The organism is Rahnella sp. PD12R (assembly GCF_019200965.1).
In the GTDB taxonomy this organism is placed as follows: domain Bacteria; phylum Pseudomonadota; class Gammaproteobacteria; order Enterobacterales; family Enterobacteriaceae; genus Rahnella; species Rahnella laticis.
Genome location: NZ_JAHTMS010000013.1, coordinates 1 through 115,343, shown reverse-complemented (window position 1 = coordinate 115,343; position 115,343 = coordinate 1). Strand labels below are relative to the sequence as shown.

Genomic DNA, 115,343 nt, shown 5'->3' with positions numbered 1-115,343 from the left:
CCGTCGCAGGCAGAAGATGAACAGCTGCGTCAGGACTGGGAAGAGCTGATGGATTTAATCGTGCTCGGCAAAGTTGAAAGCATAACGGCCCGTCACGGTGAATACCTGCAACTGCGCCCGAAAGCCGCGAACAGTAAGGCGCTGACAGAAGCTATCGGCGAGTTCGGACAGCCGATCCTGACACTTCCCCGCGGCTTTTATCTTAAGAAGCGTTTCACCGGCGCGCTGCTGTCCCGCCACTTTCTGCTTTGAATACCGAAATTTATAAAATTTCACACACCTTTTCTGCCACTTTGGATTCCTTTTGCTACGCTAGACTGTAGATCATTTCCCATAACGAAAAATCTTCGACGTAACCAAAGGAATAACAACGATGATGATGAAGAAAACTTTGATGCTGACCGGTGCTGCACTTCTGGTTTTTGGCCTCTCAGGCTGCGCCAGCGACTACGTGATTTCCACCAAAGACGGCAATATGATCCTGACCGACGGCAAACCCGAGCTGGATAAATCCACTGGCCTGCTCAGCTACACCGATGAGCAGGGCAATAAGCGTCAGATCAACAACGATAACGTCAGCCAGGTCATGAAACGCTAAGCACCGCGCCCCACCCCATCCTGCCTGATGCGGTAACGCGAGTAGCCATACGTGCCACCCGCGTTATTGCAGGATAGTTGCCCCCTTCCCCCTTGTTCCTGCCTTGTATATAGTCAGTAAAGGCGCTTTTTCGTTAGGCTGACATTCTCAGATAGAAAGGAAGACCGGCAATGCAATATCACCGTATACCCCACAGTTCTTTAGAAGTGAGCTTACTGGGACTTGGCACCATGACTTTTGGTGAACAGAACAGCGAAGCCGACGCCCATCAGCAACTGGATTACGCCGTTGCGGCGGGCATAAACCTGATTGATACCGCAGAAATGTATCCCGTTCCGCCGCGTCCTGAAACTCAGGGGCTGACGGAAAGCTATATTGGCAGCTGGCTGAAAGCCCGCGGCAACCGCGAGAAGATCATTCTGGCGAGTAAAGTCGCCGGTCCTTCGCGCGGCAACGACAATTCCATCCGTCCGGGCCAGATGCTGGATCGCAAAAATATCCGCGCGGCGCTGGATGCCAGCCTGAAACGTCTGAATACGGATTATCTGGACTTATATCAGTTGCACTGGCCGCAGCGTCAGACCAATTTCTTTGGCAAACTGAGCTATCAGTACACGCAGGATCAGTCTCCGGTCACGCTGCTGGAAACACTGGAAGCGCTGAACGAGCAGGTGCGTGCCGGTAAAATCCGCTACATCGGTGTTTCCAACGAAACGCCATGGGGCGTAATGCGTTATCTGCAACTGGCCGAGAAACACGATCTGCCGCGCATTGTTTCCATTCAAAACCCGTACAGCCTGCTCAACCGCAGCTTTGAAATCGGTCTGGCAGAAATCAGCCAGTTCGAGGGCGTCGAATTGCTGGCGTACTCGAGCCTGGCGTTCGGTACCCTGAGCGGGAAATACCTGAACGGCGCGAAACCGGCGAATGCCCGTAATACGCTGTTCAGCCGCTTCACCCGTTATTCCTCACCGCAGTCAGAAGCGGCGATCGCGGAATACGTAGCGCTGGCGAAAGAACACAATCTGGATCCTTCGCAGATGGCTCTGGCCTTCGTGCGCCAGCAACCGTTTGTCGCCAGCACGCTGCTGGGCGCGACCACGCTGGAACAACTGAAGATCAACATCGACAGTCAGGATCTGACGCTTGAAGGCGATATTCTGGTTGAGCTGGAAGAAATCCACAAACGCTTCACCATTCCGGCGCCGTAACAAACGCCGTATCACAGCCATTAAAAAAGGGCGCTCAGCGCCCTTTTGTTTTTGCGGAATGGCTAAAAAAGCAGCATTACGCCAGACGGCGTTTCTGCATATTCTTCCAGATCCACAGCGCGGTAATCGCCAGCGCGAACACCACGCCGAAGCCGATACCAATCGCCACGACCGGCGCACCCGCCATCACCACCAGCGAATACAAACCCAGCATCAGCAACATTGCCGTGTTCTCGCCGAGGTTCTGCACCGCAATCGCATTACCGGCACCGACGGAAATTTTACCGCGATGCTGTAGCAGTGCGTTCAGCGGAACCACAAAGAAACCACCGAGGATCCCGACAACCACCAGCACAATATACGAACTCAGCATGCTGGTTTGCAGGGCGAACACGACGACCGCGATCCCGATCGCCACACCCGCAGGCAGACAGCGTTTCACTGTTTCCAGACGGATGAGTTTCGCCGCCGCACCGGCACCAAACACAATCCCGATGGCGACCATCGCATTCAGAAGTGTCGGCGTTTTGTTATCAGTAATACCGAGTGCCACCGGCACCCACAGCACCAGCAGGAAACGCAGCGTCACGCCCGCGCCCCAGAACAGGCTGGTACCGACCAGCGAAAAACGGGTTTCGCCGTCCTGCCACAAGGTTTTGCAGGCAGAGAAAAACGTCCGCGTCATTTTGGCCGGGTTCCAGGATTGCCCCGGACGCGCCGGTGTCAGCCTGGGAATAAACCAGTTCGCCGCGACCGCCGCGCCATACGCCAGCACGCAGATGCCGAGCGCCGCCAGAATGCTCCAGTCAGCCAGCGCGCCACCTGCCACCGACCCGAGAAGGATCGCCGCAATGGTTGAGGCTTCCATCATGCCGTTGGCTTTGACCAGCTGCTCGCCGCTGGCGATTTCACCCAAGATGCCGTATTTGGCCGGTGAATACGCCGCCGCGCCAATCCCTACCAGCGTATAGCCGAGGAACGGGTTCAGCCCGGCACAAATCACCGCCGCCCCGCCGAGTTTGAGCAGGTTGGCGACCATCATCACGCGGCCTTTCGAGAAGCTGTCCGCGAACTGCCCGACGAACGGCGCGAGAATGATATAGGTCGCGACAAACGCCATCTGCAAAACCGGCTGGCTCCAGTCGGGATACAGCTGTTGTTTGATCAGCGCAAGCGCAGCAAACAGCAGCGCGTTATCGCCAAACGCAGACAGAAACTGCGCGACGATCACCGCCGTCATGCTTTTCGACATCAGCGGCGCTGCCGCCATAGAAGGTTGGCTCATGCCTCACTCTCCGGGTTTTCTGCCATCTGGCGCAGGGTGACAAAATCAGGTTTACCGCTGCCCAGCAACGGCAAGGCTTTAACCACGCGAATATCACGCGGCACCGCAAGTTCCGGCAGCCCCAGCTCGCGGGCGGCTTTGCTCAGGGCATCACGGCGTAATTCCGGGTCAGTGGTAAACAGCACCAATGCTTCGCCTTTGCTGCTGTCGCTGCGGGACGTCGCTGCATGTTGTTTATCCGGTGAAGCTTTGATGGCAAGTTGCTCGACGCTTTCCAGCGACACCATTTCACCGGCCAGCTTGGCAAAACGCTTCACGCGGCCACGAATGGCGCAGAAACCTTTGTCATCCAGCGTGACGATATCGCCGGTGTCATACCAGCCTGCCTGCATTTCGCCGTCGGCATTTTCGGCCTGCGGCGCTTCCAATACGCCCGGATTTTCAACGCGCAGATAGCCTTTCATGATGTTCGGGCCACGCAGTTGCAGGCGTCCGCCCTCTTCAATGCCCGGCACTTTGATCAGACGTGATTCCATTCCCGGCAGAATCTGACCGACGGTATTCACTTTCGCGGCCATCGGCACGTTAATCGCCACCACCGGCGCGCATTCGGTCACGCCATAACCTTCGAGAATGCGGATACCGAATTTGTTCTGCCAGATTTCCTTGGTGCTTTCCGCCAGTTTTTCCGCGCCAGCAACGACATAGCGCAATCGGGCAAAATCATAAGGATGTGCAAAGCGGGCATAGTTGCCGAGGAAGGTGGAGGTCCCGAACAACACGTTGCAGTTCTGATCGTAGACCAGCTCCGGCACGATGCGGTAATGCAGCGGGCTCGGATACAGGAACACGCGCGCGCCGGTCATGATCGGCGTTAACAGGCCGACGGTCAGCCCGAACGCATGGAACAGCGGCAGGGAGGACATGAAACGGTCGCGCGGGGTGAAATCCGCCACGGTACGGATTTGCTCGACGTTCGCCAGCAGGCTCGCATGGGAATGCACCACGCCTTTCGGATTGCCTTCGGAGCCGGAGGTAAACAGCACCAGCGCGGCATCGTCAGGCTGCTGCGGCAACATCGCGCGACGCGGGAAAATCAGATGGAGCAGGATCCACAGTTTGTCCTGTAACGTGACGGTATCTTTTAAATCTTCCAGATACACCCAGTTGGCTTCCGGGACATTTTCCGGCAGATGCGTCAGTTTGCCTTTTTCGAGGAACTGGCGGGACGTAATGATCGTTTTGATTTGCGCCGCTTTCATGGCGCTTTGCAACCCTTTCGCACCGGCAGTGTAATTGAGCAATGCCGGAATACGGTTGCGCATCGACGCGCCAAACAGCGCCGCCGCCATGATCGTGGCATTCGGCAGCAGCATCCCGACGTGTTCCCCTTCGCGGGTAAACCGTTGCAGGATACGGCTGACGCCGAGAGATTTTTTCAGCAGGCCCTGATAAGAATCTTCCTTGAAAGAAACATCGGCGATGCAGGGTTTGCGGCGGCCAAAGCGGGTTTGCGCCGATAGAAACGCCTGATACAACGTTTCCGGCTCGCGGGTTTCCATGCGCGCCTGCATCATCACTTTATGCAATTGCTCACCGGCCAGCACGCGGCGGTCGCGGGAGCGCGCAGCTTCCGGCATCGCGATCGTCACCGGCGGCAAAACGTTGATCGTCACTTTCGGGAACCAGCGGATTTTGAAACTGCCGAACAGGCGACCAAACGGCGTAAATTCTGCGCCGTCAATGCGGATCGGGATCACCGTGGCCTGTGACTTCGCCGCCACAAAGGCCGCGCCGTCGTAAATTTTCATTAATGAACCGGTCACCGTAATACGCCCTTCCGGGAAAACCACCACCGGACGCCCCTTCTCCACTTCGCGGATCAGGTGCTTAATCGCCATCGGTTTGGTCGGGTCCAGCGGCATGAAGTCCACGTACGGCTTCAGCCAGCGCATAAACCAGGTATCAGTAATGTTGGAATACACTGCGAACACCGGTTTGACCGGCAGGAAAAGCACCAGCAGCATGCCGTCTATAAAAGAAACATGGTTGGGCGTGAGCAGTAAACGCGGGTAATTAAATGAGGATTTCGCCGGCGTGACCGTCACCCGGAACGCTATGCGGAACAGCCACCTGAACGCGGCGAAAAAAAAGTTATACATGTTTGCCATCTCCTTATGTGTCATCCCTGATCTTGAAAGAAAAAGGTTGGGGAAACAGCATACTATAAGCGGCGGAAGAATCACGACAGTCAGATGAGAGTTTAGGAGGAGCCTGATGAGGTTGTCAGGTTTTAGGCAAAAAAAAAACCTACGCATCCGCGTAGGTTGGTGCAAATTTAATCGGTATCAACATGCAGAGCACGTTGATGATTCACCAATCAATACCTCTGGGACGTTCAATTTAGCGGGTTTGCACGATCCTCAGCCAGCACGCAATCGAAACATAATTCCGCAAAGTGTAACCAGTGGTGAAAATAGCCCCGATTTTAGTCATTTAATGCGAATTGTGAGACTTCCACCAGGCAACTCATCGCATTCGGCCCTTGCGTTAAACGCGACGTGCCGATGTCCAGCGTCAGCACGTTCGGATTTCCCGCCTGCTCGGTTTCCTGCCATTTGCCGCCAAAGCCCGGATCAAACCAGGCACCGGTGGACATCAGCACCACGCCGCGCGTAATGCCGTCATTGAACGAAACCCCGGCCAGACAGCTGCCGCGCGCGTTATGCACTTTTACCCGGTCGCCGTCGTTCAGCTGGCGGCTGGCCGCGTCTTCAGGGTGCATAAACAGCGTTTCTTTCCCGGCCGTTTTGTTCGACTGCGCCAGCGGCGACTGATCGAGCTGGCTGTGCAACCGGTCTTTCGGCTGGATGGAAATCAGATGCAGCGGCCACTCTTTGGCCGTTTCTGCGCCCAGCCACTCCACCGGCGGCTGCCATTCCGGGTGCGGGGCGAAATCTTCGTAACCGTATCCGGCGATGGTTTCGGAGAACAATTCGATTTTTCCACTGTGTGTACCCAGCGGATTCGCACGCGGGCTTTTGCGGAACTCCTCAAAGAACACGTAATCTTTTTCCGGCGTCGGCAATTCAACAAAACCGCGTTCCCAGAACGTTTCAAAGTCCGGCCATTCCACGCCGGTGCCTTTCTGCGCTTCACCGCACTGACGGTAAATATGGCGCAGCCACTGATCTTCGTTACGCCCCTGAGTGAACTGTTCGCGGTAACCGAGACGGTCGGCAATATCGGCGAAAATATCAAAGTCGTTACGCGCCTGGTGCTGCGGCGCGACGGCCTGATGCATCGCCAGCACGAAACGGTCACGCGAAGAACCGCCGATATCATTGCGCTCAAGCGAGGTGGTCGCAGGCAGCACGATGTCGGCCATCTGCGCAGCGGGCGTCCAGACGTTATCCTGCACGATCACGGTGTCCGGTTTCTGCCAGCCTTCGACCAGACGGTTGAGCTGCTGATGGTGATGGAACGGATTACCGCCCGCCCAGTGAACCAGATGAATGTCCGGATAATTCAGGGTCTCGCCCTGGAATTCGTACGGCTGACCGGGGTTGAGCAGCATGTCGCTGATGCGCGCCACAGGAATCGACAAACCGGAAGGATTCGGCCCGGCGCTGACGGCTGGCCCCGGCGTGTCAAAACGCGGATTGCCGACGCTGTTCATCGAACCGTGACCAAACGAGAAACCGCCGCCCGGCAACCCGACCTGCCCGAGCATGGCGGAAATGGCGATCATCATCCAGTACGGCTGTTCGCCGCGATGCGCGCGCTGCACGGAATACGAACAGGTGATAAAGCTGCGGACGCCCGTCAGATCGTCGGCCAGCCGCGCAATACGTTCAGCAGGAACGCCGGTAATATGGCTCGCCCACTCCGGCGTTTTCGCCACGCCGTCGGTATCACCGCGCAGATACGCCGCAAGCTGCGGATAACCCACGCAGTGGCTGGACAGAAACGCATCGTCCTGTGCGTCTTTGCGCTGAATTTCATAGGCGATCGCCATCATCAGCGCCGCGTCAGTGTTCGGGCGGATCGGGATCCACTCGGCATTCACAAACGCCGGGCAGTCATCGCGCATCGGGCTGATGTTAATCACCCGCGTGCCTTTTTTCGCCAGCTGTTCCAGCGCCGGTTTCAGCGTATGTTCTACCGCGCCGCCGGACGCCACTTGTGCGTTTTTCAGCGCCAGACCGCCGAAGGCCAGCAGGATTTCCGCGTGTTCCACCACGCTCGGCCACGACGTGACGCGCCCGGTCAGTGGCGTAAATGTGCCAATCACATACGGCAGGAAAAACTGCGCCGAGCCCCAGCTGTAATTGCCCTGCTGATCCACACCACCGCCGCCGGTGAAATAAAAACGGCGCACCAGCGAACGGGCATGGTGTAAACGCCCCGCAGAAGACCAGCCGTAAGAACCGTTGAAAATCCCGGATGCGCCATAGCGGTCGCGCACGCGTTTATTCTCTTCAGCCACCAGATCCAGCGCCAGATCCCAGTCCACTTCGACAAAATCTTCACGCCCGCGCAGCGAGCGGTCGCTGTTTTCGCGTTTTTGCAGCCAGGAACGGCGCACCGCCGGTTTGCGGATACGTTTTTCCGAATATACCAGCGGCGCAATCGAATCGAGTAAAGGCGAAGGATCAGCATCGGCGGAATAAGGCTCACAGCGGATCAGGCGGCCATCTTCCACCACGGCGGTATACGCGCCCCAGTGAGCCAGTTGCGGGTAACGTTTTATCGACATTTTTTCTTTTTCTCAGCGCGGGTGAATAGCATTAAAAATAACATTCGCGCCGTTCTCAGTTCAAAGAACAAATCATCTTAATCAAACCCATTTCGGCCCTTTCAGGCTGCGATTTCCGTTAAAGACGGCATTCTTTTCCCGTTACATGCGTCTTGCATCGAAAAGTTGCGATCGACATCCTTGCAGCCACCGGCCTTTTCCGCAAAACTGGGCAGTGTAAACGATTACCCTCACGGAATAGCGGAAGTGTTATGGCAACGATTAAGGATGTAGCAAAACTGGCAGGCGTATCGGTTGCGACCGTTTCACGCGTGATAAATCATTCCCCGAAAGCCAGTGAAAGCTCGCGGGAAGCCGTTCAGAACGCCATGCAGCATCTGCAATATCATCCGAATGCCAACGCCCGCGCACTGGCGCAACAGGCTACCGAAACCCTGGGCCTGATTGTGGCCGACGTGTCCGATCCTTTTTTTGGCGCGATGGTAAAAGCCGTCGAACAGGTGGCGTATGCGACCGGCAATTTCCTGCTGATTGGTAACGGTTATCACAATGTGGAAAAAGAGCGTCAGGCCATCGAACAACTGATCCGTCACCGCTGCGCGGCGCTGGTGGTTCACGCCAAAATGCTGCCGGAAGATGAACTGACCAGCCTGATGCAGCAAATTCCCGGCATGGTGCTGATCAACCGCACGCTGCCCGGTTTCGAGGAGCGCTGCATTGCGCTTGATGACCGCTACGGTTCATGGCTCGCAACCCGCCATCTGATTCAGGCCGGGCATCAGCGCATCGCCATTTTGTGTTCCAACCACGGCATTTCCGATGCCAGCGACCGTCTTCAGGGCTACATTGACGCGCTGACCGAACACAATATTCCTGTCGATGACAAACTGATTGCCTACGCCGAACCCGATGAAATCGGCGGCGAAAAAGCGATGGCGGACTTACTGGGATTAGGCAAAAGCTTTACCGCCGTGACCTGCTACAACGACCCGATGGCCGCCGGTGCGCTTTCGGTATTAAGCGATAACAGCATTGATGTGCCGGGGGAAATTTCTCTTATCGGGTTTGATGACGTGCTGATTTCGCGCTATCTGCGCCCGCGTCTGACCACGGTGCGTTATCCGGTTGTGGCGATGGCGAATCAGGCTGCGCAGCTGGCGTTAGCGCTGGCAAACGGCCAGCCGTTGCCCGAAACCACTCACATGTTCAGCCCGACGCTGGTGCGCCGTCACTCGGTGAGTTCTCCGGGGAATTAAAGAAATTGCTGGTAAACGCGGACGGGTTTATCAGGGTAATCCAGCGCATCGCCGATATATTTCCAGCCAAACCGTTCGTAGTAGCCGGCAAATTCAGCGTAGAGATAGAGTTCGGAAAAGCCGCTGCGGCGGCTGTGTTCCAGCACGAAAGCCTGCAATTCCTGCCCTAAACCGCGCGACCTGAAACCTTCATCAACGTACAGCGCCGCCAGCCACGGAGTGAGATCCTGACGGCTGATTAAATCGCAGCGCCATAACCCGACCGTTCCCGCCAGCGTTTCGCCTTCAAGCGCGATAAAGGTTTGTGGCAAATCCGCACCGCGCAGGCTGCTTTGCACGACGCTTTCAAAAAACGCCCGGCTGTTTTCACTGCCAAACGCTTTCCACAGCCAGTCCGTGACGGTTTCCTGAAACTCCGGGCGTTCGCTGAAATTGATGATCTTCATACTCAGACCAGTTTCCCCTGAAAAATCGGCACAGATTCAAACAGATAACCGTCGAACTCCGGCGCATCAACGTCAGAAAGTTCCATCAGCGTGTTCTTCACATTTTCCATGTGCTGCCACATGGCCTGATACGAACCCATCACGTCGCGGCGGCGCAGTGCGGCCAAAATATTCTGATGATCAGCCAGCCATTTCAGCCGGTAACCGCGCGTGGCGATGTGGCTGTGTAATTGCTTCCAGAGCGGGCTGGAGTCGCGATGCATCCAGATATTTTTCACGGAATCGAGCAGCATCTGGTTCTGCGTGGCACCGGCGATCAGCAGGTGAAAAAGCCGGTCGTTATCGCCACTTTCGTCATTGGCGACAATTGCGATTTGTTCCTGCTCCAGCGTGCGGCGCAGGTTTTCGATATCTGCCTTGGTCGCCATTTTGGCGGCAAACGCGGCAATGTTACTTTCGAGCAACTGCCGCGCCTGTAAAATTTCAAACGGGCCAATCTGCCCCTGATACATCAGCTCGTCTTCGCCCTCTTCCTGCGACGGAATGCGGATCACGTAAACGCCGGAGCCCTGGCGAATATCCACCGTGCCTTCGAGTTCCAGCATCAGCAGGGCTTCGCGCACGATAGTCCGGCTGACGCCGTAGGTTTCAGCCATATTTCGTTCAGGTGGCAGGCGGGAACCCACAGCGAAATGCCCCTGCTTGATTTGCTCGCGCAGGTCGTGCCCGATTTCCTGATACTGCTTTCTGTCCTGCGAAACCACACCTTTATCCACACATTCACCCTGATGCAAAGACTGACAAATTGGCTCCAAAGACAGAGCCAATGGACATACGCTGATGGGTCAGTGTATCAAACTTAATGCCTGATCCAGCACTTTGGCACCATTTAGCGTGCCATACGCCACCATGTCGATCACGGCGATAGGAATGTTGTGTTCATCCGTCAGCTTTTTATTTTCCGCCAGTTTGAACCGCACCTGAGGCCCTAACAGCACGACCTGAATATCGCGTCCGTAAGCCTCGAGTTCGTCGCGCAGATTATTTTCCGGGATGGCGTAAATCTTAAATTCCAGCCCGCGGGCGGCGGCTTCTTTTTCCATTTTGGTGACCACAAGGGAAGTGGACATCCCTGCCGAACAAGCTAAAACGAGTCGTTTCATAATATTTCCTCGGGTTATTTATCTTCATCGTCCAGTGTTAAAGACAACACACCACTTTCACTCAGCGATTTAAACCAGTGAGATGATTTCTTCTGACGGCGATCACGGTTGTTATCAAGATCAATCTCGATCAGCCCGTAACGGTTTTTAAAAGCATTCATCGGCGAGACGTTATCGGTAAAAGCCCAGAGCATATATCCCTGGCAATTTGCACCGTCTTCCCGCGCCTTTAATGTCCAGTAAAGATGTTCGGCAATAAATTCAATACGATAATCGTCCTGAATTTCCTCGCTGCGGGCATCACGGAACTGGCCTTCATTTTCAATGCCCATTCCGTTCTCAGCAATAAACCACGGAACATTTCCGTATTCCGTTTTAATGCGCATTGCAAAGTCATAAACAATTTTCGGGTAAATTTCCCAGCCACGGGATTTATTCATCCGTCGGCCCGGCAGTTCAAAATGTTCGTAGTAAAACGCCGGATGGAATGGCGTCTCTTTATTCCATTCGCGGGACGGCGCTTTAACACGGTGCGGGTAATACAAATTAATGCCCACCTCGTCCACCGTGTTATTACGGATAACCGCCAGTTCCTGCTCTGAATAATTAAACTGCACGTCGTGCTTTTGCAGCAAATCGAGCAATTCCTGCGGGTATTCGCCTTTAATCATCGGGTCTAAAAATACGCGGTTATAGAATAAATCGTATAAATGCGCCGCCTTCTGATCGTGCGCCGCCGCTGAACGGGCGTACGTCACTTCCGGGTTTAAAATCACGCCCATCGTGCCGTGCGAACCGTAACCTTTACGGTGAAACAACTCGACGACTCTGGCGGTTGCCAGCACTTTGTGGTGATTCCACTGCATCCATTTACCGGTGTTTTGCTCGAACGGCCAGCGGATTGCGTCCAGATACACGCGGGTTTGCACCACTACCGGCTCGTTGAAAGTGAACCAGCGGCTGACCTTTCCGGCGAAACGCTCAAGCACTTTTTCCGCGTACAGGACAAACAGCTCAACGACTTTTTTCGAACTCCAGCCGTCATATTTTTCAAGCAGATACGCCGGTAATTCGTAATGTTCGAGGCACAGCATCGGCTCAATGCCGTTGCGCTTCATCTCATCGAGCAGATTGCCGATGTACGCCGCATATTCTTCATCGACGGTGCCCAGCTCATAGTCTGTCAGAAATCGCGACCAGTTGACCGAGGTGCGGTAATGGCTCAGCCCGCTGGCTTTCATCAGCGCCACGTCCTCCTTGTAGCGGTTGATGAAATCGGTGGCTTTCGCCGGGCCGTAGCCGTTGTGCCAGACGTGGCGGTTATTTTTGTACCAGAGATCCAGATACGAATCCTGCCCGTCCTTTTTGCCACTCCAGCCTTCGGTTTGCCACGCGGAAGCCGCCGCACCGAGAATAAATCCGTCAGGAAGGGTGATTGAAACCTTGCTCATAATTTTCCTCGTTGTCCCGAATTCAGGCCGTCGCAGCGCGTTTTTGCTGCTGCGCAATAGCATCAATCTGCGCCTGTTCTGCGCGGCGCGAAGCCACTTTGACGAACGGCAGATAAATCAGCACCGCCACCACGATGCAGCCAATTTGGGTAATCACCGCGCCCATCGAACCGGCGGTAGACAGCCAGGCGTTGATGATCGGCGGCGTGGTCCACGGCACCATCACCACGGCGCGTCCGGCAAAACCCAGGCTGGTCGCAAAATACCCGATAGTGCCGGTGATGAGCGGCGTGATGATGAACGGGATCGCCAGAATAGGGTTGAGCATGATCGGCATGCCGAAAATCACCGGTTCATTGATGTTGAAGAAGCCCGGCCCCATCGATAATTTGGCGATTTCGCGCATTTCTTTACGGCGCGTTCCCAGCATGACCGCCAGCAAAAGCCCGATGGTGCAGCCGGAACCGCCAATGCTCATGTACACATCCCAGAACGGCATGGTGATGATGTTCGGCACTTCATGTCCCTGCTCGAACGCCGTCATGTTCACCATGATCGCGCCCAGCAGCAGCGGCTCACGGATGGGTTTGATCATCTGATTGCCGTGAATACCAATGACCCAGAACAGTTGCGCGACAAACATCAGTAGCAGAATGCCCGGCAGGCTTTGCATCACCGATTCCAGCGGGCGCTGGATCACCTGATACACCGCGTCGTACAAATACATGCCGGTCACGCGATGGAAAACGAAGCCGAATGTGGCGACGATAACCACGGTAATAATCGCCGGGATCAGTGCGGAGAACGACGCGGAAACATTCGGCGGCACGCTTTCGGGCATTTTAATGCGCAGGCCGTTAACCTTTTCCAGGCGGGAATATATTTCCACCGAGAGAATGGCAATAAACATGCCGAGGAACAGGCTTTTGGTGTCGGAGAATTGTTTCGCCAGCACGTCTTTCACTTCCTGCATCTGGCCGTTGACCATCATATCGACGGTCGTCGGCGTGACAGCAATAAAACAAATCACCGCCAGCAGGCCGGGAAATAACGAACGCGAGCCGTTAATTTTGCCCAGTTCAATTCCAATTAAAAATACCGCGCCGATGGTCAGGAAACTCAGCGTGGCATAGTTAATACTGCTCATAATCGGTTTGAGCGTCGCCAGCCAGGAGAACATTTCAAAGTGGGCTAATCCGTTTTTCGGATCCATCACCATATTTGAAATTAAAACTGAGAATGCCCCCACGATAATGACCGGCATTAGCGTGATAAAAGAAGCCTTAATAGCCATGATGTATCTGAGGCTATTAAAAGTATTCGCGAATCCCCCGAGAGAATCGATAAAACGGTCTTTCAGTGACATGACACCACCTCTTTTAATATTGTGTTTTGCTTTACAGGTGTTTGTTTCGCATTGACCTTTTGACGTATCAGAGGATAAAGGTTGAGTGCGAATATAAAGTCAGATTCCGGTTCTGAGAGAAATTCCGTCCATCTTTTGGTGATTGTTGTCTTAATGTGGCATGCCAAAAAATAGCGGAATATGAATTAATTTCTGTGACAGCGTTCTCACATGTGAATATTGGAATTCCAATATGATGAATTCACCCCTTTCTGGTATACCAATTTTGGAGATGTCGATGGAATTCGATCTGGAACAAACGGTAATGGAGTTATTGATCAACGCCGGGGAAGCGCGTTCTAACGCGATGATGGCGATTCAGCACGCCCGCAAAAAGGAATGGGGGCAGGCCGATGCCATGCTGAAAGCCTCAGACGATGCGGCGCGCGTCGCGCACAAAGTGCAGACGCAGCTGATCGGGCTGGATGAAGGCGTGGGGAAAATACCGGTAAATCTGATTATGGTGCATTCGCAGGATCATCTGATGACCGCCATGCTGTGCCGCGAACTGGCCGAAGAAATCGTGTTACTGCGCAAAGAGATGTTTGAGAAGGCGTGAGTCCGGCATCTCCCCCTTAGCAGGGGGAGATGCTAAAAATTATAACTCTAAGGCAATCAGTTCATCTACCGTCTGACGGCGGCGAATCAACCGCGGAACGCCATTTTCGAACAGCACTTCCGGCAGCAGCGGACGGGTATTGTAGTTGGAAGACATCGATGCACCGTATGCGCCGGTATCATGGAACACCAGATAATCGCCGATCTGCACCGGTGGCAGCGGGAAGGTTTCAACGCCGCCGCCTGCCTGCTGGGTAAATACGTCGCCGGATTCACACAAAGGCCCGGCAATCACGGATTCCGTCAGCGGCTGACCGCTGAGATCGCGGCCATCTGCCGGTAACAGTGAAATATGGTGATAACTGCCGTACATCGCAGGACGCATCAGATCGTTAAACCCGGCGTCGCACAACACGAAATGGCGGCTGCCCATGTTTTTCGCCGCGCGGATTTGCGCCACCAGCACGCCGGATTCCGCCACCAGGAAACGCCCCGGTTCGATTTCCAGTTTCACTTCATGCCCGAGGTGTGCCGCAATTTGCTCACGCGCACGGTTCCACAGACCAAAATAGTGGCCGGTATCGATAGATTCTTCGTCAAAATGATACGGAATCGACAACCCGCCGCCCGCTGAAATCGCTTCAATATCTTGTCCGGTTTCAATGACCTGGCGAACCATCGCATCACAAACCTGCTCAAGATGGCCGTAATCCACCCCGGAACCAATGTGCATATGAATGCCCACCAGTTTCAGACCGTAACGGGCAATTTCAGCCAGCGCCTGCGGTAAATCGGCATGCCAGATCCCGTGTTTGCTGTTCTCACCGCCGGTATTGGTTTTCTGGCTGTGGCCGTGGCCGAAGCCCGGATTCACGCGCAGCCACACCGGATGCCCGGCTTTGTGCTGACCAATCTGGCTGAGCATATCAATGGAACCGGCGTTGACCGGGATATCCAGCGCCGTTACGCGTTCCAGCGTCGGCTGATCCAGCACATCGGCGGTAAACACGATTTCACTGTTTTCACGCCCCGGAATAAAACCGGCCACCAGCGCACGTTCTATTTCGCCCAGCGATACCGAATCCACCTTCACGCCCAGCTCGCGCATCAGGCGCAGAATATGAATATTCGAACAGGCTTTTTGCGCAAAGCGGATCACATCAAATTCACGTAACTGTGCAATACGTTGCTTAATGATTTCAGCGTCATACGCCCAGACCGGGCAACCAAATTGTTGCACAAGCGCCAGCAAATTCGCGGCGTTAAGTGCAGTGGACGTATCGTTCAGGGCGCGTGGCATAAGATTTTCCGTCAGATGAAGGCTGTCATATTTCGTTCAGTATGACGGCTGATGAAGCGGTGATAAAATATCTATTTCAGGCCAGTCTATTCATTTATGATATGGCTAAATGCCTTGCCGGAATGCGATAAACTCATGCCCGCTCTCTCCCTGCGCCACATCGAAATCTTTCATGCCGTGATGACCACCGGCAACCTGACCGAAGCCGCCGCACTGCTCAATACTTCACAGCCAACGGTTAGCCGCGAGCTGGCGCGCTGTGAAAAGCTGCTGGATCTCCAGTTATTTGAGCGTCTGCGCGGGCGTTTATACCCGACGGTGCAGGGTTTGCGGCTGTTTGAAGAAGTGCAGCGATCGTATTACGGGCTGGACCGGATCATCAGCGCAGCGGAAGGGATCCGCCAGTTTGAGCAGGCGCAGTTGTCGATCGCCTGTCTGCCGGTTTTCAGCCAGTCGCTGCTACCGGCGGTCTGTAAACCGTTTCTCGACAAGTATCCTGACGTCAGTTTTAACATCGTGCCGCAGGAATCGCCGCTGCTGGAAGAGTGGCTGTCGGCGCAGCGTCATGATCTGGGGCTGACGGAAAACACCCAGACGCCCGCCGGTACTGAACGTCAGACGCTGCTGACGCTCAACGAAGTTTGCGTGCTGCCCGCAGGTCATCCGCTGGCGGCGAAAAAGTGCCTGACACCGCAGGATTTCAGCGGCCTGAACTTTATCAGTTTGTCGGCTACCGACAGCTACCGGCAGTTACTGGATACGCTGTTCGCCGAGCAGCAGGTTACCCGGCGGCTGGTGATGGAAACACACAGCGCCGCCTCTGTGTGCAGCATGGTGCGTGAAGGTGCGGGCGTGTCAGTGGTCAATCCGCTGACGGCGCTGGATTATGCCGAACGCGACCACGGCGTGGTGATCTGCGAATTCAGCGTCGCCGTGCCGTTTACCGTCAGCCTGATCAAACCGCTGCACCGCCCCGCTTCCGCGCTGGTCACGACGTTTACCGAACATTGTCATCAGCAGGCACAACGGTTCGCAGAACGCCTCGAGGTGGTCGTCGGCGGCTGATCTTGTAAATGATAATCATTATCCATAACATGCGGGCACTGTCCCGCTATGGAAAATGAGGATCACAATGAAAAAGCTGTTACTTCTGGCCACGCTTGCACTGACTGCCTGCTCGACCGCACCGCACAATACCGCCGTTCCCGCCACAGCGCCTTCAGGCCAGATTCAGGATTTGCGCACCGGAAAAACGCTGACACCGGATCAGCTGCTCCGCCAGCTTGCCGCCGCGCCAAGGGTCATCGTCGGCGAAAAACATGACAATCCCGCGCATCATCAGATTGAAAACTGGCTGGTTCAGCGCCTGCCGGAGATCCGCCCGCAAGGCAGCGTGCTGATGGAAATGCTGACGCCGGATCAGCAGCCGAAAGTCGATCAGGTAAAAGCCTGGCTGCAAACCGGCGCGCAAGCGCGGCCTGCCCGGGTTGCAGAGCTGATTAACTGGCAGAAAAGCTGGGACTGGTCGATGTACGGCGATGTGGTGATGACCGCGATGAAAGCGCCGTATCCGCTGCTTTCCGCCAATCTGGATCGCAGTGAAATCATGGCATTTTACGAAAAACCCGTCTTCCCGGCGGGCGTTCACGCGGCAGATCCGCGGGTTCGCGATGCCATCAGCGACACCATCCGCACTTCTCATCAGCAAAATATCGATGCAAAGCAGTTACACGCGATGCTCGCCATTCAGCAACAACGCGACCGCCGCATGGCTGAGCGTCTGCTGGCCGCGCCTGCGCCCGCATTGCTGATTGCCGGGGGCTATCACGCCGGAAAAAGTATTGGTGTGCCGGTGCATATTCAGGATTTGGATCCTCAGGCGACTGTCGCCGTTCTGATACTGGCCGAAAAAGGCGTGGTGATTGATAAATCACAGGCCGATTTTGTCTGGACGACGGCAGCCGCGACGGCGAAATCCGCGCCCTGATAACCACTAACTCATTGTGCCTACTGAAATTAAATTGTGGAGGAATCGAAAGTTTCTTGTTAAGACCCATTACAAATGATTACTATTACCAAATAATATTGAATCTCATTATCATTTTAATGGACTAAATGGCGACTTACTCTCCTTCCGGATCTCCGGCTGCTGCGGCGTTTATCTTCCGTCCTCAGCGCCGGAGCCTCGGGCTTCTCTTATCAGTGACGATTCACGTCGCACTGGCCGCATTTTTCCTGTGGTCCGCGCCCGTACCGTCACCTGTCGAGCTGCCGCCGCCCGCCGTCATGCTGACGTTCTCCGCTGATATCGAAAATACCCAACTGACTAAACCGCTGCCGGTAGGCATTGTGCAGGCGGTGGATTCGGCTGCGTCCAGCCAGCAGGAAGCCGTGCAACAGCAACAAAAAAACATCACGCCGCCGGTCGATGAAAGCGCGGAAATCAAACTGGTTCAGCAGCATAAGAAACCGAAAGAACAGCAAAAGCGCCCGAAACCGGTACAGAAAACGCAGGAGCGCTCGCAGGATCAAACCCGCGCTTCCGCTGCCAGTGCCGCCGCGCCACCGGCAACCGCAAGCCTTTCCGACAAAATCGCCGCACCGATGAACAGCGATTCCACGCAGTCCGCCAGCGCGAAAGTGACATGGGAAAACCGGGTGAAGGTGCAGCTCAACCGCCTGAAAAAATATCCGCAGGATGCGATTGCGCGCCACCGGACGGGCGTCGCGCAGGTGGCGTTTGTCGTGGATGCGCGGGGAGAAATTGTCAGCAGCCGCCTGCTGAAATCTTCCGGCACGATGTCGATGGATCGCGAAGCGCTGGCTGTTTTGCAACGCGCCAGCCCGCTGCCGCCACCGCCGGGCGATATGCTAAAAGCCGGACAAGTACCGGTCAGTATGCCGCTGGAATTCACGCTCAGCGACGGCGGCAGCCGGAAGTCGTAAAACCAAACGGTTAATACCTTTATTCCTGAGTTTTTCAGGGAATATTTATTGTTTTCAATATGATCGGGCCACTATGACTTTTTCACGTTTTATTACGCTGTTACTGGCGGGGACTCTCTTTTTCTGCGCGACGGCAACCGCTGAATTCCAGCCGCCGGTCGCTGAAAAACATCCGCATATTTTGAGCAGTGCAACCGAGCGCCGGACGGACAATTATTACTGGCTGCGCGACGATTCCCGGCAGGATCCTAAGGTCCTGAATTATCTGCGTGCGGAGAACCAGTACAGCGCGCAGGTGATGTCGCGCTGGTCAGATTTGACCAACACGCTGTATCAGGAAATGCGCGTGCGTCAGGGCGAACACACCGAATCCGTGCCCTACGAATTACGCGGTTATCGCTATCGGCAGCGCTATTTGCCGGGCCAGGATTACGCACAATATCTGCGTCAGCCGGTTGGCGGAAATACCGTCTGGCAGACGCTGGCCGATGCCAGCCAGCGTGCGGCGGGCAAAAAGTTTTATCAGTTTGGCGGGCTGGAAATCAGTCAGGATAATCAGCAAATGGCTATTGCCGAAGATACGCAGGGGCGTCGCCAGTTTGTCGTCAGCCTGCGCAATCTCAACACCGGCCGCTGGCAAAACGACGTACTGCACAATACCTCGGGAAGTATGGCGTGGTCCGCCGACGGAAATTATCTGTTTTACATCCGTAATCACCCGCAAACGCTGATGCCGTATCAGGTTTATCGCCACAAAATCGGCACACCGGTGGCGCAGGACGCGCGGGTTTACGAAGAGAAAGATGGCGGATTTTACCTCGGCCTTTCCCGTTCGGCGTCCGGTGAGTTCCTGATTATTCTCAGCAGCGGCAGTACGTCGTCTGAAGTTCATCTGATCCCGGCCGCCAGTCCGCTGGCGGTTCCGCAGCGCTTCGCGCCACGTCGTGCGGGCGTTGAATATTATCTGGATCATTACCGCGGCCAGTTCTACATCCGCTCCAACCTGCACAGCCCGCATTTCGGTCTGTATCAGACAACTGACATCACAGGTCAGTGGCAAACGCTGATCGCGCCAGACGATAATCGTGATCTGGAAAACTTCGCGCTGTTCCGCCGCCATCTGGTGTTGCAGGTTCGCAGTCAGGGACGCGTGCAGCTGGAACAGATTGGCCGGGAAGATCACAAAACGCGAACCGTGCCGTTCGATGAAGAAAGTTACATGGCGTGGCTGGGTTCCAACCCCAGCCCGGAAACCGACAAACTGCGTTACGGCTATTCCTCGATGACCACGCCAACCACGATTTATGAATGGGACATGGCGACCGGTACCCGCACGCTGTTGCAGCAAAAGCCGGTCGAAGGCGTGGATCCGGCCAATTACGCCAGTCAGCGGCTGATGATTACCGCGCGCGACGGCGTGCAGGTGCCGGTTTCGCTGGTGTATCGCAAATCGCTGTTTAAGAAAGGCCGGAATCCGCTGCTGGCGTACGGCTACGGCGCGTACGGCATGAGCATGGATCCGGCGTTCAGCGCCAGCCGCATCAGTTTGCTGGACCGCGGTTTTGTGTTCGCGCTGATCCACGTTCGCGGCGGCGGCGAGCTGGGCCAGCAGTGGTATCAGCAAGGGAAACTCGACAAAAAACCGAATACCTTCAATGACTTTATTGATGCCACGCAGGCGCTGGCGGAGAAAGGTTTCGGCCAGCCGGGGCATTTATATGCTCAGGGCGGCAGCGCGGGCGGCCTGCTGGTGGGCGCGGTTATCAATCAGGCACCGGCGCTGTTTCACGCGGTCGTGGCGCAGGTGCCTTTCGTGGATGTGCTGACCACCATGTCTGATCCGACGTTACCGCTCACCGAAGGCGAGTACGAAGAGTGGGGAAATCCGGCGCAGCCCGCCGCCTATCGGACCATCAAATCCTACAGCCCTTACGACAATGTGCGACCAGCCGCTTACCCGAATCTGTTTGTGACGGCCGGATTGTACGACTCACAAGTGCCCTACTGGGAACCGGCGAAATGGGTCGCCAGATTACGCGCCATGAATCAGGGGAATTCCCTGATCTTACTGTCCACCGAAATGGCTGCCGGGCACGGCGGGAAATCAGGCCGCCTGAACCGCCTGAAAAATACGGCGCAGGAATACAGTTTCATCCTTGAGATGGACAAAAATAATAATAATCGCAGTCCCCGTTTTTAATTTACGGAACGCAATGCAGGGCAATAACAATTAGAAAATATCGCTCCTCGAGGGAATATGAAAAATACACTTTTCACCGGCATATTAAGTGCCGGTTTAACGCTGGCCGCACCGCTGGCATTCGCTGACACCACAGATTCAGAAAGTAATAAAGAAACCGTCGCCTTCAGCCCGCTGAAAGTTTCTGCGGCAAAAGTAAACAGTGAACATGAAGCGATGGCAAAGCCCGGCGCGTTCAGCTCGCGCGGCGAAAACACCAACCTGCAATCGACCGATTCCGTGTTGCGCGGCATACCCGGCACCTTCACGCAGATTGACCCGAGCCAGGGCACGGTAGACGTCAATATTCGCGGAATGTCCGGCTTTGGCCGCGTCAACACCATGATCGACGGCGTCACCCAAAACTTCTACGGATCCTCAGTACCGGGCGGGATTTCCCACGGCTCGACGAGCAGCGCGGCGGGCGCACTGATCGACCCGAATTTCCTGGTCGGCATTGATGTCTCGCGCGGCTCCAGCGCTGGTTCAGCCGGGGTTAACGCCCTCGCGGGTAGCGCCAACCTGCGCACTATCGGCGTGGATGACGTGATTTTTTCCGGTAATCCGTTCGGGATCCGCACCCGCTTTTCCGCCGGGAATAACGGCATCGGCGAAAGCGGCATGGTGGCGGTGGCGGGCAAAACAGACGCCTTCACCGACACCGGCAGTTTTGGCATTATGGCGGCCATCAGCGGCAGTTCTATCGATGCTGATTTCAAAAATGGCGACGGTCAGAACAGCAGCGATTTCGGCTACGAAAAGAGTTACCGCCAGAATCCGAAATCCCAGTTAGTGAAAGTGGATATTAAACCGGATGAATTTAACTCTATTGAATTATCCGGGCGGCATTACGGGAATAAATTTACCCAGCGTGATATCCGCAGCGATGACTTCTCTATGAAATATCATTTCACGCCCTTCTCTGAGCTGGTGGATTTTAATCTGATGCTGAGCACCAGCCGCGGAAATCAAAAGTATAACGAGGACACGCTTTATACTTTTTATAATACCGATGCCAGCAATCAGTCCGACGCTCTCGATATTAATAACACCTCGCGCTTTACGCTCGCTGACGTGGATTTAGCGTGGAGTTATGGCAGTAAGCTGATGCGAAATAAGTACGATAAAAACATCAACAGCAACGCCTGGGATCCGGATAACCCGGATGCGGCAGAACAGTCCATCGAGAACAACACTTTCCAGCCTTCCGGCAAACAGGATGTTTACAGCCTGTATACCGGGCTGGAGCTGAAAAAAGGCATCTGGCAGGCCAACTTTGACCTGAATTACAGCTATTACGATCTCAGCGGATACAAACCGGCGTGCGATCCGCGCGTTGCCTGTTTCCCGCAGGGTGGCCAGGATATTCATTTAACCGAAGACGGATTTAACCCGTCGGTCATGTTGTCGGCGGAAGTCCGGCCATGGTTCCAGCCGTTTGTCAGCTACAGCAAATCCATGCGCGGGCCGAACGTTCAGGAAGTGTTTTTCTCCAACTCAGGCGGCGCGTCCATGAACCCGTTCCTGAAAGGCGAACGGGCTGAAACCTACCAGATTGGTTTCAACTCCACCGCCGGTAACCTGTTGTTTGAAGAGGATGCTTTCCGCCTGAAAGCCCTGTATTACACCAGCAGAATCAAGAATTACATCTACAGCGAATCCTTTATGGTGTGCCGTAATGGCCGCAAATGCAGCATTGGCGAAAATATTCAAAACGACTGGGAAGATGCCAGCGATGAGTATTCCGACAACATGTATATCTACGTGAATTCCCTGTCGCCGGTGCGCACACACGGCGTCGAGATTGAAGCGGAATATGATGCAGGACGCGCCTTCGCAAAACTTTCGTTCAGCAAGGAACACACCAATCAGCCGACGTCGATCGCTACCGGTTCCTTTGGCGTCGGCAATATTAACGAGCTGCCGCAGATGTATTTCACGGTGGATACCGGCGTGCGTTTCCTCGATGAATCCCTGACCGTAGGCTCGCTGGTGAAATACACGGGGAAAACCCGCCGCACCTCACCGGATCAGAACTTCAACGAACAAACCGGCGCGCTGGAAAACGAAGATATGCCGAAGATCCCGACGATTGTCGATCTCTACAGCACTTACGAAATCAACCGTAACGTGATGCTGAAATTCACCGTGCAGAACCTGATGGATAAAGATTATTCAGAAGCCCTGAATAAACTGAATTCTATGTACGGCCAGAATGACCCGGGCACGTCGGTTAACACAGCGCGCGGCCGGACGTATATCGCGGGCGGCGAAATCCGCTTCTGATCACGTCACCTCAGAAAAAAGCAAAAAAAAGGCCACGCAGAAATCATTCCGCGTGGCTCTTTCAACACATTTCTTACAGGTTACGCGACGGCTTTCTCAGCCTTTTTCGCCGCCCGTCGGAAAGTGATCACGCAAAGCACAAAGCCGACAGCGCCCAAACCGCCCGCCGCCAGCGGGACAACGCTCAGGCCCAGCCCGCGTTCAATCACCACGCCGCCCACCCAGGCACCCAGCGCATTACCCACGTTGAAGGCTGCAATATTGAGCGTCGACACCAGATTGGGCGCGTGTTTGCCATACGTCACCACATTCACCTGCAAGGCCGGAACGGCGGCGAAGTTCACCATCGCCCAGATGAACAGCGTGATTTCCGCGGCCACCAGATGCACGCTGGTGAAGCTGAACAGCACGGAAAACACGGCGATCAGCAGGAAAGTCATGGTCAGGGAAACGCCCAGACGCCAGTCCGCCAGACGCCCGCCAACCACGTTACCGATGGTCAGGCCGAGGCCAATCAGCAGCAGCGTCCAGCTGACGCCGTGCTCAGAAACGCCGGTGATTTCGGTCAGGATTGGCGCGATATAGGTGAACAGTGCGAACATCGCCGCAGAAAAGAAGATAGTAATCGACAGCGACAGCCACAAACCCAGGCTGCCCAGCGCACGGATTTCTTTACGCAGATCCGTCGGTTCTTCTTCTTTCTTATCCGGCAGCTTTTTATACAGCGCAAACAGCGACGCCACGCCGATGACGGCCACAACCCAGAAAGTTGAACGCCAGCCAAAAGCCTGCCCCAGCGCGGTGCCCAGCGGAACACCCAGCACGTTTGCCAGCGTCAGGCCGGTAAACATCAGCGCCACCGCAGAAGCACGGCGGTTCGGTGCCACCAGACTGGCCGCCACGACCGCGCCAATCCCGAAGAATGCGCCGTGGCACAGTGCGGTGATCACGCGCGCCAGCATCAGGAAGCCGTAGCTGTAGGACAACGCACACATCACGTTGCCGATAATAAAGATGCTCATCAGCAGCAGCAGGGTTTTCTTGCGCGGCAGTTTGGCGGTCAGCACGGCCATGATTGGCGCGCCGATAGCCACGCCCAGCGCATAGCCGCTGATTAACCAGCCTGCGGAAGGAATGCTGACATTCAGATCACCCGCCACATTGGGCAACAGCCCCATAATGACGAATTCGGTGGTACCGATGGCAAATGCGCTTAGCGCCAGTGCCAGGAGTGCGACAGGCATAAAAACTCCGGATATTTTAGTTATGTTTAATGGCTCCGGTATTCCACCGGATTGGCTTAAATACCACGTTGATCACACTTTTGACCAGACGCAGTCTGTGCCCTGACTGCCTGCAAAACGTTCAATATCCAGATTAATCTTTACATAACAATACATTGCATAAATTGCGATAAAAGCGGAAAAGGAACCGATTCCAGTCAGCGCCTTGCGCAGCGGCTCAGCGCTTTTCATCCGTCAGGGACAGCCAGCGCGGATGCCCTTTGAACCATTCCACCAGGAAATCGAGCAAAGCACGCAGCGCCGCAGGCATCTGCCGCCGTGACGCGTAAATCGCGTAAATCCCCATTTCCTGCGGCTGCCAGCCTTCCAGCAGGGAAACCAGTTGCCCGCGGGCAATCAGCGGCGCCGCCGAGTAATAAGGCTGCATGACAATCCCCGCGCCTTCCACCGCGCCGGTGAGCAACACCAGCGATTCATTGGCGCTCAGATTACCGCTTACCGGCACCGTCACTTTTTCGCCCTGATGCTCAAACTGCCACAGGCTTTTGCCAAAATAGGTGTACGTCAGGCAGTTGTGGACGCTCAGATCCTGCGGATGCAGCGGCGTTCCCTGCGCGGCAAGATACGCCGGAGAGGCGCACACCACCGACGGACACATCGCCAGTGGCCGGGCAATCAGGTTCGGATCCAGATCATTGGTGATGCGCAGCGCCAGATCGATACGGTCTTCCACCAGATTGATGGCCCGGCTTTCCAGCTGGAGATCAATGCTCACCTGCGGATGACGCCGCAAAAACTCGCTGACGGCAATCACCACCGCGCCCTGCCCGAAAGATTGCGAACAACTCAGGCGCAGTAAACCGCGCAGCGCTTCACTGCCGGTATCGGCCACGCTGCCCATTTCCGCCGCGACCGATAACATTTTCCGGCACCGCGCCAGCGTGTTTTCACCGGCATCGGTCAGGCTGAGCTTGCGGGTGGAACGGTGCAGCAGGCGCGCGCCCGACCACTTTTCCATCTCCGACAAATAACGTGTCACCATCGCCCGCGACATATTCAGCGACTCGGCGGCATTGATCATGCTTCCGCGTTCCACGATGGCAACAAAGACTTGTGCAGCGGTAATTCTGTCCATGATTCGTCCGGTTTATGCAACAAACAGTTGCGCATTATCCGGTTTTTCCCGCGGAATATGCAACGTACAGTAGATGCTTACTGAACGTGATTATTTTTGCTCTCTGAGGAAATGCTATGCGCCTGTCCCTGAAACCCCTGACCCTGATTGCCGCCCTGCTGGGCAGCAGCCTGTCCGCTCATGCCGCCACCGCGCTGAAAATGGACGTTTATAACCCCGGTGAAAAAAGCGTATTTCCGGTGTCTTCCGAAATTATTACCGGTGAAAAAGACGCGGTGCTGATCGACGCACAGTTCCAGCGCAATGACGCGCAGAAACTGGTGGAGATGATCAAAGCAACCGGCAAAAAGCTGACCACCGTGTACATCAGCCAGTCGGATCCGGATTTTTACTTTGGTCTGGACGTGATCCACGCGGCTTTCCCGGAGGCTAAAATTATCGCCACACAGTCAACGGTCGATCAGATCAACGCCACCAAAGACGGCAAAGTCGCTTTCTGGGGCCCGCAGCTGAAAGACAACGCGCCGAAATCGGTCGTCGTTCCGGCTCCACTGAAAGGCTCATCTTTCGAGCTGGAAGGCCACAAGTTTGAAATTCAGGGCGTGGATGCGGAACGCACTTTCGTGTGGATCCCGTCGCTGAAAGCCGTCGTTGGCGGTGTGCTGGTGAATGGCAACAACATGCATGTCTGGACTGCCGATACGCAAACCACGACATCGCGCAAACAGTGGGTCGAAGCGCTGGATGAAATCGCCGGGCTGAAACCGTCCGTTGTGGTGCCGGGACATTTCCTGCCAGGCGCTTCTCAGACGCTGGAAGCCGTGAAATTCACCCGCAACTATCTGCTGACGCTGGAAAAAGAACTGCCAAAAGCTAAAGATTCCGCCGCGCTGGTCGCTGCGATGAAAAAACATTATCCGCAACTGAAAGACGATTCTTCATTACAGCTGAGTGCAAAAGTATTGAAAGGCGAAATGAAGTGGCCGCAGTAAATACTCTTTCTTAAATAATGAATAAAATCTGACGGCGATATTATTTATCGCCGTTTTTTATTTTCAGAAAATACAGAGGAACTCTATTTACTATTTATCATTACGTTAGCCATCCGCCTTTCCTAAACAGCCAAAACGTTCTTTATTAAACAATAACAACGCATTAATCAGTAATTGAAGCCTCACTTTCCCCGTATTAGACTCCGCACGGCATTACACTTCCCCAAAAATGGTACAGGGAAAATCCTATTCATTCTGGGATTACCCACCTCAATTTATATAAAGGAATATTATGAATTGGTATATCAAGGCAATAAAGAATTACTCCACATTTTCTGGCCGGGCGAAAAGAAGGGAGTACTGGTGGTTTACCCTTTTTAATGGCCTTATTTCATTAGGCGTAACGTTGTTTGCCCTGTTATTTGGCGATGATTGGATTATCTCGACGATTTACTCTTTATTCGCATTCTTACCGGGTCTGGCAGTTATGGTTCGCCGTAATCACGATGCCGGTTACAGCGGCTGGTGGATCCTCTGCCCTATTTTTAACCTGATCCTGATGTTCTTCAAAAGCGATCCTGAAGATAACCGCTTTGGCCCTTATCCGGCGGAAACTCAGGCGTAGGACTCGCAGGAAATCTGGCGTCGTACACCTGAAACTATTCATTTTTGACAAAGGGTGTTGCTTCACACGCAACACTCTTTATACTGTTGCGTAAGCCGCAACACGCAGGATGCAACGGATGATTAAGGATTTCAAACACAAAGGGCTCGGTCGTTTTTTTACGTCCGGCTCGACCTCAGGCATCAACGCTGAACATGCAAAAAAACTACGACTCCGGCTGGCAACTCTTCATGCGGCTGAGTTTATCGGCGATATCGATCGCCCCGGCTACGGACTGCATGCCTTACAAGGTTCCCGATATGGACAATGGGCAGTTACGGTTTCGGGCAACTGGCGTATCACCTTTGAATTTATCGATGGAAATGCTTACATCGTCAATTATGAGGATTATCACTGATGAACATGCATAACCCACCTCATCCCGGTGAACTGATTGCAGAAACGCTGGATGAGCTGAACGTCAGCGTGCGTGAATTTGCCCGCGCTCTGCACATTGCGCCTTCAACGGCTCAGCGGATCGTGACAGGGAAAATGGCCGTGACGCCGGAAATGGCGGTTAAGCTGGCAGCGGTATTGGGAAGCTCAGCAGAGTACTGGCTGAAGTTGCAGGCAAACCGGAGCTTGTGGATAGCAGAACAAACGGTGGACACCAGCGGATTACACCGGCTGGTCATGACGTTAAAACCCGCATAACGCGGGTTTTTTATTACCTGAAAATCCTCACCACAACCTACTGCGTCACCCTGACAAACTGCCCTTCAGCGCGGACGTTTTGTCCGAAACCGCAGTCGCCGGTGGTGTGCAGCATGACGCTGGCGGCATCAAATTTCATATCCACGCTGCACTGGCCGCCGCCCGCAGAGGCGTCGTCGGCTTCGTGATATACCGCGTAATTATCTTTCACCGCCGTCACGACGGAGAAATCGCCGGTGTTCGGGCCGTAGTACAACGACATTTGCCCCATGTACATACCGGTAAAATCGATTTTGAACTGCGCTTCTTCCGCTTTGACTTCCACCAGATTCCAGCTGCCGAAACCGGCATATTGCCAGTAAACGCCCGCCGGAGATTCCGGCTGCGGTAAGGCATCCAGTTTTGGCTGGATCTGACCCAGATTGTACTGTGATTTTTTGTCCGCAGGCGCCAGCATCAACCAGGCTTTAGCTTTCAGGTAATCTCCCTGCTTTATGTAGGTCAGCGCGATATTGTTGTAAGCCGTCGCAATCTGGTCCTGCGGTTTGTGGCAAAACTCACTCCAGGCCACCTGATTACGGAAAATTTCCCGCGCTTTGGCGATGTCCCCTTGCTGGTACGCCACTTTTCCGGCGGCCGCATAGATGCCCGCTTTTACGCAATCGTTCGCAATATCCGGTTCATCAATCTGAGCAAACGCCTCAACACTGGCAAAACATCCTGCCACCAGCAGTAAATTCACTGCGACTTTCATCAAACATCCTTCTACTTTTGTGGTCTACAGAGCTTCGTGCTGGAAAAACATCCTTACAAGTGGCTCATTGCTCTATCGCGCTGAGGCACTCATTCTGGGATGATTGGCTTCACAACATATCGATGACTAATGGCAATTATGACTAAAAAACCTGGGAAATCGGCGCAATGGGGCGCCGTCTGGCAGCTAATTAAGCCTTACTGGCGCTCAGAAGAAAAGTGGCGTGCCTGGGGCATGTTAACCACGATTATCATCCTCTCGCTGGCCGGCGTGTACCTCAGCGTACAATTCAACGAATGGAACCGCGTTTTTTATGACGCGCTGCAAAACAGAAACTATCCGGTTTTCAAAGCCCAGCTCTTCAAATTTACCTGGCTGGCGCTGCTGTTTATTGTCATTGCGGTGTATCGCGTTTATCTGACGCAGGGCCTGCAAATGAGCTGGCGACGCTGGATGACCGAAGAGTATATGGAGAAGTGGCTGACCAATCACGCCTATTATTACACGGAGTATCAGCATCAGGTCGATAACCCCGATCAGCGTATTTCCGATGACCTGAATTCCCTGACCAGCGGCACGCTTTCTCTGGTGCTCGGGCTGTTGTCGAGCGTGGTCACACTGTTCTCCTTCGTGTTTATTTTATGGTCTATCAGCGGGCCGTTGTCTTTTGCGATTGCTTCCCATGAATTTACGATCCCCGGTTATATGGTGTGGTTCGCGATCCTTTACGCTGCCGTCGGTTCTGCCATCATCTGGTCGGTCGGTAAGCCGTTAGTTCGTTTAGGTTTTAATCAGGAATGGTTCGAGGCGAACTTCCGTTTCGGGCTGATCCGTATCCGTGAAAACAGCGATGCGATTGCGTTGTATCATGGCGAGAAGAATGAGCACGACCAGCTGACCGGCAAATTTGATTCCATCAAAACCAACTGGTGGTCAATCATGCGCGTCACCCGTCGCCTGAATATTGCCACCAACTTCTACGCGCAGTTTGCCAATATTTTCCCGATTCTGGTGGCCTCTCCGCGCTATTTCTCCGGTGCAATCCAGCTCGGCGCACTGATGCAGATTTCCTCAGCATTTGGTCAGGTTCAGGACGCATTATCCTGGTTTATCAATGCGTTTGATAATCTGGCAAGCTGGAAAGCCACCGTGAACCGTCTGGCCGGTTTCAATGCCGCTATTGATCAGGTTAACGCTCAGCCGCGCGGCATTAAAGTGGGGCAAAACGCAGAACATGCGCTGAAACTTGATAACCTGACGCTGAATCTGCCGGACGGCAGCCCGCTGTTCTGCAACGTTTCGGCGGCCATGAAACCGGGCGAACGTGTGCTGGTTGCCGGGCCTTCAGGTTGTGGTAAATCCACATTGCTGCGCGCGATTGCCGGTATCTGGCCTTACGGCGCAGGCAATGTTTCGCTGGCCGAAGGTAAGCGCTATCTGTTCCTGCCACAGCGCAGTTACATCCCGATCGGGACGTTGCGTGATGCGCTGAGTTATCCGGACACTGACCGCGATTACACCGACGAGCAGTTGCAGCGGGTGCTGGAACAATGCCGTCTGCCGCATCTGGCGAAAACTGAAGTGCTGGATGACTACGCCAACTGGAGCCAGCGTCTGTCGCCGGGTGAACAGCAGCGTCTCTCGTTTGCCCGTGCTTTGCTGATCAAACCGGACACGCTGTTCCTCGATGAAGCGACCAGCGCAATGGATGAAGAAACTGAACACCGGGTTTATTCGCTGCTGCTGAGCGAACTGCCGGAAACCTCGGTAATCAGCGTCGCGCACCGCAGCACGGTGGCGAAATATCATCAGCATTGCTGGAAGTTCAAAAATCAGGAAAACGGCCCGTGCGGATTCACCACTTCGGCGATTTTGCCTGAATAAAACCTGACACCACCGTCCTGTGGTTTCGAAATACAGAAAGGTTGCTGATGTCAGCAACCTTTCTTTTTTGTGTGCTGAAACCCATTTCGCGCAGAAAATCAACAGTCTGGTTGGTTCAAATGTATACCTGACTATACAATTATCCTTAAGTGACTTTCTTTAAATCCGGAGGTTCAGGTCTGATGAAAATAGATAAAAACTCGTTCACACCGCTTTACCTGCAAATCGAACAACAACTGACCGAGAAAATCAGCGCGGGCGAGATCAAACCCGGTGACCCCATCCCGACGGAAGCCGCATTATGTGAGATCTACGGCGTATCCCGCATGACCGCGCGCAAGGCGGTGGATTATCTGGTGCGCCAGGGACGTGTGGCGCGTTTTCGCGGACGCGGCACCTTCGTCGTTGAACCCGGCGAACAACAGAAAATCGTCCTGCCGCTCGACCGCCATCTGACCGCCAGCGAAGTCGCGCAGGAAAATAATCAGCGCATCGAAAATCAGGTTCTGGAATTTCGCCGGACGCCCGCCAGCGACGAAATTGCCCGCGAGCTGAATATCCCGGCGGGAACGGACGTCTATTTCATGATCCGCCTGCGGTTGCTGGGCGATGAGCCGTTCGTGTATGAACAATGCTGGATGCGCGCCGATAACCTGCCGGATATCAGCCGCGCGGCGATGACATCGTCGAAATACGCCTATCTGCGATCCAAAGGTTTTCAGCCTGCGGGCAGCACAAAACTGATTTCCGCCGAACTGCCTTCCAATGAAATCCGCCTTGCACTGAATCTGTCGCGCGATCAGCCGGTGCTGCATTCGCACGCCGTGGTGTCGTTTACCGACGGCACGCTGTTTGAGGTTTCCGACGTCTACTACAACCAGAAAAACTACAGCTTCAGCGTCCATGCCAAAGTTAAAAGCTAGCGGCCATCAGGCTATGCCTGACAACTCCGCCTTCACCAGATTTGCCACCTGTTCAACCTGCGGGCCATAAATCACGTGAACATCCGTTTCGGTGATCCGTTTCACGCCTGCCGCACCGGTTTTCATTAACGTGCCGTCCTGCACCTGAGCCATATCTTTGACCTTCACCCGCAAACGGGTAAAGCAGCAGTCGACGGCGGTAATATTTCCCTCGCCTCCCAGACCGATAATGATATTTTTGGTTTTCTCGCCGGTTCCCTGCGCCGGTTTTGCACGTTCTTCGGCATCATTTTCATCTTCACGCCCCGGCGTTTTCACCTTCATGCGCAAAATAACCCAGCGGAAACTGAAGTAATAAACCGGCGCATAGATGATCCCGAGGATCAGCGGATACCACCAGTGCGTTTTGCTGCCGCCCAGTACGCCGAAAATCAGGAAGTCGATCGCCCCGCCCTGCACGTTACCGATCATCACATGCAACATCTGCATCAGCACGAACGAAAGCCCGGTCAGCACCGCATGCAGGATATACAGCACCGGCGAGACGAAGATAAAGCAGAACTCGAGCGGCTCGGTGATCCCGGTGGTAAATGACGCCAGCCCGCCCGCCAGCATCAGCGCTTTCACACGGCCTTTATGTTCGGGGCGCGCGCAGTGATACATCGCCAGCGCGGCCGCCGGTAAGCCAAACATCATGACCGGAATTTTCCCCTGCGCCAGGAAGCGCGTCGCCTGCTGCGTGACGGCATCCGGAATCATCCCCGGATTCGCCAGCGCGGCATTAAAGATATTCAGCGCGCCGACAATGCTCTGGTTATCCACCGTTGTCACCCCGCCAATCGGCGTGAAACGCACGGTTTCGTTGATGATATGATGCAAACCCGTCGGGATCAGCAGACGTTCCGACGTTGCATAAATGAACGTCCCGATTTCTCCCGTACGGCCAATCAGTTCGCCAACCCACTGAATACCCAGCGCAATCGTCGGCCAGATCAGCGACATAATGACACCGACAACCGGCAGCACGAGGATGGTGATAATCGGCACGAAACGACGCCCGCCGAAGAAGGCAATCGCGGTCGGCAACACAATCGTATAAAACCGGTTATGCAGCCACATGGTGATAAGCCCGACCAGCACACCGCCCAGCACGCTCATGTTGTAGGTGAAAATCCCCAGCGTATTGGTGAATTCGGCAGCGTAAATCATCGCGTTACTTTCGGTCATGCCTTTTGCGGTGAGCTTCGCAACGGTAATGGTGTCCGGTGAAATCCCCTGCGCCAGCAAACTGTAATTCACCCCGACGTGCAGCCCGACAAAGCCGATCACTGCGGAAAAGGCCGCTGTGGCCTTTTCTGCATTGGCCAGACCCATCGCGGTGGCAACGGCAAAAAACAGCGGAAGATTGGCGAACAATGCGCCGGAAACCTGACGGATAAACCCGATCACCAGCTGCAAGATTTTCATCTGGGTAAAGGCTTCGCCGGTCACCGCCGGATTCTGTAACGCGGCCGCCAGCCCTAAGAAGATCCCGGCGGCGGCAATCACCGAGATAGGCGTCATCAGGGCCTTGCCCAGATCGTGAATTTTGCTGCCAAGTTTAATCATCTGAAATCCCTCAATTGGGTGGCTAAAAATAAGCCGTTAATTGAGTTAAGTCACAGAATGTATAGTTGTATAGACATAGAAGTCAGGAGTATGAAAGGGATCACAGTTTTGCGGGAAGAAAACGGGCGGGGTCAGACGTGTAAAAGATGCAAATCAACCGGAAACATACGCTAAAAAGCAGGGGTATATTCCGGTTGAAGGTGAGTTTGCAGGGCGAAGCTTACTTGTAAACCTCCGCCGTGGCATTGACGCGGTTTGCTTCATCCGCGGCGATAACCACATAATAATTACCGCCCTTTTCATCAGCCAGACGCGAAAGTTCCGCTTTCGCATCCATCGGTGAGGACGTCACACCCGACGTATCCACCCGGCCTATTTTCTCGTATTCCTTTGCCTGCTCGCGGGTAATTTCCTGCGCGGCCATCGCGCCAAACGAGAAAGTGCCCAGTAATACGGCTGCTGCTGCTACTTTTAAAGTCTTCATCATCACTCCTTTTGATTGGCCTGAAGGCTTAGTAAAACTGGTTTTATTATTACCATGAATTATAAGAGCAGCAAGTAAACCGAAGTAAAGTTATATGCTTTATCTATTGGTTATGTCGGAGAAGTGAAGGGAAAGTAAAGGCAAAAAAAAGCCCACATCGGACTGTGGGCACGGGGGTTGCAACTGGCCGTCGTTCAGTACGGCTGGCAACAAGCAAATGTGAGAACTGCTCGCTCTCGGGTCTTAAGGTAACGGCAGACCGGCAGAACCTTCAGCCTTTTCTGGTAAACGGCAGGTTAAAATGTATAAATTTGTTTGATCCAGATCACACTTCGCCGCGCTACAACAATTCATTTACGTTCAGACGATTCTGCTGAAAATCCCGCTTAAGCCTTATTGGTTAGTTTGCTAAGTAACGAATGCCCTGCCCTTTGCGACTGCACGAAAAGATTAAAACCTCAATGATACAAGGGGTTATGCCGCAACATTTACCTTCCATTTTGAAACATCGCAACATGCGTCATGACAATAACCTTACACAGCGAATTGTGACGCTCTCGTATAGTGGGGGACTTGTTGAGAACGGTTATTCTCAATTCCCCAAAAAGAGTGAATTCTATGCGCCTGAAGTTTCTTTCTGTCAGTACGGTTGTACTGCTTTCCGCATGTGATGGTTCCGCCGGTTCTGCCTCTCCGGCGGCACAAGTGCCTGCGGTCAATGTCGTCACTCTGCACAGCCAGCCCGTCACGTTAACCACCCGCCTGCCCGGCCGCACAACCGCAGTGCGCAGCGCCGAAGTTCGTCCGCAGGTCAGCGGCGTAATCCAGAAACGTCTGTTTGTGGAAGGTAGCGAAGTCAAAGCCGGTCAGCAGCTTTATCAGATTGATCCGTCAACCTATCAGGCGGCCTATGACCGCGCGATGGCGACATGGAAAAGCGCCGATGCCACCGCGCGCCGTTACAAACCGCTGGTCGAAGCGCAGGCAGTCAGCCGTCAGCAGTATGACGACGCCGTAGCCGCCGAGCGCGAAGCCGCCGCCGATGTCGAAACGGCCCGCGTGAATCTGCAATACACCAAAGTTTACGCGCCGATTTCCGGCCACATTGGCCGTTCGCTGTCGACCGAAGGTGCGCTCGTCACCAGCGGCCAGACGGCGTATCTGACCACGATTGACCAGCTGAATCCTATCTACGTAGACGTCAGTGAATCCTCACAGGATTTGCTCAAACTGCGTCGCGCGCTGGCTTCCGGTAAATTGCAGTCCGCCGGTGAAAACGCCGCACAGGCCAATCTGACGCTGGAAGATGGCAGCAAATACGCCCTGCCGGGAAAACTGGAATTCTCAGAAGTGACGGTTTCGCAAAGCACCGGTTCCGTGACGCTGCGCGCCTCATTCCCGAATCCGCATGACGAATTACTGCCGGGCATGTTTGTTCACGCCGAGCTGCAACAGGGCGTGGATGACAAAGGGATCCTCGTGCCGCAGGAAGCGATCATGCACGACGTGAAAGGCGCACCGTACGTTTACGTGGTGAAAGCCGATAACACCGTCGAGCAGCGTTCGATCACCACCGGCCAGATGATGAATGGCTTCTGGCTGGCAAATCAGGGGCTGAACGACGGCGATAAAGTGATCACCGACGGATTACAAAACGTCAGAGCGGGCGCAAAAGTTAATGCCACCGAGCGCCCGGCCAGCGCCCCTGCCGCACAGGCTAATCTCGCGATGACCGATCCTTCCGCGCAATAACGGGTGAGCTGAATGTCTACTTTCTTTATTAACCGTCCCATATTCGCCTGGGTTGTCGCTATCGTCATCATGATCGCCGGTGCGCTTTCGATCATGCAGCTGCCGATCAACCAGTACCCGAATATTGCCCCACCGGCGATTTCCGTCAGCGTCACCTATCCGGGTGCTTCGGCGGAAACCGCCCAGAACACCGTCGTCCAGGTTATCGAACAGCAACTTAACGGGCTGGATAACCTGCGTTACATCGAATCGCAAAGTAACAGCGACGGCAGTGCCACGATTATCGCCACCTTCGATCAGGGGACTAACCCGGATATCGCGCAGGTTCAGGTGCAGAACAAAGTGTCTCTGGCCGAATCGCAGTTGCCGACTGAAGTGGTCAATCAGGGTATCCGTATTGCCAAATATCAGGCCAACTTCATGCTGCTGGTCAGCCTGATTTCGACCGATGGCAAAATGAGTAACTCGGACCTGAGTAACCTGCTGGTCACCAAACTGGAAGACCCGATTGTCCGTACCAAAGGCGTCGGCGACTTCCTGGTGCTCGGTTCAGAATACGCGATGCGTATCTGGTTAGATCCGGCGAAACTCTATAAATATCAGCTGATCCCAAGTGATGTCAGCGCGGCCATTGAAGCGCAAAACGTGCAGGTTTCTTCCGGTTCTCTCGGCGGATTACCGACGGTGAAAGACAGCAAAGTCAGCGCCACCATCATTGGTAAAACGCGTTTTGACAGCATTAACCAGTTCAAAAATGTGCTGCTCAAAGTGAATGCCGACGGTTCTCAGGTGCGCCTGAGCGATGTCGGGAATGTGGATCTGGGGCCGGAAAGTTACTCCATCTCCTCCACCTTTAACGGCAGACCGTCAACCGCCATCGCCCTGCGTCTGGCGAGCGGCGCGAACGTGCTTGATACCGACAAAGCCGTTAAAGCCACGGTCGCCGGGCTGGAATCGTCCCTGCCTGCGGGCGTGAAAGTAGAATTCCCGTACCAGACCGCGCCGGTGGTCAGCGCTTCCATTGAAGAAGTGGTGAAAACGCTGATCGAAGCCATCGTGCTGGTGTTCTGCGTCATGCTGCTGTTCCTGCAAAACCTGCGCGCCACGCTGGTCACCACGCTGGTGGTACCGGTCGTTCTGCTCGGGACGTTCGGCATTCTGGCCGCCGCGGGGTACTCCATTAACACCCTGACAATGTTCGGGATGGTGCTGGCGATAGGCCTGCTGGTGGATGATGCCATCGTGGTGGTGGAAAACGTCGAACGTGTGATGACGGAAGAAAAGTTATCGCCAAAAGAAGCCACGATTAAGTCGATGAAACAGATTCAGGGCGCCCTGTTCGGGATCGCACTGGTGCTGTCGGCGGTATTAGTGCCGATGGCGTTCTTCGGCGGTTCAACCGGCATCATCTACCGTCAGTTCTCGATTACCATTGTTTCCGCCATGGCGCTTTCGGTTCTGATGGCGCTGATTTTCACCCCGGCGCTGTGTGCCACCATCATCAAACACAACGACGAAGAGAAATCGCAGAAAGGCTTCGCCGGCTGGTTTAACCGTAATTTCGACAAAGGCGCGATGCATTACACCCGCGCCGTCGGCACGGTCATCTCCCGCCGTCGTCTGTTTATGCTGATTTACCTGCTGATTGTGATTGCGACCGGGCTTATGTTCACCCGCGTGCCGACAACATTCCTGCCGGATGAAGATCAGGGCGTCATGCTGATTCAGGCCACGTTGCCGGCCAACGCCTCATCACAACGTACGCAGGAAGTGCTCGATAACGTCCGCGAATACCTGATGGATAAAGAAGGCGGGATTGTCTCGTCGGTGTTCACCGCCAACGGCTTCAGCTTCGCCGGTCGCGGGCAGAATGTCGGTATTGCGTTCGTTCAGCTCAAAAACTGGGCACAACGTCCGGACGCCGCGCAGAAAGTCCAGGCGCTGGCGGGCCGTGCGATGGGGCATTTCGCCACCATCAAAGACGCCCGCGTGTTTGCCTTCGTTCCGCCTGCGGTGATGGAGCTGGGTAACGCCACCGGTTTCGACTTCTTTCTTCAGGACACCAACGGCAAAGGGCACGAAGCCCTGATGGCCGCGCGTAACCAGTTCCTGCAAATGGCATCGCAGGATAAACGCCTGACCGCCGTTCGCCCGAACGGGATGGAAGACGAACCGCAATACCAGCTGGAAATCGACGACGAACGCGCGCAGGCGCTGGGCCTGAGCCTCGACGACATCAACAACACGCTGTCGGCGGCCTGGGGTTCGGCGTACGTGAACCAGTTCATGTACAACAACCGCGTGAAGCGCGTTTACATCCAGGGCAAGGCAGCGTCCCGCGTTACGCCTGAGGATCTGAACAACTGGTATTTCCGTAATACCAGCGGCGATATGGTGCCGTGGAGCGCTTTCGGCAGCGGTAAATGGGTTTACGGCTCACCGCGTTACGAGCGTTTCAACGGGGTTTCCTCGGTGGAACTGATGGGCGCACCGGCACCGGGCTACAGCTCGGGCGATGCCAATGAAGCCGTCATGGAAATCGCCGCCAAACTGCCGCAGGGCTACAAAGTGGCGTGGCACGGCCTGAGTTATGAAGAAAAACTCTCCGGCTCGCAAACGCCGGCGCTCTACACCCTGTCGCTTATCGTAGTGTTCCTGTGTCTGGCCGCGTTGTATGAAAGCTGGTCGATTCCGTTCTCGGTTCTGCTGGTGGTTCCGCTGGGGATCCTCGGGACGATCGGCGCGGTGTTGCTGCGCGGATTATCCAACGACGTCTTCTTCCAGGTCGGGCTGTTAACCACCGTCGGGCTGGCGGCGAAGAACGCCATATTGATTGTCGAATTCGCCAAAGAGCTGCACGAGAAAGAGGGAATGTCGATTATTGATGCCGCCGTGGAGGCCGCCAAGCTGCGTATCCGCCCGATCATCATGACCTCGATGGCCTTTATTCTCGGCGTGTTCCCGCTGACGATTTCCAGCGGGGCGGGTGCAGGCAGCCAGCACTCCATTGGTACAGCGGTGGTGGGCGGCATGATCACCGCCACCTTCCTGGCAATTTTCTTCGTCCCGATGTTCTACGTGACGGTGGTAAACCAGTTCACGCGTAAATCAAAGAAACAAGACAAGGCGCTTCCGGCGACTGAGGCAACACACCATGAATAAACCGCATTTCGCGCTGTCCGTGATTGGCGCGTTTTCACTCACCCTGCTGGCGGGCTGTACGCTGGAACCGAAATATCAGCGTCCTGCCCTGCCGGTCGCCAGCAACTGGAGCGCCGGTAACGGCGATAACACCAGCTCCGCGCAGGATATCGGCTGGAAAGCGTTCTTCAATGAACCGGCCATGAACCAGCTGATCGGCATGTCCCTGAATAACAACCGCGACTTACGGGTCGCGGCGTTAAACGTCGATACGGCGCGCGCCGCCTTCCAGATTGACCGCGCCGCCCTGCTGCCAACGCTCAATGCCAGCGCCGGTGAAACCAACCAGCATCTACCGGGCGGATTGTATTCAACACAAACGTCGGGACCGGTGACGTATCAGCAATACAGCGCTAATCTCGGCGTGACGTCATATGAAGTAGATCTGTTTGGCCGCGTGCGCAGCCTGCGCGATCAGGGGCTGGAAACCTTCCTCGCCACCGAAGCCACGCAGCGCGCCACGCAAATCACGCTGGTTTCCGAAGTGGCTTCCGGCTATCTGAGCCTGGCGGCGGATAACGATCTGCTGAAACTGGCGATCAACACCGCCAACAGCCAGAACAAATCCTACGATCTGACCAAACGCAGCTACGATTCAGGTATCAGCACCTCGCAGGATCTGGTGCAGGCGGAAACCACGGTGCGGGCGGCGCAGGCCGATATCGCGCAGTACACGCGTCAGGTCCGTCAGGACGTCAACGCGCTGACATTGTTAGTCGGCACGACGATCCCGCAAAACCTGCTGGCCGGTGCCACGCTGCAACAGGACTGGAAATTCCCGCAGACGCCCGCCGGGTTACCCTCTGATCTGCTGACGCGTCGCCCGGATATTATTGCGGCGGAACATACCCTGAAAGCCGCCAACGCCAACATCGGCGCCGCCCGCGCGGCGTTTTTCCCAAGCATTACGCTGACCGGCACCGCCGGTTCTGAAAGCGGCAGCCTGAGTAAACTCTTCGACGGCGGCACCGGCGCGTGGTCATTCATGCCATCGATTAATATCCCAATATTTGACGGTGGCGTGAATCAGGCGAACCTCGACATTGCCAAAGACACCAAGAAAATCGACATCGCCAACTATGAAAAAGCGATTCAGACGGCGTTCAAAGAAGTGTCCGACGGCTTAGCCGGTCAGGCGACCTACAAAGACGAACTGCTGGCCCGCACACAGGACGCCGACGCCAACCAGCGCAACTACGATCTCTCGCAGATGCGTTTCAAAGGCGGCATCGACAACTACCTGAGCGTACTGGTCGCGCAACGTTCGCTGTATTCCGCACAGCAAACGCTGATCACCACACAGCTCGCCCAACTGAACCAAGACATCAGTTTGTATAAAGCGCTGGGTGGTGGCTGGAAGGAGTAAATATTTTGAATTGATAAGAAACGCCGACGGAAGTCGGCGTTTTTGTTTGCTGCGGCCTTTGCGGCGAAGCTTCCAGGTTTACCAACTTACCGCCCCGCCTCCTCATTCCTCATTTGCGCCCGCCATCACTCTTCCTAAGTCGCTCTTTATGTTAAATTTGTTAAACAACTGAGACATTTTGTAAGCACAGAACTTTTGCTGCACGGCTTCCGTGCGGGTTGATGGTGTAATTTTGAGGAAACAATATGGGCATCACTCGTCGTGATTTTTTAAACGGTGTGGCGATTACCGTCACTGCCGGTATGACGCCGTTCGAGGCGCTGCGGGCTTCGCCGCAAACCGCTGCACAGTCTTTGTATTACCCGCCTTCGCTCACCGGTTTACGCGGGAATCATCAGGGATCTTACGAAGCCGCGCACATTCTCGGACGCGAAGGTAAAAAGGTCGATCCCTCCGGTTTGCCGGTTGAGGATGAGTTCGATCTGGTGGTGGTCGGTGCCGGGATCAGCGGGCTGGCGGCGGCGTGTTTCTGGCAGGAACAGCATGGCAAAGATCAACGCATTTTACTGCTGGATAACCATGATGATTTCGGCGGGCACGCAAAACGTAATGAATTTCACGTTGAGGATAAAATGTTGCTCGGCTACGGCGGCAGTGAATCTTTCCAGTCGCCGCGCACCAATTTCAGCCCGGTGGCGATGGGATTACTGAAAACGCTGAACGTCGATATCGAGACGATGGCAAAAGATTTCGACCAGACGTTTTATCCGGATCTGCATCTGAGCCGTGGCGTGTATTTTGACCGTAAAAACTTTGGTGTAGATAAAATTGTCAGCGGCGATCCGGGCCGTGCGGTGGCCGATGACATTCCCCCAGAACGCCTGAATGGCCGCGATATCACTGCGTTCATCAGTGATTTCCCGCTGCCGGAATCCGACCGCAAGGCATTGATCGCCCTGCACACCGAATCAAAAGATTATCTGCACGGCATGAGCCAGGAAGAGAAAGTCGCCTGGGTTGACGGGCACAGCTATACCCAATTTTTGCGCGAAAAAGTCGGGCTCAGCGAGATGGCGATCCGCTATTTTCAGCAACGTACCAATGATTTTCAGGCCGTCGGCATTGATGCAACATCGTGCAGCGACGCACGCATTTGCGCCCTGCCGGGGCTGGAAAATATGGGATTGCCGCCTCTGGATGCCGAATCGCTGGAAGACCTCGACCAGCCGTATATTTTCCACTTCCCCGACGGTAACGCCGGTTTAGCGCGTCTGATGGTGCGGCATCTGATCCCGCAAGTGGCGCCCGGCAATACGATGGAAGATATCGTGCTGGCGAAATTTGATTACAGCCAGCTGGATAAGGCCGGGCAGCCGGTGCGCCTGCGCCTCAACAGCACAGGAATGCACGTCGCCAACGTGGAGCATGAAGGAAAACCGGCGGTTGACGTGACATACATGACCGGCAGCACGCTGCACCGGGTTCGCGCCGGGCAGGCGGTGATGGCCGGTTACAATATGATGATCCCGTATCTGGTGCCTGAAATTGCCGAAGCGCAAAAAGCAGCGCTGAAAGAGAATGTCAAAGCGCCGCTGGTGTATTCGAAAGTCGTGATCCGCAACTGGCAGCCGTTTATCAAACTGGGCGTTCACGAGATTTACTCCCCCGCCGCGCCATACAGCCGCGTGAAGCTGGATTATCCGGTCAATATGGGCGGTTATCAGCACCCGCGCGACCCGAATCAGCCGATTGGCCTGCATATGGTTTACGTCCCGACGTTGCCGGGCAGCGGCCTCAGCCCGCGCGAACAGTCGCGTAAAGGCCGCGCCCTGTTACTCGGCACCCCGTTCGACGTTCACGAAAAAATGATCCGCGAGCAGCTTCAGGGCATGTTCGGCGAGGCCGGTTTCGACCATCAGCGCGACATTATGGCGATCACCGTCAACCGCTGGTCGCATGGCTATTCCTACTTCCTCAGCGGGATGTTCGACGATGAAGAACAGTCGCAGAAAACCATTCACCTTGCCCGTCAGCCGGTCGGGCGGATCACCATCGCTAACTCCGATTCTGACTGGAGTCCGTACGCCAACTCGGCGGTGGATCAGGCATGGCGCGCGGTGAATGAACTGACGGCAATGAAGAAGGAGAACGCATGAGAAATCTGATGATTTTCGCCACGCTGATGGCGACAGCGGGCTCCGCGATGGCTATGTCCGAAGGAGAATACGTCGCTAAATCAGCCGACTGTGCGGCCTGCCATACTTCGCCGCAGGGCAAGGATCTGACCGGCGGTGTGCGTTTCGCCACACCGCTCGGGGACATTTACTCCACCAATATCACGCCGGATATTCAGCACGGCATAGGCGGCTACAACTTCGACGCGTTCAATAAAGCGATGCGCGAAGGCATAGCCAAAGATGGTCATGCACTTTATCCGGCGATGCCCTACACCTCGTACGTGAAAATGAGCGATAAGGACATGCGCGCACTGTATGACTACCTGATGAAAGAGGTGGAACCTCAGCCGGTCGCTAACCGCGACAATGACATCAGCTGGCCGATGTCGGTTCGCTGGCCGCTGCACGTTTGGAACAGCATTTTTCTGGAGAACGGCGAATACAAGCCGCAGGCAGATCAGAGTGCCGAATGGAACCGGGGCGCTTATCTGGTACAGGCTGCCGGACACTGTGGCGCCTGCCACACACCGCGCGGCTGGGCGCAGCAGGAAAAAGCGGCTGATCAGCAAAACGTAGCGTTTCTGAGTGGCGGCGAGCTGGATGGCTGGTCCGCGCCTTCGCTGCGCGGCCTGAAAATCAGCCAGCCGGAACTGGTGACATTGCTGAAAACCGGGCGCAATACCCGTGACGCTGTCAGCGGGCCGATGGGGGAAGTGATCACCAACAGTACGCAATTTATGACTGACGCCGATCTCAACAGCATGGCCGTTTATTTGCTGAGCCTGAAAGCAGATGTTCCGCAAAAACCGGCTAAAACCGCCGTCGCAACGCCTGCCGGGCAGCAAACCTTTATGCGCTATTGTTCTACCTGTCACGGGGTGAATGGCGATGGAAAGGCATTGGCCATTCCTGCGCTGGCGGGCAATCTGACGGTGAATTCAGAAAATCCGCAAACCCTGCTGCGGGTCATCCTCTACGGCGGACAGACACCGGTGACCGCAGAACATATGTCCAATACGATGCCGGGTTATGGCTGGACGCTGACCGATCAGCAAGCCGCTGAGTTAACCAATACCCTGCGCGCCAGCTGGGGAAATCAGGCCGCAGAAGTCACACCGGGCGATGTGGCTAAGGCACGTAAAGCCGGGAAATAGGTCACTACGGGGTCGGGGTAAAACCCGGCTCCGGTTCCGGCTGTCATCAGATGCCGATACCGGTTTGGATCGGAACAAAATCTATTTTTTATTAAACAGTTACTTTTCTTAATTTACATCACATCTTTTTCCTTTAATCGGGCTTAATTTGTCAGTTACTCAATTCTGCTTTTAATATTTCCCGGCAATTAAAACCTCAAAGGAAATGCATTTAATGTCACATGGACCGTATAAAGAATATGTCGTTAATGGTGCTGAAATGAGTTGCTCTGCCTGCGGCACGCACAATGACGCCAATCCTGCATCTCTCCCGGCATCAATTAATGGCGGGTTTTATATTCACAGGATCGATACTAAAAGGGTTACTATTCAAAGCAAAAGGGTATGCACTGAGGAGGATAAAAAACTCATTTGCAAAGCTCCTTTATATTGCATGAGAACAGGGATGACATGCACACCAATGTTAGGCGAATGGATAAATCTCCGGGGAAGAGCGGCGAATGTTAAAACCAAGGGTTATCATTTTTTATTAGATGATGCCACTATTCAATGTGAGAAAGGCGGAGGAATACTGACGTTTGTCAACTCAGGGCAGACATTGGATAAACCATTACCAATCATGAATTTTAAATTAATTCCATCGAAAGCAAGAGAAATATTTTTTGCATTGTCAAACCCAATAGCCGCTAACAAAATAGGTCAGTATAAAAAAAACGGGAATAACATTTCGACGATAGCCGTTTTGTTTGCAAGCAATATTCACCTTCCTCAAGCGGAAGTTAAAGAGGGTACAAAGGTAAATGCTTTCAGACATTCATTCTGGCAGGCTATGATAAGCAGTGAATATGGGCAAGATATCTCATCCGACGCGGGTAATGCTCATGAAGAAAACCCCATGTTGTTACAGGAAATTGCCGATCTGTCACAAAGAGGGCTGGTTGTAAGTTCTCTTTTGGACATTGAAGTTGCTGATGAAATAGCAGACTTACATAATAATATAATCGGCCGAAAATTAGGCTCCGAAAACCCAACGCTTAGTAATAGTGATTTAGCAGAAAAGCTTCTGGTAATATTTAAGGAAAATGGTTTGTATATTGCAGAAAAATACAACGACACAAAATACTACAAGGTCAGGAAAGATAACATTGACCAAGAGACTTATGATAAGGCAATCGAAGCTATTCATCGTGGTTTAGATCCTAAAAACAAGGATCGCCAGAATGAAAGGGGCTAAGCGGAATTATATTTTCATCGCATTAGCACTTGCGATAATCACGTATTATCAGGCCAGAAGTTATAATGTCATGAGTCAAATAATTGATTCCTGTCAGGTTGAAGACTCAACGATAGCATTAAAAAAAATAATACCTATTGACTGGGACACATTATACATAGTGAGTGGCCCTGAGAATTCAGAGCATTTTTATCAAAGCTTTCAATTAACAGGAAACAAAAACGTTACGCGTGAAAACGAAATATCTTTGTATTTTATTTTAAAAAATAAATCTGTGTACATTGAAAACTACAATGAAAATTCAAAAATTAGAGTGGGCATAACTTCAATTGATGATCCTTATATTGAATTCCAAGCTACGCGTGCTTCAGAAACAAAAATGAAAGGCAGTCGGGTGGTTGCAATCTACGACAATAAAGAAATACTCAGATTTCCTTTGTTTGATCAATTATTTGATCCCTGCATCCCCACGCCAACAGAGCAAAACTAAGGATTCAGTATCTCTACACCAAGGTCACATAAATGTGTCTTTGGTGTAGAGATAAATGTATCTCAAATCACTTCCCCACATCCCCGTTCCAGCCACCGCCTAATGCGGCGATCAGCTTAACGCTGGTGACCATCTGGGTGCTTTGCAACGAAAGCACGCTTTGCTGCTGGGTCAGGCTGGTATTTTCGGTGGTGGCGACGTCGAGATAGTCGATCATCCCGGCCTGATACTGGTTGTAGGTGACGCGCGCGGATTCTTTCGCGGAGTCGGCGGCGTTCTGGCGGGCAACAAGTTCGGTGTCGATCGTGTGCAGTTCCACCAGATAATCTTCCACTTCCTGCATCGCGGTTAACACGCTCTGGCGATAGCTGGCGACATCGGCGTCATACGCGGCTTCGGCCTGCGCGACTTTTCCGCGCGTGGCACCGAAATCGAGCACGGTCATGCTGAGTTCCGGGCCCAGCGACCAGACGCGGTTCGGCAGGGAGAACAGGTTATGCAGCGCGGATCCGGTGTATCCGCCGGTTGCGCTGAGGGTCAGATCCGGGAAGTATGCCGCGGTGGCAACACCAATCGCGGCATTGGAAGACGCCATCGTGCGTTCGGCGGCAGCGACGTCAGGACGGCGCTGCAATAATTGCGAGGGCAATGCATCCGGCATCGGCGGCAGGTTCAGTTTCACGTTGCTCGCCGCCAGGCTGAACTGCGCCGGTGGCTTGCCAATCAGCACCGCAATCGCATGTTCCAGTTGCGCGCGCTGCCATTGCAGGTCGAGCGCCGAGGCTTTGGTGCTTTCGAGCTGCGTCTGCGCCTGTGCCAGCGTGCCACGCGACGTATTGCCGCCCGCATACTGGTTCTGAATCACGGTCAGGTAACGCTGATACGCATCAATGCTTTGTTTATACAGCGCAATTTGCTGATCCATGACGCGGAGCTGGAAATAATCCTGCGCCAGTTCGGACTGGGCGCTGAGCGTCGCGTCCGCCAGATCGGCCTTGCTGGCCTGTGCGCTGGCATCCTGTTCTTCCGCCGTGCGGCGAAGTTTGCCCCACAAATCCAGCTCCCAGCTGGCGCTGAGCTGCGCGGTTTGTTTGTTGGAAACGGACGATGACGTGGCGCTGCGCGTGCTGCCTGCGGTCGCGTCTACGGACGGGTAAAGATCAGAACGCGCCTGCGTCACCAGCGCCTGTGCCTGGCGGTACTGCGCGGCATACTGCGCGACGTTCTGGTTGGAAATCTGTACCTGACTCAGCAGGGAAGAAAGCTGCGGATCCTGATAAACCGACCACCATTCGCCTTTACTCTGGTTATCTTTCGGAACTGCCGCCGTCCAGCCTTTGGCTTCTTTAAACGCCACCGGCATTGCAACGTCAGGCCGTTTGTAGTCCGGGCCGACGGCACAGGCGCTGACCAGCAGAGCCAGCGCCAGCGGCGCAAGACGAAACACAAGAGAACGCGTTTTTTGCAGAGTCATCAGATTCACTTCCGGGTATGAATTCATTGTTTTATCAGTCATTAGAGATGACCTCCGGCGGTGTCGCATGCGGGCGCAAACGGTGCCATAAGCGGTGCGTCGCGCGGCTGGTGCGATCCATATACAGGTAAACCACCGGCGTGGTGAATAAGGTGAGGATCTGACTCAGCGCCAGCCCTCCGGCGATTGCCAGACCCAGCGGACTGCGCAGATCCGCGTCGCCGCCGCTGCCCAGCGCCAGCGGTAACGCCCCGAAGAAGGCTGCCAGCGTGGTCATCAGGATTGGACGGAAACGCATCAGACAGGCCTGGGTGATCGCCTGTTGCGGCGATAATCCGAGCCGTCGTTCGGCATCCAGCGCGAAGTCGATCATCATGATCGCATTCTTTTTCACGATGCCGATCAGCAGCAGGATCCCGATCAGTGCGATGACCGTCAGCTGAGTATTGGTCAGCAACATCAGCAACAACGCGCCCAGACCGGCCGACGGCAGCGTCGAAAGAATGGTCAGCGGATGAATGTAACTTTCATACAGCACGCCGAGCACGATATACACCGCCGCCAGCGCCGCCAGAATCAGCCACGGCATGGTTTTGGTCAGCGCTTCGAATGCCTGCGCCGTACCGGCGTAACTCCCGTGAATGGTGTCCGGCAAACCAATCTGCGCCATGGCGGTTTTCAGCGCGGCCTGCGCATCCTCCAGCGCATAACCGTCCGCCAGGTTGAAGGCAATGGTCGTGGTCGCCGTCTGGCCCTGATGCGAAACCGACAACGGCGAATTCGCCCCGCTGAACGTCGCAAAAGCGGATAACGGCACCTGCGCGCCCGCGTCGGTCACCACGTAAAGCTGGTGCAGCACATCCGGGTTGCTGGTGTAATCCGACGTCAGGTTCATGACCACGTGATACTGGTTCAGCGTTTTGTAGATAGTGGCGATCTGCCGCTGACTAAAGGAGTTGTTGAGCAGCGCGTCGATCATTTTCACGTTCACGCCGAGACGTGTGGCGCGATCGCGGTCGATGTTGAGCATGATTTCCTGCCCGCCGGTCTGCGAGTCCGAATCCACACCGGTCAGCTGTGGCAGCTTCGCCAGCGCTTTCTGCACTTTCGGTGCCCATTCGCGCAACAGGGAAAGATCGTCAGCCTGCAAACTGTACTGATATTGCGCATTCGCGCTGCGTCCGCCGATATGCAGATCCTGCGCGGCCATCAGGAACAGCTGCGAGCCCGGCACTTTGGCGGTCGCCATCATCAGACGGTTAGCCACCTGATTGGCGGTCGCGGTGCGTTTGTCGAAATCTTTCAGGCGCACGAAGAAGGTGGCGGTGTTACGCGCACCAAACCCGCCGCTGCCCGCCGAACTCATCACCGCCTCAACGGCCGGATCGTCCTGAATGATCTTGCTGTATTTCAGCACCTGCGGCTGGATCGACTGGAATGAGGTGTTCTGATCCGCACGCAACATGCCCATCAGCATGCCGGTGTCCTGATCCGGGAAGAAGCCTTTTTCCACCACGGTATAGAGATAGAAATTGAGGATCACGGTGAGGAACAGGCCGACCAGCGTAATCAGCTGATGGCGCATTACCCAACCGAGCGCGGCGGAATAGGCCGCCAGCAGCCGGTTCAGGCCACGTTCAATCATCCGGTAAATGCGCGGCTGACGTTTTTCCACCGGCGGTTTACGTTTCAGGAAACGGGCGCACAGCATCGGCGTCAGGCTCAGCGACACCAGCATCGAGATGATCAGCGAAACGCTGAGCGTGACCGCAAATTCGCGGAACAGACGCCCCACAATACTGCCCATCAGCAGGATCGGGATGAAAACGGCGATCAGCGAAAGCGTCATCGAAAGCACGGTAAAACTGACTTCTTGCGCGCCTTTCAGCGCCGCACGCACCGGCCCCATGCCTTCCTCGATGTGCCGCGTAATATTTTCCAGCACCACAATGGCGTCATCGACCACGAAACCGGTCGAGATGATCAGCGCCATCAGCGAGAGGTTATCGAGGCTGTAGCCGAGTAAATACATCACCGCGCAGGTGCCGATTAATGACACCGGCAGCGCCAGCGCGGGGATCAGCACTGCATTCCAGTTGCGCAGGAACACGAAAACCACCGCAATGACCAGCAGCGTGGCTTCCAGCAGGGTCATTTCGGTGTCACGCAGGGAAGCGGAAACGTTCGGCGAGCGGTCGAGCGCCAGATTGAGCTGAACGTCGCCCGGCAGGCTTTCTTTCATCAGCGGCAGCGCGGTTTTTATCGCTTCGATGGTTTCCAGCATGTTCGCGCCAGCCTGACGCGTCACGCCAATCATCACCGACGGCGTGCTGTTGTAATAGCCGACGTTGTATTTATCTTCAACGGAATCATAAACATTGGCGATATCGCTGAGGCGGATCGCCGAACCATTGATGTAAGTAATGATCAGCGTTTTGTACTGCGCGGCGGTACTTTGCTGGCCGTTGCCTTCAATCATCCACGACTGATTCGCGCCTTGCAGCAACCCTTTCGGCAGATTGCTGGTGCTGTTGGCAATGGCGGTGCGGATGGTATCGAGGGAAATGCCGTAAGACGTCACCGCCTCCGGGCGCAAATCAATACGCACGCCCGGCAGCGCGGAACCGACCAGAGAAACCTGCCCGACGCCGTTGACCTGAGCAATTTTCTGTTGCAGCTGGCTGGAGGCAATATCGTACAGCTCGCCCTTGCTGCGCGTGGCCGACGTCAGCGCCAGCATGATGATGGGCGCATCCGACGGGTTCGCTTTGCGGTACGTCGGCAGCGACGGCATGCTGCTCGGTAATAGCGAACGCGAGGCGTTGATCGCCGCCTGCACATCGCGGGCGGCACCGTTAATATCGCGGTCTAAATCGAACTGCAAAATGACACTGGTGGAGCTTTGCGAGCTGCGCGAGGTCATTTCCGTCACACCGGCGATTTGCCCGAGCGCCCTTTCCAGCGGCGTGGCGACGGTGGCCGCCATGGTTTCAGGGCTGGCACCCGGCAGGCTGGCGCTCACCAGAATGGTCGGGAAATCCACCTGCGGCAGCGGCGCGACCGGCAGCAGGCGATACCCCAGCAAACCGAGCAGGAGGATCGCCAGCGTCAGCAGCAGTGTCGCGACCGGGCGGAAGATGAAGAAACGCGAGATGTTCATCGGTTATTCCGCCCGCTGTGCTGCACGCCGGTGACGTGGGTTAAGGCGGTGAGATAAACGGTCAAACATCAGGTAGATCACCGGCGTGGAGAACAGCGTCAGGATCTGGCTGAAGATTAACCCCCCGACAATCACCAGCCCCAGCGGCTGACGCAGTTCAGCGCCGGATCCGCTCGCCAGCATCAGCGGCAGTGCGCCCAGCAATGCCGCCATGGTGGTCATCATGATCGGACGAAAACGCAGTAAACACGCCTGATGGATGGCTTCACGCGGCGATAAGCCCTGCCGGTTCTCGGCGTCGAGCGCAAAGTCGATCATCATAATGGCGTTCTTTTTCACAATACCGATCAACAGGATCACCCCGATCAGCGCGATCAGGCTGAATTCCGTTCCGGCGAAGATCAGCGACAGCAACGCGCCGACGGCCGCCGACGGCAGCGTGGACAGGATCGTCACCGGGTGAATAAAGCTTTCGTACAGAATGCCCAGCACCACATACATGGTCAGCAGCGCAGCCAGAATCAGCCACAGCGTGTTGCCGGTCGCGCTTTCAAACGACGCCGCCGCGCCCTGATAACGCAGGGTGATGCTGTCCGGCATGGCGATATCCGCCACGGTCGTTTTGATGGCCTGCTGCGCCTGTTCCAGCGAATAGCCGTCTTTCAGGTTGAACGATACGGTTACCGCCGGGAACTGATTCAGACGCGCCTGCAACAGCGCGCCGGTGCGCATATGAATTTGCGCAATCGACGTCAGCTTGATCATGCCGTTGGTCGCGCCGGAATTGGTGGTGGTCGCGCCGCTGTCGGACGTCGTCGTTGAGGCCGTGGTCGCTGTAGTCGCCACTGTGCCGGACGTGGACGTGCTGTTGTTGGTCGCCAGATACACATCATCAAACGAAGCCGGAGACTGCTGGAACTGCGGTGCCACTTCGAGCACGACGCGGTACTGGTTTGCCTGGGTAAAGATAGTGGAAACCAGACGCTGGCCGAACGCGTTATACAGCGCGGTATCGACGTCTGACGCCGTAATGCCGTAACGCGCAGCGGCGTCGCGGTCGAGTTCGACATACGCAATCTGCCCCTGATTTTGCAGGTTGCTGACCACGTCGCTGAACTCCGGCAGCGCGCTGAGTTTTTCCAGCAACTTCGGCGTCCATTCCACCAGATTTTCGCTGTCGGCGTCGTCGAGCGTGAACTGGTACTGGCTTGGCGTGACCTGGTCGTCAACGGTCAGATCCTGCGAGGCCTGCATATAAAGTTCAATGCCCGGCACGCCTGCGGTTTCCTGTTTCAGGCGTTCGATAATCGCCGGTGCGCGCTCGCTGCGCTCATCAAAAGATTTCAGGCTGATCTGCAAACGTCCGCTGTTCAGGCTGGTGTTATTGCCGTCCACGCCGATGGTGGAGGCCACACTTTCGACGTCCGGATCGTTGAGAATTGCCGCCGTCAGTAACTGCTGGCGACGCCCCATTTCACTGAAAGAAACGTCCTGCGAAGCCTGCGTGATCCCCTGGATCATCCCGGTATCCTGCGACGGGAAGAACCCTTTCGGCACAATCACATACAACAGCGCGGTAAAGACCAACGTCGCGGCCGCCACCAGCAGCGTGAGCTTCTGGTGATTGAGCACGACGATCAGCATGCGGTCGTAAGCGGCAATCATTTTGTCGAAGAACTCGCCGCCTTTGCGGTAAAACTTACTCTGTTTTTCTTCCGGCGTGTGGCGCAGTAAATAGGCGCATAGCATCGGAGTCAGCGTCAGGGAAACAATCATCGACACCAGAATCGACACCGCCAGCGTGATCGCGAATTCACGGAACAGACGCCCGACCACGTCCCCCATAAACAGCAGCGGGATCAGTACGGCGATCAGCGAGAATGTCAGCGAAATAATGGTGAAGCCGATTTGCTGCGAGCCTTTCAGCGCCGCCTGCATCGGCGTTTCGCCCTCTTCCAGCCGCCGCGAAATGTTTTCCACCACCACGATGGCGTCATCGATAACGAAACCGGTGGCGATGGTCAGCGCCATCAGCGAAAGGTTGTTGAGGCTGAAACCACACAGGTACATCACGCCAAAAGTGCCGACCAGCGAGAGCGGCACGGCGACGCTTGGGATGAGGGTTGCCGCGACATTGCGCAGGAACAGGAAAGTGACCATCACAACCAGCGCAATCGACAACAGCAATTCGAACTGGACGTCGCTGATCGACGCACGAATGGTTTGCGTCCGGTCAGACAGAATGCTGACTTTGACCGATTCCGGCAGGGCTTCCTGCAATTTCGGCAACTGCGCTTTAATTGCATCCACAACCTGAATCACGTTCGCGCCCGGCTGACGCTGAACGCTGATAATGATCGCCGGCTGTTTGTTGGCCCAGGCAGATAAATACTGGTTTTCCGGCGCTTCGGACAACGTTGCCACATCGCGTAAACGCAGCGCCGCGCCGTTTTCATAATTCACAATCAGATTGCCGTACTCATCCGCCGTGCGCAGCTGGTCGTTGGCATCGATAGTGATCGAGTGATGCGGGCCGTCGAAACCGCCTTTAGAACCGTTAACGTTGCTGTTACCGATCAGCGTATTAATGGTTTCCAGGCTGATGTTGTGCGCCGCCAGTTTGCGCGGATCGGCCTGCACGCGGATAGCCGGCTGATGCCCGCCCGCGAGTGTCACCATACCGACGCCGGAAATCTGCGACAGTTTCAGCGCCACGCGGGTATTCACCAGATCCTGCACTTTGGTCAGCGGCAGCGATTCGGACGTGGCCGCCAGCGTCAGTACCGCGGCATCCGCCGGGTTAACCTTTTTATAGGTCGGCGGATTGGGCAGATCGCTGGGCAGCAGGCTGTCGGCGGCGTTGATCGCCGCCTGCACTTCCTGTTCGGCGACGTCGAGCGAGAGATCCAGCGAGAATTTCAGCGTGATTATTGAAGAACCGCTGGCGCTGGTGGAATACATCTGGCTCAGCCCTGCCATCTGGCCGAGCTGGCGTTCAAGCGGAGCGGTGATGCCCGACGCCATAACGTCCGGGCTGGCACCCGGATACAGCGTGGTCACCTGAATGGTCGGATAATCGACCTGCGGCAGCGCCGAGGTCGAAAGCATGTTGTAGGCAAAAATCCCCGACAACAGCACGGCGACCATCAGCAAAATGGTCGCAACCGGCCGGAGAATAAAGAGGCGTGAAGGATTCATTTAGACCCGCTGTCTTTACCGGCTTCGTTTTTACCCGCGACGGCGTTGTCTGCGCCTGTGGTCGCTTTATCCACGCCGCCGCTTTGCTGACGTTCTTTTGAAGAACCGCCCGCTGCGGCCGCATCCAGAGAATTCGCCGTCACGATCTGTACTTTCGCGCCGTTGGTCAGGCGGTCAATCCCCGTCGTCACCACCTGTTCACCCGGATTCACACCCGACAAAATCGCGACCTTATCATCACCGAAGTCCGGGCCGGATTTCACTGAACGGCGCTCAATGGTGTTATCGGCTTTCACCACGTAAACGAAATCGCCGTCGCTGCTCAGCTGCAATGCTGCCGCCGGGATCACCGTGGCGTCTTTCAGCACGGAAACCTGCAAACGGGCATTCACAAACTGGTTCGGATACAGCTTTTCATCGGCATTATCAAACAGCGCTTTCAGCTTGATGCTGCCGGTGCTGGTGTCAATTTCGTTACTGATAAACTGGAGTTTGCCCTGATCGAGGACTTCGCTGCCGTCCTGATTAAACGCCGTGGTCGGCAGCTGATTTCCGCCACGCAGCGCTTTGAGTAAGGTTTGCAGATTGCTCTGCGGCACGCTGAAGGTGACGGCAATCGGCTGAGTTTGGGTGATCGTGACGATACCGGTGGTAGAACTGCTGGTGACCATATTGCCCGGATCAACCAGACGCAAACCGACGTGCCCGCTGACCGGCGCGGTGATTTTCGCGAATTCAAGATTCAGCTTGGCTGCCGCGATTTGTGCCAGATCGGCTTTCACAGCGCCCGCATACTGACCGGCGGTCGCAATCTGGCTTTCCAGATCCTGACGCGCTAAGGAATCCTGTGCATACAGTTTGCGGTAACGCGCTAACGTCAGTTCAGCACTTTTCGACAGCGCCTGATTCTGCGCCAGATCGCCCTGATATTGTTCCAGCGTCGCCTGATAGCTGCGCGGATCAATCTGCGCCAGCAGCTGCCCCTGCGCGACTTTCTGCCCTTCGGTGAAATACACCTTCATTAACTGGCCATCAACCCGGCTGGTCACCGTCACGGTTGCATTCGCCACCACCGTGCCCAGCGCGCGCAGATAAACAGGGACATCCGCCTGCGTGGCTTTTCCTGCCTGCACCGGCGTATCCATGCCCATCATCATCTGACCGCGCATCGCCCGCATACCGCCGCGGCCGCCCGCCCCTTTTTTTGCCGTGTGATCAGACGCGCTTTGGTGGAAAGCAAAAAACCAGACCAGGATCGCAGCAACGATAATGGCGACGATAACCCACACAAGGGTGCGTTTTTTGGAACGAGAAGAGGCAGTCGGCAGCATAAATTTCTTGGTTTCGCAGTATTAATGAGGAGAAAACAGCTGAAATAAGACCTTCAACCAGAGATTTTCTTATGTACTTCATTCAAAAGTGAAAGCATTCAAAAGTGACAGCGCATTATCCCTAAAAGTGCGGGTGGCTGTTTTTAGGACAACGTAAAGATTTCGTTAGCAATTAAGAAATTCCATTTCAATCGCCCGCGTGAATTATACGCGCTAATTTTGCCTCCAGGCATCCACAATGTTAAGAGGTAAATGAGAATGAATATTGAAGACGCCGACAGAAAAGTATCAGGAAGTGTCAGGTCATCTCGAAATTTTGTCAGGAAAACGCAGGGTTAGGATAGAAAATGACCTGCCGTACCACCTGAACGGGTGATAAAACCAGAGGTAAATCCTGAAAATTAGACCTATTGATAATTTATATTGTTTGCGCTGACCCCGACTTGATATGGTGATTTTTCTGATTGTTTTTCATCTTCATGGCAGGAATTCAGAAGAATGCAGACAAAATTTCAATCCAGACCGGTCATCGGTGTCACATTGGACAGTGAAGACGCCGGTGGTTACGCCGATTTTCCCTGGTATGCGTTACGTCAGAATTACATGAGCAGCCTGGCCGGGCTGGGCGCGGTGCCGCTGGCATTACCGCATCACGCAGAACTGGCCGACGAATATCTGGCGCTGTGCGACGGAATTGTCGTGACCGGCGGCGCGTTTGATGTCCCGCCGGAGTTGTTTAACGAAACGCAAAGCAGCGATCAGGTTCGTCTGAAACCAGGCCGCACTGAATTCGAAAAAGCCATCGTCAAAGGCGCCATGCAGCGCAATATGCCGCTGCTGGGCATTTGCGGCGGTCAGCAACTGCTGGCCGTTTTAACCGGTGGCACGCTGCATCAGCATATTCCCGATGCACTGCCCGACGCGCTGGAACACAGCACGACGGTGGATACCGAAAATGCCGGTGGCAAGAAACGTGCGCGGCATCCGGTTGAAATTGTTGAAGGCACATTACTGAGCCGTTCGGTCGACCGTGATCATTATGAAGTGAACAGTTCGCATCATCAGGCGGTGAAAACCGTCGGGCCGGGCAGCATCGTCAACGCGTATGCGCCGGACGGCGTGATCGAAGGCATTGAGTGCGAAGGGTATGATTTCTGCCTTGGCGTGCAATGGCACCCTGAATATCTACAACATCAGCAGGATACGCAGTTGCTTAACGCGTTTGTCGTGGCCGCATCGCGCTATCAGCAGGCGATGCGCTCCGCCGGTAAAGCGATGACAGAAGTGATGACCGACGTGATTGCACGTACCGGAAATGAAAAGGCATGAATCAGGCGGAGCTGAAAGCCAGAACCGATCAGAAGTTGCGCGAGCTGAATATCGACCCGGCCGTTATCGCGCACCGCACGCTGCCGTACTTTGAAGAAGTCAGTGAGCACTTACTGGTGGACGCAGAAACAGATGCTGATACCGGCAAAATCTACCGGCTGATCGCGCCCGCCACACAGGCATGGCGCGAGATGAAACGGCAGGCCGCCGCCGACGGCGTGGGCATTTATCTGGTTTCCGCCTGGCGCAGCCTCGACTATCAGGCCGGTTTAATCCGCACCAAACAAACCGCCGGGATTGCGCCGGAAGACTTTTTCACGTCGCTGGCTCCGCCGGGATGCAGTGAACATCACACCGGCTGCGCCGTGGACATCAACACTCCCGGCTGCGACGAAGTCACCGGCATCTTCGGCGAAACCGACGCTTTCCGCTGGCTTGAAGCTAACGCCGCGCGCTTTGGTTTTGTGATGTCCTTTCCGCTGGATAATCCGTGGGGATTCATATATGAGCCGTGGCACTGGTGCTGGCATCCGGCAAAAAAGTGAGTGACGCCCGTCACATCTGCCATAACTAAAATTGTCCCCAAAACATTTATCTGTTAGGCCAATTTTCTGTTTCATTTTTAGAACAAATAAAACACACTATGCCCTCAGAAGGCCTTCCGCGTCGAAGGCCTGATCTTTACACCTTCTTAAAAAGTCATAAATTTCAATGCAATCAGATACCGTTTCGCGCAGGACAGCATGGCTTCGCGTTGTGATGATGGCTATTGCCGCGTTCATCTTCAACACCACTGAATTTGTGCCTGTCGGACTGCTCTCCGACATCGCCGCCAGTTTCAATATGCAGACGGCGCAGGTCGGCCTGATGCTCACTATCTATGCATGGGTCGTCGCGCTGATGTCGCTGCCACTGATGCTGCTGACCCGCAATGTTGAGCGAAAGCGCTTACTGATCGCGATTTTTGTCCTGTTTATCGTCAGCCACATTTTATCTGTCGTGGCCTGGGATTTCTGGAGTCTGGTCGCGTCACGCGTCGGTATCGCCCTCGCCCACGCCATTTTCTGGTCGATTACGGCCTCGCTGGCGATCCGTGTCGCCCCGGCCGGTAAAAAAACGCAGGCGCTGAGTATGTTAGCCACCGGCACCGCGCTGGCGATGGTGCTCGGGCTGCCGCTCGGGCGTCTGATTGGTCAGTATCTCGGCTGGCGCACCACGTTCATGAGCATCGGCGTCGTCGCGCTGCTGACGCTGATTTGCCTGATTAAATTGCTACCGCCGCTGCCAAGTGAACATACCGGTTCGCTGAAAAGCGTGCCGATGCTGTTCCGCCGTCCGGCGCTGGTAGGGATGTATGTCCTGACCGCGCTGATAGTGACCGCTCACTATACGGCGTACAGCTATATCGAGCCGTTCATCCAGACCGTCGCGAATATGGGCGAAAACTTCACCACGTTCCTGTTGCTGATCTTCGGCGGCGCAGGGATTTTCGGCAGTATCCTGTTCAGTGTGCTAGGCAACCGATTCCCGGCTGCCATGCTCAGCGGCCCGATTTTGATGGTGACGCTCAGCATGTTGTTACTTTTTGTCGCGGTGATGAATCCGGTCGCTATTTCAATACTTTGCGTCGTCTGGGGGCTGGCAATGATGATTATTGGCCTGGCGATGCAGGTGCGCGTGCTGGCACTGGCGACCGACGCCACCGACGTTTCGATGTCACTGCTTTCCGGCATCTACAATATCGGCATCGGCGCGGGCGCGCTGATTGGTAATCAGGTGAGTCTGCATCTGGAAATGAGCAACGTCGGTTATGCCGGTGGCCTTCTCGGGTGTATCGCGCTTGTCTGGTGTCTGACGATTTTCAAACGTTATCCGCAACTGAAAATTACGAGCTGATTCGGAAATATTGTTTTAAAAAAAGCCCGAATGCGATCCCTGCATTCGGGCTTTTTTGTTTATGGTTTTAACGTAACAATTTCAGATTTCATCGTTATTAAAGCAAAAATCATGACCACCTGTGGCTGAAAGGTGCTTTCTTTGTTATTTCTTCTGCGTACAGCAGGCGATGTAATTCAGCCTGTGCCGCTGCGCGTGAAAATAGCGGAACATCCCGAGAAAACGCGACCGGTTCTCCCGGTTTTTCAGCCCGTTAAAAAGTATTCTCGCGGCCCCTAAAGGACCTTCATCTCTGACGAGCCCTTGTGGTGACATCAGGGACATTGCGCCATGCTGCGTCTGAACGGAATCAAATCCTGCATTCAGAAACAACGCTTTCCATTCCTGCCGGCTCATCGGACTGACGTTGGATTTCACGACTTTTTGTAAATCGTCATCCGCCGTTTTACTGAGCTTTTCATCGGTCAGCATAATATCGTGCGTCAGTAAGATGCCGCCGGGTTTGAGTACCCGGCAATATTCACGGACAAGCTTTGTTTTGGCCTTATCCGCATACATCGTCAGCATGGCTTCGTTGATCACGACATCAAAGCAGTTATCGGGAAAAGGCAGGCGCGTGGCGTTGGCTTCTATCAGCTGAATTTTGTCACTCAGCCCGGCGGTGCGGATCCTTTGCCGGGCAACGTGCAGCGCTTCTTTATCCATATCAACGGCATAGATGCTACAACCGAAACGCGCCGCCAGTTCAGTGGACGTCGTGGCCCGGTTACAGGCCACTTCGAGTACACGGGAATGCGGGTCTAATCCGGCACGGGAGATGAGCCATTCCGTCGCTTCTTTACCCCCGGGGCGCAACCGCGTTTTGCCCAGACTGGCCAGGAATGTATGCCCGGCCTTTGTGCTGTCAGACATAATTCAGCCCTTATGCGTATTCACCACTTCCCCGAGACCGGCACCTTCGAGCTGAACCTGCGGATCGGCGAAGAAGTCGATATTGAAATAAGTGTCTTCCGTCAGCAACTCGATGCGGTGCCATTTCTGCGGCGGGGAGATACCAAAAGTTCCGGCCTCAATGATCACTTCCATGTCCGGCTCGGTGGCTTCGGCGTCAGGGAAACCAAAGTACTTCACGGCCCCCTGCATAACCGACAGGCGTCCGTAAACGCCGGACTTGGTATTGTGATGTGTAAACAGAGGTTTAGGCGCGGTTTCTTTGTTCCAGAACGGCGTAGAACGTGTATGAATAAAGTTTTGCGGGATACGAAGCATCGTTTCTCCTTAATCAAACAATTCAGGGTCTGCCAGTATTAAACCACTTTCAGAAACGTGTTTCCTTAAAAAACATGCATTTTAAATGCATGTTTTTGTTTTTGCTGTTATATCAATGTATTATTTTAGAAATTGCCCTATGAGATACTTTCCTCAGGCAAAAACATTGACGCACAACAGGCGCTTTTGTATTGTCAGGTGATGAAAAAATTCCTGCGCGTCACCCAGACAACAACGACCACAACCCTGTTAACGGGTTGTCTGGATGCTGTGCATTAGAAAAACTGAATCCAACAACCCGCTCGCAATGGCTGGGTTATCATTTTTTCTCCTGGCCAAAACGGCATTTTAAGGAGAAATATCTTGTCTGCTCCCCTGATAAAAAAACGTGCATTATTAATTATTGATATGCAGGTCGGCCTGTTTAACGGCCCGGATAAACCCCACGAAGGCGTGCGGGTGCTCGCCAATATCAATCGCCTGATTGAAAAAGCCCGCCAGTCACAAATACCCATTTTTGCTGCCCGCCATACCGGGCCCGCAGATTCCCCCTTTGCGCCGGGCACACCACTGACAAAATTAGTGCCGGAGCTCAAAATTGATCACTCACACGATAAAATTTTCGATAAAACTCGTCCAAGCTGCTTTGCGGGAACCGGGTTAGGAGACTGGCTGCATCAAAAATCAATTGATGAGCTGGTTATTGCGGGGATGAAAACCGAATTTTGTATCGATACAACCTGCCGTGTGGCAGCCGATCTGGGATTTAGCCCTGTTTTAATTTCAGATGCGCACACCACAATGGATACGCCCATTTTGCCCGCCCCGGCAATTATTGCTCACCATAACCGGACGCTAAACGGCCCGTTCGTTAAGCTGATTTCAACCGATGAATATGAATTCTGACGCCAGTAAATAGCCTTCACATTCAATCTGTTGAAGACATTTGGCAGAAGTAACGGGTCTGCCATCAGAGTAAAACCCACGTCTAAACGCCGGTTTACTTTGGTGGCTTCCCGCTTTAGATTTTAACCTGCAATCCGCGAGGCAGAGCCGGTAAAGATATCGCATCAGCATTTTAAACGATTTTGAATGAAACAACGCTAACCAGGCGTGATTACTAAATAGTCATGCAATAAAATGCGCATAAATATGCAAAATGTCTTTTACCCGACGCCGGTTTTGCGATATTAATATAGGCATTGAGACCTTTACCAGACTGACCTAATTCATACAGGATTTTATCGATGACAACTATTCTTAAGCACCTTCCTATCAATCAGCGTGTGGGTATTGCATTCTCCGGCGGTCTGGACACCAGTGCCGCGCTGCTTTGGATGCAGAAGAAAGGGGCGATTCCTTATGCCTACACGGCAAACCTGGGCCAGCCTGATGAAGAAGATTACGATGCCATTCCGCGTAAAGCGATGGAGTACGGTGCAGAGAAAGCGCGCCTGATTGATTGCCGTAAACAACTGGTTGCGGAAGGGATCGCGGCCATTCAATGTGGTGCATTCCATAACACCACGGCGGGTGTCACTTATTTCAACACCACCCCGCTGGGCCGTGCCGTTACCGGAACCATGCTGGTTGCCGCGATGAAAGAAGACGGTGTGAACATCTGGGGTGACGGCAGTACTTACAAAGGTAACGATATCGAGCGTTTCTATCGTTACGGCCTGCTGACCAATGCAGAGCTAAAAATTTATAAACCGTGGCTGGATACCGACTTTATCGATGAACTCGGTGGCCGTCATGAAATGTCAGAGTTTATGATTGAATCCGGTTTCGATTACAAAATGTCGACCGAAAAAGCCTATTCAACCGACTCCAACATGCTGGGCGCGACGCACGAAGCCAAAGATTTGGAATTCCTCGATTCCGGCGTCAAAATCGTTAACCCGATTATGGGTGTGAAATTCTGGGACGAGAATGTTGTCGTGAAAGCGGAAGAAGTGTCCGTCCGTTTCGAGCGCGGCTACCCTGTTGCCCTGAATGGCGTGACCTTTGACGACAGCGTTGAGCTGATGATGGAAGCCAACCGCATCGGTGGCCGTCACGGTTTGGGCATGAGCGACCAGATTGAAAACCGTATTATCGAAGCCAAAAGCCGTGGCATTTACGAAGCCCCGGGGATGGCACTTCTGCACATCGCCTACGAACGCCTGCTGACCGGTATTCATAACGAAGATACCATCGAGCAATATCATGCGAATGGCCGTGTTCTGGGACGCCTGCTGTATCAGGGCCGTTGGTTCGATCCTCAGGCGCTGATGCTGCGTGACTCCGCTCAGCGTTGGGTCGCCAGCGAAATCACTGGTGAAGTGACTCTGGAACTGCGTCGTGGCAATGACTACACCATCATGAATACGGTGTCTGAGAATCTGACGTACAAACCAGAACGCCTGACCATGGAGAAAGGTGATTCAGTGTTCTCACCAGACGATCGTATCGGCCAGCTGACCATGCGTAACCTGGATATCACCGATACCCGCGAGAAGCTGCAAAACTATCTTGAGACAGGATTGCTGAAATCTTCTGCCTCTACCGGTTTACCGCAGGTCGATAACAATAATCTGCCAGCGCGCGGATTACAGGATAAGAACAAGTAATTGTTGTTAGCTTAAAATGAAGCAGGTTTGGGTGATTCGCCTGAGCCTGCTTTAAAAGCATTTTCCAAGCCGCATCAAACGCACGTCTTTATCCCTCCTTTTATCATCCACTCGCCGGCCTGGTTCGGAATAAACTGAGTTTTTCAGATTATTTTGGCATTACCGGTTATGTCTCTGTAATCCTTTATTTTTCTCTACCTTGATTTACAAAGAATTAGGATTTTCTGACGCTGCATTTTCTCTTCCCGGAGCTAACATTCATCCAGAGTGAACCACTATTTTATCAAGGGAAGCAATGAACATTAAATCTCTGGTTCTGGGATTATTTCTTATTGCAGGACAAGCGGGTTATGCGGTCGCAGACACTTGCCGGGCAAACATTTTTGACGGACAGGATTGCCGGTATGATGACGGAACAACGTCGACCAGCAGGGCAAATATCTTTGGTGGACAGGATGTCAGTTACAGTGACGGCCGGACATCCAGCAGCAGGTCAAATATCTTTGGCGGGCAGGATGTCCGTAACAGTGATGGCAGTTCCTCATCAAGCCGTCAAAACATCTTTGACGGGCAAGATACTCGCTACAGCGATGGCAGCACTTCGAGCAGCCGTGCCAATATTTTCGAAGGACAGGACACCCGTTACAGCAACGGCCGAACCTCGAGCAGCAGGGCAAATATTTTCGACGGGCAGGACACCCGTAATGACTGATGTGCTGCCTGCTCAATAGATGGCACCGAATTACTTCGTGTGCGGCGTTCTAATAACTGATGTGTTTTCGGGTCGTAGTAATGGCTCGGCTAGAAAACCGCAGGATGAACGTCGCGCCGCTACGGATTTTGCCGCAGCGGCGCGACCATAGCGTGCAACTCAACCAAGTGAATAAGAATGAAATCGAGGTACTGACTCCAGATAAATTTTATGATTTGTAATGAGTTGCAGCAATTCACGTGCCTGCTATTAATTTCCACACAATTCCCGAAACAAATATCTTATTTGAAAATCATCAAAAAATCATATATATGAAATGTGCTAACCCGATCTTTATAATAACATTTATGTATTCCTATTTTTATTAATATCGGGCTAAGATGATTACATCTATACACCTGACATCTTCTCTCGTGTCCCCCCCTTCGAGCACGATGGTAATTTTTGATACGCAAAGGAATTCCTCCTCTATGAATAATAACGAAGATTCACTATTTCAAAGTAGCAGTCTTTCCTTACAGCAAAAACTTGAACGAGCACGCACAGAGCTTCTTGATTTATCAGCGCGCAACAAACTACTTAACATTCCGCGCTCTAAAACGGCTAAGTTATTGGAAGTCATCGATGAAAGGTCTGTAGAGATTTATCGTTTATTAGTGCAAGAGGGCAAAGTGTTTACCTTTTTACCGGGTCGAGCAGGGAGAAAAGGGGAATTGATAGAGGATGAAGCAGAAGAAGTCACCATAATGGAAACTTTACAACAAGATGCTCTGCTAACGTTCAGTGACGATGTTAATGAAAATGAGCTTCGCCCCGAGCATCAGGATACAAAACTCCAAACTCGTCTAACTCCACAGGGTTTACAAAAACGATTACTGGATCTTTACCATGACGCCAAAACCCTTGAAGAAGAACAAGGGGTAAATATATTATATTTAACTCTCGGAACCCTGAAGTGGATAGATCCCAACAATAAGGAAAATGTAAGATATGCACCTTTAATTCTTATCCCAGTATCCCTTGATCGCGGAACAATAGGAGAACGTTTTAAACTCCGAGCAAGACAGGAAGAAATTATTGAAAACCTTTCTCTTGAGGCTTATTTAAATAGAACACACGACATCCACTTGCCTCATATCAATACAGAAGATGAATTAGACCTTACTCAGTACATTCAAGAAATCACCCAAGCGATAAAAATAAAATCTGACTGGAGTGTTCAGGAAAATGATATTACTTTGGGCTTCTTCTCTTTTGCAAAATTTCTTATGTACAGGGATTTAGATCCTGAAAACTGGCCGGAAAAAGAAAATATAACCGATCAACCCCTCATCCGGTCACTCATGGTCGATGGCTTTAATGAAACCGATGAGCGAATTTCTGATGAAGTCTCAATAGATCCCTTCATTTCTCCAAAAGATATGCTGCACATTATGGACAGCGATAGCTCTCAGACTCTTGCTATTCATGATGTGCGAAAAGGGAAAAACCTTGTCATTCAGGGTCCCCCAGGAACCGGTAAGTCTCAGACAATTGCGAATATAATCGCCTCGGCTGTAGCAGATGGTAAAACGGTTCTGTTTGTAGCAGAAAAAATGGCGGCGCTTGAAGTTGTAAAGAGACGACTTGATCAGGCCGGGATTGGTGATGCCTGTCTTGAATTGCACAGTAATAAGGCAAATAAGCGGGCTTTTCTCGACGAATTGAAACGAGTCTGGGAACTGGGTTCTCCACGAGGGGAATATCCAGATGCCTTGGTTGAAAACCTAACAGCCGCAAGAGACAGGCTGAATGAGCATCCTGCAAGACTACACAAAATTCACCACCCTTCTGCGTTTTCTCCCTATCAAGTAATGGGGCATCTTGTTCGGTTGCGCCAAGCGGGACAGGCACCCACCGATTTTTCACTCAAAGATTTCGAGCTCTGGAATGCTAACGATCTCGAGAAGCGTTTGGAGCTCGTCAGAGAAATAGCTGAACGAATCAGAGATATTGGTTTACCTGATAACCACCCTTGGAATGGCGTCACTCTGGAACAAATTTTACCCGTTGAAGTCGAGAAATTGATTCCGCGATTAACTAATTTTAGAGAATCAGTATTACGCCTGAATACCGATGTTTTATATCTTGCCAGCGAGCTGGCAGTTACACCAGAACCAAAAGAATTCTCAAAAATAATTCAACTGGTTAAAATTGCAGAAGTTATTGAAAGTGCCCCCAATCTGTCTCCAGAAGCACTAATATCAAGAGATTGGCACGACAACATCACTGCAATAAAAAACATTATTTCCACAGGCCGACAATACCATGATTTCTGGATAGAACTTGCTCCAGACATAATTTGTGACGAGATCGAAACATCCGTCGATGAATTGGAAGAGGCGTTATCAAGACTCCCAAAAAACTTCCATGCAAACGGCTTTATCTCTGCACATGCCTTGCTTAAACCATTGGCAAAGCTAGGTTTTGAGTCTGCGAGGTTGCACGAAGAACTGGGGACACAACAGAGTCACTCCACCGTTCAAGAAATTGAGAGATTGATTGCATTAGGTGAAAGAATTGCTGCAGCACCCGATGCCTCCCCGGAGGCATTCATCGCTTCCGTCTGGGATCACGGTGTCGAAAAAGCGGCGGAACTTGTTAATTCTATTGCATCATTCCAAAAAATAAATGAAACGCTTAAATCTAAAATTAAAGATATAGCCTGGGAAACGGATGTGTCGGTAGCAAGAAATTTACTTGCTAGTCAGAAAGGTATTTTCCGCTTCCTTAGCAGTGACTGGCGAAAAGCAAAAGCTCTTGTGAGCTCTCTACTTTGTGATTCGTCATTGAAGGTCGATCTACAAATATCGCTGATGGACGAATTAATAAAAGGACAAAATGAGAAAAGGAAAATACAGGAAGGAAATGACTTTGGTAGTGCTGCGTTCAGTAACGACTGGCGTGGTGAAAAAAGCGAGTACCTGACGTTAATGTCTTTAGTCGAATGGATGAGGACACTTCGTGGCGTAGGTACCGAGGTTAGATTATTAGCAAGCAAGCTTATTGATCGTGAGGGAATAAAGCTACGCTCACAGCAACTTAATCAATTATTACAGCAAGTATTGATTAACTTAAACTTACTCTGGAATGCTTATGGATTATCTGCAGAAGAATATTTCGCAAACCAGCTTTCCGTAACACGCGTCCCTCTTGCTCTTATTGAACAAGAAATAGAGCATCTGATTTGGGTTGACGACCAATGTAACCGGATAATGAAAACCCCCTCCCCTCGTTTAGATGAACGTTACCAGCTTATAATGCGAATAGCTGAGTTACAAAAGATCACGACAGAAATACGTGCTCAAAATTCACTTGCTGAGAGAGTTTTTGGTGAACAGTGGAAAGAACTGCAATCCGATTGGGAGACCCTTCGTCAGTCATGTAATTGGATTGAGCTTAACCCTGCCTTGCGCTTTGTCGCTGCAAAACTCCCCGACAGAGCTGAAACAGCACGTTTCGCTCGTGAAACGCAAAATCTCAGCAAAAAAACGATTAATGAACTTCAGCAAATAGCGAACGAATTAAAAGCGACGCTCCAGAACCTCTTCCATTTAACATCGAATGATGAGTTAGAGATTGAACAAGTAGCCGAAAAAATACAAAGCTGGGTATGGAATTCTGAGCAACTGTCAAAATGGGTAGCTTATCAACATCGTCTTTCACAAGCTTATAAGAATGGCCTTTCAGAGGTTGTTGAAAGGCTAGCTTGTGGAAAGCTTTCTCCTGATTCAGTGCTCTCAGCCGTTGAACGTACCTATTTTGAATCACTACTCAAAATCATGGCACTTAAAGAACCTGAGTTGATCCGATTTGATGGCGAATTTCATTCTCGTGAAGTTGCAAGCTTTGCGGATCTTGATCTCAAAAGGATCAAAGCATCCAGCCTCGAAGTTATCAGAGCCCATCACCGTCGAATTCCATCAAAAAGCGGTGGTATAGGCCCCGTTGGAGTTCTGCGTTCAGAAATGGTCAAAAAGAGAGGACATTTGCCAATACGGCAGCTAATGATCAAAGCAGGTGTAGCTATTCAGGCATTAAAACCTGTGATGATGATGAGCCCACTTTCTGTCGCCCAATTTCTCATACCTGGTAAGCAAAAATTCGATCTCCTCGTCATGGACGAAGCAAGTCAAATACAACCCGTGGATGCCATAGGCGCTATTGCTCGCTGCAAACAAGTCGTTGTCGTGGGGGATGAACGTCAACTTCCTCCAACACGATTCTTCGCAAAAATGACAGAGGCGGCTAATGATGATGAAGATGATGTTTCACAGGTTGCTGATATAGAAAGTGTGCTTGGCTTATTTGTCGCTCGTGGTTTATCCCAGCGGATGTTGAGATGGCATTATCGTAGTCGCCATCAGTCTTTGATAGCAGTTTCTAATACTCAATTCTATGAAAATAAGCTTTTTATTGTTCCAAGCCCTTATACACAAGAAGCGGGGATGGGCTTACAGTTTTATCATGTTCCTGATGGTATTTTCGAATCAGGCAGTGGCAAAGGAATTAATACTGTAGAAGCCAAAGCAATTGCAAAAGCAATAATGAATCATGCACGTAAATATCCAGAATATTCGCTCGGCGTGGCGACTTTTTCTGTTTCACAGCGTAAAGCAATCCAGGATGAACTTGAGCTTTTACGTCGTCTAAACCCAGATTTAGAAGAATTCTTCAATGCTCATCCTAGTGAACCATTCTTCGTAAAAAACCTTGAAAACGTTCAAGGTGATGAGCGTGATGTCATCATGATATCAGTAGGTTATGCCAAAAATGCACAAGGCTATATGGCCATGCGCTTCGGACCACTGGGCTCTGAAGGAGGGGAGCGGAGGCTAAATGTATTAATCAGCAGGGCTAAAAGACGTTGTGAAGTTTTTGCATCAATTACAGATGAAGATATTGACCTAGAAAGAGCAAAGGGAAAAGGCGTGATCGCCTTTAAATTATTCTTACAATACGCCCGTACAGGACGTATTTCTCTGGCTCAGCGATCAGAGAAAGAGATGGACAGCGTATTCGAAGAACAAGTCGCTGATGCTCTTCAGAAAGCCGGCTATCAGGTTCATCCCCAAGTTGGCATTGCCGGCTTCTTTATAGATTTAGGTATCGCAGACCCAGAGATGCCAGGACGATATTTACTCGGCATTGAGTGCGATGGGCGTGCTTATCATTCATCGAGATCAGCGCGCGAAAGAGATCGTTTACGACAGGCTGTACTCGAAGATCATGGATGGATTATCCATAGAATTTGGAGTACAGATTGGTTCCACAGACCAGAAGAACAGCTGGAACGCACACTTAAGGCTATTGAACTTGCCAAAAGAGAACTTTCTGAACGTACAGAACTAACTCAGCAGCGTGCTCGGGCAGTACCCGTTGAAATTGTCACTGTTGATAGAGGACAGGTCGTTGAAATTGGCCTTGCTGATGTAGGTACAGCTCCCACAATCAATAACGACTACGTTGAGGCTACTCCTGTCGCCAATGTGTACTACGAATTGCATGAAACACCTTTAAGTATTCTTTCTGAGATGGTTGAACATATTGTTGAGACCGAATCGCCAATACATATAAGCGAAGTCATCACGCGACTTAGAACAGCCTGGGGGTTGCAACGTTCAGGGCCAAGGATTGAGGCTGTCGCTACCAGAGCTATCAATCTTGTCTGTAAGAAGGGGGAGATTGTGTTAGAAGGCCAATTTTTGATACATCTGCAATCAAAAATCTCTTTACGCAACCGCCAAAATGTTCAATCTCTTGGATTACGCAAACCTGAAATGTTACCTCCTGCTGAAATAGCATCAGGAATTGGTCAAATAGTTAAAGATAATTTTGGAGCCACTGAAGATGAAATTGTAACCTCGATTTCTAGGATGCTTGGTTTCAAATCAACCAGTAGTACCCTAAGGAAAACAATTACAGAAACGTTAGAAAATCTTCTCCTAGAAGAAAAGTTGATCCGAGAGGATTTATTAATAACAGAAAAAGTGAATACCAATATCTGATTGAAAATCAAACTTGAGCCATGAATTCAAGGGCTGCAAGTATTCTCGCTTGAACTGTTAAGCAGAATACTTGCAGCCCCGATGGGGGTATTTTTACAGGGTGAACAACCTGATCCCCCCATATATACCCCCAAGACTGGGGTAGATTTCAATAGATAGCAGAGGACAAGGCTAGAGCGATAAAGTGGCTTAAGGCGCGTATTTACTGGGTTTGGAGGACTTTCTGAGATAATACTGGAGGACATTTTGGAGCGGGTGAAGGGAATCGAACCCTCGTATGCAGCTTGGGAAGCTGCCGTTCTACCATTGAACTACACCCGCTAAGGTGTGCGACTGGCATTATAACCGGTTACGACGGCGGAGCAAGGCGTGATTGCGGATAAGCGCTGGAGTTTTAAGCAGTTAGCATCTGGCGTGATCTCAGACACGAAAAAGGGCGCCGGAGCGCCCTTTGTTGTTTCCGGCGAAGCTTATTTTTGCGTTTGTGGACGCATTGCCGGGAACAGGATCACGTCGCGGATGGTGTGGCTGTTCGTGAACAACATCACCATACGGTCGATACCGATGCCCAGACCCGCAGTCGGTGGCAGGCCGTGCTCCAGCGCTGTCACGTAGTCTTCGTCATAGAACATCGCTTCGTCATCACCTGCATCTTTCGCAGAAACCTGGTCAGCAAAGCGCTGCGCCTGGTCTTCTGCGTCATTCAGCTCGGAGAAGCCGTTACCGATTTCACGACCACCGATGAAGAATTCGAAACGGTCAGTGATTTCAGGGTTTTCATCATTACGGCGCGCCAGCGGAGAAACTTCTGCCGGGTATTCAGTAATGAAGGTTGGCTGAATCAGCTGAGCTTCGGCGGTTTCTTCGAAGATCTCAGTCACGATACGGCCCAGACCCCAGCTCTTCTCGATTTTGATACCGATAGATTCTGCAATCGCGGTCGCTTTTGCCAGGTCGTCGAGATCGGCGACGTTGGTTTCAGGACGGTATTTGCAGATAGCTTCACGCATGGTCAGCTTGGCGAAAGGCTTGCCGAAATCGAAAGTCTGGTCGCCGTACTGCACAACACTGCTGCCCAGAACGGATTCAGTCAGGGTGCGGAACAGGGTTTCAGTCAGAACGATCAGGTCTTTGTAATCCGCGTACGCCATATAGAGTTCCATCATGGTGAACTCAGGGTTGTGACGCGGAGAAACGCCTTCGTTGCGGAAGTTACGGTTGATTTCGAATACGCGATCAAAACCACCGACAACCAGACGTTTCAGATACAGTTCCGGCGCAATACGCAGGTACATATCGATATCGAGTGCATTGTGGTGCGTGATGAACGGACGCGCCGCTGCACCGCCAGGGATCACCTGCATCATCGGGGTTTCGACTTCCATGAAGCCGTTTTCCACCATGAAACTGCGGATACCAGACATGATCTGAGAACGAATCTTGAAGGTTTTACGGGAATCGTCGTTGGCGATCAGATCTAAATAACGCTGACGGTAACGCGCTTCCTGATCCTGCAAACCGTGGAATTTATCCGGCAACGGACGCAGCGCTTTGGTCAGCAAACGCAGTTCTGAACAGTGGATCGACAGCTCGCCGGTCTTGGTTTTGAACAGTTTACCGGTCGCGCCCAGAATATCGCCCAGATCCCATTTTTTGAATTGCTCGTTGTAGATGCCTTCCGCGAGGTCATCACGCGCAACGTAAAGCTGGATACGGCCGCCGACATCTTGCAGGGTCACAAAAGACGCCTTGCCCATGATACGGCGGGTCATCATACGGCCACCCACGGTGACTTCGACGTTTAAGGCTTCCAGCTCTTCGTTGGTCTTCTCACCGTATTTCGCATGCAGTTCATCAGAAATGCTGTCACGACGGAAATCGTTAGGGAAAGCGATACCGGATTCGCGCAGTAAAGCCAGCTTCTCACGACGCGCTTTCAGCTCGTTATTAAGATCTGGTACGTTTTCTGCGCCTTGAGCGGCTTGTTGTTGTTCAGACATGTTGGTTCCTTATAACCCGGCTTTCAAACTGGCTTCGATGAATTTATCCAGGTCGCCATCCAACACGGCCTGCGTATTTCGTGTTTCGACGCCCGTACGCAAATCTTTAATTCGGGAATCATCCAGCACGTAAGAACGAATCTGGCTGCCCCAGCCGATGTCAGACTTGTTGTCTTCCAGCTGCTGTTTATCCGCATTTTTCTTTTGCATCTCATACTCATAAAGCTTCGCTTTCATCTGCTTCATGGCCTGATCTTTGTTTTTATGCTGGGAGCGGTCGTTCTGACACTGAGTCACAATGTTGGTCGGAAGGTGGGTAATACGTACCGCAGATTCCGTTTTGTTGACGTGCTGACCACCCGCGCCGGACGCGCGGTATACGTCGATACGCAGGTCTGCCGGGTTAATTTCGATGGCGATGTCATCGTCCACTTCCGGATACACAAACGCGGAACTGAAAGACGTATGACGACGGCCACCGGAGTCAAACGGGCTCTTACGCACCAGGCGGTGAACGCCGGTTTCAGTACGCAGCCAGCCAAACGCATAGTCGCCGATAATTTTGATGGTCGCGGATTTCAGGCCTGCGACTTCGCCGTCAGACTCTTCAATCACTTCCGTTTTGAAGCCCTTGGCTTCAGCCCAGCGTAAATACATACGCAGCAGCATGCTTGCCCAGTCCTGCGCTTCCGTACCGCCGGAACCCGCCTGAATGTCGAGATAGCAACTGGCGCTGTCGTATTCGCCGGAGAACATGCGACGGAATTCAAGCTGTTCCAGCTTGCCGGTCAGCACATCAAGTTCAGCGATGGTTTCGTTGAAAGTGTCTTCATCGTCGGCTTCAACCGCCAGTTCCAGCAGGCCGGTCACATCTTCGGCACCCTGCAACAACTCATCGATGGTTTCAACGATAGCTTCCAGAGAGGAACGTTCTTTACCCAGCGCCTGTGCGCGTTCAGGTTCGTTCCAGACGTCCGGCTGTTCCAGCTCGGCGTTTACTTCTTCGAGGCGTTCTTTCTTGGCATCATAGTCAAAGATACCCCCGAAGAACGACTGTCCGCTCGGACAGGTCCTGAATGCGGTTTTTAACCGGATTAATTTCAAACATGATTTTTCGCGTCTTACGTTAGATTCGGAGTTGGCCCAATGCCATTCGAACCGCCGATTCTAACGGAATTAGCGGTCTTTTTATAGCAACGAGCCGTTTTTTTGCAGGGTTTATTCGGGATGAAAACCGCTTATTTCGGCCACAAATGTTCGATGATCAGCTGAACGCTGCGATTTCCCCGAAATTCATTGATATCCAGACGGTATGCCAGTTGCACTTCGCGAATGCTGCTGTCCGGCCAGAACGTCGGATCAATATTAAACGCGATGCCGTCGAGCAGCGGCCCCCCACCCAGCGGTTCAATCATCAGTTTCAGGTGGCGCTCTTTCAGAAGCTTTTGCTGAAGGATACGGAAAGTGCCGTCAAACGTCGGTTCCGGGAATGCCTGTCCCCACGGACCGCCATTGCGCAGCATTTCTGCGGTATCAATCGTCAGCTCATGCCCGGAAAGTTCGCCGTCCGACCAGACCACGCCTTCGAGATGTGACGGATCCAGCCATTCCCCCACCAGTTCAGCGAAACGATCGCGAAACTCGTCGAATTTGCCTTCTTCGAGTGACAAACCTGCCGCCATCGCATGACCGCCAAACTTCAACATCAGACCGGGGTTGAGCGTATCCAGGCGCTCGAGCGCATCACGCATGTGCAAACCCGCAATTGAGCGGCCAGAACCTTTGAGAATACCGTCGCCCGCTGGTGCGAACGCGATCACCGGCCGGTTAAACCGTTCTTTCAGGCGCGAAGCCAGAATACCCACGACGCCCTGATGCCATTCCGGATGGTACATCGCCAGCCCGAACGGTAATGCGTCGGTGCTGCGCTCAAGTTTGTCGCACAGCGCCAGCGCCTCGACCTGCATCCCCTGCTCTATCTCGCGACGCGTCTGGTTAAGCGCATCCAGATCGCTGGCCAGCGCACGTGCCTGACCGATATCTTCGCTGAGCAATAACGCCACGCCGACGGACATATCATCGAGGCGACCGGCAGCATTCAGCCGTGGCCCGAGCGCGAAACCCAGATCACTGGCACAAAGCGTACGGGCTTCACGACCGGCGACTTCCAGCAGCGCACGAATACCTGCACGGCATTTTCCCGCGCGAATGCGGTTCAGACCCTGATAAACCATGATGCGGTTATTGGCATCGAGCGGCACAACGTCCGCCACCGTGCCCAGCGCCACCAGATCCAGATGCTCCGCCAGATTCGGCACCGTCAGATTGTTTTGCTCAAACCAGCCGCTTTCGCGCAACGCACTGCGCAGCGCCAGCATCAGATAAAACGCGACGCCAACGCCCGCCAGAGATTTCGACGGGAACTCACAACCGTGCAGATTGGGGTTAATGATCGCTTCGGCATCCGGCAACGTTTCGCCCGGCAGGTGATGGTCGGTAACCAGCACCTGAATGCCTTTGGCGTGAGCAAGCTCCACACCAGCGTGCGATGAAATCCCGTTATCGACGGTCAGGATCAGCTCCGCACCGCGCGATGCCGCCTGTTCCACCACTTCCGGGCTGAGGCCGTAGCCGTCTTCAAAACGGTTCGGCACCAGATAATCCAGATTACCGCAGCCCATACTGCGTAAAGAAAGCAGCGTGAGCGCCGTACTGGTTGCGCCATCGGCATCAAAATCGCCGACGATAATAATGCGCATCCGCTCGCTCAGGGCTTTTTGCAGCAATTTCACCGCAGTATCGATGCCATCAAGTTGCTGATACGGCAGCAAACCTGCCGCACTGCGCTCCAGCTCTTTGCTCTGCTTAACGCCACGGGCCAGATATAACCGGCGCAATAACGGGGAAAGTTCAGCGGGAAGATCCACGCCAGTCGCCACCTCACGGCGGCGAAGTTGAGTCTGCAAGGTCACGAAAAATCAACCACCGGTTTTATGTGAGGGATCACGCTGGTCAAGCATCGCGGCCATTTCTTTTGGCGGCTGATAACCCGGGATCAAAGTACCGTCTTCCAGCACGATGGCCGGAGTGCCTGTCACGCCAAACTGCACGCCCAGCTCGAAATGTTTCGCAATATCGCTGCTTTTGCAGGTCGCCTGCGTAATGTCATCGCCACGCATCGCCGCATCAAAACTGGTTTTGCGGTTGCCAGTACACCAGATGGACTGCATATCTTTTTCAGTTTTGGAATTCAGCCCCTGACGCGGGAACGCCAGATAACGCACGGTAATACCGAGGTCGTTATAGTCCTGCATTTGCTGATGCAGCTTATGGCAATAGCCGCAGGTGATGTCCGTAAAGACGGTGATCACGTGCTTCTCGTTTTTGGCCTTGTAAATAATCATCTCGTTTTGCAGCGCATCGAGCTTTTTCACCAGCGCTTTATTGGTCACATTGACCGGCTGGCTGCCGCTGACGTCGTACATCGGGCCCTGCAAAACGTGTTTACCATCATTAGTGATGTAAATGACGCCGCTGTCGGTGGAAACCGCGCTCAGGCCGGCGACCGGCGTCGTCTGAATTTCGGCATTGTTCATTCCCAGCTTGTTCAGCGTGGCTTTGATTGCAGCATCGTCAGCCTGCGCCGCGGAGCTTATACACGCAGCCAGAAGGGTCAGCAGCATTAAACCTTTTTTCATCATTTCGTCCTTTTTCCCTGGCACGTCACGCGCGGGGATGATGTTGTTGATGTAGCAGTTTGAGTCGTTCAGTCGCTACATGGGTATAAATTTGAGTTGTTGATAAGTCACTGTGGCCTAACAACATTTGCACAACGCGGAGATCTGCACCGTGGTTTAACAAGTGGGTGGCAAATGCGTGGCGCAACACGTGGGGGGATAACCGCTCCGCATCAATACCGGCAAGGATCGCATAGTGTTTGATGCGATGCCAGAATGTCTGCCGCGTCATTTTCTGCGCCCGGTTGCTGGGGAATACAATATCCAGAGACTGACCGTTCAGCAGCCACGGCCTTCCGTGCTCGAAATAATTCTCAAGCCAGTACACCGCTTCTTCGCCCATCGGCACCAGCCGTTCTTTATTACCTTTACCGATAACCCGCACCACACCCTGCCGCAGGCTGATATCGCTGAGCGTCAGCCCGACCAGTTCGGAGACACGCAAACCGGTGGCGTAGAGCAATTCGAGCATGGCTTTATCACGCAGCTCAAGCGGGACATCCACCACCGGCGAGGCCAGCAGCGCATCAACCTGCGCTTCACTCAGATCTTTGGGCAAACGCTGCGGAAGTTTCGGCGAGGACAACAGCGCCGTCGGGTCATCCTGCCGCACTGATTCGCGGTTCATGTACTGAAACAGGCGACGCATCGCACTGAGCAAACGCGCGGAGCTGGTCGCCTTATAGCCGCCTTCAATGCGCTCAGACAGGAAAGATTGTAAATCTTCGGCGCTGACGTGCAGCAAATCTGTTTCGTTGTGATGCAGCCAGCCCAGCAGTGATTTCAGGTCCTGACGATAAGAGGAGAGCGTGTTTTCTGCGAGATTGCGCTCAATCCAGAGCATATCGAGAAACTGTTCCGTCAGGCCCTGATCGGCCTGATTGACGGCTTGCGCAACCTGTTCAGGCGTTAGCTCCTGATGGCCTGCATTATCTTGTTTTGGCATCCCGACTCCTGTTGCTTGCGTGCAGACTACACCCGCCATTATGCCTTTCATTCGCCCAAATCTGCTACACTGCCTGCCATTCGTATTCTGATGACGTTATGGCAGCAAGCATGAAAATTGGACTTTTCTACGGTTCCAGCACCTGTTACACCGAAATGGCCGCGGAGAAAATTCGCGATATTTTGGGCGAAGAGCTGGTTGATTTGCACAACATTAAAGATGTTGATCCCGATAAGATGGAAGACTACAGCATCCTGATCCTCGGCATCCCGACATGGGATTTCGGCGAGATTCAGGAAGACTGGGAAGCCGTCTGGAATGAGCTGCCTACGCTAAAATTGCGCGGAAAAATTGTCGCCATGTACGGCATGGGCGACCAGCTCGGTTACAGCGAGTGGTTTCTCGACGCGCTCGGCATGCTTTACCATCAGTTGCTCCCGATGGGCGTTCGCTTCATCGGATTCTGGCCGACGGAAGGTTTCGAATTCACCAGCCCGAAACCGCTCAGCGCCGACGGTAAACATTTTGTCGGCCTCGCGCTCGACGACGTAAATCAGTTTGATCTCACCGACGAGCGCCTGCAACAGTGGTGCGAGCAGATCCTGCTGGAAATGGACGCCTTGCTGTAGCCGTTCGCGAACGAACAAGTAATGATATCAGCCCGGTTCAGCCGGGCTACGGGGATCTCCACTCAGCAAGATCTGGCGCAAGTGCCGCCATTCATCCGGCCCCATACTGTCAGACGCCAGCCATAGCCGCTGTCTTGAGCTGCGCATCGCCTGCGCCAGCCCGCCTTTGCGTTTTTCACGACGCAATGTCAGCAGCACCCCGCTGCTTATCATCCAGACCGGCTGCTTAATTTGCCATTCATGGCCACGCCATAGCAGGCGGTTATCCTCAAGCAGGACAATTTCGCCGGTGCGGGCCGTAATACGGCGCTGGCTGCGGATGCATTCAAACAGCACCAGCAAAAGTAATGTCATCCATACCGGCCAGTAGCCGGCAGGCCAGGGTGCCAGCAAAATCAGTAACATCACACCACCGTAAGACCCCAGTGAAATGAGCTGACTGCGCCAGGACACCCTGAGATCACATCGCCACAGGGCCACGGGCTTTGTTTCGAGTCTGAATGAGGGCCACCATGCGCTGCAATTCTGTGTCTTGCGGCTCGCCGTGATTCATCAGCCAGTTGAACAAATCCGGATCGTCACAAGTCAGCAGACGGGCAAACAGTTCTTTGTCGGCATCGGGCAGCGAATCATATTCATGTTCAAAAAACGGCATGATGGAGATATCCAGCTCGCGCATACCGCGACGACAGGCCCAGTGAATACGGGAACGATTATTGATATCCAGTTGGTTTTTGCTTTCCATAATGAGACTCTTTTTTGGGGATACAGAATGAGAATTCTTTTATTTAGAAAGCGATTCTATCAGCCGTCAGCCGTCATAAGTAACTTTTCAGTGCCCTGTTTTGTCAATCTACGTGATGTGCCGTAAAACCTGCTGCAAACCTGTCACTGGCTTTACATTCTCTGGAAGGCATCCCGTAAAAGGCACCAATAACTGTTTTCAAAGGCGGTGGGCTCTTTTACCATGAGGCATCAGTCACATTTCATTGACCGGGATAAGAAAATGGCTAACGCATTCCCCTTTCCACCGCAAAAACCTTCAGCGTCTTCGCATCTGCCGCTGACCCTGATTTCACTGGAAGACTGGGCTTTGGTGACCATGACCGGCGCCGATACGGTGAAATACCTGCAAGGTCAGGTGACGGCAGACATCGATGCCCTGCCGGTCGATCACCACATTCTTTGCGCCCACTGTGACGCTAAAGGGAAAATGTGGAGCAACCTGCGTCTGTTCACACGTGGCGATGGCATGGCCTATATCGAGCGCCGCAATCTGCGCGACATGCAGCTGAATGAAATAAAGAAATACGCCGTGTTTTCGAAAATTACATTTACCGCCGATGATGACGTGGTGCTGCTCGGTGTGGCCGGTTTTCAGGCCAGCGCTGCGCTGACGGGGTTATTCTCGACGCTGCCAACAGCAGAACAGCCGGTCGTACAGCAGGATGAAACGACTCTGTTGCATTTCTCCCTGCCCGCTGAACGTTTTCTGATTGTCACCAGCCCGGAAAAAGCCCGTCAGGTAGTGGAAGAACTGGGTGAGCAGGCGCAGCGCAACGACAGCCAGCAGTGGCTGGCGCTGGATATTGAAGCCGGTTTCCCGGTTATTGATACCGCCAATACTGCGCAGTTTATCCCGCAAGCCACCAATATTCAGGCGCTGGACGGGATCAGTTTCACCAAAGGTTGCTACGCCGGTCAGGAGATGGTCGCAAGGGCAAAATACCGTGGTGCGAACAAGCGCGCGCTGTACTGGTTATCCGGTAAAGCCTCAAAAGTACCGGCTCCGGCTGACGATCTCGAACTGCAACTTGGTGAAAACTGGCGTCGAACCGGCACCGTGCTGGCGGCAGTTCAGCTCAGTGATGGCACCGTCTGGGTTCAGGCCGTTCTTAACAACGACCTGGAAGCCGGCGCCAGCCTGCGCGTTCGCGATGATACAACCAGCCATTTAAGTATCCAGCCGCTGCCGTATTCGCTGGAAGAAACGAAGTAATCCGAAAGCTCGCTGCCGCCCTCTTCATGACCGAACGGTTAAAAGAAGGCGGCAATTCTCAACGTGATATCCGGTTTACGCGTGGTGATGTTTGCCTTTCTGATTAAGCAAATCGACATACGCCTGATCCACCAGTTCCTGCCGGTCGATCCCCAGCCGTTCAAGCAAATCCTCAGCAATCGCAATGCCCTGCTCCGGTGTTTCGCTATCTTCGAGCACCACTTCAAACTCCAGATAATCGCCCAACCCTTTTACGCGGTCGAGATGCAGACGGGTTTGGCCGAGCATGAAAAGCGTTCGCTGTTTGATAACCCTGCCAGCCGCACCGTAGGCCAGTGTGAGCGTTTCGCGCAGACTGTCAGGGTCGTGAGTTTCAGAAAGCGTGTAGTAGCTGGTTTTCGGCCCTGCCTGATCCGGTCGCTGATAGAAAATCAGTTCGCCACGATCCACCGCCAGCGTGCGCAGTTTCAGACGTCCGTGCGGGCAGATAAAAAAGGTATCATCCTGCTCAATAATGTCCGGCAGTCCGTCGGATATCAGCGCAATCTTTTCGTACAGTGCGGAAAAATCATCAACCTTCGCTTTAATCTCAATATTTCTGGCCATCGCTTACTCCCTTAAAAGTTGACTCTTTTTTACGTGTCTTTGATGAACATCCGTTGACCTTACCGTGACAGAATGCTCCGCGGCAAGGAGGTTTGATCTCGCTTACTAAATACGCAATCAGAGGCTGCAAAATCAGATCAGGATGCTAACCTCAGGAGAGTTTTTGGAAAACTGAGGGAACGATGATGACCAAAATTTTTACGCTGACTCTGGCACCTTCACTCGACAGTGCCACACTGACACCCAAGATTTATCCCGAAGGGAAACTGCGTTGTACCGCGCCGGTCTTTGAGCCGGGCGGAGGCGGCATTAACGTTGCCCGCGCCATTGTCCACCTCGGCGGGCAGGCGACGGCGCTGTTCCCGATTGGCGGCCCGACCGGGGAGCATCTGAAGCAGTTACTTCTTGATGAAGGGATCGCCACCGAAACAATTGAAACCCAGGACTGGACGCGGCAAAACCTGCATGTTCATACCGAAAATACCGGTGAGCAATACCGGTTTGTCATGCCCGGTGCGCGGCTGACGGAATCTGAATTCGCCAGCCTGAGTGCAAAAATTGAAAATATTCCTGCCGGTTCAATTCTGGTGATCAGCGGTAGCTTGCCACCCGGGACGCACATTAACGCGCTCACCGATCTTATCCGCAAAGCGCAGGACGCCGGTTTGCGCTGCATTCTCGACAGTTCCGGTGATGCACTGGCCGCGGGCCTGAAACTGGGCGGTCTGGCGCTGGTGAAACCAAACCAGAATGAGCTTTCTGCACTGGTCGGGCGGCCTCTGGAAAATCCGGGCGACGTGCTGGCCGCGGCGCAGAAAATTATCCGCGAAGGCGGAGCCGAGCGCGTCGTGGTTTCACTCGGGCCGCAGGGTGCACTGGCCGTTGATGCGCAAGGCGCATTCCAGGTGGTTCCGCCGCCGGTGAAAAAAATGAGTACCGTCGGTGCCGGTGACAGCATGGTGGGCGCGATGACGCTCAAACTCGCCGCCGGTGCTGATCTGCACGACATTGTGCGCTTCGGTGTTGCTGCGGGCAGCGCAGCGACACTGAACATCGGCACGCGGTTGTGTTCGGATAAAGATACTCAGCAGATTTATCAGTATTTATGCCAGCAAACACTGGCACATTAATGCCCTGAATACGTTCCGCGAGGTCTCCCGGCGTCGCGGAGCGTAAATTCTTTGTCACACCTTCACGTATTTCCTTTCATTAGCAGATAAACTCGCAGCATCGGGTGTTGCATGCACCTTTCACATCACGCCAGAAAAGGCCGGAGGCCAGAGTCCAGAATGATATGGATTATGCTTGCTGCAATTGTTGTGGTTTTTATTGTGGGTTATTGGTTTATGACGGCAGACACCCGTAAAGCGAACGCTTCTCTCGCCAGTCTGTTGAAAATTAAGCCGGTTTACATTGATTCAATGCTGCTGGAAATGGGCAAAAGACAGAGCCAGATGTTTATCCGCTCCATCAGCGGTGGCTATGCTGAAGAGATCCGCAAAGCGGCCTACGTTGTTTTTATTTATCAGACATTTATCAAAGATGCTTCGCCGGAAAATATTGTCCGCTGGCGGAACATTCTGGTGCGCGCGCACCTGCCGCCGCAGCTCAGCAGTGAGCACGCCGAACTGGCGCTGTTCTACTTTGCTGAACTGGACATCGAGCCTTTTGAACTGGCGCAGTTTCGTCGCGATTACAACGAAACCTACAATCAGATCCATCTGGTCTGATGTTCAGAAGTGTTTCACCCATGGCCCTTGCGGGGCCATTTTTTTTGCCTTAACGATGAAAGAGCAATCTCAGTCAGGAAAGCCCTCGGCGACCCGTGCAAAGTAAGTGCCTTGAAGGAGCGGAAATGAATCACGAGAAAACTCATCTTTATCAGCGGCGTTTTCAGCAGGTGTTTGCTTATATAGAGGCGCATCTGGACAGCCCGATGACGGTTGAACAGTTAAGTGAAGTGGCCTGCTTTTCGCAGTTTCACTTTCACCGCCAGTTCAGCCAGTTTTGCGGTGTCAGCGTCAGCCGTTATATCACGCTGATGCGGCTGAAAAGAGCCTCATTCCGGCTGGTGCAAAATCCGCAGGAGAAGATCATTGAGATTGCGTTTGATGCCGGATTTGAAAATCCGGAGTCGTTTTCCCGCGCCTTCAGGAACACTTTCGGCCTGACGCCCAGCGAGTTTCGCAAAGCTCCCGTCTGGGTTGACTGGCATGTGCATTTTCAATTTCCCGGCAGGGAAAATCAGCAGAGGCTGGAAAATATGGATGTGAAAATTATTGAGGTTGCGCCAGTGAGCATTGCGGTGCTGGAGCATCGCGGTGACCCGATGACGGTGAACAATACAGTCGCGAAATTCATTGAATGGCGAAAAGCGTCGGGGCTGTCAGATTACACCGTGCGCGGGACATACGGTATTCCTTACAACGATCCACTGGTGACGCCGGGTGAAGATTTTCGCTTTGACGTTTGCGGGGAGTTAAACCCTGAATCGGGCGGGCGTGTGCCCGAAAATCCACAAGGCGTGGTGGCGAAAAGCCTGCCGGGCGGGCGTTGCGCAGTGGTCCGGCACGTCGGGGCATATGACCGCATCAGCGACAGCGTGTATTACCTTTACCGGGAATGGTTGCCGCAAAGCGGAGAGGAATTACGGGATTTCCCGGTGTATTTCCGCTATCTGCAACTTGATCAGGAATTACCGGAACATGCGCAGCAAACCGATATTTTGCTGCCGTTGAAATAAGGGAAGGGACATCAGGCAGCGCTGCCCCGGCTGATACTGAACGGCAGCGCTGTTTTCCCGGATTATCTGAACACGTTATCCAGATAACTGGCCAGGATCTGCCGCGAGCTGAAACCGTGGCAGATGCCGTAATACGTTTCGTTGTCGCTCGAGACATCCAGCGGGAAGTTTTTATACGCATCACTGCTGCGAAACGACGCCGTCGGTTCGGCAAAACGTTCGCTGCGCTCTTTCAGCGCCGGGTGTATTACCAGGGCAGTCCGGCCAAACCGCGCTTCCCGGTTTACATACACATAGTGTTCGCCACGGCGATAACCGTAAGCTTTATCATCAATATAATCGCGTTCAAATCCCGATGTTTCTAAAACGCGTGCCACTTCATCTGGCCGTAAATACATGGTTGCTCCTCGCTTCTTTAACCGCAAGGCGACCTTACCGCAATAACTCTGCCAAACAATGCCTAAATCCTGAGTTTTGGCGTATTTAGGATTTATCTAAACCCCAAAACCCTGCTCTGAAAAAGGCTATTCGGCAGGCTTTTGCGTGGCGGTTTGCATCCATAATTTGAGGGTGAGCAGCCACGCCACTACCACCATAAAGGCCGCCGCCAGATAAATAGAAGGCGTGCCGAGATGGGAAATAATCAGGCCGGCAACCGGCCCGGTGATGCCCAATCCGAGATCCAGAAACGCGGAATACAGCCCCAGCGCCGTGCCCTGATTCTGCGGCGGAACTTGCTTCACCGCCTCGACACCCAGCGCCGGGAAAACCAGTGAAAAACCCGAACCGGTGAGGAACGCGCCAAGCTGAACAGACAGCGGATCGTGCCCCTGCCAGATCATCAGTAAGCCCGCGATTTCAAAGACGAAAGACACCAGCGAAACCCGCAGGCCGCCAAAGCGGTTGATCATGTTGCCGAAAACCAGACGCGCACCGACAAACCCGAGGCTGAATAATGTGAGGGTAAACGCCGCGCCGCTCCAGCCTTTGTCCGCGTAATAGAGCGTGATAAAGGTGGCGATAACGCCGAATCCGATGGTGCCAAAACCGAGCCCGAGGCCGTAAAGCCAGATGCGCCCGACCACCGCCTTGAAGGCAATGCGTTTACCGGCGGTGACAGAAATCGCGGCTTTCATGCAGGCCAGAACGGAGGCAATGGCGGCGGCAACCACAATCAGCACGGCCACGCCCATCAGGCCAAACGCATGATTGAGCATGACGCCGAGCGGCGCACCCACGGCCATCGCGCCGTAGGTCGCCACGCCGTTCCATGAAATCACCCGTGCGGTGTGCTTCGCGCCCACCGCGCCAATGCCCCACAGCGTGGTACCGGTGCTGCCAAAACTTTCACCGACGCCGAGAAAAACGCGCGCCAGACACAGTAAAAGCAGGCTCGCCAGCGGCCAGTCCGTCAGGAAGAACGCCGCTGCGTAGAAAACGCCGCTCATTGCGCAACAAATCAGACCGAAAATCACCACCCGTTTCGGCCCCAGAAGATCGGCATAGCGCCCGGCATGCGGACGGCTGATCAGGGTCGAAAAATACTGAACACTGATGACCAGACCGGCCAGCACGGAGTTATACCCCAGCGTGTTATGCACAAAACCGGGCAACACCGCGAGCGGCAAACCGATGGTCAGATAGACGACGAAAGTAAACAGCATGAACGACAGAATGCGTTTATTGAGCATTGCGTTAGAGCGAAACGTACTTAAAGACATGGGCAGAACCGGGATGAAAACGCTGCGAGTGGAATCAATAGCATAAACAGGTTTCGGGGAGGATCAAACGTAAAACGGCGCAAAAAATGTTATTGGCTGTAACGCTCAAAAGCATTTGCAGAGAAATCTGAGCCGCGTCACGCAAAGCCGCGCCCCGCCTGATTTCTCCTGACAGCCACATGGCCTGAAAACACCCCGGATCATAGCCCGATGTTCTCAAAGAACCATCCGGTACAACATTTTGGTCTATGCTTTAGTCATCAGCAAAACGAAAGCTAAAGTTCACTACAAGGAGAGACAGAATGGCTAAGAAATCAGAACAGACAATTGATCAGGACGTAGCCCTGCTGGCTGACACGCTGGATGAAGTGCTTCAGTCTGCCGGAAATAAATCCAAGGACGAACTGGATAAACTCCGCAGCAAAGCTGAAGGCGTGTTACGCGATGCCCGTTCACGTTTCAACGGTGAAACACTGACGAAGCATGCCCGTGACGCCGCCGCCTCCGCAAACGACTACGTAAAAGATAACCCATGGTATGGCGTGGGTGCCGGTGCAGCTATCGGTATTGTTATCGGTGTCCTGCTGGGACGTCGGTAACGCAAGAGGCAATTTGCGGTGTTTCATTCCTGTGTCGGGATTATCTGAAACATCCGCGTGGCTCCCTCATTGCCGCGCGATTGCTAAAAAGATGACGGAGCCCTCGGGCTCCGTTTTCTATTTTGAGGATAATGGTGCCGCGGCGACGGAAGCTGAAACAATGTGCGACAGCCGCACCACCAGCTTTTCAGCTATGTCCTGCGAACTGATATTGGGAAAGCCCATCAGTAAACCGTTAGGCCGCAGCCAATCTTCACGTTCGCGGTGCTGAACCTGCCAGTCAGAAAGCGCCTGCACCGCCAGCCCCTGTTCCCGCGCATTTTTGGCAATCAGTGCGTCGTCCAGTTCGCGGCTGAGCGTTGCACAAAGCTGGATCCCGCCAGCCTGCTGATTAACCTGTAATACGTCCGGTGAAAATGCCGCCGTCAGTGCCTGTTCCAGATACCCGCGCCGTTCGGCGTAAAGCTGGCGCATCCGTTTCAGATGCCGGTAAAAATGCCCCTGATCGATAAACTCGGTGATGCTCGCCTGAATCAGCGGCGGCGTGCCACAGATCCGCAGCGGGCAATAGGCTTCGATTTTTTCCACCAGACTTTCCGGCACCACGACATAGCCGCAACGCAGCGCCGGAAACATGACTTTGCTGAATGTCCCGGCATAAATCACGCGTCCCTGCGTATCGAGACTTTTCAGCGACGGTAACGGCTGACCGTGATAGCGGAACTCGCTGTCGTAATCATCTTCGATAATCCACGCCTGTTGTTTTGCAGCCCAGTCCAGCAGCGCCATGCGCCGCGAGAGGCTCATTGTCACGCCAAGCGGGCTTTGATGGGCAGGCGTGACCACGGCAAAACGTGCGTGCGGATTGTTCGCCACGGCCTGCGGAACGTTCATGCCCTCCTCATCGACATTCACCGCAACCGGCACGGCACCGGCGGCGCGGAAAAATGCCTGCGTGACCGGATAGCCGGGATCTTCCAGCCAGACGCCGTCGCCCGGTTGCAGCAGGCTGCCTATAATCAGATCCAGCACCGGCGCATAACCGCCACAGATAAAAATCTGTTCAGGGCGGCAGGTAAAGCCACGGGAAAGCTGAAGGTATCGCGCCACCGACGCCCGCAGTGCGTCAATGCCGGTCAGCGGCGGATGGCCCAGATCGGTCATCGCGGTATGGCGCCCCTGACGCGCCACAATGCGCGACCAGATTGCACGCGGAAAAGCATCGAGCGCAGGCAACCCAAGCTGGAAAGGTAACGACGAGACGGAAGGCAACATCGGGTTAATCGGTTTGCGCGGAGCGGATTTCGCGGCTGGCGACGGCACAGGCGCGGATAAACTGTCCGGCGCGCTGACCACTGTTCCCGCCTGCCCGCGGCTTTGCAGAAACCCCTCCGCCGTAAGCAGGCCGTAGGCGTTTTCGACGGTCGCACGCGCCACACCCAGCTCACTGGCCAGCGCGCGCACGGAAGGCACGCGGCTGCCGCGCCTGAGTTGCCCTTCCATGATCGCCCGTTTGACACGCTGATAAATCTGGCGGTAAAGCGGTTCTTTGTGTTGCGGATCGAGGGAAAAAACGAGGCTGAAGCGGCTCATCATGACCTGCTTAAAGAGAGTTTTTATGGCCCTGTAGTATAGACCATATACTGCGTAAAGTAGCCGTCATTGAGATGCACGGCGCATCCATTTGCCACCCAATTTCACCACAGGAAATCACCATGAATACGCTTCGTTTGCCTTACTACTCTCTGTCTTCTTCCGTCATGGAACCCATGAAAGCCGCGCTCGGCGCACTGGAAAACGGCCCGCTGGATAACGTGATTATCGAGCTGGCGTTCCTGCGCGTTTCACAAATCAACGGCTGTGCGTATTGCCTGGATATGCATTCCAAAGCGCTGCGCAAAATGGACGTGAATCAGACCAAACTGGATCAGCTGGCGGGATGGCAGGTAAGCCATGCGTATTCTGAGCGCGAACGTGCCGCTCTGGCCTGGTCAGAATCACTGACGCTGATTGCCGCCACCGGCGCACCGGACAGCGCGTTTGAACCGCTGAAAGCACATTTCAGCGATGTGGAAATTTCAGAACTGACTTTTGCTATCGGCCTGATGAATGCGTTTAACCGTCTGGCTGTGGGTATGCGCCAGTAAGTTTCATACTTTGTGCAGTGCATTTTTTAAACACATCTCTGCGCAAAAATCAGAACCAAAAAAGTTTCTCCCCGCCAGCCCGCTTCCTGCGGGCTTTGTCGTTTTTGCAATAAGCATTTTTAGAAAATCTACATATTGTATGGTTGAAAATTATAATCACCACATCTAGTATTCAATGCATCGGGACGCCACGATGGCACCGAATCTCGCGCCTCTTCCCGGCTGAAGCAGTGGCACAGCGGGTGAGGCAAAAATTGTCTCTGATTTCTTACTAAATGGAAATACGAATCATGAGCATTATTATTTACAGTAAACCAGACTGTGTCCAGTGCAACGCGACGTACCGTGCATTAGATAAACAAGGCATCGCTTATGAAGTGGTCGATTTGACTCAGGATGAGCAGGCGCTCGGGCAGGTTCGTGCGATGGGGTATCAGCAGGTTCCGGTAATTGTGGCCGGCGACGACCACTGGTCTGGTTTCCGTCCGGACAAAATCTCCGCCCTGCGTCAGCTGCAAACCGCCTTCTGAGGCCTGACGGATGCATCCGTTAGTGTATTTCTCCAGTTCTTCGGAAAACACTCACCGTTTTGTCGGCAAGCTGGATTTGCCGGCAATTCGCATTCCGATTGGCGGAGCAGGCGCAAAACTGCGTGTCGATGAACCCTATATTTTGCTGGTCCCGAGCTACGGCGGCGGTTCGGCAAAAGGCGCGGTGCCCACGCAGGTGATCCGATTCCTCAATGACGAACATAACCGTTCGTTGATCCGCGGTGTTATCGCCGCTGGCAACACCAACTTCGGCGCAGCGTATTGCATTGCCGGCGACATTATTTCCCAGAAGTGTCAGGTTCCTTACCTGTACCGTTTTGAGTTGCTGGGAACGCCGGAAGACGTTGCAAAGGTTAAACAGGGAGTAACAGAATTTTGGCAGCGACAGAACTAGCAATCACCGACCCCGGCACCCGCAGCCCGGACTATCACGCGCTTAACGCGATGCTGAATCTGTTCGACGCTAACGGCCAGATCCAGTTTGATAAAGACCGCCTGGCCGCGCGCCATTACTTCCTGCAACACGTCAATCAGAACACGGTTTTCTTCCACAATCTGGCGGAGAAACTGCGTTATCTGGTGGAAGAAGGCTATTACGAAGCCGACGTGCTGAACCTTTACGAATTCGAAGATATCAAGCGTCTGTTCAAACGGGCTTACGCCCATAAATTCCGCTTCCAGACCTTTCTGGGCGCGTTCAAGTATTACACCAGCTACACGCTGAAAACTTTCGACGGCAAGCGCTATCTCGAGCGTTACGAAGACCGCGTGTGTATGGTCGCGATGACGCTGGCGCGCGGGGATATTCAGCTCGCCGGGCAGTTTGTCGATGAAATTATTTCCGGCCGCTTCCAGCCTGCCACGCCAACTTTCCTGAACTGCGGCAAGAAACAGCGCGGCGAGCTGGTATCGTGTTTCCTGTTGCGCATCGAAGACAACATGGAATCCATCGGCCGTTCGGTGAACTCGGCACTGCAATTGTCAAAACGCGGCGGCGGCGTGGCGTTTATGTTGACCAATATCCGCGAAGTCGGCGCGCCCATTAAGCGCATCGAAAATCAGTCTTCCGGCGTGATTCCCATCATGAAAATGCTGGAAGATGCGTTCTCATACGCCAATCAGCTCGGCGCGCGCCAGGGCGCAGGCGCGGTGTATCTGAACGCGCATCATCCGGACATTCTGCGGTTCCTCGATACCAAACGTGAAAACGCCGACGAAAAAATCCGTATCAAAACGCTGTCTCTTGGCGTGGTCATTCCGGATATCACGTTCGAGCTGGCGAAAAACAACGAAGATATGTACCTGTTCTCGCCGTATCACGTCGAGAAAGTTTACGGCGTGCCGATGTCCGAAATCAGCATCACCGAGAAATACCGCGAGATGGTGAATGACAAACGCATTCACAAAAGCAAAATCAACGCGCGCGAATTCTTCCAGGTGCTGGCGGAAATTCAGTTTGAATCCGGCTATCCGTACATGATGTTTGAGGACACGGTAAACCGCGCCAATCCGATCAAAGGCCGCATCAATATGAGCAACCTGTGTTCGGAGATTTTGCAGGTGAACTCGCCGACGGTGTACGGCGAAGACCTGTCTTATCAGGAAATTGGCAAAGACATTTCCTGTAACCTCGGCTCACTGAATATCGCCTCGGCGATGGATTCCCCGGACTTCGGGAATACGGTGGAAATGGCGGTTCGCGCACTGACGGCGGTATCGGATATGAGCAATATCCGCTCGGTACCGTCTATCGATCAGGGAAATCAGGATTCCCACGCCATCGGCCTCGGGCAGATGAATCTGCACGGTTATCTGTGCCGCGAGCGGATTTATTACGGCTCGGAAGAAGGGCTGGATTTCACCAATATCTATTTCTGCACCGTCGCTTTCCATGCGATCCGTGCCTCGAACCAGATTGCCATCGAACGTCAGCAATCCTTCAAAGGCTTTGCCGATTCGACCTACGCCAGCGGCGCCTATTTTGATAAATACGTCGATGACGCGCTGGCGACGAAATGGCAGCCGAAAACTGCGCGCGTTCGTGAACTGTTTGCAGACAGCGGCATTCACATTCCGACGCTTGCAGACTGGGCGGAGCTGAAAGCCTCGGTGATGCAACACGGCTTGTATAACCAGAACTTACAGGCGGTGCCGCCGACCGGTTCGATTTCTTACATCAATAATTCGACGTCGAGTATTCACCCTATCGTGTCCCGCGTGGAAATCCGCAAAGAGGGCAAGATTGGCCGTGTGTATTATCCGGCGGCGTTTATGACCAACGACAATCTGGATTACTACCAGGATGCGTACGAAATCGGCCCGGAAAAAATTATTGATACCTACGCCGAAGCCACGCAGCACGTCGATCAGGGGCTGTCGCTGACGCTGTTCTTCCGCGATACCGCCACCACGCGCGACATCAACAAAGCGCAGATCTTCGCCTGGCGTAAAGGCATCAAAACCATTTATTACATCCGTCTGCGTCAGATGGCGCTGGAAGGCACCGAAGTTCAGGGCTGCGTTTCCTGCACGCTGTAACCGATTGAAAGGACTTAAAGATGAGCGCAGTAAAACAATTGTTAGTGCCGCAGCCGGTCAGTAAAGCGATCAACTGGAACAAGATCCAGGACGATAAAGATCTGGAAGTCTGGAACCGTCTGACGTCCAACTTCTGGCTGCCGGAAAAAGTGCCGTTATCCAACGATATTCCGTCCTGGGCGACGCTGAGTGCGAAAGAGAAACAGCTGACGATCCGCGTATTTACCGGCCTGACGCTGCTCGATACCGTGCAAAACGTGATCGGCGCACCGACGCTGATGAAAGACGCCGTGACGCCGCACGAAGAAGCGGTTTACTCGAATATCTGCTTTATGGAAGCGGTGCATGCGCGTTCTTACAGCTCGATTTTCTCGACGCTGTGCGCCACCGTGGACGTGGATGAAGCCTATCGCTGGAGCGAGGAAAACGTCGCATTGCAAAATAAAGCCGCGATCATTTTGTCGTATTACGACGGCGAAGATCCGCTGATGAAGAAAGTCGCCAGCGTGTTCCTCGAATCGTTCCTGTTCTATTCCGGTTTTTATCTGCCAATGTACTGGTCGAGCCGCGCCAAACTGACCAATACCGCGGATCTGATCCGCCTGATCATTCGCGACGAAGCGGTTCACGGGTACTACATCGGCTATAAATTCCAGAAAGCACTGGCGCTGGAAAGTGAAGAACGTCAGCGGCAGATCAAAGAGCAGGCGTTTGATCTGATTCAGGATTTATACGACAACGAGATCCGCTACACCGAAGAATTGTACGACGGCGTAGGCTGGAGCGAAGATGTGAAGAAATTTCTGCACTACAACGCCAACAAAGCCCTGATGAATCTCGGCTACGAGGCGCTGTTCCCGGCCAGCATGGCAGACGTCAATCCGGCGATCCTCTCGGCATTATCGCCAAACGCCGACGAAAACCACGACTTCTTCTCAGGATCCGGTTCTTCCTACGTGATCGGCAAAGCGGTCAACACCGAAGATGAGGACTGGGATTTCTGATGTTGCTGTAATTTCTTCAGGGGTTACAATAGAAACAGTGTTTCAAAAATAACCCTACTTCCTCTAAATAGTTCGAGTGGCAGGAAGGCGGCAAGTTTGCTCATCCCGGGAGCATAGTGAACTATGTGACCGGGTGAGTGAGCGCAGCCAACGCATCTGCAACTTGAAATATGACGAGGAAACAAAGAAGGAAACATCATGCTTTACGCTGCCTCACCTTCACGCTATGAAACCATGCAATTCCGCCGCTGCGGTCAGAGTGGTTTAAAACTCCCTGCACTTTCTCTCGGTTTATGGCACAGCTTCGGCCATGTCAGCCCGCTGGGATCCCAGCGCGCCCTGCTGCAAAAAGCCTTTGATTTAGGCATCACGCATTTCGATCTGGCGAATAACTACGGGCCACCTCCGGGTTCCGCCGAAGAGAATTTTGGCAAGTTGCTGCGTCAGGATTTTTCGTCTTACCGCGATGAGCTGATTATCTCCACCAAAGCCGGTTACGACATGTGGCCCGGCCCTTACGGCTCCGGCGGCTCGCGCAAATATCTGCTGGCAAGTCTGGATCAAAGCCTGCAACGCATGGGGCTGGATTACGTCGATATCTTCTATTCCCACCGCGTGGATGAAGAAACGCCAATGGAAGAAACCGCCGCCGCGCTGGCTTACGCCGTGCAAAGCGGTAAGGCGCTGTATGTCGGGATTTCGTCTTATTCGCCGGAACGTACGCAGAAAATGGCGGAACTGCTGCGCGAGCTGAAAGTGCCGCTGCTGATCCACCAGCCGTCTTACAATCTGCTGAACCGCTGGGTGGATAAAAGCGGCCTGCTGGATACGCTGAAACAAAACGGCGCGGGCTGCATCGCGTTCACGCCGCTGGCTCAGGGGCTGCTGACCGGTAAGTATCTGAACGGGATCCCGGACGGTTCGCGCATGCAGGTGGAAGGCAATAAAGTGCGCGGGCTGAATGAAAAAATGCTGACGGAGGAAAACCTCAACAGCCTGCGTTTACTCAATGAAATGGCGCACAAGCGCGGCCAGAGCATGGCGCAGATGGCGCTAAGCTGGTTGCTGAAAGACGATCGCGTGACGTCCGTGCTGATTGGCGCCAGCCGTCCTGAACAGCTGGAAGAAAACGTCAGGGCGCTGGAAAACCTGCGATTCACCGCCGAAGAGCTGGCGGCGATTGATCAGCATGTCTCAGACGGTCAGTTAAATTTGTGGCAGGCATCATCAGATAAATAAGCGGATAAATAATCAGTCATTAAAGGGCGGAGAGTATTAATCCGCCTTTTTAATAAATAAGTGTTAACTCATTAATTCCAGACGTCGCGCTGTTTCATAATGATTGACCCAATACTGATTATCCAGTGACGATATTGTGACACCTTCAATTTTAGAGGCATGAATAAACTGATTATCGCCAATATATACGCCGACGTGACGATCGGCCTCTGTCGTTTTAAAAAAGACTAAATCGCCGGGCTGAAGGTTGTCTTTATTCACCTTTTTGCCATTTTTAATTTGCTCAAACGTCGTGCGTGGCAACGGATGATGCAGGGAATCATTGAACAGATGCTGCATCAGCGCTGAGCAGTCCACGCCTTTGTGTGTCGTGCCGCCCAGATGATACTGAGTGCCTTTCCAGTGAGAATACTGAGATAATAATGCCGTTTTAATTTCATCAGGATTGCCATTATCACCGGATAAAGGCGCTTCGTTATGTAATTTAAAAATTTCTTTATGGGAATAATTCTTTTTCCCGAGAGACGTGAATTCCTTTGGCAATTCGAAGGCAAAGGAATTAATGCTAAAGAAAGAAGAGATTATCAGTAATAAAAAATAAACCGGGGTTTTAATACGAAACATGCGAACGTTCTTTTTTCAGAAATAGATTTCATCCTTACCTGTAGACCAGCGTACGGGGCGGGTGACTCGTCGTTGAGTGCGCAAATAATAACCGACGAGCAAAAAATAACCACCAGAAAACGAGTCCAAAAAAAGACTTTCTAATTTTTGCCTGTTAGCCCCCTTTAGGGAAAAGGGGGCAGAAGGCACTCAGGAGAAGAACTTCGCCAGCACGAAAAGCCCGACGGAAACGTTGATCGCACCGCCGATGCGGGTGGCTATTTGGGCGAAAGGCATCAGCGTCATGCGGTTGCCGGAGGTCAGAATGGCCACGTCGCCGGTGCCGCCCTGCCCGCTCTGGCAACAGGAAACAATCGCGACATCAATCGGATGCATACCGATTTTTTTTCCGACGTAAAAACCCGTGCCGACCAGCGCCAGCACGGTGGTGACGATCACCAGCAGGTTTTGTACGGTAAACGCGTTGATCAGCTCCTGCCACGGCGTAATCGCAACACCAACGGCAAACAGCACCGGATAGGTGACGGCCGTGCGGAAGAATTTATACACCGTCATCGAACCGTGCTGGATGGTCGGCGAAATGCCATTTGCCAGTTTCACCAGCACCGCGGCAAACAACATCCCGACCGGCGCAGGCAGGCCAATCCATTTTTGCCCGAGCATCCCGACCATATACAGCAGGATCGCCAGCAGCGCGCCGCAAGCCAAAGCGTTCACGCCGGGATTACCCTGAAACTCATCGGTTCCGCTGCCAATATTGCCTTCTTTGGCTGGCATCAGCGAACCTTCGCCGGTCAGATGCGGATAACGTTTTCCGAGCTGATTCAGTACGCCCGCCAATACAATAGCCGTCAGACCACCCAGCATAACTATCGGCAGGATCCGCCCGAGCGCCACGCCTTGCTCCATATGCAGAATGGTCGCGTAGCCCATCGACAGCGGGATCGCGCCTTCGCCGACGCCACCGGCCATGATCGGCAGGATCAGGAAGAAGAAGGTTTGCATCGGCGGTAAGCCTAGCGCGGTACCCATCGCCATTCCGGCGATCATCCCGACGATTTCACCGCACAGCATCGGCACGAAGATCCGCATAAAACCCTGGATCAGCACCTGACGGTTCATACTCATAATGCTGCCGACAATAATGCAGCAGATGTAGAGATAGAGGATGTTGGTGGATTTGTAGAATTTAACCGTGGAATCGACCACGACGTCCGGCAGCAGGCCATAATGCACCATCGCGGATGGAATAAAGGTGGCGCAAATCGCCGCTGCGCCAAGTTTGCCGACCACCGGCAGACGTTTTCCGAATTCACCGCAGGCAAACCCGAAGAACGCCAGCGTCGCGACCATCACCACGATATCGCTGGGCAGTTTGCCATTCAGGCAATCGAGCAGGATCAGCACGCCCGCCAGCAGGAAAAACGGCAGCGGGATAATCCCTATCTTGTAGTTATCCAGAATGTGCCACCATTTTTGCCGGGCAGACATACCGGAAGTTTTTGTTTCTTTGACAGCGATGTAGGAATCGTCGGTTGTGCTCATGACATTGCCTCTTTCTTGGTAATACTTTTCTTATTGATGGTCTGAGCATATGAAAATGGCCGGTCAGGCGGATGTGAGGTTGTTCAAATTAAAACCGCAGGGATAAAGGTTGTTATGGTGTTTATGGAGTTAATGCGTCCAAATTTATAAGGATTATCAGATAAGTAGTAAAACCGGCAATTAACCCTGCAATCATTGCGTGAATTACATTCTATTTATCTTCTTCGTTCACAACTTCGCTTATGCCAGATTACGGCGGCGTTTTCGCCGTGATAGGCTTATTCGATGTGTGTCTGAGGGCTGGCTTTTGGCGGGATGTATGAAATTAAGATTACCTTTTCAGGTAAAGCTCTTTTTATCTCTGGTGGTATTTTCCTGCCTGTTGCTGGCGCTGCTGGGCGCTATTTTATTTCATATCATCGACCGCCAGCTGCATCACGATCTGGGGCAGCGCGCCAGAGTTCAGGCCAGCGAAATCGCGCTGATGCCGGGTCTGGCGGAGAAAGTCGCCCGTCGCGATGTGCAGGGAATTGCCCGTCTTATCCAGCCGTTACGCGATAAGAGTGATGCCAGTTATATCGTGATTGGCGACGTCCGCGAGCGGCATCTTTATCACTCGGAATCCCCGGACAGAATAGATTTGCCGATGATTGGCGGCGATAACGCGGAGGTGCTGGCCGGGAAAACCATTATATCGGTGCGTCAGGGCGGCATCGGCGTTTCATTACGCAGCAAAGCGCCGATACTCGACGAAAATAACCAGGTCATCGGCATTGTGTCGGTCGGCTATCTCACGTCTTATATCGACAATATTAATGGTCACCGTCTGGCGCAGGCCGGTTTATACGGTCTTCTTCTATTATTACTGCTGTTTATTTTCTCGTGGATGTTTACCCGCAACGTCAAAAAACAGATGTTCTGGCTCGAACCCAAGGATATTGCGCTGCTGGTTCGCCAGCAAAAAGCGTTGCTGGAAGCCATGTACGAAGGCGTATTTGCGATTAATGCTGAGAAGCAGCTGATTTCCATTAACCGCGCCGCCCGGGAGTTACTCGATATCCGTCAGCCGGAAAACGAGCTGATCGGCAAACCGCTGGAAGAAGTGCTCCACACGCCGCCCGCGTTCTTTACGCAAAGCGGCATTCAGGACAATAACAGCCGCCATGATCAGATAACCGTGCTCAACCAGCGTCAGGTGATCATGAACCGCGTGCCGATTGAGCTGGAGCCGGGCAAAGAGAGCGGATGGGTATTCAGCTTCCGCGATAAAAATGACATTAATACGCTGAGCAGCCAGCTGAGCCAGGTGAAACGCTACGCCGATAGTCTGCGCATCATGCGCCATGAACAGCTGAACTGGACGGCGACGCTGGCGGGTTTACTGCAAATGCAGCGTTATGATGACGCGATGCATTACATTCAGGCTCAGTCGGAAGGTGCGCAGGCGGTGCTGGATTTCGTGTCGGCACGCTTCACGTCGCCTGCCCTTTGCGGGCTGCTGCTGGGAAAATTCGTCAGTGCACGCGAGAAAGGCGTGGAGCTGGTGTTTGACCCGGCCTGCCAGTTAATCCGTATTCCGCCGGTCATCGGCGAAACCGAGCTAATGTCGGTGATCGGCAATCTGCTTGATAACGCCGTGGACGCCACGCTGAAAGCCGGCGCACCGATTTCGCCGGTAGAATTGTATATTTCAGACAGGAACCGCGAGCTGCTGATTGAGGTGGCCGATCGCGGTGGCGGCGTCGATGACGCCCTGAAGCCGAATCTGTTTGAGCAGGGCGTCACCTCAAAGCCTTCCGGCGGCGATGAGATGACCGGCGCCGAACACGGCATCGGGCTTTATCTGGTGGCCGGTTACGTCCGTCAGGCGGGCGGCAGCATCGAAATCTCAGACAATGCGCCTCAGGGTACGATATTTTCAGTGTTTATCCCGTATCCGTCAGAGAGGTCAACAGGACAGCAACATGAATAACAGCAGCGCACTCGATGTCGTGATTGTGGAAGACGAGCCGCACCTTGCCGGTCTGCACCGTGATTTTATCGAGCAAAACTTTAACCTGCGCGTGGTCGGGATTGCCGCCACGCTGGAACAGGCCCGTTCGTTATTGCGGCTGCATCAGCCGAGGCTGGTGCTGCTGGATAATTACCTGCCAGACGGCCAGGGCGTGGATCTGATCGACAGCCCGCTGCTTAAAAGCTTCGACTGTTCGGTGATTTTCATTACCGCAGCCAGCGATATGCAAACGTGCAGCCACGCCATGCGCAGCGGCGCGTTTGACTACATTATTAAGCCGGTGTCGTTTCACCGCCTGCGCAGCTCGCTCGAGCGATTCATGCAACTGGTGCAAACCCTGCGCAATGTGAAAGTGGTCGATCAGCGGGCGCTGGACAAACTGTTTAACCTCCCCGCCAGCGACACGCCGCCAGCCCCTTCTGCGAAAGGGATTGAGCCGAATACGCTCGAACTGGTTCAGCGGGTTTTCACCGCAAAACCCGATGTCAGCTGGTCGGTGGAACAGGTGGTTGAAGAGGTTGGGATCAGCAAAACCACCGGCCGCCGGTATCTGGAATATTGTGTGGAAATGGGCTTTATCGGCGTCGAGATGCAGTACGGAAATATCGGCCATCCAAGGCGTCTGTACCGGAAAATAGTGACTGAGGAAAAATCCTCCTCCTGAACCCGAATTATGGCGTTCTGCCCCTCTGAATTTCGCCTTCACGGCCAGCGGTTCCGCTGGCCAAATTCCCACATTTCAACCCGCACAGTGCGATTATTTCCACAAATATTCACCTTTCAGACAACCGGTAAATACGGGGCTTTCAGTGCAAGCTGAAATCACTATTTACACATTGCTAATCCCGCCATGAAATTTGCATTAAATCCACCTGAATCACACTATTTAAACCACCAAAAACCCCACAAAACAAGAAGTCATTAATCCATTTAAAATCAATTATTTGATTATATATTTAGCAAAATACACGCATCAGATAATTAGGTAGCCAACAATAATCACAGCGCCCTTGAAATTGTCATTAAATGTCAACCCGAGCTGACGTAAATTAGACGCGCATAATACATAAAAATACGCCACCAGAAACACAACCATGAATATTCATGAGAAACATTGAGACTTGTCTCAGAATTTTGGTGTGTTAGGGTATAAAGCGTTCACTATTTTGTAACAGGCAAAAAACTATACGTTTCAACAGAAAAATTAGACATCAAGCCGATACGGCTATTTATATCCAAGGAATGCATATTGCATGGCAATTAAAATCGAAGTAAAAAATCTTTATAAGGTGTTTGGCGAGAACCCGGATCGCGCTTTCAAGATGATTGACGCAGGCAAGGGTAAAGAAGAAATTTTTGAGAAAACCGGTCTGTCACTTGGCGTTAAAGATGCCAGTCTGGCCATTGAAGAAGGCGAGATCTTCGTCATCATGGGGTTATCCGGTTCCGGTAAATCCACCATGGTACGCCTTCTCAATCGTCTGATAGAGCCCACCCGCGGCGAAGTGCTGATTGACGGCGAAGACATCGCCAAAATCTCAGAATCAAAATTACGCCAGGTGCGTCGCAGTAAAATCAGTATGGTATTTCAGTCGTTTGCACTGATGCCACACCTGACCGTGTTGAATAATACGGCCTTTGGTATGGAGCTGGCCGGTGTGCCGGTGGAAGAGCGAAATGTCAAAGCGCTGGATGCGCTGCGTCAGGTCGGGCTGGAAAACTATGCCAATTCTTATCCGGATGAATTGTCCGGGGGGATGCGCCAGCGCGTCGGCTTAGCCCGCGCGATGGCCAATAACCCTGATATTCTGCTGATGGATGAAGCCTTCTCGGCGCTCGATCCGTTAATCCGCACCGAAATGCAGGATGAGCTGGTGAAGCTGCAAGCGCAGCATCAGCGCACCATCGTGTTTATTTCCCATGACCTCGACGAAGCCATGCGCATCGGCGACCGCATTGCGATTATGCAGGGCGGCGAAGTGGTTCAGGTCGGTACGCCGGAAGATATTCTCAATAATCCGGCCAATGACTATGTCCGCACCTTCTTCCGTGGTGTCGATATCAGTCAGGTCTTCAGCGCCAAAGACATTGCCCGCCGTCGTGGTGCGCTCATTCGTAAAACCCCCGGTTTTGGTCCGCGTGCTGCGCTCAAGCTGCTCGAAGATGAAGACCGCGAATATGGTTATGTGCTGGAACGCGGTCAGAAATTCATCGGCGTCGTGTCGATTGAATCCCTGAAAACCGCGCTGAAAGCCAATCAGCCGCTGGAAAGCGCCCTGCTGGAATCTCCGGCACCGGTGCAGGCAGATATGCCGCTCAGCGAACTGATTTCTCATGTTGCCGCCGCGCCTTGCGCCGTACCGGTGATCAATGAGGACAATAACTATATCGGCATTATTTCCAAAGCCATGCTGCTTCAGGCTCTGGATAAAGAAGGGGGTAACGAATGAGCAACTCAACCATAAACAATACAGTTCTTCAGCACGCGCAGGCGGCTCAGGCTCAGCCACTGGATGCATCCGTTGATCCGTGGAGTGCCGATAACGCCAGCGGTGGCGTTGCGCCGCAGCCTGACGCCGCAGCCAGTTCCGCACCTGCCGATGCCGGTGGCGATCCGTGGGGCGGCAGCAGCGATGCCGCAACCAGCGCACCGGACACCACGCACCACGCCGCCGCACAGGCCAACGACTGGCTGAGCGTCGCACCGGAACAGCATCAGCATTTCAATATTCTGGATCCGTTTCACAGCACGCTGATCCCGCTCGACCACTGGGTAACCAACGGGATCGACTGGCTGGTTGGCAACTTCCGTCCGGTATTCCAGGGGATCCGCGTGCCGGTCGATTTCGTGCTGAGCGGTTTTCAAAGCGGGCTGGAATCACTACCAGCTCCCATTGCGATTCTGATTTTCGCCCTGCTCGCCTGGCAGATGGCGGGTTTAGGCATGGGTGCCGCCACGCTGGTTTCTCTGGTTCTGATCGGCGCAATCGGCGCGTGGTCACAAGCCATGGTGACGCTGGCGCTGGTTCTGACCTCGCTGTTCTTCTGTATTCTGATCGGTTTGCCGATGGGGATATGGCTGGCGCGCAGTCAGCGGGCGGCAAAAATTATCCGGCCTCTGCTCGATGCCATGCAGACCACTCCGGCGTTCGTGTATCTGGTGCCGATCGTGATGCTGTTTGGTATCGGTAACGTGCCGGGGGTTGTGGTCACCATTATCTTCGCCCTCCCACCGGTCGTACGTCTGACGATTCTGGGGATCAACCAGGTACCGGAAGATCTGATCGAAGCCGCGAAATCCTTCGGATCCAGCCCGAGCCAGATGCTGTTTAAAGTTCAGCTTCCGCTGGCGATGCCGACCATCATGGCCGGTATTAATCAGACGCTGATGCTGGCGCTGTCGATGGTGGTTATCGCCTCGATGATCGCCGTCGGTGGTCTGGGTCAGATGGTTCTGCGCGGGATTGGCCGTCTGGATATGGGCCTCGCGTCGGTCGGTGGTGCGGGTATCGTTATTCTCGCCATCATCCTCGACCGCCTGACGCAGTCTATGGGCCGCGACAGCCGCAGCAAAGGCGGCCACCGCTGGTTCACCCGCGGACCGGTTGGTCTGGTGATGAAGCCTTTCGTCAAAAAAGCCTGATTCACACACTGCACTTTTCCCGGCGGTTCGCTGCCGGGAACTCTCAAAAGCTAAAACTACGCAGTCCACTCTTACGTATTCACCAGCAAGAATAAGGGTTCACCATGCGCACAACACAACTAAAAACACTCGTCCTCGCATTATCGATCGCCACACCCGCCGCTTTCGCCGCTGATTTACCGGGCAAAGGCGTGGTCGTGAAACCTCTGCAAAGCACCATCGCAGAAGAGACTTTCCAGACGGAACTGGTTAACCGCGCCCTGCAAAAACTGGGGTATGACGTTCAGCAAACCGGTGAAGTGGATTACAACGTCGCGTACACCGCCATCGCAAGCGGCGATTCGACGTACATGGCGGTGAACTGGGAACCGCTGCAAAAAGATATGTACAACGCCGCCGGTGGCGATCAGAAATTTTACCGTCAGGGCACCTATATCAGCGGCGCAGCGCAGGGTTATCTGATCGACAAAAAAACCGCCGATAAATATCACATCCACGATTTGTCGCAGCTGAAAGACCCGAAAATCGCCGGGCTGTTTGACGCCGACGGTGACGGCAAAGCCGATATGGCCGGCTGTAATCCGGGCTGGGTATGCGGCTCCGTCATCAATACGCAAATTAAAGCCTACGGCCTGAGCGACACCGTCACACAGAACGAAGGCAACTATTCGGCGATTATTGCCGATACGCTGACCCGCTATAAATCCGGCAAACCAGTGCTGTATTTCACCTGGACGCCTTACTGGGTGAGCAACGAGATGAAACCGGGCAAAGACGTGGTCTGGCTGACCGTGCCGTTCTCGGCCAATCCTGGCTCGCTGAAAGACATGGATACCACGCTGCCGAACGGCAAAAACTACGGTTTCCCGGTCAACAACGAACACATCGTGGCGAATAAAGCCTGGGCTGAGAAAAACCCGGCCGCCGCGAAACTGTTCGCCATCATGAAACTGCCGCTGGCGGACGTGAACGCGCAAAACCTGAAGATGCACGAAGGGGAATCCTCTTCTGACGATATTCAGCAACACGTTGACGGCTGGATCAAAGCACACCAGGCCACGTTTGATGGCTGGATCAAAGAAGCGGCCGCCGCAGCCGCCACGAAATAACCGATGAAAATCTCAGAGGAATTTATGAAAAAGACAGGATTCTGGGCGGTTGCCGCCCTCACCACATTTGCCACAGCCACAACGTTCGCCGCCGATCTTCCGGGTAAAGGCGTCAGCGTGACACCGATTCAAAGCACCATCAGCGAAGAAACTTTCCAGACGGAACTGGTGAATAAGGCGCTGGAAAAACTGGGCTACGATGTTCAGCCGACCCGTGAAGTGGATTACAACGTCGGCTACACCACCATTGCCGCCGGTGACGCCACGTTTACCGCCGTGAACTGGTCACCGCTCCATGATGAAATGTACAAAGCCGCCGGTGGCGATAAAGTTTTCTATCGTGAAGGGACGTATGTGACCGGCGCAGCGCAGGGCTGGCTTATCGATAAGAAAACCGCCGAGCAGTATCACATCACCAACATCGAGCAACTTAAAGATCCGAAACTTGCCAAGCTGTTTGATACCAACGGCGACGGCAAAGCTGATCTGACCGGTTGTACGCCGGGCTGGGGCTGTGAAGCCGCACTGAACGAACAGCTGAAAGCGTACGGTCTGGAAAAAACCGTGACACATAATCAGGGTAACTATTCCGCGATGATCGCCGACACCATTACGCGATACAAAGAAGGCAAACCGATTTTCTATTACACCTGGACGCCGTACTGGGTCAGCAATGTGCTGATCCCGGGCAAAGATGTGTTGTGGATGCAGGTGCCATTCTCCGTCGTGCCGGGTGATAAAAACGCCGATACCAAACTGCCAAACGGCAAGAACTACGGTTTCCCGGTGAGCACTATGCATATCGTGGCAAACAAAGCCTGGGCCGAGAAAAACCCGGCCGCCGCGAAGCTGTTTGCCATCATGAAATTACCGCTGAAAGACATCAATGCGCAGAATGCTGCGATGCACGCCGGTAAAAACTCGGATGCTGATATCGATGCGCAGACCGACGGCTGGATTAAAGCCCATCAGGAAGAGTTCGATGGCTGGGTGAAAGAAGCCGCTGCTGCCGCGAAGTAAGCGAAAAATGACGCAGTAAAACCCGCGGGCGGAGAGAAATCTCCGCCCGTTTTTATGGCTATTACAAAACCCGATAGTTGCCATTAAAACTATTCATTGGTTTAATATTTCAACCAAAACGATAATCGTTTTTTCGCATTTCCCTGCCCTTCAATAAGATCCGTTGATTCTCATTATGAAAAAAACTACAACACATTCCCCGCTCAGCCCGGCGCTGATCATGCTGATGGCGGTGGCCACCGGGCTTGCCGTTGCCAGTAACTATTATCCGCAACCGCTGCTGGAAACCATTGCGCGTGCGTTCAGCCTTTCCGTTAATCAGGCCGGTTTTATCGTCACCGTCGCTCAGCTGGGTTATGCCTGCGGGCTGATGTTTATCGTTCCGCTGGGCGATATGTTTGAACGTCGTAACCTGATTGTGCTGATGACTCTGCTTTCCGCCGCCGGATTGCTGATCACTGCGATGGCACCGACGCTGACTATCATGCTGGTGGGGACAGCGCTGACCGGGCTGTTCTCGGTAGTGGCGCAGATTCTGGTGCCGCTGGCGGCGACGCTGGCTGAACCGGAACGACGCGGCAAAGTGGTCGGGCTGATTATGTCCGGTCTGTTGCTGGGTATTCTGCTGGCCCGGACGGTTGCCGGTGCACTGGCGACACTCGGCGGCTGGCGGACGGTGTACTGGGTTGCCAGTGCGCTGATGATTATCATGGCACTCGTTTTATGGCGCAAACTGCCAAAACATCAGCAGCATACGGATCTTAATTATCCGCAACTGCTCAAATCCATTTTCACCCTGTTTATCCACACGCCGGTTTTACGCACCCGCGCGCTGATTGGTATGTTCTGTTTTGCCAACTTCAGCATTTTGTGGACGTCGATGGCGTTCCTGCTGGCTGGCCCGGCGTATCACTATTCCGAAGGGGTGATTGGCCTGTTTGGTCTGGTCGGCGCAGCGGGCGCACTGGCGGCTACACGCGCCGGACATTTGGCCGACAAAGGCAAAGCGCATCTGACAACAACGGCGGGACTGGTGCTGCTTTTACTGTCCTGGGCGGCGATCGCTTACGGTCAGCATTCGGTGATCTCGCTGATCGTCGGCATCATCGTTTTGGACCTTTCGGTTCAGGGCGTGCACATCACCAACCAAAGTGTGATTTACAAATCGATGCCGGAAGCGCGTAACCGCCTGACCGCAGGCTACATGACAACGTACTTTATTGGCGGCGCGGTAGGGTCTCTGGTGTCGGCTTCGGCTTATCAAACGGCGGGCTGGTATGGGGTCTCGGTGGCAGGCACCATCATGTGCGTACTGAATTTACTGGTCTGGCTAAAAGGGTATAAACACAAGCTGGCCTGATAACGTACGAAATTACATCAGGAGGGAATCATCACCCCTCCTGATTAGCTTGCGAATAATCATATTGGAAATTTATTTGAACCAAAGGGTGTTAACAATACTTACAGTCTGGTAATGTTTACGCCATAAATTATTCGCCGGCATCCTCCCGGTTTTCACAATGTTTTAAACACCCATGCACAGCAACCCTGATCTCGAAGCGCCTGACCCCGTCCGCGTTTCCACTTTCGCACAAGGTATTACCGATAGCCTTCCTATCGTGATTGGTTATCTTCCTATCGCTTTTGCGTTCGGCCTCAGCGCCGTCAAACTCGGTTTCACGCCCGCTGAAAGTCTGCTGTTCTCCATACTTATCTATGCTGGCGCCAGTCAGTTTGTGATCACCGCGCTGCTCAGCGCCGGGATGTCTCTCTGGGTTTCCGCTCTTACCGTGATGGCCATGGACGTTCGCCATGTTCTCTACGGCCCTTCGCTGCGTAACCGTATTGCGGGAAAACTCAGCGGCAGAAAAACCGCACTCTGGGCGTTTGGCCTGACCGATGAAGTTTTTGCTGCCGCCACCGCCAAACTCGTCCGTGATAAACGCAGCTGGAGCGAGAACTGGATGTGTGGCATCGCGCTTTCTTCCTGGCTCTCGTGGGTTTTCGGCACCGCCGTCGGCGCACTTTTCGGCAATGGCCCGCTGGAAAATTACCCAGCCATTGAAGCCGCGCTCGGATTCATGCTGCCCGCCCTTTTCCTGAGTTTCCTGCTCGCCGCTTTTAAGCGCCAGCAAAGTAGGGTGTTTGTTGCCTCGCTGGCCGGTGCACTCGGCGGGCTATGGTTCTGGTCGATTCCTGCCGCTATCGGATGCGGCCTCGGCGCCGGATGTCTGGCCGCCCTGCTGCAACCCGCAGCCTCAGCGAGCGCGACGGAGGTCACCCCGGATGAGCACTGATGTCATTCTGGTTTGCCTGCTGGTCGGCGCCGTCAATTACCTCTTTCGATATTTGCCACTGCGCATGGGCGCACGGCAGAAGTCGGGGACGCTGAAAAGCGGCCCGCTGTCCCGCGTGCTCGACAGCATCGGTATCGCCTCAATCTGTGCGTTACTGGTGGTGTCCAGCACCCCGGAAATTCTCCGCGACCAACAAAAACTGCTGCCTTCGCTGGCCGGTTTTGTGCTGCTCGCACTGATTTTCTGGCGAACCAAAAGCATTATTATCGCAACACTGACGGGAGCCGTGGTCTACGGCCTGGTGTTCAAGGTAATGCTGCTGGCGGGCTGAGGTCGTTTTTTACCGTGAGGCAACAACCGGGCAAACTTTGCCGAATACTTTAAACATCGAATAATTCACTGGAGTTATGAAACACACTAATTGCTAAAGAATTGGTGATTCATGACATTGATATTATTAATTACCATCGTTACTATGTCATCTGTAACTAATGAGGCTTCTCATATGGACAGTTCGTTCGCGCCAATTGAACACATGTTAAATTTCCGGGCTAAAAAGCAAAAAGATTTCCCTTATCAGGAAATCCTGCTGACCCGCCTGTGTATGCACATGCAAAGTAAATTGCTGGAAAACCGCAATAAGATGCTGAAAGCGCAAGGCATCAACGAAACGCTGTTTATGGCCCTGATCACGCTTGATGCGCAGGAAAGCCACAGTATTCAGCCTTCGGAGCTAAGCTCAGCGCTGGGTTCTTCCCGCACCAATGCCACCCGTATTGCGGATGAATTGGAAAAACGCGGATGGATTGAACGTCGTGAGAGCGACAATGACCGCCGGTGTCTGCATTTGCACCTGACGGCCGATGGTGAAGCTTTTATCCAGAAGTTACTGCCGCCTCAACATAAGAGCCTGCATTTTCTCTGGTCAACCCTGGATGCAGATGAGCAGAAGCAGTTAGAAACCCTGACGCGCAAACTGTTAACTCGCCTTGATCAGATGGATGCGACAGCACTACAACAATTCTAAATTTCTGTTCAGGTAAACCACACATGTCATTCCAAGCTCGCTGGAGGCTTACGCCGCTGTTTGCCGTTTTGATTTTGGCTGGCTGCGCCTCCAGTTATAATATTGCTCCTCAGTCGTCGCTGCTGGATACCCAACAGCTTCATCTGCAGCAGGCAAAAGTCAGTTCTCTGACCATCGGCCCACAGTGGTGGCGTAGTCTTAATGACCCGCAGCTTGATAACCTGATGACCACGACGTTGCAAAACTCGCCGTCATTGCGTCAGGCCGCGGCTCGCGTGCGCGAAGCGCAGAGCGTGATGGGCGAAGCAGATGCAGCCAATGGCCCCTATCTGGATTTGAATGGTTCGATGCGACGTGAACGTGTGGCGAAAAACACGATCCCGCCGTTCCTGACCAGCTATCCGGAAGCGCCAATCTACGACAACAGCAACAGTCTCGGGCTGAATCTGAGCTATGAGTTTGACTGGTGGGGTAAATACCGCAATCAGGTGAATGCCGCAAAAGCACAGGTGGATTCCGCCCGCGCCGAGCAGGCAGAAGCCGCGCTGACGCTGACCAGTTCGGTGGCGTCAGCCTATTATCAGTTGCAGGCCAATCTGGCTTTGCAGGATGTTCTGCAACACGAAGTGGATAACAACCAGCATCTGGCGGATTTGCGCAAAGCGCAGTATCAGGCCGGTGTCTATGGCATTGAAATTCCGCAACAAACCCAGGCTCAGGCCGACAGTGCTAAACAGCAAATCATCAACCTCAAAGCCCAGACCGAACAGCTGAGACATCAGCTTTCCGCGCTGGCGGGTCAGGGGCCTGACGCGATGAACGGGCTGCACGCCGTGGCATTGCCACCGGCTGAAGCGCTGGCACCGAAAGGCGAGCTGACGCTCGATTTGTTGGGTAAACGCCCGGACATCACTGCACAGCGTGATCTGGTGGAATCCTATTCCCAGCGCGTCAGTGCGGCCAAAAAAGAGTTCTACCCAAGCCTTTCCATCAGCGCCTTTGGCGGTCTGACGACCACCAATTACGGCGGCACCAGCCCGAATCTTCTGGAAGCAGCCAGCAAGGCCTGGAATATCACCCCTGCGATTTCGCTGCCGATATTCCACGCGGGCGCACTGCGTTCCAAACTGGGCGAAGAGTCCGCGTTATATGACCAGTCCGTTGAGTCATATAACCAGACCATCCTGAGCGCCATCCAGCAAACTGCGGATGCCATTACCCTCTCGAAAAGCAGCGTTGAACAATTGCAGCAGGCTTCTTCTGCCGCTAAATCGCTGGAAGAGGTGTATCGCGTTTCGGATGCAAGATACAACGCTGGCGTCATCGGACGGGATGAACTGTTAACCAGTCAGTCAGCGCTCCTGCAACAGCAACAGGCGCAACTTACCGCCAGCAGTCAGCTGATGCAGGCAAAAATCAGTCTCATTCGTGCGCTCGGGGGTGGCTATCAGGCCCCGGCTGCGAACCAAAAATCATAATAAAAGACTCAGTGTGGAGAAGACCATGAGCGCAAATGCCGAAACTCAGGCAACGCCGCAAGCTCCGAAAAATAAGAAGAAAACGCGCAAAGTCGCGATGCTCTTGTTAACCGGGATTTTCATTATTATCGCCATCGCCTACCTGTTTTACTGGCTGCTGGTGTTACGTCATTTCCAGTCTACCGATGATGCGTATGTTGCCGGTAATCAGGTTCAGATTATGGCGCAGGTGTCAGGCAGCGTGACTGACGTCAATTTCGACAGCACCGACTTTGTCAAAAAAGGCGACGTGCTGGTGACTATCGATCCGACCGATGCTGAACAGGCGTTTGAACGTTCTAAAACGGCGCTGGCTAACAGCGTGCGCCAAACGCATCAGCTGATCATCAACGGCAAACAGTATCAGGCAAATATCGCGCTGCGTGCGACGCAACTGCAACAGGCGCAGTCTGACCTGAAACGCCGTATCGTGCTGGGCAACGTTGACGCCATTGGCCGTGAAGAACTGCAACACGCCCGTGACGCCGTGGATACCGCGAAAGCGCAATATGATGTCGCCGTGCAGCAATACAACGCGAATCAGGCGATGGTGCTGAACACGCCGGTTGATCAGCAACCGCAAGTTTTGCAGGCCGCCGCGCAGGTTCGTGACGCATGGCTCGCCCTGCAACGTACCAAAATCCGCAGCCCGATTGACGGTTTTGTTTCCCGTCGCGCGGTTCAGATCGGACAGCAAATCAGCCCGACCACGTCTCTGATGGCCGTTGTTCCTGCTCATCACATCTGGGTTGATGCCAACTTTAAAGAAACTCAGCTGGCGAATATGCGTATTGGTCAGGTCGCCACCGTCGTCAGCGATATGTACGGCGATGACGTGAAATATCACGGCAAAGTGGTCGGTATGGATATGGGCACCGGCGGCGCGTTCTCGCTGCTTCCGGCACAAAATGCGACCGGCAACTGGATCAAAGTGGTTCAGCGCCTGCCGGTGCGTATTGAGCTTAACGATCAGGAAGTTGCGGAACATCCGCTGCGTATTGGTTTGTCCACGCTGGTGACGGTTGATACTCAAAACCGTGATGGCCTGGTGCTGGCCGATACCGTGCGTTCCGAACCGCTGTATCAGACTTCGGCTCTGACACTGGATCTGGCCCCGGCTAATGCCATCATTGCTGATGTTATTCACGCAAATGCGGGCTAAAACCTCCGGAGGCCTCTGTGGCAAATAAACCGCTGGTAGGCGCCCCGCTGGCCTGGATGACGGTGGCTTTGTCTTTGGCCACCTTTATGCAGGTGCTGGACTCGACGATCGCCAACGTGGCGATCCCGACCATCGCCGGGAATCTGGGTGCCTCAAACTCACAGGGCACCTGGGTTATTACGTCGTTCGGGGTGGCAAACGCCATCTCGATCCCCATCACCGGCTGGCTGGCAAAGCGCATCGGTGAGGTCAAACTGTTCCTGTGGTCCACGATACTGTTTGCGCTCGCGTCCTGGCTTTGCGGGATGTCCAACAGCCTGGAAATGCTGATCTTCTTCCGTGTGCTGCAAGGCGTGGTAGCAGGTCCGCTGATCCCGTTATCACAAAGTTTGCTACTGAATAACTATCCGCCGGCCAAGCGAAGTACCGCGCTCGCACTCTGGTCGATGACGGTGATCGTCGCCCCGATTTGCGGGCCGATCCTCGGCGGTTATATCAGTGATAACTTCCACTGGGGATGGATTTTCTTCATCAACGTACCGATCGCCATCGTGGTCGTTGTGCTGACACTGAGAACCCTGAAAGGCCGCGAAACCGCCACGCAGATCCGCCCGATCGACAGTGTCGGGCTGGTGTTACTGGTACTGGGCATCGGCGCATTGCAGGTGATGCTCGACCGGGGCAAGGAGCTGGACTGGTTTAACTCGACGGAAATTATCGTACTGGCGGTCGTGGCGGTGATCGCGTTGTGCTTCCTGGTTGTCTGGGAGCTGACCGATGACCATCCGATAGTCGACCTGTCGCTGTTTAAATCGCGAAACTTCACCATCGGCGTGTTGTGTATCAGCCTGGCCTACATGCTCTACTTCGGCGCGATTGTTTTGCTGCCGCAGCTGTTGCAGGAGGTCTATGGTTATACCGCCACCTGGGCGGGTCTGGCGTCCGCGCCGGTAGGCATTCTGCCGGTGCTGATGTCGCCAATTATTGGCCGCTTCGCACACCGTCTGGATATGCGAAAACTGGTGACGTTCAGCTTTATTATGTACGCCTACTGTTTCTTCTGGCGTGCATATACCTTCGAACCGGGGATGGATTTTGGTGCTTCTGCATGGCCGCAGTTTATTCAGGGCTTTGCGGTAGGCTGCTTCTTCATGCCGCTGACCACCATTATTCTGTCGGGATTACCGCCGGAACGTATGGCGGCAGCCTCCAGTTTGTCGAACTTTATTCGTACGCTGGCGGGGTCTATCGGGACGTCAATCACCACGACGATGTGGTCGAACCGGGAATCGCTGCACCATGCGCAGCTGACCGAAAACATCACACCGTACAACCCGGCGGCGACGCAGACTTATCAGCAGCTGGAAGGGATTGGCATGAGCCATCAGCAGGCTTCCGGCTGGATAGCGCGGGAAATTACGAATCAGGGGCTTATCATCTCTGCTAACGAGATTTTCTGGTTATCCGGCGGGGCATTCCTGGTACTGCTGATTTTAATCTGGTTCGCCCGTCCGCCATTCAGCAGCGGCGGTGGCGGCGGTGGTGCGCACTGATTTCATGTCGCCAGTTAACACGAATCAGTAAACATCAGAAAGCAAAACGGACGCTCAGGGCGTCCGTTTTTTATGGGTGAAAATCAGGATTTACGCCTGATTCTGACGCCACCATTCAGCCAGCAAAATACCGGTCGCAACGGAAACGTTCAGGCTTTCCACTTTGCCCGTACCGCCGATAGACACGCTCAGGTCGCCCTGCTGCCATGCGCTGTCGGACAGGCCGTCGCTTTCTTCGCCCAGCACCAGCACCATTTTGGCAGGCAGCTCAGCTTTACCGAGCGCCGTCCCTTTGTGGCTGGACGTGGTCACGATGGTGTAACCGGCTTTACGGAAGGTCGCCAGCACATCAAGGAAGTTATCCGCACTGATAGCTTTAACGTGTTCTGCGCCGCCTTCAGCGGTACGCACGGCGGCACCGGATTCCAGCTGAGCCGGATCCTGAACCATCATCCCGTTGATACCAAAATGCGCACATGAACGCATGATACCGCCGAGGTTGTGCGGGTTGCCGACGTTTTCCAGCGCCAGCACACAGTCTTTCGCAGGAGCAGATTGCAGATAAGTTTCTGCATCCAGACCCTGGCGTTTTTTAATCAGGAAACACACGCCGCCGTGGTGTTCCGTGCCGGAAGCTTTCACCAGCTCTTCGTCTTCAACCACGTGGTACGCTTTGCGGTTTGCCGCCATCCAGCGCAGCGCTTCGCGGAAACGCGGAGTGACTGATTGCACAAACCACGCGCGAACAATCGCGTCAGGACGGCTGGCAAACAGCGCCTGACAGGCATTCTCGCCGTAAACGCGGGTTTCTTCCTGGCGCTGACGACGCAGCTGTTCAGGGTCGATGAAACTTTTGCCGCTGATACCACCGTGATCCGGTACGGATTCGTCCGCCGGTGCACGGGAAACGGTTTTCCACGGAGAGGAGTACGGACCGTCGTCTTCACGTGCCGGACGACGCGGGCGATCATCACCACGACGAGGTGCAGGGCCGCGTGAATCACCACGGGAATCGCTGCTGCGACGCTCATTGCGGCGGGCATCGTCAGGACGGGAACCCTGGCGAGGTTTATCGCCCGGACGTCCTTTATTGTTGGAAGGACGTTTATCGTTGTTGCGGTTATCGCCGTCGTCGTCACTACGGACGTACATCACTTTGACTTTGCCGTTCTTGCCACTGAATGAATCGTTCATTTTTCTCTCCACCTACGCGCAGGGCGCGAAGATTACCTGATGTCTGTGAGCTAAGCCACAGGCTTTCGACCAAAAGCTAAAAACTATCGTATTCATTGAATAAACCGCGTTGTTTACGTGACGTGGCGCCCCCATACTTACAACATACAAGTAACATATCAGCCGTTTTGTTTACCGCTTTATGCGTAAAGCCGGGGTTCTGGTTGATACCATTCTCACGTTAAGCAATGTAGAGGCTATTTTATGAATACGATTTGTTCATCATGTCAGGCCACCAACCGCCTGCCTGAGGATCGTATCGACGACGGCGCAAAATGCGGCCGCTGCGGTCATGCACTTTTTGAAGGCGATGTGGTTCACGCCACTGCCGCCACGCTGGACAAATATCTGCAGGACGACCTGCCGGTTGTCATCGATTTCTGGGCACCGTGGTGTGGCCCGTGTGTGAACTTCGCGCCTATTTTTGAAGATGTTGCGCAGGAACGTGCCGGTAAAATCCGTTTCATTAAGGTTAATACCGAAGCAGAACCCGAACTGAGCGCGCGGTTCCGTATTCGCAGTATTCCGACCATTATGGTGTTCAATGAAGGCAAAATGGTCGATATGTTGAGCGGCGCAATGCCTAAAGCGCCTTTCAACAACTGGCTTAATGAATCATTGTAACGCATAAGCCGTTATAAAGCCCTGCCGATGGCCCGCCTCAGCGCGGGCCTTTTTGTACGTTCAGCAGATGCTGCTTGCCAGCGACGGGCGGGTGATTAAAATAGCCGCTTTTCGAATACCGGAATGCTTATGTCAGACAACGCCGTCCTTCGCCTGCGTGAGCAGCGTTTAGCCCGCTCGACCCGCCCTTTTCTGGCTAGGGGATCGCGCGCCATTCGTTGCCAGTCATGCCTGTTACCTCAACGTCACTGCATCTGCGCTACGCGTGAGATCCATCAGGCAAACAGCCGTTTCTGTCTGGTGATGTTTGATACCGAGCCGATGAAGCCGAGCAATACCGGTCGCCTGATTGCGGACGTTTTGCCGGATACACAGGCATTTCTGTGGTCGCGTACGGAAACCGATCCGGCGTTGCTGGATGCCATATCTGACCCGTCGCGCCAGCCTTACGTGGTTTTTCCGGCGTCTTTCGCAACGCCGCCACGTCAGGTCTTTACCGAAGTTCCCGCGGACAGTAAACCGCCGCTGTTTATCATGCTTGACGGCACCTGGAATGAAGCACGCAAGATGTTCCGCAAAAGTCCGTATCTGGATAATCTGCCGGTATTCTCTCTGGATGTAAGCGCCAGCTCCGGCTATATCCTGCGTGAAGCCTCGCGACCGGAATTGCATTGCACAGTTGAAGTGGCCGCCGCTTTGCTCGAAAAAGCCGGCGATACACAGGCGTCTGCAGGTTTATCACGACACTTTACCCATTTCCGCACGCAATATCTGGCAGGAAAACCCCATCATCCGGTGCATCAGCTCACAGCAAAGAACGAAGAAAGCCTCTAGAATCATGGGAACATGATGAATCGGAGAGACGATGAGCCAGCGCGGACTAGAAGCACTATTACGACCTGAGTCGATTGCCGTCGTCGGCGCCAGTAATAAACCGGGGCGCGCCGGCTATCTGATGATGCGCAATCTGCTCGATAGCGGATTCAACGGCCCTGTTTTGCCGGTCACCCCGGCTTACCGCGCAGTCTGTGGCGTTCTGACCTGGCAGGATGTCGCCAGTCTGCCGATGCCGCCTGACCTCGCCATTCTCTGCACGCACGCAGACCGCAATATGGCGCTGCTTGAACAGCTCGGCGAGCGCGGCTGCAAAACTGTCATCGTACTTTCCTCTCAACCCGGCCAGTTATCCGAACTGAAAGCCTGCGCTCAGCGTTTTTCAATGCGGCTGCTTGGGCCAAACAGTCTCGGCATTCTCGCTCCCTGGCAAAAGCTGAATGCCAGTTTTTCTCCGGTGCCGATCCTACCCGGCAAACTCGCGTTTATTTCGCAATCGGCCGCCGTGGCCAATACCATTCTTGACTGGGCGCAGCAACGTGCCGTCGGATTTTCCTATTTCGTCTCACTGGGCGACAGTCTGGATATCGACGTCGATGATCTGCTCGATTTCCTCGCCCGCGATACAAAAACCAGCGCCATCCTTCTTTATCTGGAGCACATCAGCGATGCCCGGCGTTTTCTTTCTGCTTCGCGCAGCGCATCACGCAACAAGCCGATTCTGGTCATTAAAAGTGGCCGCAGCGGGCAGGCTCAGCAACTCCTGAACAGCCCGCTCAGCCTCGACGCGGCTTATGATGCCGCCATCCAACGTGCGGGTTTGCTGCGCGTACAAGATACGCATGAACTGTTCTCCGCCGTCGAAACCCTGAGCCATATGCGTCCGTTGCGCGGTGAGCGCTTACTCATTATCAGCAACGGCGCTGCACCGGCGGCAATGGCGTTAGATCAGTTGCTGTTACGTAACGGCAAACTGGCAAAGCTGGGGGATGAAACGGGCAAAGCGCTGGCTGACATTCTGCCGAAGACCATTACCGCCTCTAATCCGCTGGATTTGCATGACGACGCCACGCCTCAGCTTTATCAGTCGGTGATAACAACGCTGCTCGACAGTACGGATTACGACGCCCTGCTGGTGATACACGCCCCAAGTGCTGCAGCGCACGGCACAGTAACAGCAAGCGGAGTGATAGATGCCGTTCGAAAACATCCGCGCGGGAAATACATCACGCTGCTGACAAACTGGTGCGGGGAATTCTCCTCGCAGGAAGCGCGCAAGCTGTTCAGTACCGCCGGGATCCCGACTTACCGCACTCCGGAAGGCGCGGTAACGGCGTTTATGCATATGGTGGAATATCGCCGGAATCAGAAACAGCTGAAAGAAACGCCTGCGCTGCCAGCAGACCTTGAACAAAATACCGATCAGGCTCACAAACTGATTGCACAAACGCTGGCAGAAGGCACCACGCAGCTTGATACACATGAAGTCCGCGCGATTTTGCAGGCGTATGGAATGAATGTGCTGCCAACGTGGATCGCCAGTGACAGCGCTGAAGCCGTAAATATTGCCAGCCAGATTGGTTATCCCGTTGCGCTGAAACTGCGTTCACCGGACATTCCGCATAACTCTGAAGTTCAGGGCGTCATGCTCTATTTGCGTACGCCCAGCGAAGTGGAACAGGCGGCCAATGCCATTTTCGACCGGGCTAAGCAGGCATTTCCGCAGGCGCGAATTCTGGGTCTGCTGGTACAGACGATGGCTAACCGCCCGGGCTCTCAGGAATTACGGGTAGTCGTAGAGCAGGATCCGGTCTTCGGCCCGTTGATTATGTTGGCCGAAGGCGGAACTGACTGGCGTCCGGAAAGGCAGGCAGCCATTGCGCTTCCGCCCCTGAACATGACGCTGGCGCGCTACCAGGTCGTGCAGGCATTGAAGAGCGGTAAAATACGCGGTCGCAATGCGCTACACCCTCTCGATATTCCCGCCCTGAGTCAGCTTCTGGTTAACGTGTCTAACCTGATTATTGATTGTCCGGAAATCGAACGGCTGGATATTCATCCCTTGCTGGTTTCCGGCAGCGAGATGAGTCTGCTCGATGTGTCGATGGAGCTTTCAACGCGCAGTGCAGAAATACTTTCTCGTCTGGCGATCCGGCCTTACCCGCGTGAACTGGAAGAGCACGTTATACTGAAGAATGGACTGCCTGCGTTATTCCGCCCGATTCTTCCGGAAGATGAGCCGCTGCTGAAAGCCTTCATCCTGAAGGTCACTAAGGAAGACCTGTATTACCGCTATTTCAGTGAGATTAATGAGTTCACTCATGAAGATTTAGCGAACATGACGCAGATTGATTATGACCGTGAGATGGCGTTTGTCGCCGTACGTACAGAAAATGAAGAAAGCGAAATTATTGGGGTCACGCGAACCGTTTCTGATCCCGACAATATCGATGCCGAATTCTCCGTACTGGTACGCTCTGATCTGAAAGGTCTGGGGCTCGGACGACGTCTGCTGGATAAGATGATTGATTACGCCGCAGAGCACGGCCTGCAACGTCTGACGGGCATCACGATGCCGAATAACCGCGGCATGATTACGCTGGCTAAAAAGCTGGGATTTGACGTCGATATTCAGATTCAGGACGGCATTGTTAATCTGTCTCTGGTACTGGAAAAGCGCCAAAATTCACAGCAGAAAACCGTGGGCCTGAGCGATGAACAGGCAAAAGATGCGCACATGCGGCAGGACTAATGGTATTATCGACCGATTGTGCGGTCACCACAGTTTGTCGGTGCCGCTAAAATCATTACCTGAAGAGAGAAGAAGCGCACTGTGATGTTGTCAAAATTTAAACGTAATAAACATCAACAACACCTTGCTCAACTGCCAAAACTCCCCCAAACAGTTGGTGCTGTAAAAACGCTCTACTGCCCTGCCGATTTCCGTAAGGCACTGCTCGAAGCCATTGCCAACGCCACCCAACGGATTTATCTGGTTGCTCTCTATTTAGAGAACGATGATGGCGGACGTGACGTGCTGTCGGCTTTGTATGCCGCAAAGCAGCAACGACCGGAACTGGAGATCTGCGTGCTGGTTGACTGGCACCGCGCTCAGCGTGGCCGTATCGGTGCAGTGGCATCGAATACTAATGCTGACTGGTATTGCCGTATGGCTAAGGAACACCCGGAGCTTTCTGTGCCGGTGTATGGCGTTCCTGTTAATACGCGTGAAGCTTTGGGTGTTCTGCACCTTAAAGGTTTCGTTATTGACGATCAGGTCATCTATAGCGGGGCAAGCCTCAATGATGTTTATCTGCATCGCCACGAAAAATACCGTTATGACCGTTATCAGATGCTGACCAATGAAGCGCTGGCAAACACGATGATCGACTTTATGAAGAAATCGATCCTCACTGCCGCAGCGGTTCAGCGCCTCGATCGCGAAGATCGTCCGAAAAGTATTGAGATTAAGAACGAAACGCGTCAGTTTCGCCAAACCCTGCGCACCAGTGGTTATCATTTTAAAGACAGCGCTGGTAATGATGAACTGGCAGTCACGCCAATTGTGGGCCTGGGCAAGCAGAATGAATTGAATCGCACGATTCACCATTTAATGGCCAGCACCGATCACAAGCTGACGCTGTGTACTCCTTATTTCAATATGCCTGCAATGCTGGCGCGCAATATCATTCATTTGCTGCGCCGGGGTAAGCAGGTTGAAATTATAGTGGGTGATAAAACCGCTAACGATTTCTATATTCCGCAAGATCAGCCTTTTAAAATCATCGGCGCCTTGCCTTATTTGTATGAAATCAATTTGCGCCGTTTTCTGAGCCGCTTACAACGCTTTGTCGACAGCGGGCAATTAATTGTCCGGCTGTGGAAGGATGGGGATAATAGTTACCATCTGAAAGGTATGTGGGTCGATGACCGCTGGCAGCTGATCACCGGTAATAATCTCAATCCACGCGCCTGGCGACTGGATCTGGAGAATGCCATTCTGATCCACGATCCGCATAAAGAGATGGCGGTTGAACGTCAAAAAGAGCTTGAAGAGATCCGCCAGCATACGCAAGTTGTCTCCCATTATATGGAACTGGAAAGTATTCCTAATTATCCGGTTAAAGTACGCAAACTTATTCGCCGTCTGCGGCGGATTCGAATCGACAGATTAATCAGCCGAATTCTGTAATTGGCTATACTGAAAGCCTGATCATCCTGATCGGGCTTTTTTATATCTGGAATTCCATTTTATGACGCCATTTTTCCCCTCTTCCGTCAGACTCTCCGTCATCAGCCTTATATTTTTGTGCAGCGGTTGTACCCATTTCGCGAATGACCCGTGGACCGGCAAGGACAAAGCCGAGCACTTTGTTGGCTCTGCGGTATTAGCGGCGGCAGGCACAGCTTACGCAGATAATCAGGGCTGGAATGAAGCTCGCAGCCGTTCGTTCGGCTTGTTATTTTCAGTCGGCCTGGGAGCGACAAAAGAGCTTTATGATAGCCGTGCGGGAGGAAGTGGCTGGAGCTGGAAGGACTTTAGCTGGGATATTGCAGGTGCGGCTGTCGGATACAGCGCTTATCACCTGACGCACTATCGATAAGCAACTATTTACCCTGAATATGGAGAAACTGAACGCGATATATTGCCTTCAAAATTCACGATGCTTCTCCCAAATTCTCCATAGCAAAAAGCCCTGTACGTCAGTACAGGGCTTTTCACTTGTTTGATGCCTGGCAGTTCCCTACTCTCGCATGGGGAGACCCCACACTACCATCGGCGCTACGGCGTTTCACTTCTGAGTTCGGCATGGGGTCAGGTGGGACCACCGCGCTACTGCCGCCAGGCAAATTCTGTTTCATTCATAACGCTCACCCTACCTCAGGCTTGCACTACGAACCAATCTCGGAACAATCAGCTGAAAAATCTACGTTTATCACAGAGCCAATACAAAACACCTTTGGTGTTCCCATAGCAAAAAGCCCTGTACGTCAGTACAGGGCTTTTCACTTGTTTGATGCCTGGCAGTTCCCT

The 115,343-nt window shown here is 53.5% G+C and carries 94 protein-coding genes, 1 tRNA gene and 1 rRNA gene (1 of these 96 running past the window's edge); 60 read left to right on the top strand and 36 right to left on the bottom strand.

The window, feature by feature from the left end:
- The 3 genes from mutH to KWG64_RS21665 all read left to right on the top strand — a co-directional run.
- On the top strand, positions 1-252 hold the final stretch of the coding sequence (mutH, locus tag KWG64_RS21675; RefSeq protein ID WP_218523095.1) for a DNA mismatch repair endonuclease MutH. Its footprint begins 435 nt before the window's first position; the window shows 252 of its 687 coding nt (coding positions 436-687); the start codon falls outside the window, past its left edge; it ends in the stop codon at positions 250-252.
- Between the two features lie 127 nt (positions 253-379).
- Complete coding sequence (locus KWG64_RS21670) at positions 380-598, top strand: YgdI/YgdR family lipoprotein (RefSeq protein WP_195825546.1); 219 nt, start codon at positions 380-382, stop codon at positions 596-598.
- 170 nt (positions 599-768) lie between these two features.
- Positions 769-1,809, top strand: coding sequence for an NADP(H)-dependent aldo-keto reductase (locus KWG64_RS21665; protein WP_218523094.1), 1,041 nt, complete (start codon positions 769-771; stop codon positions 1,807-1,809).
- Between the two features lie 76 nt (positions 1,810-1,885).
- Here the strand turns inward: KWG64_RS21665 and lplT are convergent, their stop codons facing one another.
- The 3 genes from lplT to KWG64_RS21650 all read right to left on the bottom strand — a co-directional run bounded on the left by lplT (position 1,886) and on the right by KWG64_RS21650 (position 7,853).
- On the bottom strand, positions 1,886-3,094 hold the full coding sequence (gene lplT, locus KWG64_RS21660; RefSeq protein ID WP_195815739.1) for a lysophospholipid transporter LplT: 1,209 nt from the start codon (positions 3,092-3,094) through the stop codon (positions 1,886-1,888).
- On the bottom strand, positions 3,091-5,256 hold the full coding sequence (gene aas / locus KWG64_RS21655; protein WP_218523093.1) for a bifunctional acyl-ACP--phospholipid O-acyltransferase/long-chain-fatty-acid--ACP ligase: 2,166 nt from the start codon (positions 5,254-5,256) through the stop codon (positions 3,091-3,093). The genes lplT and aas overlap by 4 nt, the downstream gene beginning before the upstream one ends.
- Positions 5,257-5,582: 326 nt before the next feature.
- A complete protein-coding gene (locus KWG64_RS21650) occupies positions 5,583-7,853 on the bottom strand; it encodes a molybdopterin guanine dinucleotide-containing S/N-oxide reductase (protein WP_218523092.1) in 2,271 nt (756 codons plus the stop codon).
- Between the two features lie 251 nt (positions 7,854-8,104).
- Between KWG64_RS21650 and galR the strand changes: the two genes are divergently transcribed.
- Positions 8,105-9,109, top strand: coding sequence for an HTH-type transcriptional regulator GalR (gene galR / locus KWG64_RS21645; RefSeq protein ID WP_152325427.1), 1,005 nt, complete (start codon positions 8,105-8,107; stop codon positions 9,107-9,109).
- Here the strand turns inward: galR and KWG64_RS21640 are convergent.
- The 5 genes from KWG64_RS21640 to KWG64_RS21620 form a co-directional block, all read right to left on the bottom strand.
- Entirely contained in the window at positions 9,106-9,555 is a 450-nt protein-coding gene (locus tag KWG64_RS21640) for a GNAT family N-acetyltransferase (protein ID WP_218523091.1), read from the bottom strand. The two genes, galR and KWG64_RS21640, sit on opposite strands and share 4 nt — an antisense overlap.
- 2 nt (positions 9,556-9,557) lie before the next feature.
- On the bottom strand, positions 9,558-10,331 hold the full coding sequence (locus KWG64_RS21635) for an FCD domain-containing protein (RefSeq protein ID WP_152325445.1): 774 nt from the start codon (positions 10,329-10,331) through the stop codon (positions 9,558-9,560).
- A 69-nt stretch (positions 10,332-10,400) separates the two neighbouring features.
- Positions 10,401-10,718: a PTS sugar transporter subunit IIB gene (locus KWG64_RS21630; protein ID WP_101079257.1), complete on the bottom strand. Its 318-nt coding sequence runs from the start codon at positions 10,716-10,718 to the stop codon at positions 10,401-10,403.
- A gap of 14 nt (positions 10,719-10,732) precedes the next feature.
- Positions 10,733-12,169 (bottom strand): glycoside hydrolase family 1 protein, encoded by a 1,437-nt coding sequence (locus KWG64_RS21625; protein ID WP_218523090.1) that lies wholly within the window; start codon positions 12,167-12,169, stop codon positions 10,733-10,735.
- 22 nt (positions 12,170-12,191) lie between these two features.
- Complete coding sequence (locus KWG64_RS21620; RefSeq protein ID WP_101079259.1) at positions 12,192-13,535, bottom strand: PTS sugar transporter subunit IIC; 1,344 nt, start codon at positions 13,533-13,535, stop codon at positions 12,192-12,194.
- 277 nt (positions 13,536-13,812) lie between these two features.
- Here KWG64_RS21620 and KWG64_RS21615 point away from each other — a divergent pair, with 277 nt between their 5' ends.
- Positions 13,813-14,133 carry a PTS lactose/cellobiose transporter subunit IIA gene (locus KWG64_RS21615; protein ID WP_218523089.1) on the top strand — a complete coding sequence of 107 codons (321 nt, stop codon included), beginning with the start codon at positions 13,813-13,815 and terminating at the stop codon, positions 14,131-14,133.
- A gap of 39 nt (positions 14,134-14,172) precedes the next feature.
- Here KWG64_RS21615 and lysA read toward each other — a convergent pair whose 3' ends face one another.
- The gene (gene lysA, locus KWG64_RS21610) at positions 14,173-15,432 is read right to left on the bottom strand and encodes a diaminopimelate decarboxylase (protein WP_218523088.1); all 1,260 of its coding nucleotides are present in this window, start codon (positions 15,430-15,432) and stop codon (positions 14,173-14,175) included.
- A 135-nt stretch (positions 15,433-15,567) separates the two neighbouring features.
- Between lysA and KWG64_RS21605 the strand changes: the two genes are divergently transcribed.
- From KWG64_RS21605 to KWG64_RS21585, 5 genes are all read left to right on the top strand, one after another.
- Positions 15,568-16,497, top strand: a complete 930-nt coding sequence (locus KWG64_RS21605) for a LysR family transcriptional regulator (RefSeq protein WP_218523087.1) — start codon at positions 15,568-15,570, stop codon at positions 16,495-16,497.
- 67 nt (positions 16,498-16,564) lie between these two features.
- Positions 16,565-17,419 carry a ChaN family lipoprotein gene (locus tag KWG64_RS21600; RefSeq protein WP_218523086.1) on the top strand — a complete coding sequence of 285 codons (855 nt, stop codon included), beginning with the start codon at positions 16,565-16,567 and terminating at the stop codon, positions 17,417-17,419.
- Between the two features lie 128 nt (positions 17,420-17,547).
- Complete coding sequence (locus KWG64_RS21595) at positions 17,548-18,378, top strand: energy transducer TonB (RefSeq protein WP_218523085.1); 831 nt, start codon at positions 17,548-17,550, stop codon at positions 18,376-18,378.
- 73 nt (positions 18,379-18,451) lie between these two features.
- Positions 18,452-20,578 carry a S9 family peptidase gene (locus tag KWG64_RS21590; protein ID WP_218523084.1) on the top strand — a complete coding sequence of 709 codons (2,127 nt, stop codon included), beginning with the start codon at positions 18,452-18,454 and terminating at the stop codon, positions 20,576-20,578.
- 57 nt (positions 20,579-20,635) lie between these two features.
- Complete coding sequence (locus KWG64_RS21585; protein WP_218523083.1) at positions 20,636-22,903, top strand: TonB-dependent receptor domain-containing protein; 2,268 nt, start codon at positions 20,636-20,638, stop codon at positions 22,901-22,903.
- Between the two features lie 80 nt (positions 22,904-22,983).
- Here the strand turns inward: KWG64_RS21585 and KWG64_RS21580 are convergent, their stop codons facing one another.
- On the bottom strand, positions 22,984-24,147 hold the full coding sequence (locus KWG64_RS21580) for an MFS transporter (protein WP_195815728.1): 1,164 nt from the start codon (positions 24,145-24,147) through the stop codon (positions 22,984-22,986).
- 217 nt (positions 24,148-24,364) lie between these two features.
- Positions 24,365-25,282, bottom strand: a complete 918-nt coding sequence (locus tag KWG64_RS21575; protein WP_195815727.1) for a LysR family transcriptional regulator — start codon at positions 25,280-25,282, stop codon at positions 24,365-24,367.
- Positions 25,283-25,398: 116 nt separating this feature from the next.
- Here KWG64_RS21575 and KWG64_RS21570 point away from each other — a divergent pair, with 116 nt between their 5' ends.
- From KWG64_RS21570 to KWG64_RS21555, 4 genes are all read left to right on the top strand, one after another.
- The gene (locus KWG64_RS21570; RefSeq protein ID WP_218523082.1) at positions 25,399-26,274 is read left to right on the top strand and encodes an MBL fold metallo-hydrolase; all 876 of its coding nucleotides are present in this window, start codon (positions 25,399-25,401) and stop codon (positions 26,272-26,274) included.
- Between the two features lie 292 nt (positions 26,275-26,566).
- A complete protein-coding gene (locus KWG64_RS21565; protein ID WP_218523081.1) occupies positions 26,567-26,899 on the top strand; it encodes a DUF805 domain-containing protein in 333 nt (110 codons plus the stop codon).
- Positions 26,900-27,017: 118 nt separating this feature from the next.
- Complete coding sequence (locus tag KWG64_RS21560; protein WP_218523080.1) at positions 27,018-27,296, top strand: type II toxin-antitoxin system RelE/ParE family toxin; 279 nt, start codon at positions 27,018-27,020, stop codon at positions 27,294-27,296.
- Positions 27,296-27,592: a HigA family addiction module antitoxin gene (locus KWG64_RS21555; RefSeq protein WP_104924579.1), complete on the top strand. Its 297-nt coding sequence runs from the start codon at positions 27,296-27,298 to the stop codon at positions 27,590-27,592. Before KWG64_RS21560 ends, KWG64_RS21555 begins: the two co-directional genes overlap by 1 nt.
- A 37-nt stretch (positions 27,593-27,629) precedes the next feature.
- Here KWG64_RS21555 and KWG64_RS21550 read toward each other — a convergent pair whose 3' ends face one another.
- A complete protein-coding gene (locus KWG64_RS21550) occupies positions 27,630-28,346 on the bottom strand; it encodes a tetratricopeptide repeat protein (RefSeq protein WP_195825497.1) in 717 nt (238 codons plus the stop codon).
- A gap of 129 nt (positions 28,347-28,475) precedes the next feature.
- Between KWG64_RS21550 and KWG64_RS21545 the strand changes: the two genes are divergently transcribed.
- The gene (locus KWG64_RS21545; protein WP_218523079.1) at positions 28,476-30,230 is read left to right on the top strand and encodes an ABC transporter ATP-binding protein/permease; all 1,755 of its coding nucleotides are present in this window, start codon (positions 28,476-28,478) and stop codon (positions 30,228-30,230) included.
- A gap of 182 nt (positions 30,231-30,412) precedes the next feature.
- Positions 30,413-31,153, top strand: a complete 741-nt coding sequence (locus tag KWG64_RS21540; protein WP_195815721.1) for a GntR family transcriptional regulator — start codon at positions 30,413-30,415, stop codon at positions 31,151-31,153.
- Between the two features lie 6 nt (positions 31,154-31,159).
- Here KWG64_RS21540 and KWG64_RS21535 read toward each other — a convergent pair whose 3' ends face one another.
- Together KWG64_RS21535 and KWG64_RS21530 are read right to left on the bottom strand one after the other, a co-directional pair.
- On the bottom strand, positions 31,160-32,761 hold the full coding sequence (locus KWG64_RS21535) for a PTS transporter subunit EIIC (protein WP_218523078.1): 1,602 nt from the start codon (positions 32,759-32,761) through the stop codon (positions 31,160-31,162).
- Between the two features lie 220 nt (positions 32,762-32,981).
- A complete protein-coding gene (locus tag KWG64_RS21530; protein ID WP_195815719.1) occupies positions 32,982-33,245 on the bottom strand; it encodes a YdgH/BhsA/McbA-like domain containing protein in 264 nt (87 codons plus the stop codon).
- A gap of 618 nt (positions 33,246-33,863) precedes the next feature.
- Here KWG64_RS21530 and KWG64_RS21525 point away from each other — a divergent pair.
- The 7 genes from KWG64_RS21525 to KWG64_RS21495 all read left to right on the top strand — a co-directional run bounded on the left by KWG64_RS21525 (position 33,864) and on the right by KWG64_RS21495 (position 44,619).
- On the top strand, positions 33,864-34,997 hold the full coding sequence (locus KWG64_RS21525) for an efflux RND transporter periplasmic adaptor subunit (protein WP_218523077.1): 1,134 nt from the start codon (positions 33,864-33,866) through the stop codon (positions 34,995-34,997).
- 12 nt (positions 34,998-35,009) lie between these two features.
- Positions 35,010-38,159, top strand: a complete 3,150-nt coding sequence (locus tag KWG64_RS21520; protein ID WP_218523076.1) for an efflux RND transporter permease subunit — start codon at positions 35,010-35,012, stop codon at positions 38,157-38,159.
- Positions 38,152-39,564 (top strand): efflux transporter outer membrane subunit, encoded by a 1,413-nt coding sequence (locus KWG64_RS21515; RefSeq protein ID WP_218523075.1) that lies wholly within the window; start codon positions 38,152-38,154, stop codon positions 39,562-39,564. The genes KWG64_RS21520 and KWG64_RS21515 overlap by 8 nt, the downstream gene beginning before the upstream one ends.
- A gap of 245 nt (positions 39,565-39,809) precedes the next feature.
- The gene (locus KWG64_RS21510) at positions 39,810-41,720 is read left to right on the top strand and encodes an FAD/NAD(P)-binding protein (protein WP_218523074.1); all 1,911 of its coding nucleotides are present in this window, start codon (positions 39,810-39,812) and stop codon (positions 41,718-41,720) included.
- Entirely contained in the window at positions 41,717-42,895 is a 1,179-nt protein-coding gene (locus KWG64_RS21505) for a cytochrome c (protein WP_218523073.1), read from the top strand. Before KWG64_RS21510 ends, KWG64_RS21505 begins: the two co-directional genes overlap by 4 nt.
- A 214-nt stretch (positions 42,896-43,109) precedes the next feature.
- On the top strand, positions 43,110-44,129 hold the full coding sequence (locus KWG64_RS21500) for a PAAR-like protein (RefSeq protein WP_218523072.1): 1,020 nt from the start codon (positions 43,110-43,112) through the stop codon (positions 44,127-44,129).
- Complete coding sequence (locus KWG64_RS21495; protein WP_218523071.1) at positions 44,116-44,619, top strand: hypothetical protein; 504 nt, start codon at positions 44,116-44,118, stop codon at positions 44,617-44,619. Before KWG64_RS21500 ends, KWG64_RS21495 begins: the two co-directional genes overlap by 14 nt.
- Before the next feature lie 67 nt (positions 44,620-44,686).
- On the opposite strand, the gene KWG64_RS21490 is transcribed toward KWG64_RS21495, so the two are convergent.
- The 4 genes from KWG64_RS21490 to KWG64_RS21475 are packed head-to-tail and all read right to left on the bottom strand — an operon-like array spanning position 44,687 to position 53,782.
- On the bottom strand, positions 44,687-46,135 hold the full coding sequence (locus tag KWG64_RS21490; protein WP_370628741.1) for an efflux transporter outer membrane subunit: 1,449 nt from the start codon (positions 46,133-46,135) through the stop codon (positions 44,687-44,689).
- Positions 46,128-49,253 (bottom strand): efflux RND transporter permease subunit, encoded by a 3,126-nt coding sequence (locus KWG64_RS21485; protein ID WP_218523070.1) that lies wholly within the window; start codon positions 49,251-49,253, stop codon positions 46,128-46,130. Before KWG64_RS21485 ends, KWG64_RS21490 begins: the two co-directional genes overlap by 8 nt.
- 3 nt (positions 49,254-49,256) lie before the next feature.
- Complete coding sequence (locus tag KWG64_RS21480; protein ID WP_217153482.1) at positions 49,257-52,451, bottom strand: efflux RND transporter permease subunit; 3,195 nt, start codon at positions 52,449-52,451, stop codon at positions 49,257-49,259.
- Positions 52,448-53,782: an MdtA/MuxA family multidrug efflux RND transporter periplasmic adaptor subunit gene (locus KWG64_RS21475; RefSeq protein WP_165061679.1), complete on the bottom strand. Its 1,335-nt coding sequence runs from the start codon at positions 53,780-53,782 to the stop codon at positions 52,448-52,450. Before KWG64_RS21475 ends, KWG64_RS21480 begins: the two co-directional genes overlap by 4 nt.
- 498 nt (positions 53,783-54,280) lie before the next feature.
- Between KWG64_RS21475 and KWG64_RS21470 the strand changes: the two genes are divergently transcribed.
- The 3 genes from KWG64_RS21470 to KWG64_RS21460 all read left to right on the top strand — a co-directional run bounded on the left by KWG64_RS21470 (position 54,281) and on the right by KWG64_RS21460 (position 57,007).
- Positions 54,281-55,111, top strand: coding sequence for a gamma-glutamyl-gamma-aminobutyrate hydrolase family protein (locus tag KWG64_RS21470; protein ID WP_218523069.1), 831 nt, complete (start codon positions 54,281-54,283; stop codon positions 55,109-55,111).
- Positions 55,108-55,656, top strand: a complete 549-nt coding sequence (locus tag KWG64_RS21465) for a D-alanyl-D-alanine carboxypeptidase family protein (protein WP_218523068.1) — start codon at positions 55,108-55,110, stop codon at positions 55,654-55,656. The genes KWG64_RS21470 and KWG64_RS21465 overlap by 4 nt, the downstream gene beginning before the upstream one ends.
- Positions 55,657-55,822: 166 nt before the next feature.
- Positions 55,823-57,007: a sugar transporter gene (locus tag KWG64_RS21460; protein ID WP_195815706.1), complete on the top strand. Its 1,185-nt coding sequence runs from the start codon at positions 55,823-55,825 to the stop codon at positions 57,005-57,007.
- 144 nt (positions 57,008-57,151) lie between these two features.
- Here the strand turns inward: KWG64_RS21460 and KWG64_RS21455 are convergent, their stop codons facing one another.
- Together KWG64_RS21455 and KWG64_RS21450 are read right to left on the bottom strand one after the other, a co-directional pair.
- Positions 57,152-57,919, bottom strand: a complete 768-nt coding sequence (locus tag KWG64_RS21455) for a class I SAM-dependent methyltransferase (protein WP_218523067.1) — start codon at positions 57,917-57,919, stop codon at positions 57,152-57,154.
- Positions 57,920-57,922: 3 nt separating this feature from the next.
- Entirely contained in the window at positions 57,923-58,276 is a 354-nt protein-coding gene (locus KWG64_RS21450) for a DUF1971 domain-containing protein (protein ID WP_195825481.1), read from the bottom strand.
- Positions 58,277-58,651: 375 nt separating this feature from the next.
- Between KWG64_RS21450 and KWG64_RS21445 the strand changes: the two genes are divergently transcribed.
- From KWG64_RS21445 to KWG64_RS21430, 4 genes are all read left to right on the top strand, one after another.
- Complete coding sequence (locus KWG64_RS21445) at positions 58,652-59,182, top strand: cysteine hydrolase family protein (protein ID WP_218523103.1); 531 nt, start codon at positions 58,652-58,654, stop codon at positions 59,180-59,182.
- 341 nt (positions 59,183-59,523) lie between these two features.
- Positions 59,524-60,888, top strand: coding sequence for an argininosuccinate synthase (argG, locus tag KWG64_RS21440; protein WP_195825480.1), 1,365 nt, complete (start codon positions 59,524-59,526; stop codon positions 60,886-60,888).
- A gap of 295 nt (positions 60,889-61,183) precedes the next feature.
- Positions 61,184-61,600: a hypothetical protein gene (locus KWG64_RS21435; RefSeq protein ID WP_195825479.1), complete on the top strand. Its 417-nt coding sequence runs from the start codon at positions 61,184-61,186 to the stop codon at positions 61,598-61,600.
- A 470-nt stretch (positions 61,601-62,070) separates the two neighbouring features.
- A complete protein-coding gene (locus tag KWG64_RS21430; protein WP_218523066.1) occupies positions 62,071-67,647 on the top strand; it encodes a DUF3320 domain-containing protein in 5,577 nt (1,858 codons plus the stop codon).
- 247 nt (positions 67,648-67,894) lie between these two features.
- Here the strand turns inward: KWG64_RS21430 and KWG64_RS21425 are convergent.
- From KWG64_RS21425 to xerD, 6 genes are all read right to left on the bottom strand, one after another.
- Positions 67,895-67,968, bottom strand: a tRNA-Gly gene (locus KWG64_RS21425).
- Between the two features lie 149 nt (positions 67,969-68,117).
- On the bottom strand, positions 68,118-69,647 hold the full coding sequence (gene lysS, locus KWG64_RS21420) for a lysine--tRNA ligase (RefSeq protein WP_195825477.1): 1,530 nt from the start codon (positions 69,645-69,647) through the stop codon (positions 68,118-68,120).
- 9 nt (positions 69,648-69,656) lie between these two features.
- Positions 69,657-70,755, bottom strand: a protein-coding gene (prfB, locus tag KWG64_RS21415) for a peptide chain release factor 2 (RefSeq protein ID WP_195815695.1) whose coding sequence is annotated in 2 segments (ribosomal slippage) — positions 69,657-70,679 and positions 70,681-70,755 — 1,098 coding nt in all. Because the reading frame shifts where the segments join, the coding sequence is not laid out codon by codon here.
- Between the two features lie 130 nt (positions 70,756-70,885).
- Positions 70,886-72,619, bottom strand: coding sequence for a single-stranded-DNA-specific exonuclease RecJ (gene recJ, locus KWG64_RS21410; RefSeq protein WP_195825476.1), 1,734 nt, complete (start codon positions 72,617-72,619; stop codon positions 70,886-70,888).
- Positions 72,620-72,625: 6 nt separating this feature from the next.
- Entirely contained in the window at positions 72,626-73,345 is a 720-nt protein-coding gene (dsbC, locus tag KWG64_RS21405) for a bifunctional protein-disulfide isomerase/oxidoreductase DsbC (protein WP_195815693.1), read from the bottom strand.
- Between the two features lie 25 nt (positions 73,346-73,370).
- Entirely contained in the window at positions 73,371-74,330 is a 960-nt protein-coding gene (gene xerD / locus KWG64_RS21400) for a site-specific tyrosine recombinase XerD (protein WP_218523065.1), read from the bottom strand.
- 110 nt (positions 74,331-74,440) lie between these two features.
- Between xerD and fldB the strand changes: the two genes are divergently transcribed.
- A complete protein-coding gene (fldB, locus tag KWG64_RS21395) occupies positions 74,441-74,959 on the top strand; it encodes a flavodoxin FldB (protein WP_195815691.1) in 519 nt (172 codons plus the stop codon).
- Positions 74,960-74,986: 27 nt separating this feature from the next.
- On the opposite strand, the gene KWG64_RS21390 is transcribed toward fldB, so the two are convergent.
- Both KWG64_RS21390 and sdhE read right to left on the bottom strand, forming a co-directional pair.
- Positions 74,987-75,439 carry a protein YgfX gene (locus KWG64_RS21390; protein ID WP_152324876.1) on the bottom strand — a complete coding sequence of 151 codons (453 nt, stop codon included), beginning with the start codon at positions 75,437-75,439 and terminating at the stop codon, positions 74,987-74,989.
- The gene (sdhE, locus tag KWG64_RS21385; protein WP_152324902.1) at positions 75,420-75,686 is read right to left on the bottom strand and encodes an FAD assembly factor SdhE; all 267 of its coding nucleotides are present in this window, start codon (positions 75,684-75,686) and stop codon (positions 75,420-75,422) included. Before sdhE ends, KWG64_RS21390 begins: the two co-directional genes overlap by 20 nt.
- A 279-nt stretch (positions 75,687-75,965) precedes the next feature.
- On the opposite strand from sdhE, the gene ygfZ reads away from it, so the two are divergent.
- Complete coding sequence (gene ygfZ, locus KWG64_RS21380) at positions 75,966-76,958, top strand: tRNA-modifying protein YgfZ (protein ID WP_218523064.1); 993 nt, start codon at positions 75,966-75,968, stop codon at positions 76,956-76,958.
- Between the two features lie 75 nt (positions 76,959-77,033).
- On the opposite strand, the gene KWG64_RS21375 is transcribed toward ygfZ, so the two are convergent.
- On the bottom strand, positions 77,034-77,564 hold the full coding sequence (locus KWG64_RS21375; protein WP_218523063.1) for a class IV adenylate cyclase: 531 nt from the start codon (positions 77,562-77,564) through the stop codon (positions 77,034-77,036).
- Positions 77,565-77,749: 185 nt separating this feature from the next.
- Here KWG64_RS21375 and pfkB point away from each other — a divergent pair, with 185 nt between their 5' ends.
- The 3 genes from pfkB (at position 77,750) to KWG64_RS21360 (ending at position 80,307) form a co-directional block, all read left to right on the top strand.
- A complete protein-coding gene (gene pfkB / locus KWG64_RS21370) occupies positions 77,750-78,694 on the top strand; it encodes a 6-phosphofructokinase II (protein WP_218523102.1) in 945 nt (314 codons plus the stop codon).
- Between the two features lie 159 nt (positions 78,695-78,853).
- Complete coding sequence (locus tag KWG64_RS21365) at positions 78,854-79,294, top strand: DUF1198 domain-containing protein (RefSeq protein WP_152324873.1); 441 nt, start codon at positions 78,854-78,856, stop codon at positions 79,292-79,294.
- 125 nt (positions 79,295-79,419) lie between these two features.
- Positions 79,420-80,307 (top strand): GyrI-like domain-containing protein, encoded by an 888-nt coding sequence (locus KWG64_RS21360; protein WP_218523062.1) that lies wholly within the window; start codon positions 79,420-79,422, stop codon positions 80,305-80,307.
- Between the two features lie 62 nt (positions 80,308-80,369).
- On the opposite strand, the gene KWG64_RS21355 is transcribed toward KWG64_RS21360, so the two are convergent.
- The gene (locus tag KWG64_RS21355) at positions 80,370-80,705 is read right to left on the bottom strand and encodes a DUF2002 family protein (RefSeq protein ID WP_152324871.1); all 336 of its coding nucleotides are present in this window, start codon (positions 80,703-80,705) and stop codon (positions 80,370-80,372) included.
- Positions 80,706-80,831: 126 nt separating this feature from the next.
- Complete coding sequence (locus tag KWG64_RS21350) at positions 80,832-82,028, bottom strand: MFS transporter (RefSeq protein ID WP_218523061.1); 1,197 nt, start codon at positions 82,026-82,028, stop codon at positions 80,832-80,834.
- A gap of 302 nt (positions 82,029-82,330) precedes the next feature.
- On the opposite strand from KWG64_RS21350, the gene KWG64_RS21345 reads away from it, so the two are divergent.
- Positions 82,331-82,627, top strand: a complete 297-nt coding sequence (locus KWG64_RS21345) for a YqjD family protein (protein ID WP_218523060.1) — start codon at positions 82,331-82,333, stop codon at positions 82,625-82,627.
- A 117-nt stretch (positions 82,628-82,744) separates the two neighbouring features.
- Here KWG64_RS21345 and KWG64_RS21340 read toward each other — a convergent pair whose 3' ends face one another.
- The gene (locus KWG64_RS21340) at positions 82,745-84,223 is read right to left on the bottom strand and encodes a PLP-dependent aminotransferase family protein (protein ID WP_218523059.1); all 1,479 of its coding nucleotides are present in this window, start codon (positions 84,221-84,223) and stop codon (positions 82,745-82,747) included.
- Positions 84,224-84,342: 119 nt separating this feature from the next.
- Between KWG64_RS21340 and KWG64_RS21335 the strand changes: the two genes are divergently transcribed.
- The 6 genes from KWG64_RS21335 (at position 84,343) to mgrA (ending at position 90,106) form a co-directional block, all read left to right on the top strand.
- Positions 84,343-84,774, top strand: a complete 432-nt coding sequence (locus KWG64_RS21335) for a carboxymuconolactone decarboxylase family protein (protein ID WP_195815685.1) — start codon at positions 84,343-84,345, stop codon at positions 84,772-84,774.
- A 290-nt stretch (positions 84,775-85,064) separates the two neighbouring features.
- Entirely contained in the window at positions 85,065-85,304 is a 240-nt protein-coding gene (gene nrdH, locus KWG64_RS21330) for a glutaredoxin-like protein NrdH (protein WP_101079325.1), read from the top strand.
- Between the two features lie 10 nt (positions 85,305-85,314).
- Positions 85,315-85,719, top strand: coding sequence for a class Ib ribonucleoside-diphosphate reductase assembly flavoprotein NrdI (gene nrdI / locus KWG64_RS21325; RefSeq protein WP_195815683.1), 405 nt, complete (start codon positions 85,315-85,317; stop codon positions 85,717-85,719).
- Positions 85,701-87,863, top strand: coding sequence for a class 1b ribonucleoside-diphosphate reductase subunit alpha (gene nrdE, locus KWG64_RS21320; RefSeq protein WP_218523058.1), 2,163 nt, complete (start codon positions 85,701-85,703; stop codon positions 87,861-87,863). The genes nrdI and nrdE overlap by 19 nt, the downstream gene beginning before the upstream one ends.
- 20 nt (positions 87,864-87,883) lie before the next feature.
- Positions 87,884-88,867 carry a class 1b ribonucleoside-diphosphate reductase subunit beta gene (nrdF, locus tag KWG64_RS21315; RefSeq protein WP_218523057.1) on the top strand — a complete coding sequence of 328 codons (984 nt, stop codon included), beginning with the start codon at positions 87,884-87,886 and terminating at the stop codon, positions 88,865-88,867.
- A 198-nt stretch (positions 88,868-89,065) separates the two neighbouring features.
- Complete coding sequence (gene mgrA / locus KWG64_RS21310; protein WP_218523056.1) at positions 89,066-90,106, top strand: L-glyceraldehyde 3-phosphate reductase; 1,041 nt, start codon at positions 89,066-89,068, stop codon at positions 90,104-90,106.
- Positions 90,107-90,169: 63 nt separating this feature from the next.
- Here the strand turns inward: mgrA and KWG64_RS21305 are convergent, their stop codons facing one another.
- Both KWG64_RS21305 and KWG64_RS21300 read right to left on the bottom strand, forming a co-directional pair.
- Positions 90,170-90,730, bottom strand: coding sequence for an NlpC/P60 family protein (locus KWG64_RS21305; RefSeq protein ID WP_195815680.1), 561 nt, complete (start codon positions 90,728-90,730; stop codon positions 90,170-90,172).
- Positions 90,731-90,919: 189 nt separating this feature from the next.
- Positions 90,920-92,275, bottom strand: a complete 1,356-nt coding sequence (locus KWG64_RS21300) for a 2-hydroxycarboxylate transporter family protein (RefSeq protein WP_218523055.1) — start codon at positions 92,273-92,275, stop codon at positions 90,920-90,922.
- Between the two features lie 319 nt (positions 92,276-92,594).
- Between KWG64_RS21300 and KWG64_RS21295 the strand changes: the two genes are divergently transcribed.
- From KWG64_RS21295 to emrB, 13 genes are all read left to right on the top strand, one after another.
- Positions 92,595-94,247, top strand: a complete 1,653-nt coding sequence (locus tag KWG64_RS21295) for a sensor histidine kinase (protein WP_218523054.1) — start codon at positions 92,595-92,597, stop codon at positions 94,245-94,247.
- Positions 94,240-94,953, top strand: coding sequence for a response regulator (locus KWG64_RS21290; protein WP_195815677.1), 714 nt, complete (start codon positions 94,240-94,242; stop codon positions 94,951-94,953). The genes KWG64_RS21295 and KWG64_RS21290 overlap by 8 nt, the downstream gene beginning before the upstream one ends.
- Positions 94,954-95,542: 589 nt before the next feature.
- The gene (proV, locus tag KWG64_RS21285) at positions 95,543-96,739 is read left to right on the top strand and encodes a glycine betaine/L-proline ABC transporter ATP-binding protein ProV (protein WP_218523053.1); all 1,197 of its coding nucleotides are present in this window, start codon (positions 95,543-95,545) and stop codon (positions 96,737-96,739) included.
- Positions 96,736-97,932 carry a glycine betaine/L-proline ABC transporter permease ProW gene (gene proW / locus KWG64_RS21280; RefSeq protein WP_218523052.1) on the top strand — a complete coding sequence of 399 codons (1,197 nt, stop codon included), beginning with the start codon at positions 96,736-96,738 and terminating at the stop codon, positions 97,930-97,932. Before proV ends, proW begins: the two co-directional genes overlap by 4 nt.
- Positions 97,933-98,036: 104 nt before the next feature.
- Entirely contained in the window at positions 98,037-99,041 is a 1,005-nt protein-coding gene (gene proX / locus KWG64_RS21275; protein WP_218523051.1) for a glycine betaine/L-proline ABC transporter substrate-binding protein ProX, read from the top strand.
- Positions 99,042-99,065: 24 nt separating this feature from the next.
- Entirely contained in the window at positions 99,066-100,061 is a 996-nt protein-coding gene (proX, locus tag KWG64_RS21270; RefSeq protein ID WP_218523050.1) for a glycine betaine/L-proline ABC transporter substrate-binding protein ProX, read from the top strand.
- 175 nt (positions 100,062-100,236) lie between these two features.
- The gene (locus KWG64_RS21265; protein ID WP_195815671.1) at positions 100,237-101,421 is read left to right on the top strand and encodes an MFS transporter; all 1,185 of its coding nucleotides are present in this window, start codon (positions 100,237-100,239) and stop codon (positions 101,419-101,421) included.
- A 175-nt stretch (positions 101,422-101,596) separates the two neighbouring features.
- On the top strand, positions 101,597-102,358 hold the full coding sequence (locus KWG64_RS21260; protein ID WP_218523049.1) for an AzlC family ABC transporter permease: 762 nt from the start codon (positions 101,597-101,599) through the stop codon (positions 102,356-102,358).
- A complete protein-coding gene (ygaH, locus tag KWG64_RS21255; RefSeq protein ID WP_195815669.1) occupies positions 102,348-102,689 on the top strand; it encodes an L-valine transporter subunit YgaH in 342 nt (113 codons plus the stop codon). Before KWG64_RS21260 ends, ygaH begins: the two co-directional genes overlap by 11 nt.
- A 174-nt stretch (positions 102,690-102,863) precedes the next feature.
- A complete protein-coding gene (mprA, locus tag KWG64_RS21250) occupies positions 102,864-103,385 on the top strand; it encodes a transcriptional repressor MprA (protein ID WP_152324850.1) in 522 nt (173 codons plus the stop codon).
- Positions 103,386-103,408: 23 nt separating this feature from the next.
- Entirely contained in the window at positions 103,409-104,863 is a 1,455-nt protein-coding gene (locus tag KWG64_RS21245; RefSeq protein WP_218523048.1) for an efflux transporter outer membrane subunit, read from the top strand.
- Between the two features lie 25 nt (positions 104,864-104,888).
- On the top strand, positions 104,889-106,064 hold the full coding sequence (gene emrA, locus KWG64_RS21240) for a multidrug efflux MFS transporter periplasmic adaptor subunit EmrA (RefSeq protein ID WP_195815667.1): 1,176 nt from the start codon (positions 104,889-104,891) through the stop codon (positions 106,062-106,064).
- Between the two features lie 17 nt (positions 106,065-106,081).
- Positions 106,082-107,617 carry a multidrug efflux MFS transporter permease subunit EmrB gene (emrB, locus tag KWG64_RS21235; protein ID WP_152324847.1) on the top strand — a complete coding sequence of 512 codons (1,536 nt, stop codon included), beginning with the start codon at positions 106,082-106,084 and terminating at the stop codon, positions 107,615-107,617.
- 90 nt (positions 107,618-107,707) lie between these two features.
- Here emrB and KWG64_RS21230 read toward each other — a convergent pair whose 3' ends face one another.
- Positions 107,708-108,811 carry a tRNA/rRNA methyltransferase gene (locus KWG64_RS21230; RefSeq protein WP_152324846.1) on the bottom strand — a complete coding sequence of 368 codons (1,104 nt, stop codon included), beginning with the start codon at positions 108,809-108,811 and terminating at the stop codon, positions 107,708-107,710.
- Between the two features lie 243 nt (positions 108,812-109,054).
- Between KWG64_RS21230 and trxC the strand changes: the two genes are divergently transcribed.
- The 5 genes from trxC (at position 109,055) to KWG64_RS21205 (ending at position 114,912) form a co-directional block, all read left to right on the top strand.
- The gene (trxC, locus tag KWG64_RS21225) at positions 109,055-109,474 is read left to right on the top strand and encodes a thioredoxin TrxC (protein ID WP_104924510.1); all 420 of its coding nucleotides are present in this window, start codon (positions 109,055-109,057) and stop codon (positions 109,472-109,474) included.
- A 129-nt stretch (positions 109,475-109,603) separates the two neighbouring features.
- Positions 109,604-110,308: a tRNA-uridine aminocarboxypropyltransferase gene (locus tag KWG64_RS21220; protein WP_218523047.1), complete on the top strand. Its 705-nt coding sequence runs from the start codon at positions 109,604-109,606 to the stop codon at positions 110,306-110,308.
- Between the two features lie 31 nt (positions 110,309-110,339).
- Complete coding sequence (locus KWG64_RS21215) at positions 110,340-113,060, top strand: bifunctional acetate--CoA ligase family protein/GNAT family N-acetyltransferase (protein WP_218523046.1); 2,721 nt, start codon at positions 110,340-110,342, stop codon at positions 113,058-113,060.
- A gap of 84 nt (positions 113,061-113,144) precedes the next feature.
- Positions 113,145-114,500, top strand: a complete 1,356-nt coding sequence (gene pssA, locus KWG64_RS21210; RefSeq protein ID WP_195815779.1) for a CDP-diacylglycerol--serine O-phosphatidyltransferase — start codon at positions 113,145-113,147, stop codon at positions 114,498-114,500.
- Positions 114,501-114,561: 61 nt separating this feature from the next.
- Complete coding sequence (locus KWG64_RS21205) at positions 114,562-114,912, top strand: YfiM family lipoprotein (protein ID WP_218523045.1); 351 nt, start codon at positions 114,562-114,564, stop codon at positions 114,910-114,912.
- A 128-nt stretch (positions 114,913-115,040) separates the two neighbouring features.
- Here KWG64_RS21205 and rrf read toward each other — a convergent pair.
- Positions 115,041-115,156, bottom strand: a 5S ribosomal RNA gene (rrf, locus tag KWG64_RS21200).
- Positions 115,157-115,343: the final 187 nt, after the last annotated feature.

Bases quoted from the DNA above. Each gene is read 5' to 3' on its own strand.
- KWG64_RS21670 (WP_195825546.1), top strand. From the start codon at position 380: ATGAAGAAAACTTTGATGCTGACCGGTGCTGCACTTCTGGTTTTTGGC.
- KWG64_RS21665 (WP_218523094.1), top strand. From the start codon at position 769: ATGCAATATCACCGTATACCCCACAGTTCTTTAGAAGTGAGCTTACTG.
- lplT (WP_195815739.1), bottom strand. From the start codon at position 3,094: ATGAGCCAACCTTCTATGGCGGCAGCGCCGCTGATGTCGAAAAGCATG.
- aas (WP_218523093.1), bottom strand. From the start codon at position 5,256: ATGTATAACTTTTTTTTCGCCGCGTTCAGGTGGCTGTTCCGCATAGCG.
- KWG64_RS21650 (WP_218523092.1), bottom strand. From the start codon at position 7,853: ATGTCGATAAAACGTTACCCGCAACTGGCTCACTGGGGCGCGTATACC.
- galR (WP_152325427.1), top strand. From the start codon at position 8,105: ATGGCAACGATTAAGGATGTAGCAAAACTGGCAGGCGTATCGGTTGCG.
- KWG64_RS21640 (WP_218523091.1), bottom strand. From the start codon at position 9,555: ATGAAGATCATCAATTTCAGCGAACGCCCGGAGTTTCAGGAAACCGTC.
- KWG64_RS21630 (WP_101079257.1), bottom strand. From the start codon at position 10,718: ATGAAACGACTCGTTTTAGCTTGTTCGGCAGGGATGTCCACTTCCCTT.
- KWG64_RS21625 (WP_218523090.1), bottom strand. From the start codon at position 12,169: ATGAGCAAGGTTTCAATCACCCTTCCTGACGGATTTATTCTCGGTGCG.
- KWG64_RS21620 (WP_101079259.1), bottom strand. From the start codon at position 13,535: ATGTCACTGAAAGACCGTTTTATCGATTCTCTCGGGGGATTCGCGAAT.
- KWG64_RS21615 (WP_218523089.1), top strand. From the start codon at position 13,813: ATGGAATTCGATCTGGAACAAACGGTAATGGAGTTATTGATCAACGCC.
- lysA (WP_218523088.1), bottom strand. From the start codon at position 15,432: ATGCCACGCGCCCTGAACGATACGTCCACTGCACTTAACGCCGCGAAT.
- KWG64_RS21605 (WP_218523087.1), top strand. From the start codon at position 15,568: ATGCCCGCTCTCTCCCTGCGCCACATCGAAATCTTTCATGCCGTGATG.
- KWG64_RS21600 (WP_218523086.1), top strand. From the start codon at position 16,565: ATGAAAAAGCTGTTACTTCTGGCCACGCTTGCACTGACTGCCTGCTCG.
- KWG64_RS21595 (WP_218523085.1), top strand. From the start codon at position 17,548: ATGGCGACTTACTCTCCTTCCGGATCTCCGGCTGCTGCGGCGTTTATC.
- KWG64_RS21590 (WP_218523084.1), top strand. From the start codon at position 18,452: ATGACTTTTTCACGTTTTATTACGCTGTTACTGGCGGGGACTCTCTTT.
- KWG64_RS21585 (WP_218523083.1), top strand. From the start codon at position 20,636: ATGAAAAATACACTTTTCACCGGCATATTAAGTGCCGGTTTAACGCTG.
- KWG64_RS21580 (WP_195815728.1), bottom strand. From the start codon at position 24,147: ATGCCTGTCGCACTCCTGGCACTGGCGCTAAGCGCATTTGCCATCGGT.
- KWG64_RS21575 (WP_195815727.1), bottom strand. From the start codon at position 25,282: ATGGACAGAATTACCGCTGCACAAGTCTTTGTTGCCATCGTGGAACGC.
- KWG64_RS21570 (WP_218523082.1), top strand. From the start codon at position 25,399: ATGCGCCTGTCCCTGAAACCCCTGACCCTGATTGCCGCCCTGCTGGGC.
- KWG64_RS21565 (WP_218523081.1), top strand. From the start codon at position 26,567: ATGAATTGGTATATCAAGGCAATAAAGAATTACTCCACATTTTCTGGC.
- KWG64_RS21560 (WP_218523080.1), top strand. From the start codon at position 27,018: ATGATTAAGGATTTCAAACACAAAGGGCTCGGTCGTTTTTTTACGTCC.
- KWG64_RS21555 (WP_104924579.1), top strand. From the start codon at position 27,296: ATGAACATGCATAACCCACCTCATCCCGGTGAACTGATTGCAGAAACG.
- KWG64_RS21550 (WP_195825497.1), bottom strand. From the start codon at position 28,346: ATGAAAGTCGCAGTGAATTTACTGCTGGTGGCAGGATGTTTTGCCAGT.
- KWG64_RS21545 (WP_218523079.1), top strand. From the start codon at position 28,476: ATGGCAATTATGACTAAAAAACCTGGGAAATCGGCGCAATGGGGCGCC.
- KWG64_RS21540 (WP_195815721.1), top strand. From the start codon at position 30,413: ATGAAAATAGATAAAAACTCGTTCACACCGCTTTACCTGCAAATCGAA.
- KWG64_RS21535 (WP_218523078.1), bottom strand. From the start codon at position 32,761: ATGATTAAACTTGGCAGCAAAATTCACGATCTGGGCAAGGCCCTGATG.
- KWG64_RS21530 (WP_195815719.1), bottom strand. From the start codon at position 33,245: ATGAAGACTTTAAAAGTAGCAGCAGCAGCCGTATTACTGGGCACTTTC.
- KWG64_RS21525 (WP_218523077.1), top strand. From the start codon at position 33,864: ATGCGCCTGAAGTTTCTTTCTGTCAGTACGGTTGTACTGCTTTCCGCA.
- KWG64_RS21520 (WP_218523076.1), top strand. From the start codon at position 35,010: ATGTCTACTTTCTTTATTAACCGTCCCATATTCGCCTGGGTTGTCGCT.
- KWG64_RS21515 (WP_218523075.1), top strand. From the start codon at position 38,152: ATGAATAAACCGCATTTCGCGCTGTCCGTGATTGGCGCGTTTTCACTC.
- KWG64_RS21510 (WP_218523074.1), top strand. From the start codon at position 39,810: ATGGGCATCACTCGTCGTGATTTTTTAAACGGTGTGGCGATTACCGTC.
- KWG64_RS21505 (WP_218523073.1), top strand. From the start codon at position 41,717: ATGAGAAATCTGATGATTTTCGCCACGCTGATGGCGACAGCGGGCTCC.
- KWG64_RS21500 (WP_218523072.1), top strand. From the start codon at position 43,110: ATGTCACATGGACCGTATAAAGAATATGTCGTTAATGGTGCTGAAATG.
- KWG64_RS21495 (WP_218523071.1), top strand. From the start codon at position 44,116: ATGAAAGGGGCTAAGCGGAATTATATTTTCATCGCATTAGCACTTGCG.
- KWG64_RS21490 (WP_370628741.1), bottom strand. From the start codon at position 46,135: ATGACTGATAAAACAATGAATTCATACCCGGAAGTGAATCTGATGACT.
- KWG64_RS21485 (WP_218523070.1), bottom strand. From the start codon at position 49,253: ATGAACATCTCGCGTTTCTTCATCTTCCGCCCGGTCGCGACACTGCTG.
- KWG64_RS21480 (WP_217153482.1), bottom strand. From the start codon at position 52,451: ATGAATCCTTCACGCCTCTTTATTCTCCGGCCGGTTGCGACCATTTTG.
- KWG64_RS21475 (WP_165061679.1), bottom strand. From the start codon at position 53,782: ATGCTGCCGACTGCCTCTTCTCGTTCCAAAAAACGCACCCTTGTGTGG.
- KWG64_RS21470 (WP_218523069.1), top strand. From the start codon at position 54,281: ATGCAGACAAAATTTCAATCCAGACCGGTCATCGGTGTCACATTGGAC.
- KWG64_RS21465 (WP_218523068.1), top strand. From the start codon at position 55,108: ATGAATCAGGCGGAGCTGAAAGCCAGAACCGATCAGAAGTTGCGCGAG.
- KWG64_RS21460 (WP_195815706.1), top strand. From the start codon at position 55,823: ATGCAATCAGATACCGTTTCGCGCAGGACAGCATGGCTTCGCGTTGTG.
- KWG64_RS21455 (WP_218523067.1), bottom strand. From the start codon at position 57,919: ATGTCTGACAGCACAAAGGCCGGGCATACATTCCTGGCCAGTCTGGGC.
- KWG64_RS21450 (WP_195825481.1), bottom strand. From the start codon at position 58,276: ATGCTTCGTATCCCGCAAAACTTTATTCATACACGTTCTACGCCGTTC.
- argG (WP_195825480.1), top strand. From the start codon at position 59,524: ATGACAACTATTCTTAAGCACCTTCCTATCAATCAGCGTGTGGGTATT.
- KWG64_RS21435 (WP_195825479.1), top strand. From the start codon at position 61,184: ATGAACATTAAATCTCTGGTTCTGGGATTATTTCTTATTGCAGGACAA.
- KWG64_RS21430 (WP_218523066.1), top strand. From the start codon at position 62,071: ATGAATAATAACGAAGATTCACTATTTCAAAGTAGCAGTCTTTCCTTA.
- lysS (WP_195825477.1), bottom strand. From the start codon at position 69,647: ATGTCTGAACAACAACAAGCCGCTCAAGGCGCAGAAAACGTACCAGAT.
- dsbC (WP_195815693.1), bottom strand. From the start codon at position 73,345: ATGAAAAAAGGTTTAATGCTGCTGACCCTTCTGGCTGCGTGTATAAGC.
- xerD (WP_218523065.1), bottom strand. From the start codon at position 74,330: ATGCCAAAACAAGATAATGCAGGCCATCAGGAGCTAACGCCTGAACAG.
- fldB (WP_195815691.1), top strand. From the start codon at position 74,441: ATGAAAATTGGACTTTTCTACGGTTCCAGCACCTGTTACACCGAAATG.
- ygfZ (WP_218523064.1), top strand. From the start codon at position 75,966: ATGGCTAACGCATTCCCCTTTCCACCGCAAAAACCTTCAGCGTCTTCG.
- KWG64_RS21375 (WP_218523063.1), bottom strand. From the start codon at position 77,564: ATGGCCAGAAATATTGAGATTAAAGCGAAGGTTGATGATTTTTCCGCA.
- pfkB (WP_218523102.1), top strand. From the start codon at position 77,750: ATGACCAAAATTTTTACGCTGACTCTGGCACCTTCACTCGACAGTGCC.
- KWG64_RS21365 (WP_152324873.1), top strand. From the start codon at position 78,854: ATGATATGGATTATGCTTGCTGCAATTGTTGTGGTTTTTATTGTGGGT.
- KWG64_RS21360 (WP_218523062.1), top strand. From the start codon at position 79,420: ATGAATCACGAGAAAACTCATCTTTATCAGCGGCGTTTTCAGCAGGTG.
- KWG64_RS21355 (WP_152324871.1), bottom strand. From the start codon at position 80,705: ATGTATTTACGGCCAGATGAAGTGGCACGCGTTTTAGAAACATCGGGA.
- KWG64_RS21350 (WP_218523061.1), bottom strand. From the start codon at position 82,028: ATGTCTTTAAGTACGTTTCGCTCTAACGCAATGCTCAATAAACGCATT.
- KWG64_RS21345 (WP_218523060.1), top strand. From the start codon at position 82,331: ATGGCTAAGAAATCAGAACAGACAATTGATCAGGACGTAGCCCTGCTG.
- KWG64_RS21340 (WP_218523059.1), bottom strand. From the start codon at position 84,223: ATGATGAGCCGCTTCAGCCTCGTTTTTTCCCTCGATCCGCAACACAAA.
- KWG64_RS21335 (WP_195815685.1), top strand. From the start codon at position 84,343: ATGAATACGCTTCGTTTGCCTTACTACTCTCTGTCTTCTTCCGTCATG.
- nrdH (WP_101079325.1), top strand. From the start codon at position 85,065: ATGAGCATTATTATTTACAGTAAACCAGACTGTGTCCAGTGCAACGCG.
- nrdI (WP_195815683.1), top strand. From the start codon at position 85,315: ATGCATCCGTTAGTGTATTTCTCCAGTTCTTCGGAAAACACTCACCGT.
- nrdF (WP_218523057.1), top strand. From the start codon at position 87,884: ATGAGCGCAGTAAAACAATTGTTAGTGCCGCAGCCGGTCAGTAAAGCG.
- mgrA (WP_218523056.1), top strand. From the start codon at position 89,066: ATGCTTTACGCTGCCTCACCTTCACGCTATGAAACCATGCAATTCCGC.
- KWG64_RS21305 (WP_195815680.1), bottom strand. From the start codon at position 90,730: ATGTTTCGTATTAAAACCCCGGTTTATTTTTTATTACTGATAATCTCT.
- KWG64_RS21300 (WP_218523055.1), bottom strand. From the start codon at position 92,275: ATGAGCACAACCGACGATTCCTACATCGCTGTCAAAGAAACAAAAACT.
- KWG64_RS21295 (WP_218523054.1), top strand. From the start codon at position 92,595: ATGAAATTAAGATTACCTTTTCAGGTAAAGCTCTTTTTATCTCTGGTG.
- KWG64_RS21290 (WP_195815677.1), top strand. From the start codon at position 94,240: ATGAATAACAGCAGCGCACTCGATGTCGTGATTGTGGAAGACGAGCCG.
- proV (WP_218523053.1), top strand. From the start codon at position 95,543: ATGGCAATTAAAATCGAAGTAAAAAATCTTTATAAGGTGTTTGGCGAG.
- proW (WP_218523052.1), top strand. From the start codon at position 96,736: ATGAGCAACTCAACCATAAACAATACAGTTCTTCAGCACGCGCAGGCG.
- proX (WP_218523051.1), top strand. From the start codon at position 98,037: ATGCGCACAACACAACTAAAAACACTCGTCCTCGCATTATCGATCGCC.
- proX (WP_218523050.1), top strand. From the start codon at position 99,066: ATGAAAAAGACAGGATTCTGGGCGGTTGCCGCCCTCACCACATTTGCC.
- KWG64_RS21265 (WP_195815671.1), top strand. From the start codon at position 100,237: ATGAAAAAAACTACAACACATTCCCCGCTCAGCCCGGCGCTGATCATG.
- KWG64_RS21260 (WP_218523049.1), top strand. From the start codon at position 101,597: ATGCACAGCAACCCTGATCTCGAAGCGCCTGACCCCGTCCGCGTTTCC.
- ygaH (WP_195815669.1), top strand. From the start codon at position 102,348: ATGAGCACTGATGTCATTCTGGTTTGCCTGCTGGTCGGCGCCGTCAAT.
- mprA (WP_152324850.1), top strand. From the start codon at position 102,864: ATGGACAGTTCGTTCGCGCCAATTGAACACATGTTAAATTTCCGGGCT.
- KWG64_RS21245 (WP_218523048.1), top strand. From the start codon at position 103,409: ATGTCATTCCAAGCTCGCTGGAGGCTTACGCCGCTGTTTGCCGTTTTG.
- emrA (WP_195815667.1), top strand. From the start codon at position 104,889: ATGAGCGCAAATGCCGAAACTCAGGCAACGCCGCAAGCTCCGAAAAAT.
- KWG64_RS21230 (WP_152324846.1), bottom strand. From the start codon at position 108,811: ATGAACGATTCATTCAGTGGCAAGAACGGCAAAGTCAAAGTGATGTAC.
- trxC (WP_104924510.1), top strand. From the start codon at position 109,055: ATGAATACGATTTGTTCATCATGTCAGGCCACCAACCGCCTGCCTGAG.
- KWG64_RS21220 (WP_218523047.1), top strand. From the start codon at position 109,604: ATGTCAGACAACGCCGTCCTTCGCCTGCGTGAGCAGCGTTTAGCCCGC.
- KWG64_RS21215 (WP_218523046.1), top strand. From the start codon at position 110,340: ATGAGCCAGCGCGGACTAGAAGCACTATTACGACCTGAGTCGATTGCC.
- pssA (WP_195815779.1), top strand. From the start codon at position 113,145: ATGTTGTCAAAATTTAAACGTAATAAACATCAACAACACCTTGCTCAA.
- KWG64_RS21205 (WP_218523045.1), top strand. From the start codon at position 114,562: ATGACGCCATTTTTCCCCTCTTCCGTCAGACTCTCCGTCATCAGCCTT.